This is a genomic window from Olivibacter sp. SA151 (assembly GCF_054130995.1).
This window is the reverse complement of the sequence record NZ_CP096391.1, coordinates 2537542-2652884: the sequence shown is the minus strand read 5'-3', so window position 1 is coordinate 2652884 and position 115343 is coordinate 2537542. Positions and strand designations below refer to the sequence as shown.

Sequence of the window (115343 nt, the reverse complement as noted above, 5' to 3'; positions counted from 1 at the left end):
ATAAGCGCTGAGGTAGCCATACAGCTATGTGAAATGAATTGTCTTCTGGTGATCATCGTGTACAATATCGGTATTTTCCGGCGTATAACGTAAAGCTATCCTTACTTAGGCACTACCGGTTAAGTTATAGTTGAAATTTTACATAAAATTAGTTACTCTTTAGCAAGCGGAGCACTGAGCCACTAAGAACAACACCAATAAGTCCGAGCACTAAAGCAACAATTGCTCCCGCTTTTCCACTACCGGAGCCGAACACGGCACCGGCAGTAATGCTAAGATGTATGATACTTAAAACAATACCAATCACGCCAAATATCAATGCAACAATAGCTGCTGTTCGGCCTTTACCCTTATTGCTAGTGGCGATATTTTTTGCCCGCCATCCCGCGCCCAGACTGAGGAGAGACATCACCCCTCCCACGAGCGCTCGTGCCCGCCCTGTGGTAATTCCCTGTACGGCAGAATAATGTTCACCGGTTTCGTCCTTCACCGTGGTCATCTCCGATTGATTGTCGATTGTACCTTCTTGTGAATATACCGCTGTTATTGCTAAAAATGAAAATCCAACGATCCACCCAATAATTAGAAGGTATGAAGTAACTGTTTTCATGGTCATTTATTTGGGACCAAGGTATAATCCTTAAAAATTTTTAGATTGTAAAAAAACGACATTTTTATTTTTCCTTATCCCACGGTACCCCGATCATTTGCAAAGACAGTATCTTGTCTAAAGTATTCCTTCGGATTGTAACCAGAGAAATTCTTAAAATCGTGAATAAAATGAGATTGGTCGTAGTAGCCATGTTCGTAGGCGATTTGCGCAAATGACTTATCCTGGAAAGATCTGTTGAGCAAGGAGTTAAACCTTGTAATCCGTAAAAACAGCTTTGGGCTAAAGCCTGAAAACTCTTTAAATCTCCTTTCAAATTGCCTTATTGATAAAAAGCTATGGTTGACTAAGGCACTGATAGATCCCACTTGCTGAGTGCATATAATCGTTTTGATAGACAAAGGAATATGGGTGTTCGTAGTCTTCGCATTTTTTAAGCGTCTTGTTAAGAAATCGCTTACCAGCTCAATTCGCTGGTGGTTGTTCTTGGCCAGCATGATTTCTTCTTCGAGAATTTCACCTTCTTTGCCACAGAGTGATTTAATGTCTGCCGATTCGTTGGTCAGCTCGTTCGCCGGTAGTCCGAATAATTGTGGAAGTGCGTGTGGGAATAAATAAAATCCAAAAACACCAAAATCTGTGGTTGAAGCGACTTTACCGAAGGTCTGCGTTTGCCCGTAAATTCCAGGAAATAACTTTTTTTCTGCTTCAAAAGCTGTTTGGAATTGAAATTGACCTTTGTAACAGAACACGAGCTCGGGACAAGGGTAAGCGAAGGCATGATGAACAAAGGGTGTATCCTGCGTAGCACTGCCCTCTGCAAACCAGAAGAACCGAATGTAATCGGCAAGTGTTGAAGAAGGAGGTATGACCTGGCCGTTCATATCACATTTTTTAAGATTTTCTCTTCTTAACTATAGAAAATGACTTTCAGAAATTTACTCAATTCACCAAATTGATGATTGTTCGTTATCGCTTCATCTTCCGTTTTTTAAAATACAATTACCACATTTCTCCCTTTATTCTTTACCTTAAATTTAAGATTTAAACTGCCACCAATCAAAATAGAATAAATCTTTTTTTCCTTTGAAAACAAAAAAAACATCGTGTTTACCCGTTATATTTTTCATGGACCCGTTAACTGTACGAAAGATATCACCCTCACCCTGCGTATTAACGTTCACTACACCTAACAACGGCCCATTGATGCTATCCAAATAAACCTCGATCTTGCCTCCATAAAGCGACGCAACATTAACGTCTAAGGATTTTATACCCTTGGAAAAGTCTACTGCCCGAACCATGAGATGATCTCCATTGTGTATAGATGAAACCACTACCCGATCAGCTATCTTCGCTCCTTTATCCCAAGGGATATTACGCTCCCATTCCGTTTGCTTTTCGGTTTTGAGCCCTTCACTAAAAGCGATTGTTTCTGCCTCGGTTCTCCGGTAAGGGTTAAGTGTCCCTACAGGTTCTACACTTTCAGATGTCCAAAATGGCAGTTCTTTCAGTGTGCCGTCTTCATTATAAACCAGTTGGGTTAAACAGACGGACCGTCTCTCATAATGCTTGCTCATCGTTTTCTTAAGTATTTCATAATTAAATCCAAATACATACGACTTACCCTTATACTCTATAATACCGGGATGGTTACCATTGGATCGGCTATTGCGATCCATAATCATTCCCTTAAAGACCCAGGGACCTGTCGCTGATTTTCCCATCGCATAGCCTATTCCTTCCGGACAGCAAGTTGAAGCGTAGGCCATATAATAGTTCCCGTTTTTTTTCCACGCCCAAGGTCCTTCCTGATAGCGAAATGGGTCTTTCTGCCCTTCAAGTTTAGCGAATGATGAATCCTTAACGATTTCACCATCAATCGAAATCATGTCTTCCTTGAGCTTAACATACCACAGGTTAGGATTTCCCCAATACATATACGCTTGACCGTCGTCATCGATCATAACCGTTGGATCTATATCTTCATTGGAATTTTTCACCAAGGGTTTACCAATGGGATCAACAAACGGCCCGTAGGGACTGTCAGAAACCAGTACACCTATCCCGACACCTCCTGGCACAGTACAGTAGAGATAAAACTTTCCATTGCGTTCTACACATTGGGCCGCCCAGGCACCATTATCTGCATCGACCCATTTAAAATTTTTCAATGAAGCTACCGGACCGCGATCCTGCCAGTTAACCATATCGGTCGACGTATAGAGCAGCCAATCCGTCATTTTAAACCCAAAAGCATCATCCTCGTCATGACCTGTGTATAAGTATACCGTGTCCTTATACACCATAGGAGCTGGGTCTGCCGTATGTTTTGTTTGAATGATCGGGTTTTGCGCGAACCCACTTGAACCCAATATACAGAGTAATGTAGTTAATATCCCCACTTTGGGACAATTGTTTAAGTCTAATTTCATAATTTACGATTTCAGTCTATTGATCCTCTTGCTTTCAGGCAATTAGTTCATTAGCGTTTATTGGTTAGCCTAGCACTAAATGGCAAATTTTACAGATGTCATTTAAACACTTAATACCCGAAATAAAGAAATATTAGCGAATAAGTGAAATAAATAACACATTTTTTTATGGGCAACGACAAGGAAATCGAACAGTATGTGGCAGGTAATTTTAAGGAAGTAACCGTCGATAATGGCCAAGACCTAATTAAAGTTAAACATAATTTTACAAATCACGACGGCACAAAGCACATTTAGAATTTTTCTATTCTCACTTTTTTAGGTTTGTTAAATCCTGACCGATATCTATAACTGAACAAACTTTGTAGATTGCTTCCAGATGTAGCGGCCACAGATATCGGGGACTGACATTTAAATCTAGGAGGTCTTTTTATTCATGTCTTTTACCAAAGTCTCTATCAAGGTTTTTGCATCTCGGTGTTTCAGTAAAGCCGCTGCTTGTCCTGCCCAATATGAACTGAAGTCCGGGTTGGTATCATAGGTGGCAGGATAGGCTTTCAAATTTCCCATAAATTTGCTTTGCAAAGGATATGGAGCTAATAAGTATTCAAAAGGTTTTAACTCTTCCGTTATTCTGTTGCGTATTCCTCTTGAAAGTCTGCCTGTAAATACCTTCGTTAGCGATGTATGTTTGGCATCAGACGTGAATAATTTGTCTTTATAATCTTGCGATGCGTTTGATTGTTCTGTTGCTAAAAACGCAGTCCCCATCTGTACGGCATCGGCACCTAATGCTAGTGCGGCCTGTATTCCTCTTGCATCAGTTATTCCTCCTGCTGCTATTATCGGAATGTTGACTGCATCTGCAACTTGTGGTATTAGTGCAAAAGCGCCTGTCAGCGAATCTTCTGCTGACTGTAAAAAGGAAACCCTATGCCCGCCCGCTTCAAATCCTATTGCTACAATAGCATCTACACCTGCATGCTGCAAGGCAATAGCTTCATCTACCGTAGTAGCGGCACCAACGGTCTTTATTCCAAGTGTTTTGCATCTTGCTAAAATAGGTTGTGGCGGAATGCCGTAAACAAAACTAAATACAGCAGGTTTTGCTTCAAATATCGCTTCTACCTGCTCTTCAAATTTCGTCCCCAAATCTGTCGGTTTTGGGGGAATTGGTAAACCAAGTTCGTTAAAATAGGGCTTAAACAATTCTGTAAGTTTTTTATAGTCATCATCGCTAAACGTAGCTAAACGGCTATCACGGTCATTAACCCACAAATTAATATTGAAGGGTTTATTCGTGTTCTTTTTAATTTCATTGCAAATGTGGATAATTTCCCGAGCAGAAAAAGGCTGCCCACCGAAAGAACCCAACGCCCCTGCATTTGAAACTGTGCTTGTGAGGCTGACTGATGACAATCCACCACCGAAGGGTCCCTGAACGATCGGGAAATCTATACCCAATAGCTTTGTAAATTTTGTTTTATTCCACACGGTTTTACCTGTCCAGTTTACGGTACTACTCGCACTTTGAATTTGAAATTTTGCCATTATTTTTGTGTTGAAATTTATAACACAAAATTCCATAGCTTTAGGTAAATCAGGAAGGACATACCTCACAACTTTAATGTGAGGTAAATCACAGTTTATTTGGAAGTTGAATTAAAACGGCTTAGTGTTTCTCTTGTAACGCCTAAATAAGAGGCTAATAAATGTTTTGGTACTTTTTGAAAAAGTTGGGGGTATTGTTCCAATAGACTATCGTATCGTTCCTTTGCATTATTGCTCATCAGTGAAAGAATGCGTTGTTGCAGCGCAACATTCCGTATATTCGTTTTCTTTCTGAAAAAATGCTCCATTTTATGTAGTTCCGCACATAATTTTTCTCTGTTCTCGTAAGACAAGCAAAGCATTTCGGTATCTTCAATGCAATCAATATCAATCGTGGCAGCAGTTTGATTGTAATAAGCCTGATAATCTGTTATCCACCAGTCTTGCATACCAAACTGTATAATATGGATTTTGCCGTCATTGTCTGTGTGATAAGATTTCAGGCAGCCGCTTAAAATAAAATAGTCAAACTTGACGGCCTGTCCGCACTGCACAGCAAATTGATGCTTCCTGAGTTTTCTTTCAGTGAAATGCGACAATACGTATTCAAACTCCTTGTCTGAAAGCGGTGTGATTTTTTCTATTTGTTGTCGTAGAATCTTACTCATTCATCGTCATTTTTTTGCTGATTTTGTATACCTGTCATCAACAGCTTTGAGCTATTCATAGCGGTGGAAATGTATTCTCTTTCCGGTAATTGTAAGAATCAAGTACGGAATAGTTTACGTTTATCAACTATTGTCAGATGTGATTTTCCTCTTATGCTGAGCTCCCCATTGAGCTAAAGCAGTAATGATATCTTTTAATGATTGACTGTATTCGGTAGGTATATATTCTACGACGACCGGCGTTTGATCGGCATATACATTTCTTTCAACTAAAAGATTTACTTCCAGTTTTTTCAATTCACTTGACAGCATTTTTGCGGAAATACCCTTTAAAGTACGCTGTATATCGTTGAACCTGGTATGTCCCCCTAAAATTGCAATCATCACCCTTATTGTCCACCTGCCGCCGAGAACATATAAAGCATCTTCGGTTGATGACAGCCGATTTTTGCACTGTATCTGTGAATATTCCAATTTATTTGTCGCCATTCCCTTCTTTTTTTTCTTTTAGCAACTAACCCAAAAGTTACTACTTACTTTAATGTAACTACTATAATTCGGTTAGCTAATATAGCTAATTTTGCAACACCCTGTTTTAAAAGAGGTAAAGAAATGAAAAAAATATTGCACATAATTTCAAGTCCGAAAAAAGCTAATTCCGCAAGTAGAATGCTGGGAAAAAAAGTGGCTGAAAAACTAAAAGAAAAATTTCAGCACGTGGAAATTAAGGAATACGATCTCAATACAATTCCGCATTTAAGCGAATCCCATATCAATGCCTTCTTTACATCCACTGAAAACCGGACAGATGAGCAGCAACGTGAAATAGCCATTTCCGATCGGGCCATCACTGATCTGATCGAAGCTGACATTTTAATAGTTGAAGCACCAATGTACAATTGGAATATCCCTTCAACATTGAAAGCGTACTTTGACCAGATCGCCAGGCCCGGACTCACATTCCGTTATACCGGAAAAGGAGCGTTACCGGAAGGATTACTGAAAGACAAAACTGCGTATATAGTAACTTCCTCCGGTGGAATATATACAGAAGGAGAATTGAAGGCCTTCGATTTTACGACCAATTATGTCCGGTTTTTCCTTGAACTTATGGGAATTGAAGTTGCCAATGTTTTCAGGGCAGACGCCCAGGCAATACTGGGCCCGGAAGATGCTATACGGAAAGGAATTGAAAGTATTGTTATAGCATAAACAATCTATGAACACAAAACTCAAAAAAACACAAAAAAGGGATTATTAAAACTTAAAGAACAAAAATATGATTTTAGTTACAGGAGCAACGGGCCGGTTCGGCTCAAAAGCGGTTGAGCATTTATTGAAAAATGGAGTACATCCTTCGGAAATTTCCGTTTTAGTCAGAGATGCAACTGGAGCAGGTCACTTAAAAGAACAAGGCGTTCAGGTAAGACAAGGTGATTATGCCGATCATACATCTATGGTAAAAGCCTTTCACGGTGTGGAACGATTGTTATTGGTTTCCAGCAATGATAGAGGAGCCATCGAGAACCGTACACAGCATCACAAAAATGCGATCAGGGCTGCTAAGGAAGCAGGCGTAAAACATCTTGTATATACATCCTTTGTAAGAAAACCAGGGTTTGAAGGTTCGTCCATAAGCGGCTTTCAAAATTCGCATGTTGAGTCCGAGCAGTATTTAAAGGAAAGTGGCATGGAATACACGATACTTCAGAACGGTATTTATGCTGAAATGATTCCGGTATTTATCGGAGATAAAGTCGCTGAAAACGGAACAATCGTGTTTCCCGCAGGCCAAGGAAAAGCAAGCTGGGCGCTTCGGGAAGAACTGGCGGAAGCCGCTGCCAACGTTTTAACTACCGACGGGCATAGAGGTAAAACTTATACACTGACCCATACCGAATCGGTCGGTTTTCGAACCATAGCTGAGGAAATTTCCGCCGTATTGGGTCGGGATATCCATTACAAATCTCCCGAAATGGATGAATTTAAAACAATACTGGAAAACGCCGGAGTTCCGCAGCTATATATTGGCATGTTTGCCATGTGGGCCGCAGCGCTGGCAGAGCAGACCCTAGATAAAAATGATGAAGCATTGACCATGTTATTGGGCAGAAAGCCAACATCCGTCGGTGAATTTTTAAAACAGATTTACAGCTGACCTGCTTCCTATCGAAACCTTGAAACAAAAGTGCTGTCAGATTTTGACAGCACTTATCGGAAAATAAATGATTTCGCTAATGTTACCCGATAGTCAGTTATTTCATTCTTTCTTTACAACGGTACCAATACAAGCTTCCCGCACGGCCTGTTCGTCGAGCCCCATATATTTGGCAAATTCAGGAAAAGTAACAGGTTGGTGAGGTCGCTTACCTAAAGCCACATGGACCGTCCGCAGCAGCCGTTGTGCATGGCGGATACCTTTTCCGGTAATGATGGTAACATCCTTGGGATAAATATAAAGTCTGTGCTGATTCATAACATACAGGTTTGGAGTCTTCGCTTCCTAAACGAAGACTAAGGTTCACAAAAACATATTATCCGGAGAGATGCCTCACCCCCTCTTTAGCCGATATCCACCCGCTACTTTACCGCTAAAAGCCCGTTTTTGCTACCCTAAAGGCGAATATAGCGTGTATATACCGTGAATAGGCGGCGGATAGGACCCGAAGGAAGCCCCTAGTAAACCAGATCTCTCCCTTAGTTTCAAAAATAACGGGCAGTATAGAAACGGGCAAGGTTTATTTGGGTATAAAAGCGACATTAAGGAAAAAAGAAGCCTAAATAGCACCATTAGCGACCCAGCGGTATACACGCGACCGCCCCTATTTTTATTCCTTGCACCTTTGTCTTGTTGTTAAACGCTACCCAATTCAAGAGCCCGATTTTCCTTTGTCGGACAGGGCCCGTCGATAAAGCGAATAGTGGGTTCCGTAAGACGGTAGATAATTCTTACAATCATGGCAAGACAGAAAAGTTTCGTCAAATTAGAAGGAAGAATCGGGGATTTGACCTTCTACAAAACCAAAGATGGATATCAAGCAAGAGAGAAAGGCGGTGTAAGCGCCAGCCGTATCGCTAGCGATCCCAAGTTTCAGCGGACGCGCGAAAACAACGCTGAATTTGGCCGGGCCAATGCATCGGCGAAGAAACTCCGGGATGCCTTTCGTGCCTTCATTCAGCTCACGTCCGATTCGCGCATGCCTAACCGCTTGAACAGCCGGATGATGCGGGTGCTCAAAGCGGATGCGGTAAGCGATCGCGGGGAACGCAAGATACTGGATGAAAATCTCGGCATTCTGAACCGTTTCAGCTTCAATGCCGCAGCACTGCTATCCAATACATTGTTTGAAAAGGTGGAAAGCGTTATTGACCGCAGTACCGGAACAGGCGGTGTTTCGCTGAAAGCGCTTGACCCGGCGGTAAAAATTGCCAAGCCAGCGGGCGCTACGCATTTTCAGTTCAGTGCGGCACTTGCTGCAGTTGATTTCAGTGCCGGTGAAGAGAGCGATTATGCATTCGACATGCAGGAAAGCGACTTATGGCCGCTCAATGCACTGATCGAGGCGACGGAGTTGAGTACCAGCCTTGCACCCGCGAGCATTGGCGAACTGCCGCTGTTTTTGGGTTTCGGTGTTTCCTTTTATCAAGAGGTTAACGGTAAGCACTACCCGCTTAACAACGGCGCCTTCAATTCACTTAGCATTGTCAAAATCGATACCATATGATGATGCTATCTCTTCTCAGGACCTATCATCCTGAAGGAACAAACGGTTTGCTCTCTTATGAGGGCAAACCTGTTTGCAAAACCATTGAGCTTCCGTGGCGTAATAACAAAAAGCGCGTCAGCTGCATACCCGCCGGAACCTACAGATTGATCCGCCGAATGCACCAGAAGCACGGTGATCAGCTAGCCATTCCGAATGTACCGGGGCGCGAAGCCATCCTGATCCATCCAGCCAATTTCGCGTTAAGCGAACTACAAGGCTGCATTGCACCCGTTAGCGAGCATACCGGTTACGGTAAAGGCACTTACAGCAGAAAAGCCTTGCAAGCCTTGAAGGATCTCGTTTATCCAGCCTTAGAACGCGGAGAAGAAGTATTTCTTAATATACAGGAATACCTCTGGATCGTCGAAATCCAATGGGAACAGGAGTAATAAACAATTAATTCAAGATTAAAAAACCATTATGAACAATCCGAATATTTCAAAAGAAGAAAATAAAAAGAATACCTTAAAACAGCTGAAAAGCGGCATTCATTTAGCAGCGCAGTTAATTTTAGCTTCGCCCTTAAAACTTCCCATTAAATTAATTCAGGGAGCCAAGTATGCCGTGTTAGCCATCAGCCTAATCGATGGCTTATTCGAAAAGGAAAAGGAAGCCACAACAAAAAGCGAGCTTGTTGATGAAAAAGACGGGGCTTAGCATCGGTACGGTAAGCGGTACAGTTTGCAGTACCCTACCCTTTATCAGTACACAAGAGCTGTTGCGTACCATTGTTTTAGCAGCTCTTGGTGCTACCATCAGCTTTTTGGTAAGCTACCTGCTTCAAAAATGGCGCAAGGGAAAATAGTTACAGGAAGTGGATTTGTAAAAAATCCGCTTCCTTATTTTAATGTCTCCCACAACCAAACAATTCACTGTTCGTTTAAGTATCAAGACAAGCGCCTACTCCCAAACACGCAAATACAATTCAAACACTTCCTTACTTTCTTTAATGATTAATTGATGTTTACCGCGGTGATGAAGCTTCAGGCGCGTCCGAACGTTCGTCAAACCTATCTGACAGCCTTTATGCCTTGCTGCCCGGTTAATCCCATTCTTTGCGTGTACCACTAAGGAAGCATCCGTAAGGGTAATCGAAAGGCAGGCCGGATAATCCTCCACGGTAACCAAGCCGTGGTGAAACATATTTTCTGCGACAGTCAGTAGCATTAAAGGAGCCAGTTCAAACGAAGCCACTCCTTCTCCGATTGTTAAATTAAAGAAAAAGAAACTTCCCGATGCCGCTCGTTTCATTGCAATGAAGTTTTTTAAGGCTTCCAATTCCGCTTCCAGCGGTTGCGGACGGTGGTACTCTTTGTCTACAATGATTCCGCCATGTTCCTGTAGCCAAACAATCAACTCTTGCGCTTCTGCCTTTTGCTCTTTAGCAACTGAACTATAAATAGCACTCAGGAAATTGTTTAGAAAATGGGAACTGATCGTTATTCGTCCATCTTGCAACAAGAGGTTATAACCGAATAAGCGAAGGAATCCATACAAAGAAGACACAAACAAAAAAGCTAAGAAAGGTTGCAAAAAAGGTGTTGCATTAGCCACCTCAAATAGCGGCAAAAAAGTGCTAAAGTCCCAATACATATCACCAAATAAAGAGCTAATCAACGCATAAACCAGGCAGTAGGCTGCAAACTCGGCAAAAGATATAAACGGAATTTTAAGTGCATTCCAGCCCTTCAAGCGCAAAATGCGAGGGATAACATAGCGGCCGTGGAGGTAGAAGAACAGGATATTCATCGAAAAATAAGACACATAATTTTCCCAATAATCCAATTCATCTTCAAAAAGCGAAAATAGGCCGACGTGGTAGGCTATGTATACCAGCCACACAAGTACGTGAACCCAGACGTGTTGACTTCGCTCATACCAATGGGTTAACATTAGGCGGATGAATTACGTTTGGCCGTCCACGATAGTGGCTGGAGCCGATGAACAAAAGCTTCCCTAAAATTCGGCTGAACCGTAAACTCTTTACCATCCGCCATGGTGATGTAATTCCCGAAAACCTTTACCACATGTTCGATCGCAATCAGGGCAGATTTGCTGATCTGTACCAAAGCAATTAACTGATGTAAAGACATATAGGCCTTTTGCAAGGTTAAATGAACTGTATACACATCTTCCTTGGTATGCACACGGATGTAGTTTCTATCGGATTCTATATACAGAATATCCTTGAGGGCGATACTATCCAATTTACCGGAAAGTCCTTTCACAAAGCGAACATTTGCTTCGCGAAGCAAGGTGTCCGTTGCTTTGCTGTGTCGCTGTTGTAAGCGATCCAATGTCTGAATAAGTTTAACGGGTCTTATTGGCTTAGAAATAAAACCGTCCACACTTTTTTCAAAAGCTTCAAAGGCATATTTTTTATAAGCCGTGGTAAAAACAATCCACTTAGTAAAAGGCTTCAAGATACCTACCGCTTCGATACCCGATATTTCGGGCATCTCCACATCGGTAAAAATGATATCGACCGGACCATTTTTTTGCAGCCAAGCGCGGGCCTCATGCACCTTTTCAAATAGGTGTTGCATGCGCAGTTCCGGAACAGATCTAATCGCATCGGCTGCCTGAAAAAGCGCACCCGTAGAATCATCAATAATTATGCAGTTTAATAACATGGTATAATGTTTAGGAGTGATAAAATCGTTAAATAAGCTAAATATCAAAAAAATCAATTTATTTAACAACAATTAATTAACCAAAATGCCCTTTGCAACCATTTCATCCAAGCAATTCAGCCGAAATCGACTTAATTTTTCATTTTGTCCAAGTTTTTCGCGATTTAGATTCAAAGCTTAGATATTTACTTCCATCTCGAGAAATTAAATAAACAATCACAAAGTTATGAACAGGAAAATGATAAAGCTTGCAGGCTTGGCCGGTATGGTTATGGCCTATTGGATCGCTACACAGCAGACAGCTCATTTAAACGTACCTACAAACGAAATCGATTTACTCGATACGGAAATGGATTTAAGAGATTTTATGGGCCTTACGGCAGCAACCCGTTCGTTCATCACCACCCGTGGTGGCGATGAAACCATCCAAAAACCTGAGGGTGATTGGGCTATGTATGAAACCTTATTGGCAAACTATGAGTAAACAGCAAAAGCTGCTTCTATTTTGCGCCGTGCTGCACTTGTTACATATCTTGGCTGTAAATAGTATTAGTGGAATAAACGCTTATAACCTAATTTATAGACAAGCGGCTAGTGGACACTTTAAAGAGACTATTGATAAGGTTTTATCAAGCGATGCTTGCCGTCTTTACAGTTTGTTCAGCGGCACGGCATATAGCTACGGTTTCTTTGCACCGCATGTCGCCAGCCAATACATGAGCAGCTTTCGGTATTTCGATGCTGAGGGAAAGCTTTTGCGCCTGGAACAGTTGCCGGCGGAAGCCACCATGGAAGGTTTGCAGCGTTATGCCATATGGCTCGACCAATTTCAACGTTATCTGCACGAGCGGGCGGAAGAAAATGCTTCCGCCCGATTTTATCGCCGTTACCTGGAAGCTAGTATACGCAACCTGATGAAGCACCTGCTAGCGCAAGTGGACCAGGCCAGTAGCCTGCATTGCACCATTTACCTTCATGAGCCGCCAGCCCTAATAGAAGCAGGGAAAAGCGCAAGAGCCGCCAAAATTTATGAACATTGCCTAATTAAATAAAGCCGAGATGAAAGATTTTCACCCAGTAGATCGAGCATTTTTCCAAGTGCTCCAGAAAGTTTTTGCTTTTGTTTTCGCTAGTAAGCTGCTGATACTCATGCCCGACTTCGAGCTTCTTTACGGCAGCGAAGGATGGATTGATGTAGACCTGTTGCGGATGACGCAGCAATTTCCCGCTTTGGGCATCCAAAGCCTAATAATGGGTTTACAATCTATCGGATTCACTGCCTCGCAAAGCACATGGTTCATTATGGGTCTTTACCTCATCCTTTGCGGTGGCCTGGCCTTCACCCCTTACTGGCGGGCATGTGTGGTTCTTCTATTGCTATTGGATGTGAGCATCTTCAGTATCAATCAGTCTTACAGTTATGGAGCAGATGTTATTAGAGCTTCCCTTCTCTTTTACCTGGCTTTAACACCGCGATGCCCTGGTTTCTACCTATGGCTTTACATGCGCGTAGTGCAGATTCATCTGTGCTTGATCTATTTTTTCGGAGGTCTGCTCAAAGCCATGGGCGGCACCTGGTGGAATGGAGAAGCCGTTTGGAAAGCCGCTAACCTCCCCTATTTCCAAGCACATGGCAGCTGGCATTTAGAGCTGCTAGCAAACAAACCATGGTTAGCAATTATACTAGGCTGGCTGGTTGTTCTGCTCGAACAGTTTTATTCCTTGGCCATGTACAGCGGGAGGCTCCGCTTTATGTGGATTACTATCACATGCCTTATGCATGCTTTCATCGCCTACTTTATGGGGCTTTGGCATTTCAGCATGCTTATGATCAGTTGGAATATAGCGGCCTTTATTATCGGCCCAATGATCCTGGAAAAATACTACCCTAAAAACCAATTTATGTTTAACGCAAGTCGGCGAGCCAAAGACGCTGCCTCCGCCCTGGAGCCGCCGGCTTAACAAAAGAAAGGAGGAACCGTGCTGTATCCCACGGGCTTTACATGACCTTAAAAACCAACCGACTCATTATCAAATCAAAAAAAACATGGCAGAATCTTTAATAAAACTCGAATTTCCAAATTCACTCGGCGAGCCAACTTTAAATCATATGCTGCCGAAAACCGCAACTTATCGATTAGGTTATGCCCTATGCAATTATTGGGAACACCAAGTCTATTCTGTGGCAGAACAATACTACCGTACCAAACATATCTTCCTTTACCTTGGAGAGATAAAAACAGACGTAGATCTATCCATCGTTTTACGTTGTTCCACTCCGAACATCTATTGGATTTACCAATTGGAAGACGAATATTTATTGGTAGTCAATTGCAAACACCGTAAAATCCCATTAAAACCAAAAGAAAAAAACTATCAAGCAGTTTACGTCCCGTCAGGCGATCACCACAGCCACTTCGAAAAAGGAACCCATTGTCTCGTCTTTTATTTTGTAGTAGATGAAGAGTTGTTGTTGCGCTTTCGGAATACTTCTTTACATTTCATAAAAGATCTACTGGATAAACTGAAGGAATCGCACGAAGAATTTGCTGCTAGTTTACGGTTACCTATTGATGCACATGTTTTACGCCACTTAAACAAGCTATTACATCATCGTAAATTAGATGAATTGGAACTGGAAGGAGAAATTCCACTGGCTATCATCCGGCTTATTGTAATCGCTCGATCTGCCTTCTATCTGCGGCAGCAGCATATCCGATTGGACGTTGAACGCTTAGCGGAAATCAGGTTATTTATCAAGGAGAATATTGATATAGGCAATATCTATACCGTATCACAAATTGCCTATCGGTTTGACATCAGCCCTTACCAACTACGCTACGCCCATAAACAGGCCTATGACCAAAGCCTACAAGAGTACATTACAGATTTAAGATTAAAGGAGGTTTACCATTTAATCAAAGAGGAAGGGTTTAGGCCCCTACAAGCGGCTTATGCCATGGGTTACACTGAAATCAGAGCCTTCCGAAGACAGTTTATCAAACATTTCGGTATCACGCCGAATGATCTTTTCCGAAGTTGACGAAGATTCTTCTGAACCGTCATCAAAAACAGGGTATAATTGCTCTATCAATAAACAAAAACCAACACTTATGCCCCCTTTTTGTGTTCATTTATGCCCCCCTTAACCTTTAAATGGGCTGTAAATTTGCCAGAGAAAGGACTGTCATCATGAAGAGAACTATACTTATTAAATGGAGCTTATTCGCAGCAGACACGCTAGTGCGCTTGGTTTTCATTTTACTTTACAGCTATACAGCAGTGATGAAGCTGGCCGATTTCAAGGTTTACCGCATTAAGATGTATCGACAGGTATTTCCGGATTGGTTGACCGATGCATTGATCTATGCCTTACCCGCAACCGAGTTTATAATGGCCTTTTGGCTTCTGTTACCTTTCTTTTTCGAGCACAAAGTACTCCGTTTAGGTCTTAAAGCCAACGTATTGCTTATCGCAAGCTTTACGGTTTACGCTTGGCTAGCTAAGGAAAAGGTATTCGGATACATCCCTTGTGCGTGCGGCGGTATTTTTGAGAAAATGGAATGGCCGGAACACTATCTGTGGAACCTGCGCCTTACGATACTTGCTGTAGTTGGAGCCTGCCTACAGCATTGGCCAACCTTTAGGCTCATAACCAACAAGCTGTATACACGCTGGTTTGGCGGCACCCATCGTGCACAAAAGGTGCTGCGAAATTAACGGTATACCTTTAATGTTTCGGATTATCGCAGAAGCGCGGCACGCAGGCTGATCAATAGGCTCCTGCACATAGCAAGAGAAACCCCGAAAGGTAATTTCTGCCTCCGGTACCCAGCCGAACGATAAAAAGAACAATCAAAGAACAGCTTGTCAAAAACGTAAAATCATGAACATTAAAAAAATCACAGGAACTGTGCTGATGGCGGCGATGCTATCGGGCAGTGGTATTGCTTTAGCGAAAACAGCATCGAAAAAGGCTGTTAGCGCGCTACAAACTGAGCACAATTGGATTTATAACAGTGGCGATCCGACAGAGGCTTCGAGTTACACTCGAACCAATGAAGATCTTGCGGATGTTTGCGAATCCGGAGCAAATATGTGCGGCATAAAAGCTCCCGAATCGAGTAACCCCAATCAACCACTGATCAGCGCACAGCTGGAAGCTGAAATACTTTCGGGACAAGAAACCGACAATGTGTTCAGACAGCCCTAAACAGGCTACAAAGGTGGAGACAGTACGCGATGACGCGTACTGTTCTTTAATTCTGTACCAAGTTCGCCTGGTCAATAACTTCCTGCGGAATTAAAAAGACATAACCCGGTTCTCCTGGCCGAAGGTTATATAAATTTTCGCCCAGCGTTCTGGACAAGACTTGCTGCGTCCCGCTATCTTTATTCAACCTTCTTAAATCAGGCCAGCGTATACCTCCTCTAAATGCAAGTTCTTTTCTTCTTTCCAACAGCACCAGTTGTAACGCGTTATTTGCCGATATGTTTGCTACCTCTATGTAAGACCCTGCCCTATAACGATGTGAAAGTAAATGATTGATATCCGCTAAGCCGGCTGCAACATTTCCTTCTCTAATGTAACATTCCGCTCTTGTAAGATACAGTTCGTCTGTAGCGATACCTGAGAAGCTCGATGTGGAAACGCTACCCCCATAATCTCCATGGAACCCGAGAGCACCATCGGTGTTCGTCTTATAAAATATAGACTTCCGTAAATCGTCATTTCCATACGTACTATATAGATACTCATCAACACGCATAAGGTTATTAGAAAACACCCCCGAACTTGTAATCATTTTCGCATGGAAGATCACTTCTCGATTTAACGGTTGAAATTGACCTGTTTGAACAGTGTCCAATTCGTTATAATCAATCAAATCACTAATTATATTCAGACAAATATCGGCGTATTCCAACGCCATGCCAAAATCCTCCATTTGTAAATAACACCTGCTCAACAGAGCTGCTACTGCCGCCCGCGAAGGACGCAATGGGGATGATGCTTTATCCGATAATAACATAAATGCATCATTTAGATCATGCAGAACCGTATTGTAGCACTCCTCAATTGTTGCACGATTACTGACGACATTGATATTCGCAGTCGTTCTTAACGGAATACCTGGTTCTTGTAATGTAGTGTTATGATAGGGCTTAGCAAAAACCTGTAAAAGATGATAGAAATACCAGGAACGAATAAACAATGCTTCCCCTTTTATCCGCTTCCGATCATCCTCCGATAGTCCGCCACCATCAACCGTATCAACATTTTCCAGTACAATATTCGTGTCAAAGATTGCCCGATACGACGCTTCCCACCCTTGCGTTTGAGGGGTGGTACGTGACCATATGTAAGACCCTCTAACCCGTTCGTTCCGGGCCTGCCAGTCATTTAAGGTAAGGTAATAGTAATCAGAAGCAATATCGCCTAAATCCAGGTTGCCGTCGTTCCGTCTCGTCTCGTTATCCATAATCGCCTGCAGATCGGCCAGGGTATTCACAAGCGCCAACTGGCTCTCCGGCTTTTCTTCCAAAAATTTACTACAGGAGGTTGTCAGGGTAAGCAACAAAAAAATATAGCTGTTTTGTATTATGTTTTTGATTTTCATGATTAGAAATTTGCGTTAAAACCAATAGCTAATGTTCGTTGCAAAGGATTCAGAAGATGGTCGGGGTCAAGACCTGCGCGGTTTGCTTTCCAGAGTATGCCCAGGTTAGATGCATATAGGGTAAATTTAAGCTGATCAAAAAGCGATCTGTGCCCTCCTTTCAAAGCATAGCTTAGATTGACATCCTGAATACGGATGTGGTCTCCCCTCTCCACCGTTGCTTCACTATTAGCATAAAACTGGTCGCGCATACTATTTGCGGGATAGCTCATAGATGGTACCGAGGTAAAAAGCTCATCTCCGATCTCCCTCCATCTCCTAGCAAAATCGCCGTGTTCCGGTATGGCATTCGGTGTCAACAGGGCGCTGTACCAAATCGTTTTTCTGCGGAACACGTAATCCGCCCGAAACGTTATGTTCACGGAGACGGACAGATTCTTATAACTGAAGTCATTTCTGAAAGCCCCGAAAAATTGTGGAATCAATGATCCGTTGAACACCAGCTCTTCCACTTTCTCTGGACGGAGCAAACGAACATAGTCCTTACTTGAATTTCCGTGACCGTCATATCCCAGAGGATCACCGTTTGCCGGATCTAAACCTCCGAAACGGTGGCTGAACAAACTATTTAAAGGGAATCCAACAGCGGGCGGCAACAGACTGACACTTGCGTTAACAGGTCTATTATAATGGTTTTCCAGAAGTTTGCTTCTATTATGTGATAGGAAAAAATTTGTTTTCCACCCCAAGGCACCTCGCAAATTTCTTGTAGTAAATTGCATATCAAAACCGCTATTTGCTATAGATGAACTATTCCGATTTATAAAGGCAAAGCCAGTAGTAATATCGGCATCCATCAAGCTGATCAGATCAGTCGATTTCTTATAATAATATTCAAAACTACCGGTCACCACATTATCTTTAAGTCCGAAATCCATAGCTACATTAAGCTGGGAAACATTCTCCCATCGAAGATCAGGATTCGGAGGGTTCTGCACAGTAGCAAAGGATACACGACCGAGGGGGCTCGGTGTTGTGCTGTAACGGATGGTTGTAAGAGCGGCCACCGAGTTATTCACATTGCCACTGTGGCCGTAGGTAGTTCGAAGCGCAAGAACAGGTAGCATCTCCGATCTGTAAAAAGGTTCCTTCGAAACATCCCATTTCAGTCCAATAGACCATAAAGGCTTCCATTTATTATTCGTAGCTGTCCCGAAGAGATTCGAGGCGTCGCGGCGCGTGCTTGCTGACAGAGTATACCGGTTTAGATAGGTATAAGCGGCATTTGCATAAACCGAAATAAAACGATGATTTGTTCGCGAGAAGGACTGATTATTCGGAATAGTCGCTGTTGAAGCCAAGCCGTCAAATATAGGATGCCTGTCCACCCAATTTACGACACCCCCTGTTCGTAGATCATCATTATAACCATATACGCGACCAGATTGGTATTCGGTAATAACCTCCCGGAGCTCTGAGCCAACCAAAGCAGTTAGATCATGCCTTCGTTTCCAGCTTTTGTCGTAATTTAACTGAAACCTACCAGAGTGCGCATTCATTCCCGAGTTAGCATGATCCAAGATTGCACCTAGCGGTATATTTCGTATCAACTGCGTTCCGTCCCAAAAGGAAAAGCGGTTGATCAGGTTCCTTGTAAAAAAAAGCTGCTCACTATACAGATTTCTTCCTACCGTAGACTCGCTTTCATATTGATATTTGACCGTTGCTTTAAATCCTACGCCCAGGTCATAATTAAGTCCTGTATTGAAGAGCAAGTTCCTCGTTTTAGCTGTGTTGTCCGCTACATAAATCTCTTCCAGTGGCCGGTAAGTCCAATCCAGCAGCTGGTCGATTTGAAGATTTTCTATATAGCTTTTTCTATACTGTTGTTCAACAACCAGTGGATTTCCATGATCATCGGCAATGCGGGCATATGGATATAGCTGGCTGATAAAGGTGCCCAACCTTGGCTCTCCATCGTTATTTAGCTGTTCGTTACGCTGTGTATAGATAAGCCCGAGATCGAACGATAAGTTCTTCGAAAGCTGTAAGCTGTTACTTGATCGCAATGTTAACCTGTCCATTTCATTTTCTCTTAGATTATGGAAGTTTCTGTCGAAGCCTCCGGAAAACCGATAGGACAATCTTTCACTTCCACCTTTTAGTGCAACTGCATATTGCTGGTTTACGGCTGTTCTATATAGATATTTGCTATAATCGTCCCGCACATCGATCGTACGGAACTGCTCAATCCGGTGTTCCGCATCTTCCCTGCTCATCACTCCAGTGCGGACTTTTTCCAATAGTTCTACTACAGGTGTCAATACCGGCCTTGTAGTGGTATTATTCAGGTTGGCCCGATATGCACCCTGTTCGAACAAAAATATTTCGGTATCTATAAAGTCCGAGGTCGACATCCTGGGTTGATAGAATAGATTGGGACGTTCAATAAATGTTACGTTCGCTATAAACGAAATATCTGTGGGTCTTTCCCGTTGGCCCTTTTTGGTAGTAATTACCACTACTCCATTACCTGCTCTTGCCCCCCAGATGGATGCAGCCGCGGCGTCCTTCAGAAAGGTAATGTTTTCAATATCATTTGGATTGATATTGTTGATATCACCCTGATAAGGAAAATTATCTAACACAATCAACGGTCCGTTTAATGCCCGCTCCTGTGCCAATGTACTCTGCCCACGGATATGAAAGTCTTGGCTTGTTCCGTTGCGTTTATCGAATAGTACGCCCGGAACGAGACCGTCGAGTCTGCTGATCACATCGGTTGTTATCTGCCTATTGTATAGCGTACTGTCTATGGTTTCGAATGAGCCCGTCAATCGCTCTTTAGGGAGCGTTTGGTAACCTGTAGAAATACTTACTTCGTCCAGTTCATTACGCTGCATTTCTAAGTACACGGCTGAAGGAGGGCCGTCGTCCCCCTTCCAGGTAATGACACGTGTGGTATAACCAACATGGCTAATGCTTACTTGATAGACACAGGACTTAGGCAGATAAACGGTAAAATAACCATCGTCACCGGATCTTGCTTGGATAGTTTTATCTGCTGTCGCTATTACGGCATTGGCTAAAGGAATCGAGTCATGCACCATGACTCTCGCTTTAAATAATACTTTCGTTTGGGCGAAGCTTCTTGCCGTTAATAATAAAATCAAAAAGGTTAAGGTTGATATTCTCATGGTTCAATGTAAAAAGGCGATTGCTTGATATGGTTGATTCTATTAGGATATATAAAACCTGCCGATGTAAGCACGAGCGGGCCGACAACGGGGCGAAAACCTGCTTCGGTAATGACTAGCATGCGAATTTTTCTCATCTCGGTTTCGAATATCAAGCCTTGCTTCTGCAATGCCCTATTCAAGCTATTGAAATCACCCAAATCATCAGGAAGATCAATATTAAGCAATGTGGAGTCCGGTAAACCGGTACCGTTTATCGTTGGTGGTAAATACCCATAAAGAGCTAAGTTGTCATCCTCCAGTAAGTACAGCAATTGCTTAATGGTATAGTTGTTTAAATAGTTCACGGCCCCTGTAGATGAGCGTCCAACGTATGATCGTTTCTCCGGCAGTCTATGTATTACAAGACCATTCCTCACAAATTGATGTTCTTGCTCTTTAGTGCTTTTTGTGGTTAAAGCATCTCCATACTTTTTCAGCACTAAACAGGTTACATTTCGCAGTTCCTCTTTCGCGTTAAGACAGAAAAACAGGTCCAGATCGTCCTTTAAACGTTTGCGCATCCGGTCCTCACTATGCCCTAAACGCGTTCGTGCCTCGTAGCAGAATGTATTAACTCTTTCCCAATCGGGATCATTGGCAGTTTCAGAACCATCATCTCTCACGTGGTGCGTAAGCGATTCGGGTCTCGAAACTTCCAGAATCCGTCTGTTAGCTTTTCCGGCAATCCCTCCGTTAAAAATGCGGGTTGCAGCATATAGCTGTAAAACCGTACGGTTACCAAAATAATAGTGGCATGCTCTGTTCGCACTGTCTACACGATAACCGCTTACAGCGGCCAACCCGTCGATATAAGGTGTAAACCCTGTATAATACACCTGGCTCTCCTCTCGTACATGCCCCATAGTGGCGGCGAACAAATTTCCCGGAAACCGCCGCTCTATTTTGTTAGGGATTATAGCATCTTTAGCACTATTGCGTAAGAGCTTTTTGATTCCATCTTCTGTCAGTAACTTGGGTACGGTGATCCGCGTAATTGTGCCCCTCTTATCAACAATGACCGTATGCGGGATTGTTTGCCGTGGGAAATAGGCTCTAAGGCCTTCACTTACTACGCTATTAAAGTCGGATATTGAACTGATTGCCCTATTCGTTGCAACAAATTTCCTTATCGCATTTTCATTCTCGGCAGTAATTGGTAAGAGTACGACTTCGTCGGCTAGACTGTTTTCCAAGCCATGCAGTGCCGGCATTGCTTCTACACAAGGTCCACACCAGGTCGCCCAAAAATCCAATATAATAAGCTTGCCTCTATAATCATTGAGCGTTACGGTAGTACTTCCCTCCTGCCCTGCTTGTACCATTTGCAAAGGCATTTGCCATAAAACTTCGGGAATGGTGTCCCCTATTTGCAGGGGCCTAATAGAATCTGTGGATAAAGCCACGCCGTGGGCAGCCTCCGGGGAGGAGGACTGCCGGGCGTGTGCCAAACAAACACAGAACAAGATTTTTACGGTTATAAGGTATACGGCGCAGAGGCAACTACCTCTTGCCATACCGACGTTGCGAAGTGCCATCATTTCGACCTTGCGGAGAAATCTCCGAGCGTCATCATTTCTACCGCAACGAATAAATCTATATGCGAATTTCCAGCACTTTTTTATGCAAATTTCAATGGTAAAAAACCACCAAAAAGCACCTTTAAAACTTCTTAGACCCTGTTTTCCTGTAACTCGCGAGTTACAGGTAGTTTTTTCATTTATTTTTTGTATACGCAATGGTTGTAGCAAGAAACTGCTCATACTGGAAAAAACTGGCCTCCAAAATTTCGGATAGCATAGGCTAAGTAGTCGATGTAACTTACATAGAAATTTTGCAGCCAGGAGTTTTGGGTACCTTTTGCGGAAAAAGGTACAAGAAGTATTTATCATTAATAACTCATCATTCATCGTTAGTGATGGTTTGCGCGTAACGACCGTATTACTTTTTAGTTTAAATTGGACAAAAAGCTCCCTGATGTAGCTTGTAAAAAGCTTCATTTCTGTAATGATTTAGATTGTTCATGTAAATAATTTGGTTTAAAAATCCGTACAGCGGGGCGCCTTCACCGTAAGGAGATGAAGCCATAAAATTGCCAAGCATCTCACCTATTCGGGAGCAGCGATTATATTTCTTAAACAGAATTTTTTGTTAGGTTTAGCTATCATAACTCGTTCTATTAACGAGCCTCTTGCGGAATTATTCACGGAGTGGGCCCCTATCTTCCGCCGTTACGAGGTACTACCACTAGAACCCTGACGCGACTTCCAATAGGAGCCCACCCCGTATTTTGCAAATGTACAAAAAATCCAGGGAGGTTTCTCCTTTGGCCTCGCGTCTTTGAAAAGTGGTAGTTTTCGTAACGAGACTCTTAAAACAATTAACCGTACATGAAAAATTCACTTTCAGCAAATCAATTTCTAAAGTAAAAAACACTAAAAATCAACTTTTCATGCACCTATTTTCAACTTTGATACACAAATATACATATTAATATTGAAAAATCAACTATAAATCCACGTTTTTATAAGATAAATCATAACTATCTTAGAAAGAAAAAGTTTTGCCAAAAAACAAACGCCATATTGAGCCGTCAAAAAAGTATAAAGGCCGGGGACTTGTATTATACAATGCCATTGCAACAAGTATTGATACAAACGAAACCATTGCCAAAAGGGCGGGCTATGAAGTGAACACGCTTTATGCACATTTCAAGAAGGCTGATCTATCTGATGCCATTATGGTCCGATATGGAAAAGCTATTCCTTACGACTTTTCAATCCCTTATCCAGAGCTTGCTAAGTATTTTAAAAACATCCCCCTTTTCAACGATGTAAAGGACGACGCCACACTTACCCAAAAACTTCAAATTATACAGGATAAATACACCGAGCTTTTGGAAAAACACAATATGCTTTTAGAAGAAAACAATGAGCTCAAATATCAGTTAGCAGAATTAAAGCAAAAGGTGATTAAGAAGTAGGAAGCTTTCGAACTTAATTTATAGTGCTTAATAGAAAAAGCCGCCTCTAAACAAGAAACGGCTTCAATATATCTACAAATACCTGATGCTTAATTCTTCTTCTTTTTAGCCAAATCGGCACGGACTTTTTGGACGAAGTCGATTGATACTTCGGCAATACGTGCAATTTGTTCGTTAGATAATTTGAGCTCAGTAATCAAATTTTCAACCACATCATGGCTTTTCTTGGCTTCACCTTCAACTTTACCCCTTGCTTCGCCTCTACGAAACAGCGGATCTCGCTCTTCCTTAAAAAATTTTGTTATCGTTTCCATAGCTATATCCAATTGATTCTCTAATTTACGCAATTGCACTAACACACGCAACTGATTAAAATATCTGCTTTCAGACAAATCCCCACCGGAAATTGATTTTATTTCCCATAGGATCGTCACAATAGCCTCTAACGGGCTATCATTTACAAAGTTAGCTAATACTGCCAATATTTTCTCTTCGGGTTTATCAGACTTAAGAAATATTTTATAGTCTACCGAGGAAAACGCGACCAGGTTATATCGGAACTGAAAATCTTCAGTTACAATAGCTGTTACCATCTTCGGTTTGGCCGAACCGATAAAAACAACATATTGCTTTACAGGTAACCGATACCTCCGCTGCAACATTATATTGTATTCAGCCATCCGGAACACCATATCGGACTCGTTCTTTGTTTGGTACTCTACATGCAGGACATAAACTTTATCGGATGCATCTTTTACCTTTTTGAGCAAATCGGGTCTGCGTTCTTTTGTATGCTGCAAATCATCGGGCAATTCTTCACTTTCTATTATATCGAGTTTCAGTAGATACTTGATAATACCAGGCAATACTACTTCCATGTTCTCACGGAAAATCTTATCATATTGATTCGCTTGCGACTTACTTTGGTTCATTTAGATTACGATTCAGGTATAACACGAATATAAAAAAATCTAATTTTTTTAGCAAAAAAACATTTCAGATTTTTCTTTTATATATATTTGATGCTCAACTGGAGCTGTTTCCGAAAGGACGTAATTTCAGGTAAATTTTAATTGAATGGAGATGCAGGGGAAACTGTTTGATGATAACCGGCAATTGGTACTGCCACGGGAACTGATGGATTATACGCCCGGCTTTCTGGAACGGCCGGAAGCGGATACGCTGCTCGCTTTTTTATTGCACAATGTGCCTTGGCAGCAGACCAAGGTTAAGATGTACGATAAGGAGGTGGTAACGCCCAGATTGACGTCATGGTACGGAGACCGCCCCCTGCGGACGGATGACCGGCGCGAACCGATCCCGTGGCTGCCGGAACTGCAGGTGGTAAGGCAGCGCATAGAGGCCTTTACCGGTATGGCCTTTCAGGGCGTGCTGCTGAACCTCTACCGCGATGGAAATGATTCGGTGGCCTGGCATGCCGACAAGGACACGGTACCCGGCCGCAAAACCGAAATAGCCTCCCTGAGCCTGGGAGCCGAACGGAACTTTGATTTCCGCAGGAAGGACGACCATGCCAGTCGCTACTCCATCAAGCTGCAGCACGGCTCCCTTCTGCTCATGAAAGGCGATCTGCAACTTCACTGGGAACATAGGATAGCAAAATCGAACGCGATCATGGGGCCGAGGATCAATCTGACGTTCAGGAAGGTGATTCCATAGGATTTGATCCCAAACTTATTTCTTATGCTTTCGTCACGGAATCGACCCATTTCGTCACATGAATTTGCATTTTATCATATTTTCCGTAGTCGAGGTACTTTTAAATCATTATGGCGAATACTCGCGAAATCTAGAAAACGATAACATGCTTCTAGAAGAAAACAATGAGCTCGAATATCGGCTATCGGAGTTAAAGCCAAAGTTGATTAAGAAGTAGGAAGCTTTCGAACTTAATTTATAGTGCTTAATAGAAAAAGCCGTCTCTTCCATCACCCGTTAACCGAAAAAACAAAAAGAGATATCAGTCATCCCTAAGCGAGTTTATAGGATTTTCCACTGCCGCCCGAATAGCTTGCGAGCTTACCGTAAGCAAGGCAATGCATACCGCAATAAAGCCGGAAAGTGCAAACATCCACCATGCAATATCAATATGGTAAGCAAAGTTCGCTAGCCAGCGATTCATTATCCACCAACCGATTGGTGAAACGATGCAAAAAGCAAACAAAACAGGCTTGATGAAATCTTTAGATAACAATTGGAAAATGCCATTGATAGACGCCCCTAGTACTTTGCGTATACCTATTTCCTTCGTACGTTTAGCTGTTGTAAACGACGCCAGTCCGTAAAGACCAAGGCTGGCAACAAAAATGGAGAGTGCCGAAAAAATAGTCATAAGTGCTTGTTGCTGGATATCTTTCCTATAAAGCTCATCAAAACGCTGATCAAGAAAGCTGTATTCAAAAGGGTAATCCGGTGCCAACTTTCGGTACTCCCTTTCGATAGCATTCATCCCCTCCTTGATACTCCCCGATTTCAGCGCAATCAATGCCACTCGGTTATCCTCATTCGGAGAAATAACAAGTGGCTCCACTTTGTCTTTGAGGGAAAGAAAGTTAAAGTCCTCCACTACTCCAATAATTCTGCGTCTGGAGTTATCCCTTATGGTATTCTGTATCCACTTACCGATTGCCTGATCCGGCGTATATCCCAGCGTGGCGGCCGCCGTTCTGTTAATCAGAACCGAGTTGGTGGTATCGGTTTTAAACGATGCCGAAAAGTCCCTTCCTGCGATCATCTTCAGGCCCAAAGTTTCTATATATTCGAAATCGGCAAACTGTGTTCTTAACGACCAGGTGCGATCGTCAGTACCTTCAACCTGAAATGTTTGCGAGTCGTGGAATCCTCCCGGTTCACCCGACATTAGCGACACCTCTTTTATTGCCGTGTTGTTTTGTAAGTCTTCCTTAAATTGCCGTCTTCCCCTATAGATATCATTATTACCATCCACACGTATGCTCACGACATGTTCCATATTGTAGCCTAATTCCTTCGTTTTCATATATTTCAGTTGACTGGAAATCACCACGACTCCAATAACCAGGAGAATCGAAATACCGAATTGGAGGGTTACTAAAGCCTGACGGAACATGGACCCACCCTTACCCAACCGGAGTTTACCTTTGAGGGCCTGAACGGGCGAAAAACCTGAAATAAAGAAAGCAGGATAGCTACCTGCCAAGAGTCCAACAACCAATATGATTCCGGCAAAGAAAGCGTATAAATGCCATGTGTTCCAAGGGATATCAAGGGGATATCCAAGCAACCGGGCGTAAAGAGGGTTCAATAACTTTACAAGACCTAACGAAACCAAAGATGAAATGAGCACCGTTAAAACGGATTCACTGATAAACTGTCCGGCCAGGTGACTCTTTATGGCACCCATTACTTTTCTCAGTCCCACTTCTTTTGAGCGTTCAATAGCCTTGATGGTAGAAAGATTTATAAAATTGACACAGGCAATAAGCAGAATCAATAGCGCAATTGCTATAAAAATGTATGCTAAACTTTTATTCCCATGTCTGCTTGGGTCAGGAGGGCCGCCCGGTTCAAAATATATATCGGAAAGAGGCGTTAGCGAAAGGTTTACCTTGAGCCCGATCCGTTCTAGTAGCTGGCCCATATGCTTTTGGACAAAGCTGGGAAATTTGCTTTCCAGGGAGGATGGATCAGTACCCTCGCGAAGTAACACATAGGTAAATAAGCAGTTAAAAAACCAATTTTCGGATTCGTCAGTAACAGTATAATTTGATAAAGGGACAACAAGGTCAAAATCCAGGTGGGAATTTGCCGGTATATCTTTAGCAATTCCGGTGACGGTAAGCGGCAAGTTTTTATCCAATTCGATAATCTTGCCCAGTGGATCTTGATCACCGAAATATTTTCGGGCAGTCGATTCGGTCAAAACGATACTTCCGGGATTACTTAAGGCAGTGGCAGGGTTCCCAGCTACCAGTGGAAAGGAAAAGAAAGTAAAAAAATCACTATCGGCTTTCAGTACTTTTTTTTCGTTAAATGAAATCGATCCAAAAGCTACCAATGCATTGCCCGGCCATACCCGAGTTGCTTTTGTAACCTCACCGGAAAAATCTATCGGCAAAGCCGTAGCAAAAGGCGGAGATAACCAGGGCACCCGTTTTTCAGAACCATTTTCATCAAAGCTACGGACTAGACGGTAAATATTTTTTCCCTGTTCGTGAAATCTATCAAAAGTAAATTCATTTCTAACAAAAAGGAAGATCATCGTACAAACAGTCACACCGATGGTAAGTCCAAGAATATTGATGATCGCGAACACCTGGTTCCTTTTCATATTACGCCAAGCAATTGTAAAATAGCTCTTAATCATGACTTCTAATTTTGTCCATGGGAATTAATTCCTTGTTCATTGGCACAATAAAACTGCCACTACGACAAATGCCTTACAGTTTATCAAGAACAAGCCGTTGCCAATTTGACGGCGTTCGTTTTCAGACACCTATTGTGCGGATTCGGACATACCTGGATTGGGAAAAAGCATCAGCTTCGGGTTGCTTTGGTGCTAGGGATTTTTTATTCTTGTCCAAGTCAAAGACTTTTTCGGCATTCGGGAAAACGAATGTTCTTAAACAGGAAGTCCTCAAATTACCCCAACAGAGAAGAATATTTTAGAGGCGTAGCAACAAATTAACGCCCAGGAAAGGGCTTCCAAAAAAGAACCGCCGCGGGATGAAAGGGTTTTACTGCTAGATTATAAAAATTTGTTTTGCCATTTTATTTGTTTTTTAACGTTAATAATAATTCGTCCAAATTGCCGATTGCCATTGTAAAGCCCTCTTTGAAACCTGTTTCAATCAGCATTTCAATATCTTCCAATTTGTCGTGCTTCATCGTAATATTTACGGTTGTGATACCGTTTTCTTCTGTAAAATTATTTGTCCAAAGTGAGTGCGGTTTAACGGTGTTTTCAATTCCGTTTTCATCACAAAAAGCATCAAAAAAAGACAGCAACTTGTTGGTTTCAATAATCTTGTAATCCGCTTTGTTCCAATGTTTTTCATTCTCGGGACTAACCATTGCATACAGCCACATTCCGCCTACTTTTAAATCGAAAATTTTGGTCTCGATGTGATACGGTTTCGGTGCCCACCATTGGGCGAGAAGTTCGGGATTTGTCCACGCCTCCCAAACCAATTCACGGTTTGCATTAAATTCACGTTTTATGTGAATGGTTTTTGTTTCTTTTCTGACTGTAAAATCGAATAATAGGTTACTGTTCATTTTTTTGATTTTTACGTTTTATTTTTCTTGCCTCGAAGACACAAAGACGCTAAGTTCTTTTTTGTGGCTTTCCCGACTATTCGGGACAAGCTGTGCCTTTGTGGTATGATTACTTCCGTTGCATTTTAGCCAATAAATCATCCAATTGATTAAATTTGGTTTCCCAAATTTTGCGGAACTGCTCCAGCCATTTATCTATTTCTTTCATCTTATCAATTTCAAGTTGGTAATAAATTTCCCTGCCTCTGTGCTTTTGTTTTAACAGTTCACACTCCGTCAAAATCCGCAAATGTTTTGAAATGGCTTGTCTTGTGGTATCAAAATGCTCGGCAATGGCATTGGGCGTCATTGCCTGCAATGCAATGAGTGTGATAATTGCCCGTCTTGTAGGGTCCGCTACGGCTTGGAAAATATCTCGTCTCATTATTTGTTGGATTTATAATTCAATAACACATTGAATGCGATTTTATTAACGTTAACGGCAATACTTCTTTGATAGATTGGAAAATAGTAAGCCCAACTTTTTTATTTTCAAATTAAATTAAGAAACCAATCAGTTGCAAATATAAATGCAACTTTTCGGTTTCGCAATTTTTTTTATCTTTTCTTGCGTTCGGTTAATCATGCCACCATACTGGTCGCTTAACTCGCGAAGATCTCGCATGTACTGCCGATCGGCCTTTATTTGTGCATGACTAAGCTGTAATGATCTTTTTGTAAATGCCTTTCTAAGCAAAGCACCTTTGATGATACAAATACAGGTCAACACCGCAATAAATGTAAATTGGGAGGCAAACTGCGCTTGAGGACCACGATTTTGTTCCGGTTCAGCTCTTTTGAAGGGTCAGTAATCAGATCTGCCGGTACTGCACGATAATTTCGTTCTTCATATCTTACTTCGTAACTAGAAAAGGAGTTCGAAAGCGGAACTCCTTTTTCCTGACAAATCATACGACAAGCATGATACGATGAAAAATCAGTTACTGGATAAAGTGATGATATGATCAACGATTATTTTAGTGCGTAATTAAGATAACCACCATCCGCAACGATCTCAGTTCCTGTAATGAAACTTGCGGCATCAGAAGCCAAAAACAACACTGTTTTCGCGATTTCATCAGGATGACCAAGCCTTTGCAGCGCTGTAGCGCCAGCTATTGACTCTTTTGCTTCAGCAGGTAATACCGTATCTAAGCCTGGCGTATCTATAGGTCCCGGACTAACAATGTTGACGCGGATTTTTCTTCCTGCCAGTTCATTTGCCGCAATTTGGGCAATTTTATTCAATGCTCCTTTAGTTGCAGAATAAACGATGGCACCCACATTTGCCGCGGTGGCAACGGTTGAAGATGTGAACAGTACTGCCGCTCCATCTGCCAGATGAGGAAGTAATTTTTGCAACGTAAAGAAATGCCCCTTGACATTGGTGTTAAATTGTGCATCAAAATTTGCTTCGGTTACTTTTTCTATTGGCTCAAATGTTCCAATTCCCGCATTCAGGAAGAGAACATCTAATTTGTTTCCACTTTCTGCAACTGCTTTTTCCAGAATCGATATGCCTTCGAGCTTTGAAGTGTCTGAAATCACTGTAAATAATTTCGGATTGTTTATTTCTGCATTTGCTTTTTGTAGATTTTCGGCATTTCTTCCCGTAATCCAAACATTTGCCCCTGCGGCGATAAATGCTTTTGCTGTTGCTAAGCCTATACCTGAAGTTCCACCTGTAATAACGACATTTTTATTTGTAAAGTCCATAATTAAATTTTAGCTATTTTTGTAGTTTGTTTTGTAAACTACAAACGTATAGAAAAGTAGTTTTAAAAACAAACTACTTTTGAATTTGACATAATGAAAACAATTGAAAGAAGATCAACATGCCCGATCAATTATTCGGTGGAAATTTTCGGCGACAAATGGATGCTGTTGCTCTTACGGGATTTAATGTTTAATGGAAAAAATTCCTTCCTCGAGTTTCGGGCATCGGACGAGAAAATATCTTCAGCTGTACTGACGGAAAAGCTCAATATACTTTTAAATGAAGGGATTGTTTCTAAAGTAACCTCCCCGAAAAACGCTTCTAAATTCCTGTATCTACTAACTGAGAAGGGCATCGAACTGGTGCCGTTCATGGTGGAGTTTCTTAACTGGGGCTCCAAATACAACCCTGACGGTGGTCCCAAATCATTGCTTGAAAGAATTAAAAAGAATAAAAAGAAAGCAATTACGGAGCTCCAGGATAAATTAAGAAGCCAGCGGCATGCCTATACAGAAAACCGAATCAACGCTTTTTAGCGAAGTCAATACGACTTGTCATCATTCCGTTTCAAAAGCTGGAAGTCGCTTATGCGAATTTGCTTTAACTGCTTTTTATAGCCACAAATTTTAGAAGATTTCTACTTTCGTTTTTTGAATTGACTCCCCCGTTTTCGGAAATTTTGCCTTCCATGTCATTTTTAACTCTTAGAAAAGGTTAACCTTCTTTGAATTATTTACCGTATATGCTTCTTAAAAAATCTTTTAACGATATCGGACTTCTACCTAGTAATTGTTTGACATCACTTTTATTGGTGTCGAACTCTCCTCTGGCAATCGCCTCACCGAACCTTGCCACATATGCTGAATCATCTTCAGAAAATCCGTTCTGCACAAGCTGCGCAATGTATGAATCTACCTCTGGTTGGTAATAAGTCACACTTCTTCCCAACATGTCTGATATTAGATCAGCGATTTCAGCGAAAGAAAAAGCAGCGTCTGCAGCGATGACATATTCTTTGTTTTCATGCCCTGGAGTAGTCAGTACAACAGCTAGGGCTTCGGCCATTTCTGATATCGGTAAAAAAGGCGTTTTACCATTTCCGGCGGGAATGGAAACACCTTCATCCCATATATTAGTTGCGGACAACAGGGGAATCATGTCAGCATACAGTGTATTATCCATCAAAGTGTAAGGTACAGCTATCTGTTTTAGATAGTCACTTGTGTCTGCATGGTATTGTACATCTTCCCCCATTATACTGCGACGCAGATCTACCATATCAAAACTGGTATAAATGATATGACCGACACCAGTTTCCTTGGCAGCATTAATTACGTTTTTATGCTGCTCAAACCTGTGAACTATTTCCGATGAAGAAGATATCAGCAGTAGCTTGTCCACGTCTTGGAACGCACTTTTTAAAGACTCAAAATTCTGATAGTCGCCAATCCGCACCTGAATGCCTTTTGATTTAAATTCTGCCGATTTGGATTCATCTCTTACCAATGCTGCAATATTGTTTGCGGATATGCCTTTGTTCAATAAAGAATTAATGGTGGCTTTGCCTAAATTACCGGTTGCACCTGTTACTAAAATCATGGTATTTGTTTTAATATAAATGATGATTACTTTTGTTAGGCTAAGATACTGCAAAAGGCCTTTGCCCGTTGTTAATAACAATAAAAGGTGGTAACCTAAAAGTGACTAATGAAGAATAAAAACGACTATGCTGACTGTCCTGTTACGGAAGTTATAGCTTTGTTTGCGGGACGGTGGAAATTAATTATTTTACGTGTGCTTTCTAAGCATGCCAGACGATTTGGAGAAATCAGTGTTCGGATACCCGCTATTTCAAAAAAAGTTTTAACTGAACAATTGAAAGAACTTGAAGCGGATGGCTTAATTAGCAGGAAACAGTTCGGCGAGTTTCCCCCTCGCGTAGAGTATGCGCTCACAGAATATGGGAAAAGCCTTTGCCCGTTGTTAGCTCATATAGCAGCATGGAAAAAAGAAAGGGTTTAGGATGATTAACTTAAAATACTATAACAATCTCCGATTAAATGCACATTAGCGCCCTGTAAGCACTTTGAACGATTTCTTCCATTAATATCACTTGAAAATTAAAATAATCAGGTTCCTTAGCCATTGAGAACTTACTTTATACAGGAAATATCAGCTATTGGAGTTAAAGCAAAAGTTGATCAAGAAGTGGGTAGCTTTTTGTACTTAATTATACCGCTTACTAAAACTTAACAAAAAAACCGCCTCTTAAAACAAGAAACGGCTTCAATATATATCTGTAAATACTAAATCACGAATTTACAGTTTTATTATATTTTCCGCGGTCGGGGTACTTTTAAATCGTTATGGCGAGGAAGAAAATACAAAACAGTATCAGGAGAACAAAATCTTTAAAGATGAGCCCGAAAAGCCACCTCTCCGCGGCTGTAGCAAATACAGGTGGCTATGTCGTTTACCTCTTCAATTCTATCCAGGCGGATATTAGGCGCATTTAAGTTTCTAAAAATTACCGCCATAAGCCGTTATTCCGGATCAAAAGTAATGCTATCTGTATCTGCCCAAGTCGAATCCGCCGATATTGTAAAATGCTGATATTTATGTTCCCCTGTTACCGAACCTTCAATAATGAGCTTTTTGTTAGGTGAAATAACAATATCGTTCGGAAAATCTTTATAAGCAATATTTCCCGAGCGCTGACCACGAATTTCTATAAAGGGGTCAACGTTGAAGTGACCGCTTCTATCGGGAAGAATATAACCTCTCAAAACAAAATTCTGAGTAGTCCACGGGATTACCTGTCCGCTAATGAACGGCAAAAAATAGACATCGGATTCATGCGTGCCATTAGGATTAAAAGGATACTTAACAATTGTTGTTGCGTAAACGATTGGTCTGTCACCCCATATATCATTTACACTTTCGGTCAACTTGACTTCCAGGCTTCCTACAATCCGTTCAATATTAATGGTTTCATTTACATCTTCGGTACCACTCACCTCAAACTGGATTTCTTTATAAAAAATGTCTTCCATAGCTTTCGAAGGTGCAAGATAGGCTGTATTATATTGAGCAGAATCTCGGAAGACAGTTGTTCCCATCGAGCCAACGACAATCAATTTATAATTCCCAATTGGAAGTGTGAATGCGGTTTCTCCAAAATAAGCATAAGGCGGAAGGGCCACTTTTCTTAATTGGCTACGATGCTGCAGCAGCTGGTCGGTTTCATCGTACAAAAAATAGTCTAACTTCTCTAGGTATTTTTGAACTGCATCTTCTGATTGAACTGTCGCCGTCGACTGACGACTTGCTACCTTTTGCATTTGACCGTTTCCCATGGGTTCTGATTTTATGTTAAATCCGGTCGTTTTAAATGTTGCATCATACAGCTTTTCGTCTTTTGCAGGCACTAAATCCGTGGTTTTATTGCAACCAGTCAGATAGATCGACAAAATGATGAAAAGCAGCAGAAAAGCTCCTTTAGATGAATAATGTGTGGAAGTTTTCATAGCAGAAATTAATTTAAGAATAATTGTTTATAATAGTATCGTCCGCTTGGGCATTGAACAAGAAAAACGTTAAAAGCCTGTCTTACACAAAATTAAATCTCTTTCGTAGCAGAAGGCAAAGAATTTTCGGACAGATTCAGTGGCATTTTTCTGTGAAAAAAAATGATATTTCGAGATAGTTTGTGATTTTTTTTAGCCGGTAAGGCAAAGATGCTTTGAAAAAGGATCGTCCATTTGGTTTCAGCCAACGGAGTTGACTAAACGGTACGAAACTTTTTTACCTAATTTATGTGCTTACAAAAACTTAACAAAAGAGTGTCTAAAAAACAGCTCCCTATCACAGGCAATTGCTGTAATCCAAACCAAGGCAGGCGGAACTCTTGGATTGCGTTGCTGAAAATTGAGCACAAAAAAGCCGTCTCATTTTAGAAAACATAGAGTGCCATATCTTCGTCCTAGCTAAATCTGTGAATACTCCGCTGGCTGAAGAAATGTGCTCGTTATCTTAGATACAAGCTTTGAGTCCGCATATTCCGGAATCGCACTGATTTTCTTCCATTCCGGATCAGCACCAAAAGATTTCCAATGTTGGTCGCGTGCGGCCATATCATCGAAGGTAACCATATAAATAAGGTTCGGGCGGGCCTCTCCAATGATCGTTTCTCCAAAGAAAACCGGTTTAAAACCCAGCCGTTTGAAAATTTCAATCTCCCCCGCGTCATTGAACATCTCGCGCTTCTTTGTCCCTGCAGCCTCACTCGCGTGCTCATATCTACGCAGTTCGAAAATACGTTTATCCTTCGACGGGAGCTCTATGCCGGGCATGTTTTTAAAGGCTTTAAGTAAGAAACTTTGTATACGCTCATATGCCGGTTTTGTTGCCGGAGCATTCAGGTATGAGACACCTTCTGTAAGATAAAGTTTATCCTGTTCAAGCCTATCATTTATCGTCTCAAACTCGTGTAGTGATTGGTAAGGGATTAACACAATCACTATTGATTGTCCTGAAGACTTAAGTTCGGTAAATACGCCGATGTTTTCAATGCCCAACCTGTTCAATGCGGGGATTGCTGCTCTTTCAAGATAATCTTCCACCAGGCTCAGCTGGTCAGCATCCTTTAACGTATAGGTTCTAAGTTCATAATACATCCGCATCTTATTGCTAGGTTTAAGTTGAGCAAAACCAATCTGCGGTAGTATTGCGGCGGCAGCACTGCTTACGATTGTCGTCTTAAAAAAAACGCGTCTTTTCATATTAAATGTCAGTTTAACAGCGATAAATTTTACAAGGATAACGATTTTGGATCTATTTGCAAGTTTCAATCCACCAAGTTATTATTTAAATATGATATATGCGGTATGTAAAGAAACATGGAGAATCTTCAACGGGGCTTGGCTTATATTTTACCAAACCGTTCCCAGCGTATGGCAAGGAAAAAATCAGCGCTTCGCAGAAAAAATAAAATTATTATCTTGTCCGTTAAAACAGTTTATGATGAGCTATATTTCCGTTCTAACATTAAGTTTCTTATCACTAATTTTCGCACTTGATAGCTTTGGTCAAGAGGCCAAAACGGTATTTATAGATGCGCGTGAGCTTACATTAGTGGGCAAGGTGCGTCATAAAGGTCCGTTCTACCATCGTTTGGACACAGTTGCAACTCCCAATCTTCCGAAAGCGGTAAAAGCTTTAGCTACACATTCTGCTGGTCTGGCCATTACCTTTGAGACCACCAGTTCCAAAATAGCGGCTAAATGGTGTACAGGCTCTAGAATTCCAACAGATAATATGACAGGACTGGCCGTTGAGGGCATGGACCTTTATATTAAACGAAATGACCGATGGCAATATGCAGGTGTCGCTCGCCCAAAATCCCATGATTGCAATGAGGTTGACATTGTAGCGAATATGGCAGCCGGGAATAAAACATGCCTGCTTTTCCTCCCTACTTATGATGAGACTATATCACTTCAAATTGGTGTAGATTCCGGGGCAACCATTAGCCCTTCCGGTAACCCATTTAAAAAAAATATTGTGATTTATGGTTCGAGCATTGTACAGGGAGCATCTGCAAGCCGACCTGGTTTATCTTATCCTGCAAGACTTTCCCGAGAAACAGGACTAAACTTTATTAATCTTGGTTTCAGTGGGAGTGCAAAAATGGAAATTGACGTTGCGAATTTAATATCTGATCTGTCGATGGACGCTTTAATTCTTGATTGCGTCCCCAATCCGTCGCCGGAGGAAGTGCTAACAAGAACAGCTGATTTCGTTACTACCATTCGCAAAAAACATCCTAAAATACCCATCATCGCCATACAAAGCATAGCGAGAGAAAAGGGAAATTTTGACACCGAAGTTGCCACCAAAGTATTGCTAAAAAACAACTATTTTGAGGCAGAGATCAAAAAGCTGCAAAAACACGACCCGAACTTGTATCTTATCTATGCGGAGGGCCTATTAGGGGGCGATCAGGAAGGGACTACAGACGGCATTCACCCCAACGATCTTGGGTTCGACCGGATGCTTCAGAAGATCCGACCCATGATTTTAAAAATTCTCCAGCCTTATGGAATCTGACCTATTACAGAGCCACAGCAATTAGCTGAACACCTAGGTAGCTAATTGCTTGCTATTGAATCGGGATACTTTTAAGTCATTATGGCAAATACATTGGACCTTATAAAAACCATAATATTTCGTTCATTTGTAGAAAAGGCCCTATCATTGTAATATTATTCTATTCCTATCTTTTGGCTCAGGGTAGTAGATTTGACAAAATTACATTGTGATAATAATTTACGCTATGGTTAATGATAAACTTAATATTCATCTTCGAAAGACTAAAGTTTCAGATCTGGAAAGTTTATTTCAGTTTCAACTGGATCCGGAGGCAAATTATCTGGCGGCATTTACGTCAAAAGATCCAACTAATAAAAGTGCATATTTAGAAAAATACACCAAGTTGTTAAATGACCCTACTGTCAATAACTTTACCATTGTTGTGGATGGGATCATCGTGGGAAGCGTAGCGAAATTTGTTATGGAAGGAAATGCCGAAATTACCTATTGGATAGACAAAAAGTATTGGAAAAAAGGCATTACATCGTATGCTTTAAAGCACTTTCTTGCCATCGAAACTACACGTCCTATTTTCGCACGCGTTGCGTTTGATAATTTTGGTTCTCGGAGAGTTTTAGAGAAGTGCGGGTTTGTAAAAATCGGTACAGACAGGGGCTACGCTAATGCACGGCAACTGGAGATAGAAGAGTTTATTTACAGGCTGGATAATTTTTAGCAGCGTTTATTCCAGCCTGTAGTAGAGCAGTGCAAATAATCAATAACTAAGCGTATTCATTTCTTAAAGTGTGTATCACGTTTTGTATTCGTTTTGATTTCAGATCATCTTACTGTAACTGCAACTCAGCATCTGCGACGATAAAAACGCTATCACCTACCAATTTTTCAGGAAACTTGCTACCTATTTCGAAATCAGAACGACTAATCGTACCGGTAACCTGAAAACCTGCCGTTCTTTTTTTCGTTACTGTATTGTTTATTGTCCCATTGTGTACCATCTCCATCGTAACCTGTTTGGTTACATCATGCATCGTTAACATTCCGGTAACGGAATATCTATTTTCATCGATTCTTGATATAGATTTACTTTTAAACTGAATAGTTGGATAGCTTTCAGCATCAAAGAAGTCCTTATCTTTCAGATGCTTGTCGCGTGCTTCTACTTCTGTATCAATTGAGCTGATTTCAGCCCTTAATGCTATCACGGCGTCACTGAAATCCGGCTTCGCGGCTTTAACCTCTATTTCAAAGTCTTTAAAAATGCCATTGACCTCTGAAATCTGCATATGCTCTATCCTAAAACCCAATCTTGAATGCTCCGGGTCGCTTTTCCACTTTTGTGCCGAAGCACACAGCGTTGTAATCGCAAGAAAAAAAGTTAATTTAAATCTTTTCATAAATTGAGTTTGTTTTACACGAAAGTTGGCAAAAGGGAGTAATCCGTTATTTAGAAATACACAGAGGTCGTTAAATCATAAACTTTAATCCTTATTATTATAAAACCCGCCATAATATTTGAATGGCGACCATACGGGAAGTGTTTCAGGTAATTTCGGGGACAGGCTTTTGTACTCGTCTGCGCCAAAAACCACCCTGCCGTCTACGACGGTCAATAAGGAGGAGATTGTTTTTATTTCATCATCCGGTATGGTAAAATAATCTTTATTAAGCAAGACGAAATCTGCGAAATGACCCGGAATGATTTTTCCCATTTCACGCTCTTGATCTTCAAACCAGGTTGGGGCTACCGTAAACAATTTTAAGGCTTCTTCTCTTGTTAACCGATTATTTTTTGCCAATATTTCGGCACCCGACACTGATTTCCCTGTGGTCATCCAACTTATGCCTATCCATGGATTAAAGGAAGCGACCCTAAATGCATCCGTCGTCATCGTAAGTGGAACACCGCTATCATACAAATCACGTAATCTCGGGGTTTGTGATGCTTTCTCTGCTCCATAGGTTTTTACAAAAGCTTCGCCATGCATGGCCAGCTTTGTATCTAAAGCGATACCGCCTCCTAGTTTTTTTACTCTGGCAGCATTCTCAAGAGATATCGTTTCGGCATGTTCAATACTCCAGCGTAAACCATCCAATGGTGTCTTTTTGTTTATTGCTTCGAGTTCGTCGAGGAACGGAGTTATATTTTCGTCGTAGCTGATGTGCATGCGAAAAGGGATTCCTTTCTCAACGAGCTTGGTAATGTCTTCTCTAATGTAACGGCGCATTACTTCCTTATCGATAATTACAGCTGGTCTGTCGAAGTTTTCATGGTCATGTAGTTCCATTCTAAGCAATTCGCCGGCACCTTCATATTCATGACCATGTGCCATAGTCGGATGCAGATTCTCTCCCGGACTGATAGGGGATTTCTTTATTACCGCGTTAATTTCTGCATCTACCAAACTAGCACTGTTCGTATCACCGTACTGAAGGTCTATGAATGGCATCCTTATGTTTAGACGATTCTCCTTCGCCAGTTGTTGTATTTGCGTATGTCCGTGAGGATGGCCGATCAAAGCGGCTCCATCAACAGCTGAAGTAACTCCAAAGCGGTTCAGACTATTTATTACATTTGCAATTGAACTAAGCTGCTCATCACTTGAAGGCTGTGGTACCATCGCTTCCAGTGAGATAAACGTAAATGTATACCCATCTACGACCCCTGTATAATTTCCTTTCTTATCCTTTTCGAATACCGTACCCGGCAACGCCGGAAAACGATCGGTACCTACTCCAAAAGCTTTCATAGCCATTTCGTTTAAAAATGCCCGGTTGTAAGCATACTGTACAATCGCAGGTCTGTTCGGAACTGCCTTTCGAATTTCGTCGATGGTGGGCAATCGATTTTCTTTAAACTGATATGGCGACCAACCCCCGATCACTTTTACCCATTGGCCCTCAGGAGTTCGTTCTGCCTGCTCACTTAACATTTCCAATGCACGCTTCAAAGTCGGCACGCCTTCCCATCTGACATTGTAATTGTAACTCCTATCATTTAATATATGGATGTGGGCATCATTGATACCAGGTATCAACCGCTTACCACCTGCATCGATGACCTTGGTGCTATTGTCTTTCAATTTCAATATCTCGACATCTGTGCCTACAGCATAAATTTTACCTCGTTTTACTGCGAGTGCAGAAGCTTCGGGTTTGGTTAGGCTTCCGGTAGTGATCTTTGCATTAAACACGATCATATCGGCACCGATTAATTGTTCAGTGGTTTGTGCTCTACTGTATACAATGCTGATTATAGCTGTTGCTAGAACGATTAGTCTTCTCATAGTTTACTATTAAAAATTAATTTTTGATTGTCCTGTAATTCTTTAAATGGCACTCGGATATTTAATCCAAAATTAATTTTCCTCAAAATGTTAGAAGATGACATTTGCCTAAAAATTCAATCGGCAAATGTCTACGTATCAGGAATAACAGCTGTTTTGGGTAATGAACGGTACCCACCCGGAGTGCGAAGTTGTTGTCCGGCGTTTGGCACTATGCCTGTTGAAAAAATAAAAAAAGCAAATTACTAAGTCGAAGTCAAGACCATATGCCTCGTTATCAGTTTCTATTTAGCTTTCACCGCTTTCTTCGATAATGCAATTGTATCAATCCGGTATCGTAGGTTTTTGTGGTTAGGAGTTCAAGCATTTGTTCAGGCCTTTCGTCCTTAAAAAGTCTTGTTCCATCGCCTAACAAAATCGGTATAACGGAAATTATAAACTCGTCTATTAAGTCATGCTTTAACAACTCATTTATTATTTCTGCTCCCCCATCACAATAAATGTTCTTGCCGTTTTCTGATTTTAGTCTTTTTACCAATTCCACCAAATCTCCTGTATAAAAAATTGTTCTACCTGCATTTGGTCGTTGATTTCTTGTTATTACATAAACATCTCTCTGCCCGTTGTCATAATGAGAAGAACCGACTTCTTTGAGGACATAATCATAGGTTTTTCTACCAACAATTAATGTGTCGACTGTATCTGTGAACGAAGTATAGCCATAATCTTCGCCCTCTTTTTCGACAAGTTTTAGAAAATTGAGGTCGTCATTAGGTTTTGCAATGTAACCATCTAAACTCATCGCAATGAAAAGTGATATTTTTCGCATTTTCCTTTATTTTAATGTTTCTACAAAAATAGTTTTAGATAACTATTGGCACTTTGGAAAAATGCGACAAAATTAAACCGATTACATTTAGTCAGGTAATAAATATTAAGGTTTGGATGGAACAGCTTCGGGATGCGAGGCTAATATCTTCTTCATCTCCTCCAAAATGGAAGGTTCATCCTTCGCGATGTTTTTCATCTCTACATCCGAGTACTGATAATCATACAATTCATATTCTGCTGATTCGACCGGTTCCCCGATTTTCTTCCATTCCACCAAACGATAGCGGTCTGTACGAATAGCTCGGCCCAAACGTCCACCACGTGGAAAGCAATGGTAGGCATGATCACCGATCTTAGCTTTGGGATTGCGGAATAGCGGCACCAAACTGACACCATCAAAAGGCTGTTCAACTCTGGGCTGCGGAAAACCGGCAAGCTCAACGAGGGTTGGATAAATATCTACCGTTTCAACAAGCGCAGAAGTTGCCGTAGCGGGTTGCGAAACACCAGGGGCAACAATAAGCAGCGGAATTTTGTTAGCGCGTTCGTAATTGACATGCTTGGTCCATATTCCCATTTCACCCAAGTGGTAACCGTGGTCTCCCCAGAGCACAACAATGGTGTTTTCATCAAGCCCCGAGTCTTCCAAGGCCTGTAGCACCTTGCCAATCTGCGCATCTACATAGCTAACTCCGGCATAATAGCCATGAATAAGTTGCTGTTTTAATTCGAGCGGAAATGGATCCTGCTCTGAAGACGGTCGTACCGGCTTATATTGATCAATTTCCGTGTCACGCTTTACAGCATAAGATGGAGCATCTTCCGGTGCTTTCTCGTAGGTAGGCAAAGGAAGGTTTTCCTTTTGGTAAAGATCCCAATATTTTTTGGGCACTGAAAACGGAAGATGGGGTCGGGCAAAACCTACTGCAAGAAAAAAAGGTTGATCATCCTGCTTGTTCTCACTCAGCTCCTTTAGCCGCTTAACTGCCCGAGCGGCCGTTCGTCCATCCGCATATGCATCGTCAGCAACTTCCGGAGACTCCCATGCCACTCCCCGAGGTAAACCTTTTGCACTTTGATTTGAGAACAGCGCCTCCTCTCGGGTGAAGCCCTCCTGCTTACTTGCCGGATCGACATATTCTATGACCAAATCTTTATGATGGGGCACGCTCCACGATTGCTCATCATTGTAGGTACCATGCCCGATATGGAACACCTTACCCATTGACTCGGTGTGATAACCCTGTCCTTTAAAAAACTGGGGCAATGTTGTAGCATTTGGATAATAGTCGCGGAAATTCTGGCCAAATCCATAAATGCCCGACGACGAAGAACGGCTTCCCAACATTAAATTAAAACGGGAAGGTGCACATACTGCTTGATTAGCATAAGCCATATCGAAACGCATTCCCTTTGTCGCGAGCCTATCCATATTCGGCGTAATGGCCACGGGGTCTCCATAGGTGCCTAAGGCCGGTTTTAAATCATCCACCAGGATAAACAGTATATTGGGCCGTTCTTGTTTGCTATTCTCGTTAATGGCCTGTCCTGATAGTGGGCATACGGCTATACATAAAAGTATTATAAAGAGACTCCAGGTTTTCTTTTTTATCATCTTGATCGATAATTGACGTAATCGGAAAATGTCGCCACCTGTAAAGGTTAGTAATGTTATGGCGACTATTCAAAGCTAAAAAAAAGTGAACGACCTGGTTGATCAATTTATAGTCTATTTGTCTCAAATTTTCATCTTTGCTTCTCTATAATCAATATTCCAGGATATATTTATCTCCTATCATAATCTCACACCGTTTTATATTGCGGGAAGAATCGGTGGCTTTAAGTTTAGTCATGATTCAATAAGCTGAGCAGCCCTTCCATATCTAGCCGGCGGTTATACATGATCACTTTGCCCTGCTCGTCAGTTGGCCATTTATCACTCGGACGGTCCCAATACAGCTCCACACCATTGCCATCGGGATCGTCTAAATAAATCGCTTCAGATACCCCATGGTCTGATGTACCGGTAATTGGATACTCTTCATTGATCAACCTTTGCAAAATAGCAGCTAGATCCTTTCTCTCGGGATATAGAATTGCCGTGTGGTATAAACCCGGTGCATTTTCCGGTGCTGGACCAGCGCCCTTGCTATGCCATGTGTTCAGTCCGATATGGTGATGGTAGCCGCCTGCTGAGATAAAGGCAGCCTGATTGCCGTACATAGCAACCAGCTCAAACCCTAATAGATCTCGGTAGAAGGCCAGTGATCTTTGAATATCGCTAACTTTTAAATGCACATGCCCGATGCGGGTTTGTGCGGGTACTTTATAATCCTTCATTCGTTTTGATATTAACATTCATGTCAGCCGTTAACAAATTTCGAAATTTTGGCGAATCGGAAAGACGATATTTGCAGAAAAACAACGTAGATAATTGTCGATGAAATAAGGATAAGTTAGTCGTGCCCGAACGGTATGTAGGCTTTTATCTACTACTTTTTGCGATAAATGTCATCTTTATGTTTTAGCCTGATTACAGAGATTTGTGTGTCAACTTATATCAGTCGTTACAGAAGGCGGTTTTGACTTGCTAACTGTGCGCTTTTATAAGTTTTAACTTTAAGTTTCAAAAGTACGCTATGGAAACACTAAAATATCTGAATGGTGATATTATCATCCTCTGGAAACCAAAAGTATGTATTCATTCGGGCCTTTGTGTCCGGACACTCCCTCAGGTTTATGATCTCAAAGCCAGACCCTGGATACGACCGGAAAATGCGACTACTCAGGAACTGATCGATCAGATTGCCAGTTGCCCCTCGGGGGCATTGAGCATTCAAACTAACATTACCGGAGACGAAACTAAACCATAATGGAGAGGACAACAGTAGTTTTTAAGGGTCGTGCCTACGGCGAGGTAGAGCTCTTCACTGACGAGATCAAAGCCGGTAAAATGGACATTGCCATCACGAATGGAAGATTGACCGTATTCCATACCGAAGTGGCTCCGGAGTTTGAAGGACGGGGTTTCGCAAAGTTGTTGCTCGAAAAACTGGTAAACTATGCAAAAGAGAAGAGTTTGAAGATCATACCGCTTTGCCCCTATGTGAATATGCAATTCAGACGCCACCCTGCAGAATATGAGGATGTATGGGAAAAGAACTGGCATTGATGTCATACCGCGGCATATAAACGGATTCTTCGCTCTTAGATATAAATACGTTAAATCAGGGGCTGCGCGACGTAAATCCGACGCATGTGTTTTTTACACCTTTTTCTACATGTATAATTCTTCTGAATGTACGCACGATAAAACCGGACATTCTTTATCGTTCGGGTTATTTTTGGTAGCGCTGGAGCTTGACACGACTTAACGTATCCTTATTAATACCAAGATAGGAAGCGAGGATATGCTGCGGGAAACGTTTGTAAAGTTCAGGATAGCATTCTATAAAATCAGTATAACGCTTAACTGCGGGAGCGCTTATGGCAGAGGCCAGGCGCCTATTGTTGGCCATATGATTGCGCTCGTCAAGTTGCTGTTTCATTTCACAAAACGCCAAGACCTTCTTCTGCAGGTCGATAGCACCTTCTCTGGTAATATAAAGCAGCTCACAGTGCTCCCACGCCTCAATATGATAGGGACTTGGTAGGAACATCACAAAACTTTCCATATCACCCATCCACCAGTTTTCTACACCTAGCCGTACAATGTGTTCGGTGCCTTTATCATCCACTGAATACATTCGCATTGCACCTTTTACGATAAATGCAAAATACTTACACTGGTCTCCGGCCTGTAACATAAATTGTCTTTTCCTTAATTTCGATGGAATAAATGTTCGCCTTATTAATGCCTTATCATCGTCTGAAAGCGGCTCAGAGCTGAATTTACTCAGGTAGTCAAAAAAAGCGTCGTACATATCGATCTCGCGTATCTTTAAATATATAAATTGTTCAGGCAAATATAAAATTAAATGCAGACTCTTACTAGCATAGCGGGAGATAATACTGTCTAATTGATTGATAAATAGATACTTATGAATTGTGATGCCTTCATTGTTTTTAATCCAAGTGTACGAGCGAAGAAATTAATAGACAAATATCTACGGGTTTTTCTGACAAATATCATCTTTGAGATTTCTCCTGATCACGAACTTTGTTGCATTAACAAACACAAGATATTATGAGATCCGGACTATGCTTTTCTTTCTATCATCCTCGTAGCAAAATCCTTCTGGCCATCCGTCTTGCCAACAGTGTCTCTTACCTATGTTGCACATTTCTATTTAATAATTAACCATAAAAAAGAACATCATGTCAAAAAATGTAAAAAGAGGCCTTGAGGCCTTGCTGCGTCCGGAAGACAGTATCGTCGTATTGATCGATCACCATCACTTCTACTATCAAGACTTGACCGACCAAGCAGCCATCATGATGGAAGATAACCTAAATCAAATATCGTTAACACAACGTGCGGGTTAAGGAACCTGAATACGGCAAATTATTAAAAAACAAGAGCATTTATTATGGAAATAGGCATAGATAGTTTTGCTTCAGCGATGTACGGAAGCAACGATTTGGGCAGTGAAGATGCTATGGAGCAGTTGCTGGCAAGAATCGTTGCGGCGGATGAGGCCGGTCATGATTTTTTCGGTATCGGCGAACATCATAAAAAAGAATTCCTGGACTCTGTTCCCGCAATGATACTCGCAGCTGCAGCAGCCCGCACCAAAAAGATCCGGCTGACAAGCGCCGTGACCGTCTTAAGTACTTCTGACCCTGTGAGTGTATTCCAACAATTCGCAACATTGGATATTATTTCGAAAGGTCGCGCAGAGATGATAGCTGGAAGAGGTTCTGCGACAGAAGCATTTCCATTATTCGGATATAACCTGAACGATTATGACGCTCTGTTCAAAGAGAAATTAAAGTTGCTGATACAGATCAGGGACGAAGAATTTGTCACCTGGTCGGGTAAGTTCAGACCAGCATTGAAAAATCAGCCGGTATATCCACGTCCGCTTCAGAAAAAGTTACCTGTTTGGGTAGGTGCTGGCGGCACGCCGCAATCTTTTGTACGTGCCGGAATGCTGGGTCTTCCCTTAATGGTGGCCATCATCGGTGGCGAGACCGAGCGATTTCGGCCGCTGGTAGATCTTTACAGAAAATCTGGAGAGGAAGCGGGCTTTAAGCCGGAAGAATTGAAAGTGGGACTGCACTCGCCGGGATACGTTGGCGAGACGGACCAGTCGGCGATCGCTGATTATTATCCGGGATACAAAGAATCATGGACCAAAATAGGCCGTGAGCGCGGCTGGCCGCCCGTTACTAAAAGCCAGTTCGACGATATGATCTCCCCGAAAGGTGTTCTTGTGGTCGGTGGGCCGGATACAGTAGCTGAAAAGCTATTGCGCCATAGCGAAGCCCTAGGTGGAGTAGACCGTTTTGCCTTCCAGATGGATATGGCGGGCCTTACTCATCAGCAGTTAATGCGAACTATTGAGTTAATCGGCACCAGCGTGATTCCACAAGTCAGGCAGAATAATCGACAGAAGTAGATGCTGCTATAAAGGAAGAGGTTTTGCGAAATTATTGCTTGATCAATTAGTCCGTTATCAATATTTCAACAGAATTCAATAACATCTCAACAGCAAAGGATACAAAAATATAGATGGCTCATTTACCCGAACTAATACAAGATATGGCGCTGATTCTCTTGGTAGGCGCTTTGGTTACCATTCTTTTTAAACGAATTAAGCAGCCCCTGGTTTTGGGCTATATCATTGCCGGCTTTTTAGTTGGCCCACATTTCAATTACCTACCCACTATCGCTGATCACGAAAACGTAGAGACTTTTGCAGAGATTGGCGTCATCATGCTGTTGTTCAGTTTAGGTTTAGAATTCAGTTTTAAAAAACTGGTGAAAGTAGGTGGTTCGGCATCCATTACGGCCGTTATCGAAATTGTATTTGTAGGTTTGGGCGGCTATCTTACCGGATATTTGTTGGGTTGGAGCCAAATGGATAGTCTTTTCCTAGCGGGTATGTTGGCAAGTTCCTCCACTACCATTATTCTGCGGGCTTTTGATGAACTGGGTTTAAAACCCAAACAGTTTGCTAAAGTAGTTTTCGGTGTACTGGTGGTAGAAGATATTATTGTTATCCTGTTGATGGTATTGCTATCTACCGTTGCCGTAACACAAACTTTTCACGGCTCAGAAATCCTTTTCACCGTACTCAAGCTCGGCTTCTTTTTGGTGTTGTGGTTTTTAGTAGGAATCTATCTACTGCCGGTATTTATAAAAAAGACCAAAAAGTGGATGGACGAAGAAACGGTGCTCATTCTTGCAATAGGACTTTGTTTCGGCATGGTATTGTTGGCTACGCAGGTAGGGTTTTCGGCCGAATTAGGTGCATTTGTTATGGGTTCTTTAATAGCAGAAACCGTATTGGCAGAAAAGATCGAACACCTTACCCAACCGATTAAACAATTTTTCGGCACCATATTCTTTGTCTCTGTAGGTATGATGATCGATCCACAAGCGATGTATACCTATGCAGGCCCTATATTGGCCGTTACGTCACTCACCATTGTAGGAAAGTTTTTCTTCAGTGGGTTAGGAGCCTTGATTTCCGGGCAACCGTTAAAACAAGCTGTACAGATCGGTTCCAGTATGGCTCAGATTGGTGAATTTGCTTTTATTGTTGCCGCTTTGGGATTGTCATTAGGCGTTATTTCAGAATTTCTGTTTCCTATTGCCGTCGGTGTATCGGCAATCACGACGTTTACCACACCCTATCTGATTAAATTTTCGGAACCATTATACGGCACAATTGTAAAGATACTTCCGGTAAAATGGGTAGCCCGGTTGGATGTCTACACTTCCGAAACGCAGAAAAATAAAGACAATCCGCTTTGGAAGAAAATGCTGCAGGAGTATAATAGAATCCTGATCACCAATAGCATTATACTTGTCGCGATTACCTTGCTGTTCAAATACACATTCATTCCGTTTTTGACTACGCAAATAGAAAGTGTGCTTTGGCGAAATGTGGTGTTGATAAGCGCAGCAACCTTGCTGGCATCACCTTTCCTATGGGCTATCCTCAACAAAAAGATTACTGTAAAAGACGGGAATGAAACCGTCAATTCTTATTACCTGAACTATTCGGTGACGGCTATCTCCCTTCATGCTGTCCGATATCTTTTAGGAATATTTCTTATAGGTTTCTTTATCGATCAGATCACGACAACCAAATACGCACTGATGGTCGCTGTTCCGGTGATTGTAGCATTGCTCTGGTTTTTCTCAGATAAGGTTCAGAAGATTCACCAGCGAATAGAGCAACGGTTTATATCCAATCTAAACGAAAGAGAACGGCTTGCATACATTCAAAATAAAGGAAATATTGCACTACAACACAAAAATGAGGAAGCAAAAAAACACTTTCAGGAATGGAATGCTTACGTAACCGAATTGGAAGCAGTCGGCACCATTTTTTTTGCAGGAATGACTTTGTACGAACTTAATTGGAAAGAGAAATACGGGATACATATTGTGTATATACGTAGAAACGACCGAATCATTCATCTGCCAAACGGAAAACAGCGGATATTGCCTTACGACAAAGTGGGCATATTGGGAACTGACGAACAGATTTCCCAGGTAAAACTACTATTTGACCAAACAATCCAGCAAGCAGATAATGAAGAAGATATTGACATCAATGATATACAGCTTATTAAGGTACAGGTTACCGAAGCCAATCCCTATTCCGGTAAAACGATCAAAACCTCCGGTATCCGAAAAGATCTGCGTAGCCAGGTTGTGGGTATTGAAAGGACCGGAAACCGAATGCTAAACCCAGGTTCGTCGGAAATGATCTTCGTTAATGATGTTGTATGGCTCGTGGGCGATACACGTAGAATAAAAGCTTGTTTAGAAAATCATCAGGGAAACTTTTTGGAGGTATAAAACAGGATTTCGTCCCGCATCCGTAGGTTATTCTTCCTCCTGCAGCCATAGCCTTTATTCCACCCTACCTCAGCACAGCACAAATATTTGGATATTAAAATTTAACACTATACATTTGTATTATACAACTTGAATAATACATGAAGAATAAGTTAGTTGATGAGCTGCTTTCGGCCTGGGAGGAAACGTATAAAAAGGGCCAACTTACCCTTTGGATATTTATGGCATTGAAAGATGGCAAAAAATATGTAGACGAAATCAAGCTGTTTATTGAAATTGAATCAAAATACACTATGCAGTGTGAAGAACAAAGCATTTATCGGAATCTCAGAAAACTCCATCATATAGGAGCAGTAGATTTCGAAAGTGGAAAAGGCCACAAGGGTCCGGAACGTAAGTATTACTACCTGACGGCATTGGGCAACGAATTGTTCACAAGATTTGTTGAACGGAACATTCAGTTATTTTTCAACTCTAAAATAACCAAACTATTAAAAATGGAGGAAACGTTATGAAAAGCTTAACAACCTATCAGATCGGCTATGCAGCCGTAGCAATGGGAACAACTATTTTATTCCGGTACTTATTGTCCTTTTTTCTAACTCAGCAACAGTATGTGTTAACGTGGGTATTGGCAACTTTATACTTTATTTCCATGTTTCTTGCAGGATGGCATTTTGGCAAAAAAGCAAATCAATCACTGTCAATTGTCTCACTTACTTTTCGATTCCATCTCTATACGTTCCTAATTTTTACTCTTATTTCATTCATCTGGTTTAAACTAGATCTTGCAAGTATTAATGAAAGTTTCAAGAGCTTTCAGACTGGAACCTTTATTTGGTCAATTATACTCTTGTTACACTTTGGTATATATCTGCTGAAAGGTAGAAATTCCATAAAGGGGATCGCTAGAACCGACCTCTTTGAATAATCGGAAGCTCCTGCCGCCTATCTCAGGCCAGGCTTACGCCTTCCGGTGGAGGCCATCATCAAGGTATCAGTAAAAACAGATGCCCTAGGTTGTCAAAGCACATATAAATTAATATCTTTAAAGGCGTATTCCGGAGCATATTCAGTATCGATAGAACGACAACTTTTGTTTTATTGAAAAGATGCATCCAATGTAACATTTCACACAGCATGGTAGTCTCTTAGGATATTGATTTCTCATGCAATTCGAATCTCTTTGTACGCTTCGGCAATTTGGGAAAGCAACAACATTCATATGAAGTCAATTGATCAGAGAAAATAATTAAGAAATGGAATTCAACCCAAACAACAAGGTCGTTAAACTCTGCCTTCAGGGCATGAGCATGGAGGATAATAACCAACCCGAAGAAGCAAGTAAATTATTTCTTCAAGCCTCGTATGAAGCAACAAACGATTTTGAACGATTTCTCGCGGCCTATTACGTAGCTCGACACCAAAAGAATGTCGCGGACAAATTAAAATGGCTGGGCACCGCTTTGCGTTCTGCATCCGAGATAAATGATGATGCTGTCAAGAGCGCTTTTCCTTCTCTATATGAGAGCATCGCAAAATGCTATGAGGAATTACATGACTTTGATAATGCGAAAAAGAATTATGAACTAGCAGATTCATTCAGGGATCGGAGTTCTGATAAGGGTCCTTTTTATCACGGAACGAAAGCGGATTTACAGGTTGGCGATTTGTTAACAGCAGGGTACAACTCGAACTACAAACCCGAGATTGTAATGAATCATATATATTTTACAGCTTTGATTAATGGAGCGGGACTTGCAGCGGCCCTAGCGAAAGGTGATGGGCCCGACCGCATTTATATCGTTGAACCAACCGGTAGCTTTGAAAATGATCCAAATGTTACCGACAAGAAATTTCCGGGCAATCCAACCCGTTCGTATCGCAGTCAAGAACCATTGAAAATTGTTGGGGAGATTACAGACTGGGTACGATTAACGCCTGAAGAACGACAGCAGTGGCAGCAAAAGATAGCGAATCTCAAAGGAGAAATTATCAACTAGCTTCCTATTGAACTGTCCAATGTCAGGTGACAAAGATCCCCAAGAAGTTTTATTTTTCATGAGCACAATAAAGATCGCTTCTCAACGTTAATTAAATAGTCGATAAAAATAAATGCGTACATTTTCAAGTAAAAGAATAAAGCCTCTAATTAGAGGCTTTATTTGTTTTTCAGCTTTCCCCTAGATCTTACCATCGACCTTCTTTATCTATCATGAAAGGACGGATGGAATTTCCATAGCAGTTCATCCCTTCTTGTCGGCCAATAACTAATATGAAATATTCAATTTCTGCAAGAGTATTTCCCGATAATTAGGTCCAATAGGAAGATCGATCAAATCAGTTTTGGCAAGATTTCCTGTGATCGCTTTAATTTTGACAAGTTGTACGATATAGGATCGATGAATTCTAAGAAAAATAGCTTGAGGCAGTAGTGTTTCGACCATCCCGATATTCATGCTCATCATCATGGCAGCCCCGTCCGCCAAATACACCATCGAGAAATCACGCTGTGCTTCCACATAGACAATATCCTCAAAATTTACCCGTATCAGCTTGTGATTTTGCTTGATAAATATAAAAGTGCGTTCGCTATCTGTTTCTAAATTAACAGTGCGGGTGGCCATGCGCTCCCTTAGCTTTTGGGCAGCTTGCAAAAAGCGGTCGAAGGTAATGGGCTTTACCAGATAGTCAACTGAATTTAAGTCGAATCCCTCAACAGCAAATTGTGGATAAGCAGTGGTAAACACTACGTAGGGAGGGTTCCGCAAGGAGCGGAGAAATTCCGTACCCGCAATCCGTGGCATCTGTATGTCCAAAAACATAACGTCTATTTGCTGCGTGTATAGTGCTTCATAAGCCTCCATGGCGTTTATACACAAGTCCTTTATTTCGAAATCCGGCAACTTTTCAAGATGGTCTTTTATAATGTCACGAGCAATGGGTTCGTCGTCAACAATGATACAGGAGATACTCATAATTTACAGATTAAGGTTACTCGATATCTATTTGCTTGTTCGTTTAACTCGTACTGATGTCTATCGGGATAAAAAAAAGCCAGCCTTTTACGCAAATGCTGCAAACCCAATCCGCCATATTTATTTTCTTCTGAATCACCTATTGTGTTTTCTTCCATAAAATACAGTTGTTTATCACTTACGTGAATCACAAAATGGACAAAAGCGCCGGGAACATCCTCCGTATGCTTAAACGCATTTTCGACTAATGGCATCAATAGCAAGGATGGCAATTGTACTGAGGGATTTTCAATCGTGACCTCCACGCTGACTTTCGTGTGGTTGAGCCGTATTTTTTCTAATTCAATATAGTTCGCGATCAACTTCGTTTCTTCTGCAACAGGCATCCATTCGTTATTGGCTTCATATGTTGTATAACGCAAAAACGCTGATAAATGAGCGATCACCGAAGCGGATTGCGCGATATTCCCACGTAAAATCAAACCATATATATTATTCAATGAATTGAAGAGAAAGTGTGGATTGAACTGTGCTTTAAGAAAATCAAGCTCCAACTTTGCTTTTTCTTTGATAAGCTCTGCATTCGCATAAGCATTACGCAAGGCGGCCAAACCTACCTTTATGCTTATCGGCATTCCCAGCATGAAAATAATACCAAGTGGCAAACCTAAGCTCATAAAGCGCTTAAACACGACATTGCTCAGTTGCTGTTGGAGAAATTTGTGGTAGTTGGGATTATTCCGTTCTATAAGCGCCATACAATCGGTGCAGTTCCTCAATAAAGCTGCTTCGATGTAGCCGTCGGCGACAGTATACAAAATAAACAGCATGATTAAACCAAACAGGCTACCCACCATACTTTTCGCCCTGATAGCATGGGGATAAAGCCCGTAAACCAGGGTGTAATAAAAAGCAGCCAACAATGCGGTACTATACAAATTTATTTTAAACAGCGTCGTAGTCGGTAATCCATTATAGACGTTAAAGGTTATGGAGGCCATGTAGTTTTTTACCGCCAACATAAATAGCCAAAAACAAAGGTGTAACAGTAGCCTGAGTGCCCTCTGCTGATAAATACGGTAAACAGTTGCTTGAAGCACAGTGGTTTGAAGCTGCATACGGTAAATATAGCTGTTTAAATAGCTCGCCCCAAAATAAATAGACCAAGACTACTCGGTTTCCTACGAAGCCTCTTTTTTTGGCAACGAAGGATTTCCTTTTACTTGGTTACCGTACAAAAGCTATTTGTCGATAAGTGGGTGGGCCCTGTCGACTTTATTTTTTTGCTTCATTTCTACTTTGTCATTTTGTGTTGACATTAAATAAATTACAAATGATGAGCAAAAAATTAATACCACTTGTTAACGTAGTGATTTACTTTATCCTACTCGGCACAGCGATGATCATTGCCGGATTGATTCGGCCATTAAACAGTCCGCTGTTCTTCTTTTGTCTTTCCTTCGTACTCAGTTTTATCTTTTTAAGGCGGGAAGGGAAAAATATAACGTCCATTGGCTTTATCCCTAAAAACAGCATGAACTACCTTCAACTTTTCCTTGGCCTGGGCATTGGCGTGCTGATGCTTATTGTTACCGCTTCTCTTACTTTCCTTTTAACAGGCGATCAATGGGTATTCAGCGATAGAATAAACGCCGGGCCAATTATTACTATCTTTTTAAACTGCTTCTGTTCCTCCTTTGCACAGGAGTTTGTTTTTCGTGGCTATCCGTTTCAAAGCTTACATAGACATTACGGCGCATGGCCGGCGCAATTAGTGGTAATGGTGCCCTTCGGATTAATGCATGTTCACCTAGCTATGCCTTTCGGTGATTTTATGCTCACCTTACTCACCACGGGTGTAGGTTCACTCCTTTTTGGCCTTCTTTATCTAAAGACCAAGAAATTGTTTCTGCCAATTGGATTACATACCGGATGGAATTTTGCGCAGACTTTGATTCCGCGTACCTCTTCCAGCGAAATCAACGGCATCATACACGTTACGCAAAGCCAGCATCATTACAACTTCTTTACTGTTGTTCTACCGTATTTGATCTGCATCGCTTTAGCCTTTATTCTTTTTTGGCAATATAGAACCAAGCTGAGTGAATCATGAAGAATAAGCAAAATTCATTCGATTTAACGAAACTTGCGGGATAACTATATTTGCCTTACGATGGACATGGGATGTCTGGAAAAGCTTGGTTATGACAAGCTTTTCCAGTTTTTTCTTTTGAAATTGCGTACTTGTTTTAAAACGCGAACCTATTTATTTTGAAGAAAACGAATCTGCCAGACAGCACGCAATGACAACGTTGGTTATCTCGCTTTGCTATTAAAACTAGTTGACTATTAAATCAATCACCTCTTGGGGCGACACTTCGTTTTTCTGCCAGATCTCTTCGATTGTTTTCGAATCACCAATGAATATCCCATTACTTTTAAGTGTTCGCAATGCCTGATCATAATCAACATTTAAGGCTTGAAAAGCTTTCATAATCGGAGCCTTGACTATTCGTTTGACAATCAGTGTATCAAGGGTTGGGTTACCTCTTTGATGTATAACAAACGCCGTTGAAACCACTGCGACGGCAATGGCGGCCGGGAAGAAGACTTTCTTTCCAAAATGGATTTTTAAGCTCTTCCAGTTGACAAGAATATGAAAGATGGCAAAAATGACAAAAACCAATCCCAGGCTTTCATGCATAACTTCCGTATAACCATCAAATAGATGGAAAAGCATCAGCAGGCCAGATAGGGCTACAACGAGAAAAACAAGGGTGATAAAAGGTGTGATGTACTTTCTATTAAGCTTCATGTGTCCACGTGTTTATTTCTACAAATGTATGTAGGGAGAAATCTTGGGTACAATAACATTTGTTATCAAATGTAACGGCTGATATTTATTGGCTGAATTACATATATTACCTAAATTCCTATCTTTACGCATATGGAAGAAATGCTTCGACGGCATATAGAGCAAGTAGTACCATTGAGTGACGAAGAGTACACTTTTGTGCGAAAGCACTTCAGTGTAAAGCATTGTAAGAAAGGTGGGTTCCTTATCGACAAGAACGAACCTGTACGTTATGTATACCTGGTCATATCCGGGTTGCTTAAGCTGGTCTATCATGACAAAACAGGCCGCGAACATATTATTTCTTTTGCGATGGAAGACTGGTGGGAAAGCGACTATCCCGCTTGGTTCTCCCGGCAACCGGCGTCATTGAGCTTACAGTGTATTGAGGATACGGAAGTATACTGCCTTTCACTGGACAGCTATCAAACAATTTGCGCCAAGCTACAAAAAATGGAGCATTTCTTCCTGCATAAGGCGAACCGAGGACACATGGCTTCTCAGGAGCGTATTCTGTCATTCCTTACAGCCAACCCACGTGAAAGGTATGAGCAGGTACTCCGCAAACAGCCTGCATTGATGCAACGGGTACCTAAGACCCTTCTGGCCGCTTATTTGGGTGTATCTCGTGAAACCCTTAGCCGGCTTTGGCGCAACAATTAAACGGCCAACAATTTGCCAAATGTGATCCAAGTCACAACACCCCGTGTATAGTTTTCTCAATTTTGCTGTACAGAAAAACAAAAAAATATCATGAAAAAAACAGTGATTAATCCCTGGACTTGGCAGGAAGAACGCGGCTACGTACAGGCCGTAGAAGTAAAGGAGGCAACAGGAACTTTATACTGTGCCGGACAGGCAGCAGTACATGCCGATGGCACATCGAGCAACGCCGATATGCGTACCCAACTGGAATTGGCAATACAGAACCTTGAAACCGTAGTCAGTGAAGCGGGTTACGAGTGCCGTAACATTGTTAGATTGACAGTTTATACCACTTCATCAGATGAGTTTATCAAAAACTGTTTTGACATATTCCGTAGCTTTGTAGCAAAGCATGGCATGAAACAAGTGGTTACACTGATGCAAGTGGTTGCCTTGTATGAAACACTGAATGTAGAGCTGGAAGCTACTGTTGTAAAATAGTAAGCTTGGTTGGTGCTCCTTATAAGGCATCAACCAAGCTTACTATTTGCCTATCCCGACACATGTTATTCCGAAGCCAATATTTGAACGTTAGGAAAGATTTTATTTCATTTTTGCAAACCTGCTTTCAAGACCGGCCAGCCATTTTACCCGTTTTTCCTGACCCACTGTTTTGACACGGTTAAAGCTGATCCAGCTAAGATTTTTATATCCCATTGTTTTAAAAACACTTTTTAGCATTGCTTTGCTGATTAGATTTCCTATCAGTAAGGAATACATAATTTTCGGTTTATTCATAGTAGTGATGATTGTTACCCCTTTTAAATTTTCTAAAAGAGGAATCAATCCGAAGCCTCTCGGATGATGGTCATAAGCAACCCCGGGGGTAAGAACCCTATCAATAAATCCTTTGGTAGTTGCAGGCATGAGATCCCACCATATTGGGAATATAAAAACCAAGTGATTCACTTCCGCTAAGCGCCTATTATAGTCTATTACCTGTGGATCAACGGCTTTGTGCTCTACAAAGCCTTTCAAGTCTGCACTTGACATAACCGGATTAAAACCGTCATTGTCCAGATGCATAAGGTCCACTTCGTGACCTGCGGTCTTCAGCCCTTTTGTTACCGCAGCTAAAATCGCGGTTGCATAGCTTCCTTCATAGGGATGATTAAATACGATGACCACTCTCATTTTACTCTATTTATTTTGGAGTAAAACTAATCAGCTCAATGGCGCTCAACGATAACATTTGTTATCAAATTCCATATTACGCTCCCTTTCGGACCAGCTTACTTTTTATACGGCTGAGATGAACCTTGGTTATTCCCAGATACGATGCAATATAATGTTGGGGAATACGCTTTATGATATCTGGACGTTGCTGCAAGATCTGTATATAACGTTCTTGGGGACTATCTTTAATATGCGAAAGCAAAAGCTTTTGACAGTGAACAAATCGATTGAAGAGATGATTCTCCATCTCCATTTTTATATTCGGAGAGCTGTCCAGTACAAATTCAAAATCTTTCTTGGAAATACATTGTATAATGCTAGGCTCTATACTTTCAATACTATAAAGGCTTGGCCCATTTGTTCTGAAGCTTTCAATAGAAGAAACACCCTCGCCCTCAAAAAAAAACTGGGTAGTTATGTCGATTCCGTCGTTGTTAAACCATGTCCGCAAACAACCCTTTTCTACAAGATAAGCATTTTTTGAAATTTCTCCCTCGCGTAAAAGCATTGTTTTAGCAGGTATTTCCAAACGTTTAAAAAGGTGGTTGAATTTATACCATTCGCTTGTTGCCGCTATTGTTCTTTTGTTCATTTATCTATTGCATAAAGCATATCCTCAAACAAATATAATAAACAGGCCGCTAGAACGGAAGGAGGTGAAGTAGCCGGCACATTTTTTACATCCATATTGTCATCTTGGATATTGTTGATTAATTTGGACAAACTATATTGTAAATCTGCAATCGGCTTGTTTATCGTTTTTATACTTTTGGCTAGCTATATTTGAAAAACGCGGATGAAGACAAAGGTGAACCACACTTCGTTTGAAGCGATATCCTAATAAGAAAGTATTTCATTGAATTAAAGAAATAGCTAAATTGATGGACCACTCCGTTTTAATTAATTATCTGCATGATGACAATGACGCAGGCCTAATTGGCATATATCGTATTTACAACAAACCATTGCTTTACTTTGTGCAGCGGTACCTTAAAAACCATCAATTAGCAGAAGAGGTGGTTGCAGATGTATTTGTCAAGGTTTGGGAAAGGAGGCTACACTTTACGAATATGAACGCACTTCGTGCGTTTCTATATATTGCTGCAAAGAATATATGCCTTAACAAATTAAGAGGAGACCGGATATTTAAAGATGCCGAAAATATTGAGGACTACAGCCAACTCCTAACAGAAGATTCAGATGCCTTTACCCAAATAGTGCGTGCCGAATTGTTGAAAAGTATTATGGATGAAGTTCAACGCCTCCCCGAAAAACAACGAAAGATTTTTCATATGACTTTTATTGATGATATGAGTATGGATGAGATTGGTTTGCATTTGGGTATGTCACCAAACGCCGTGTATACGAATAGATCAAGAGCGCTTGCAACCTTGCGGGATCATATAAAGACGAAAGACTCATTATATGCTGCGATCTTATTTTTCTACTTTTTTCAGTAACGCAAATCGGAAAATGTATTTTTTTTAAAACTTTCTGTAAGGTTTTTCAAATTCTTGTGTTTCTATGTTGATACGTAACCAAGAGCCATGCAAAACCTAGATCGAATCGTAACATTATTAAAGGGATATTTGAGCGACAACCTGACTGTGGATGAGTCTGCCGAGCTTCAGCAATTATTGAAAAATCATCCCGGTCTTAACGAATTGTCGAATGAATTGAAGGATATCGGTCAGCTGGAGTGTGCATTACAGGAGTATGAGATACTGTACAATGAAATTAATAATAACAAAGAACAGCAGTTGCTGACTGATATTCTTTTGCAAATCAATGATAAAAGGGGGCGAAATCGAGTATATCATCTTAGGCGACAGATAATACGGTACAGCTCTGTTGCGGCAGTTTTTATCGCTTTCGTTGTTGGAATCTTCTTTTTGCGTAAACATTACTTTGTGATCGAACCAAACAAAAAAAATGGTCAGTCGTTAAGCGAAAATTTCGTTCCCGGGCACAACCAGGCGACATTAACTTCTTCGAATGGACAAACACTCGAACTAAGTGATGCCCATCTTGGCATTGTCATTAACAAGAATATTACTTACAACGATGGTACCGAGCTGAATATCGGACAGAATACCATTGAACATACGCAACTCACCCTGTCTACCCCCAAGGGCGGTCAGTATCAGGTAACCTTAGCGGATGGAACCAAGGTGTGGCTGAACGCAGCTACCGTACTCCGGTATCCGCAGAAATTTGCAAGCGACATCAGAACAGTCGAACTAGAAGGAGAAGCATATTTTGAAGTTGCAAGAAACGAAAAAGCTCCTTTTGTTGTTCGGACAAAAAATGAAAGTGTTCGGGTGTTGGGTACGCACTTTAATGTCAATACTTACCGGGATGAACCGGTTTCTATCGTTTCTCTTTTAGAAGGAAGCGTGACCGTATCGCTGCCTAATAAAACCTCCCAAATTTTAAAACCCGGACAACAGTCTATCACACGCACGGACCGAATAGACGTTCAGCCCGTAAACACAAGTGAAGCGGTAGCATGGAAAAACGGCGAGTTTATGTTTAATAGCGAAAACTTAGTGAGCGCTATGAATAAAATTGCGCGTTGGTATGACCTTGAAATCATTGTAGAGCCTCCATTAAGAGAGATAGCCATATGGGGGGCAATATCAAGATATGACAAGTTTGACAAAGTACTTGAATTGATTCAACTTGTAGACAGCCGCATAAAATTTAAAATAGAAGGAAGGAGGGTGACGCTCATGAAATAATCTTACTGCCTGAAAATCAAGGAAAACGAAAGACCGAAGAAGGTGGTGCTTCTTCGGCCCGAAGGTTCCAATTCTAAAAAGAGATATCGTATTTTTTATAAACTAAAACCAATTAAAGGTAATGAAAAATTACATTTTATCATTGGGGGTAGACCTCTTATGCCCCAAATATAAATTCCTAATTATAATGAAAATGATAACCGTGTTGCTTTTGCTTACACTCTGTCAAGTTCGTGCCAAAACTTTTGGACAGAACATCAGCATTTCAAATTCGAAGATGCAGATAGTAGACCTGTTCAGGGAAATTAAGAAGCAAACAGGATATACGGTTGTCTGCAATGCAGAGATTATTAGAGCAAATTCCAACCTAAAGGTTGAGGTGCACAATAAACCATTGTTTGAAGCACTGAATATGATTCTGTCTCCTCTCCAATTAACGTATACGGTGAGAGATCGATCCATTGTTGTTCGAAAACGCACAGAAGATAAGCAGGTTACTAGCGCTGTAATGGTTCCAACGAAACCCCAACAACGAATCACAGGAATAGTGACCGATTCCGATGGCACCCCGTTGCCGGGCGTCACCATTAAACTGAAAGGGAAATCTATCGGCGAAATAACGAATAACGACGGAAAGTATAGCATCGCGGCATCCACCGGTCAAGTGTTGCAATTTAGCTATATAGGTTATGAACCAAAAGAAGTACTAATAGGGACTGATCTTATCGTCAACGTCAAGCTGCAATCGTTGAATGAGGCCTTAACAGAAGTGGTAATAGTAGGCTACGGTACGCAGAAAAAAGCGGTAGTATCCGGTGCAATAGCTACCGTAAAAGGGGAAGATCTTGCTAGATCTCCGGCGGCTAATCTTTCAAATTCATTTGTCGGTAGACTACCGGGAGTAACAGCCATGCAAAGTAGTGGAGAACCTGGCTACGACGGCTCTACGCTTCGTATTCGCGGTATTAATTCGCTACCTGGAGGCAACAGTGAACCCTTAATCGTCATCGATGGGGTACCGCAACGCGCAGGTGGCTTGGATCGGATTAATCCGAATGATATCGAAAGCGTATCCGTATTAAAAGATGCGTCGGCCGCCATTTACGGCTCTCGAGCAGGTAATGGCGTTATCCTTGTCACGACGAAACAAGGCAAAATAGGTAAAGCCCAAATTTCTTATGATTTTACCTATGGTATACAGCGTCCCACTCGTACACCGAAAATGGCGAATTCGGAACAATATACAGCTATTATTAACGAGGTTACGGGTGTATATCCGCAAGATCCCGCAAAGTGGACAGAAATCTGGCAAGCATTTAATACAGGGACCGGTACCTACAATGGGACTTCGGGAGCCATCAACCCGGAATATAGTCCTGAAGAAAGACAAAAATATAGCGATGGATCAGACCTTTTACGTTATCCGAATACGGATTGGTTTGCCGCTACGCTAAAAGATTGGTCTCCACAGCAACGGCATAACGTACAAATAAATGGGGGTACCGAAACGACAAAATACTTGATATCCTTAGGGTACTTAAACCAAGATGCTATTTATAAGAATTCGGCTACATATTATAAGCAATACGATTTGCGTGCAAACCTGGAATTCAATTTTGGTAAATATGTTACCGCAAGGTTAGCGATAACCGGTCGAGAAGAATCGCGTAATTTCCCAACTAGAGGAGCTGGCGATATTTTTAGATTTCTTGCGCGCGGTCTTCCTACCAATATTGCCACATGGCCTAATGGACTTCCCGGGCCCGATTTAGAGAATGGTGCTAATCCGGTTGTAATTACTACCGGTGCAACCGGATATGATAGAAATACAAGGGACTACTTGCAAAACACAGGAGCGATCGATATTAAAATCCCCGGAGTGGAGGGTTTAAAATTAACGGGAACGGCTTCGATCGACAAATACTGGGGCAGATCGAAAAGATGGGAAACACCTTGGACCTTATACGATTGGGATAAAGTGAGTTTTGAAGCCGATGGGGTCACACCAAAACTATCGGGCTATATACCAAAAGGAATAGAACCCAAAGCTCAACTTCGGGAAGCTACGGAAGATCAATTAGCGATCAACGTATCGGCCTTGGTTTCCTATGATAAAACGATCAAAGGTGTACATAACATTTCCGCAATAGCCGGGCTGACCCGTGAAACCGTGACCAATAACGGTTTTTTTGCAGCCCGAATGGATTTTCCGTCGATACTAGTAGAACAATTGAACTTTGGCGACCGTGTGCGTCAAACCCTGGGCAACGAAAACACCTATGATAGAGCACGATTGAGTTACTATGGTCGCGTAAACTATAATTACCTGGAAAAGTATCTTTTCGAGTTTAATTGGCGTGTAGATGGATCGTATATTTTTCCTCCAAACAAAAGGTTTGGCTTTTTTCCCGGGGTATCGGCCGGTTGGCGTTTATCCGAAGAAAGCTTTTTTAAAAACAATATTGCTTTCATCAACAATTTAAAACTAAGAGGTTCTTGGGGTCAGATGGGCGCAGAAGCTTATTATGACAACAGCCTTCAAGAATACAAATATTTATCACTGATGAATACCGGACAGGGTGTATTCAGCGACCTACTCTATCAAACCATTTACGAAAGTACCATTCCAAACCCAAACTTCACATGGGAAGTGGCCAACAACAGCAATATTGGCTTGGACGCCTCATTTTTGAACGATAAGCTGGCTCTGGAGCTGGACTTATTCTATAATAAACGGACCCATGTTTTAACAAAAAATCCCGGTGTAGTACCTATAAGTTCAGGTATTTCGGGTAATCTGCCTATTGCAAATCTCGGTAACCTCATTAATAAAGGTTACGAATTTAAATTAACCTACACCGATAAAGTTGGCGATCTGTTTTATAATATAGGGGTGAATGGCGGCTACGCGAAGAATAATGTGCAATACTCCAGTGATGTAGCCAATACTTTACCTTATCAACAACAAATAGGAAAAGTTACGGATTCATGGCTGGTGTATTTGTATGACGGCGTTTTCAAAGATCAAGCCGCTATTGATGCGAATACCGTCGATTATTCTGCTCTGGGATTAAAAAACGGGAAATTATTGCCGGGGGATATGAAATATGTAGATTATAATGGCGATGGTAAAATTACAAGCGACGATCGTGTACGACTAAACCAGAATAGCACGCCCACTTTTACAGGAGGCTTAATACTTGGAGGACAATATAAGGGCTTTGACTTTAATATATTGATACAGGGAGCAACCGGTGGAATGCGAAGAATGGGGCCCACGGAATCGGGATTAATAGGAAACTACCTCGAATGGAATTATAATCATCGTTGGTCTATTGATAACCCGAGTGACACAGATCCCCGTCTTACCAATCGTTCGGACACCTATTATACAACTACTGATAATACTTATTGGATCCGCAGCACCAATTATATAAGATTAAAAAATGTTGAATTGGGATATACTTTACCAACTCAATTGGTTAACAAAATAGGCTTGAGTACGCTTCGCTTTTATATCAATGGCATTAACCTGGCAACCATTGACAAGATAAAAATATGGGACCCTGAGGCTAACAACAGTACCGGTCAATTTTATCCGCAATCTAAAATTATCAGTTTTGGCGTAAAGGCTGTGTTTTAACCCAATTATAAATAAACTAAGGTGAAATGAAGACATTAATGAAAAACAGGATTTTTTATATGTTGGCTGTTCTATTGTTTACGACAGCATGTAGTACAGATTTTTTAGATGTATCCCCCCGTAACGCGTTCTCCGATGAGACGATATGGCAAGACCCGGTATTAGCAGAAAAATTTGTCAGTGATATTTACAATGTTTTTGAAGCAGGTAACTCCGGTTTCACCGAACAGATGCAAGCTTCAGCAACTGATGAGTCGTTATGGAACCATACCGATGCTTTCCTCTTATTGAATACAGGTGCTATCAATGGGGCAAATGAAGGCTGGAGCGGGACATCCAGGTGGTGGGAGCGCATGTATACGTATATAAGATTCAGCAATATTGCGATCGAAAGACTAACAGATGACACCAAAAATGGTATCAGTGATCAAGGAGCTAAAGATAAATTATTGGCTCAGGCGTTTTTTATTCGCGCCTATTGTTATCACCAACTATTAAGGTACTACGGTGGTGTCCCGATTATTACCAGCAGCTATGAGTACTCAGAAGATCCAATTATATATGAAAAAGAACGCGGCACGTATGAGGCCTGTGTAAATCAAATTATACAGGATTGCGATGAAGCCTACCGGCGATTGGGGAATACTGTACTTGAAAAAGGACGTATTAATTCGCTCACTATTTTGGCGCTCAAATCCAGAACTTTGATTTATGCGGCAAGCGATCTGCATGACGCCGTAAAGCTTACTGCAAAGGTCACGGATCTAAATAATCTTTCGGAGAGATTACCTTTATTAGCGTATACGAGCGGCTCCCAAGAAGAACGGTATCGTTTGGCACAGGCTGCCGCTAAGGCGGTGTTGGATGCGGGAACGGGTTATAAATTAAATCTAACCGAACCGGTCGCACCGGAACAGGGGAGAATTAATTATAAAAGTATCGCCATGGGTGGCGGTAGCAAAGCAGCAGGTATTGATCAGGGGGCGGCATCTGACATACTTTATGCACGCTATTTTATCACCGAACAAAGTTCAACGCATGCCAGAGATAACGGTCCGAATGGTTATAACAATTGGGGTGGGAACCAACCTATAGGCCTTTTGGTAGATGACTATGAAATGAATGATGGAACTAAATTCGATTGGAACAATCCTCTTCATAAAGCGGCCCCTTATAAAAACAGAGATCCGCGCTTTTATGCCTCCATATTGTACGATGGCGCAGATTGGAAACCAAGAAATAATCCTTTAGACCCAGCCAATCAAATACAAACAGGTGCATATGATTTAATCGTAGATGGCAAGCTGACGAAATTTGCCGGATTAGACACAAAACAAGGACCTAAGGAAGCACATAACGGGACTTGGACAGGTTATTATATTCAAAAATTTATTGATCCGGACCCGAATATTATTGATGCGCAAGCAAGGCAGTTCGTGCCCTGGCCCTATTTTAGGTTTACAGAAGTTGTATTTAACTATGTGGAAGCCTGTATTGAACTGGGCGACACGGAAACGGCAAGAACTTGGCTAAATAAAATTCGCTTCCGGGCGGGCATGCCCGCTATCACAGCAACGGATCAAAGTACGCTAAGAGAAATATACCGCCATGAACGCCGCATAGAAATGGCTTATGAACAACAGCGTTTTTTTGATGCGAGGAGATGGTTAATTGCTGAAGAAACACTTGGCAGGAAAGTGACAATAGTTAAAATTGATGGAACGTTCAAGCCTGGAAAAACCTTGTCAGGTAATTATAGATATGATGAATCTATTTACAATTACAGCTATACTCCACAGGAATTTAATAGTAAAGAAAATCGTGTTTGGAAAAACCAACTATATTTTCTACCCCTTTCGCGAGACGAAATAAGGAAAAACCCATTATTGGTTCAAAATCCCGGATACATTGAATAACGCTTTTAACATCAACGTATCGACGATTTATTTTGTATGGCCATACTATAATTTCACAAGATTTAAAACTCGTTTAGACGAGTTTTAAATCTTGATTGATCACGCCCCTGTTGATGATAACCTCATAAATCGCTTTTTGAGCAACTAGACCTCCCCTCCCATCAATGGATCTGTTTTGGAGATTTCACCTGTTTCCACATGTCCCGCAAAACGTTCAGACCAGTAAGCGTCATCGGCAAGCCGCACGCTGAGATCATACCATTGGTGACTATCTTTCAAGTCCATCACAATGTCAACGCTACTACCGGCTGATAACTTACGATGGACAGCTTCTTTTTTGTAGCTATTATCACTTACAATCACTGTTTTTTCTGATTTACTGTTGTTCGTTAGCTTAATCACTACATTGCCTGTCAATCGCTTTGTCTGCACATCATGTTTTTCATAAACACAATTAACCGCTATACCCGGGTGTTTTTCATTCCCGATAAATTCGCGATAAAAGCCATTGGGAGCATACACGCGTAAGTGATATTGACTTTGCCGAAAAGCGGGTACATTCCAGCTATCCTCCAGTAGATCACCAGCTGCGACCGCGTATTCCCAAGTACGCAATACCTCATCCTTATAGGGATTCATCGCGTAAACCAAAAAAGGAGCGCCCGCCGCCTGTGCGCCGAAAGCATCTTGACCGGCTACAAAACGGACATGATATTGCTGTTTTGCAGTATCGTAAGTACCGTCTACATAAAGTTCATAAGGCAAAGGACAGGCGAACTTGGTTCCTCTCTCCTGTTTTGGAAAATAGAGAGAAGCCTTAGGATCTTCATTGATTTGCGTAATTTCCGCTTCCTCCAAGGCTTTGAAATTAGTAGGTATTTCCTTGAATTGCGCTTTATGAATATCCTCCAAAAAGGTTTGTTTATCCAGGAACCCGGGATTTGTTAACTGCTCGCCATGATAGGGTCGAAAAACCGATGTCAAATCTCCACATATACTCCTACGCCAAGTCGTCATGTTCTCTTCTCTTACTTGTTTATTGAATTTACGATCGAGAAAGCGTTCAAGAAACTGTAAGGAGGAGGTATGGTCAAAAACTTCAGAATTGACGAAACCACCTCGCGTCCAGGGTGAGGCGATAATCAAAGGCACGCGATAGCCTAAGCCAATAGCGCTTTCGCGAAGCCGATCTTCCATTGCCGAAGGATTGGTCTGTTGATCTTTCGTCACAAAGTCCATCCGGCTATCTATTTTTGCAGAAACCTTCCCTCTATCCTCTTCGTAGGGATTCGGAACCGCATAGGGTGGCACATGGTCGAAGAAACCATCGTTCTCATCATAAGTTAAAATAAAGATCGTTTTTTTCCATACCTCCGGATTTTCCAATAGAATCTCCAATACTTCATTCACATACCAAGAGCCAAACCACGGGCAACCTGGGTGATCCGAGAAATTGGCCGGCGTCATTAACCATGAAACGGTGGGTAAAGTACCTTGTTTTACGTCTTTGCGAAACTGATGCAACACATCCCCTTTCGGAATACGTAATTCACGATCGACTCCCCCATCTGTATATTTTAATGTAGTAAGCTCATGAAAATAGGGATCCTCATTGTTTACCGTAAAAGCTTTGCTATTCAAGGCTTTTTCTTTATCGCTTAAATTTTGATAAGCTTCCTTTGTATAGAGCAATTGATCTGCTTCAATCATTTTCAGCACCTTTTTTGCTGCTACCAAACGTTGCTTGTTATCTGCCGACGTGCCTTCACGCTCAAGCCTGTTGATCTCCTCTTTTATCAATTTTTTGCGTTCCGCCAAATTGGAAATGCTACTCGGATGCAAACGAACGTTATAAGCCTGAAAATATTCCATGACATTTGTACCAAAATTGCTTAACCAAGCACTTTCCTCCCCTTTTAGGCCAAGGCCCATCGTTAACTCATTCTGATATATTCGCCAAGATATACCCTGCTCTTCCAAACGCTCAGGAAAAGTTTTCCAATTCAACTCCGGCTTGTTATAATTGCTGATATTCCATAGGTGCGCTTTCGCATCCACTTCATTACGCTCGCGTACGGTTCCCGTCATCCAGTACCACCGATTCGGGTGCGTACCGGTAATACTCGAGCAGAAATGCTGATCGCACACCGTAAAAGCATCAGCAAGCGAATAATAAAAAGGAAAATCAGAACGGTCGCAGTAACCGAGTGTAAGGGGTATATCTACATAGGCTTTGTTATAAGGCTTTTTCACTTCTAACCAACGATCGTATTTCCCCTTGTTACGGGCATCGGTCTGATCTGTCCAGCCATGAGGTGTTGAACCCATCCAAGGCACTTTCGTTTCTTTTGTATTCAAGCGGAAAGGTGCATAGGTTTTCCCTTCCGGATTGGATTGAAGCCAAACGCGGTTTTTATTGGGCAATTCGATGGCCCGTGGGTCGTTAAATCCGCGCACACCTCGTAAGGTGCCATAAAGGTGATCGAATGATCGGTTTTCCTGCATTAAAAAAACAACGTGCTCGGCATCGTAGAAAGTGCTTCCTTTAGCCGGATTGATGGCCAGTGCTTTCTGAATAGTAGCAGGCATTATATGTGTCAAAGCAGCACTCCCTGATAGAAGCGTTGCTTTTTTGAGAAAATCTCTACGTGAATTATTCATTTTAAAAATCGTTACAATGTATTACCTTAAAAACGCAATCTCAATGGAAACCTCATACAGGTTACCCGACGGGGAGGATGTTGATACTTCTTATAAAGTTGGGTAAAATATGCTAAATTTACCAAGACTAGTTCAGTGTCGCCGGTTTTATTTCAAAAAATACACCTCGTCATCCGCGTTGTTGAAGTTGATATCGCCAAAACTATTCAGAAAATTGAAAGTTAGTTTTATATCAATATTATTAAATCATTAACTCGGCGACGAGGCCGTCGATCTCCGGATTTGCGATTTGCTTTGCGCACAAAACTTTTAGAGGTCAAAATGACGCTACCGAATTTGAAGGAAATGAAGTATATTAGTCCATAACAAAGACAATTTTTTCCAACCGCATGCTGTCATATCAAGTGTTAGCTTTACATCTTAATGAAACATTATCTATCTGCCGTATTAGGCTTCGCTATTTGGGGCACTTTTGCTCTAGTACTAAAACCGTTAAGTGCTTATGCGGCGCTGGATATTCTTATTCACCGCGTCATCTTTGCTGCTATTAGTATCGCTTTCGTTTGTTTTATGTTCAGAAGAAAACAAACTTTTGCCAGTATCCATTATGTCAAAACAATATCGCCAAAAGAAAGAGTAAAACTGCTGATAAATATGTTCTTCAGTGCCATTATGCTCGGGTTGAATTGGTTCTCGTTTATTTATGTGATGAATGCAGTCAGTGTCAACGCCACGTCTTTGGCCTACCTGATCTGTCCGATCTTAACGACAGTTCTAGCCAGCCTTTTTTTGCGTGAAAAACTGAATATAGGACAATGGTTTGCTGTACTGTTAAGCTTGATTAGTTGCCTTATCCTTGCATATGGCCATTTTATGGATTTGATTTACAGCATGGTGATCGCGCTTTCGTATGCAATCTATTTAGTGCTTCAAAAGAATACCTTTCAGATGGATAAATTTTTCACATTAACCATTCATATTGTCGTGAGCACCTTCTTGCTGCTCCCGATTTTAACGGTCATTGATACTACGGTACCTAAAACAATGACATTCTATGGCCTTGTTGCAATTATTGCAGTAGGTTACACCATTATTCCCCTGTTCCTCAATATTTTTGCTCTTAAAGGGTTGGATTCTTCTATTGTCGGCACCTTATTATATTTAAATCCCATCATTAGTTTCTTATTGGCCATTCTATATTATAAAGAACCGATCAATACGGTTCAGCTTATTGCCTTTGGAATGATTTTCACGGCCGTTGTGATTTTCAACATCGCCTATTTGTACGGAAGGAAGAGAAATATGGCATTAAAGTAAGTCAAATAAACCGGTAACTATTCATATATAGCTGATTTAAGATGAAATTTCGGCTATCTTTTTGGTGATTCTATGTAGTATTTCCGACAGGATTAAGGCAAATACGACAAATAGAACAAATACCATATAGCCCGGTTGTAAAGAGGTATTGTTTGTTGCAATACTCGTAATATTGTCTTCCTTGATGTTTAAAACGGCTAACTGAGAAGTTAGCATACTGTTCATACCAATATAGGTCAACATGATTGCCACCACCATGACGTCGGCCATGCTCCATTTACCGGACTTGAAAGCGAAAAAACGGACGAATTTATTCTTTCTGCTCGACTCGCGCAAGAGATAAAGGCCCGATGAAATCAGCTTACCGAGCGGAAAGAATACACTGAATATTAAAATGAGCAGACCTACCACGATGGAATCGATCTTGGCATTCTTCAAAAGAATTACTACCACATCGATAATACTCTTGCTCTGAAAGAAAAGAACTTGGTCTTCAAAAATGAGATGTTCTCCCATTAAGTGGAAGTCTATCTTCTCCAACCTTGCTTCCACCTCAATCATGACCGATGAAACGCCTACAATTAACACAATGCCAGCGGCTAAAAGTGAAAAAATAAATAATGATTTTTGCAATTCCTGATGATCGATGAAATATTTCCACAAGGCCAACAACAGTAAAATACAGGCAAAAACAACAAGCGTATACGCATAGCTCTCGTAGCGGATATCGGCAAATAGTTTATCCGTCTTCTTTTTGAAGCCGGTACTGTTTCGCGCACCGTATTTACTGAAAATGGCGTTGGTTACTTTTCGTTGCGCCACCATAGAGCTGTCGAAAGTCGTTTCTTTTACTTCATCCAGTTTATCTTCGGCCAGATTTTTCAAGGTTTTCTTGGTGGATGGTTTGTTTACCTGATCGACAATGGTTTTTGCAAAACCGGGAACCTGATCGTGTAATTGATCTTCATCGACAAAAACATTGACTGCCGCCTTCCGTATTTTTCCTTTGATGCTCGTTTGCCTTTTCGTCAGATTACTCATGGCTTTATCGATCATAGCATGAAGCATTTTTTCCACTTCTTTCTGCAGCTCAACCCTTTGCTCCGGCGTAAAACTGAACTGCTGAATTTGTTTTTCAACTATTGTAGTTATCTTTTCTTCCCATTTATTAATAGAAAGAATGCCGAATGCAATGCTATTTACGGTACTATAGTCTTCCATGATCTGCACTTGCTGCCGTGATAGGGCATTGATACGGTACCCCGAAAAGGCTATCAATAACAACAGCAAGCTCAGCCCTATGGTGAGGAAAAGTTTAGTTTTTGAAAACATAGATATGTATTTAATCTTTCATATAAGTTAAGGATATATTACATACGATATGCCTCCCTATATTGTTTTACAGATCTAAAAAATTTTCGGGATGATTTTCACATTAATTCAACCAACCTGTGATCGTTACAGATTATATTAAACACTTTTTCATAAAAACAGGAAAAATCCTATATGAAAAATAGTGTTATACCTCTTTCATCGTTTCGCTATATTTCTCACTTTTGTTTCACTCAAGCATCCTATCTATCGAAAAACATTAGGTGCGAATTACCAAATGTATTTCGGCACCGGCATGACCGACAAACGTGCATGCCTTAAAGAATTAACAAAGGGAAAGTGACATGGGAGGCGGCTTCGGCCGCCATTTTTTTTTACTACTCTAGCAACTGATTCATCAAATTTCACATGTATTGCCGGTTTACCTTCGCACTGATCTGATCATTTCATAGCGAAGTCCTATTTAATGCATTTTTAGCCGCATAATGAAATAATGCTGCCGAAACTAGAAACAGGCCGGCGAAGAAACCATTAACGCCCAATATTTCGATGACCGAGCTGCCATGATGCTGCATACCTGCAAGAAGGGCAATTGTTGCAAGCACTACCAGTGTCAGTACGGTGACATACATGGCACGTTCCATGCCGGCCGCTTTGAACTGCGATAGCAAGGAGCCAACGATCACGACGATGGCTACTGCTATATACATAAGGTTGCCGATATTTGGGCCGCTGCCGATCAGGCCTACTGCTAAGTTGGCCCAGATCATTAAAAAGGTGGCCACGACCATTATGCTGATGGCAATTCGATACATGAGATTGGGCGATCGCCTAACCAGCCACGTAAATGAAATCCCCGTTCCGGATATAAGCACTCCCATAATAATAAAATCAAGCGGGCTCCAGTTTACCTCGTTGGTAAAGTGCATGGCTACGAAAGGGATCAGCAATAGGAACAGGGTCACACATGCGACACCTATAATAGATGAATAAATGCTGCTTTGCTTTTTCATGCTTGTAAAATTTAGTGAATAATCGAATTGTTATTTCTATTCAAAAGTACTTTGTATTTCAAAGTAAAACAAGAAAATTCGCAATTTTATTTTCATCACCGCCTGGTAAGCAATTCTCCATTAGGCGTACTATGTAAAGCCGAATTTTTGAAGGCTAAAGCAAATCAGTGGACAGAAAAATTAATACAAGCTAAACACACGATTAATGCAACGAAATTATCTTTGTCTATATAAAAAATCGCCTTCTCATAATTAGGTTTATAATTGGTTAGCGAACGCTCCGTTACTCCCCATTTCGGAGCGTTTCTTTAGACTCCCCACAACATGGTTATAGGCAGGTAACAAGAAGAAGAACAACCCCTTAATATATCACAGGCGTACCGAAAGAAGTACTCCACGTAATGCAACCGATTGCGTTTATTGCCAATTTTGTTTTCCTTCTTTTTTATACTACTATTGCTTTTACATTATCCTTAACTGCTGTACAGCGCTTAAAGACCGGATCATGTTACCAATGGGCCAAACACATCTCAAAGAATGAATGTTATGGTTTATTTTAACCTGTAGATGATGAAATTGATTATTTTTTGCCTTGTATTCCTTCTATCAGCCACATCAACTTTTGCATTCGGACAATCCAAAAAGCGTCCCAATATCATTGTTTTTTTGGTTGATGATATGGGATGGCAGGATAGTTCGGAGCCCTTTTGGACAGAGATTACGTCCTTAAATCGGAAATACCATACGCCCAATATGGAACGTTTGGCAAAAGAAGGCGCTAAATTCACCAATGCCTATGCAAACCCCGTATGCACGCCTACACGTGTCAGTATGCTGTCGGGCATGACAGCAGCTCATCATGGTGTGACGAATTGGACTTCTCCCGCTCCTAATAATAATACCGATGCTCTTGATGAACAGTTTGGCGCAGCATCCTGGAATTATAATGGTATGAGCCCGGTGCCGAATATTCCGCATACCTTTCATGCAACCCCTTTTCCGAAAATTTTGAAAGATGCCGGCTACTTTACCGTTCATGTAGGGAAAGCTCATTGGGGCTCTGCCGGAACGCCGGGGGCCAATCCTTATAATATGGGTTTTATGGTTAATATCTCGGGCCATGCCGCCGGACATCCACAGAATTATTTGGGGCAGGAAAATTATGGCAATCTTCCGGGCAAGGCAAGTTGGCAGGCTGTACCTGATCTGGAAGAGTATTATGGAAGAGATACCTTCCTCACGGAAGCACTCACTTTGGAGGCAATCAAGGCACTGGAACAGCCGATTAAAGAAGGGAAGCCATTTTATTTGAATATGGCGCATTATGCCGTACATGTCCCATTGCAGGCTGATAAACGCTTTTATCAAAAATACATCGATACTGGTTTAGGAGAATCTGAAGCGATGTATGCCTCGTTATTGGAAGGTATGGATAAAAGCTTAGGCGATCTGATGGACTATCTACAGGAAAAGGGAATAGCCGATAATACCATCGTCATTTTTATGAGTGATAATGGAGGTTTGAGTTTATCGCCACCAAGGGGTGGATCACCGCATAGCCAAAATTTACCTTTAAGGGCCGGAAAAGGCTCAGTTTATGAAGGCGGAATCCGCGAACCCATGCTCGTGAAATGGCCCGGTGTTGCAAAAGCCGGTTCGGTGGTAAACCAATACGTAATGATTGAAGATTTTTTTCCCAGCATTTTAGAAATGGCAAGTGTTCCATCAACAGAAATTGTGCAAAGCATCGATGGCAAGAGTTTTGTGCCCTACCTTAAAAATCCCAATTTGAGCGACTCAACACGTGCATTAATATGGCACTCGCCAAACAAATGGACAACGGACGATGGCCCGGGTATCAACTATAAAAGCGCTATTCGGAAAGGGGATTGGAAGCTTATTTATAATATGCGTGATACAAGCTTTGAGCTATATAACTTAAAAAATGATATTCAGGAATCACATAATTTAGCTGTTCACTATTCGGATAAAGTGAAGGAACTCGGCCAATTGTTAAGCGATAAATTAAGAAAATGGAGGGCACCTATGCCAATAAACAAGACAAGTGGCCAACCTGTCCCCATGCCCGACAGGCACGACTAAACAGCAATGTGGTTATTGTTGATGTGACTGATATTCAAAAAGTCAATTGATAAAGTGAAAAGGCAACGACACTTACGAATTAGCTATTTTCATCTTTCGTTGGCCCGCCGATAAGGACTTTGTTTTCTTGAAAGTCAGAATATCGGTGAGCTCATTAGCGGAAAGCGATTGAGATTCGTAAGTGTCCAAACAATCTATTTCAACGTCCAGCGTCATCGGGTTCTCGGTAATCACATACGTATCATTCAACCAAATCAGTCGAATATCTCCTATCGTTGTAATCTCTAATTTGAGTAATTTACTTAATAAAGGTAGTTTCAAATGCATGGCAATAATTTTTATTCTAATATACCACCCTTATATTACACAAACGATTGTTTATTATTAATTTTTTATTTTTTTGTGCGTTTTATAGAAATTTCAGTATAATATCATTCCTAATGAACCGATGTCTTCCTTCCCGAATACTGTATCGGCTACGAAGATTTCCTTTATTTGTTACGTTCGGCTGCTAAAATAGCAGCCAACTCCTTCACGATCTTCGGATGAGTATCTGCCACGTTATTTTTTTCACCCATATCTTTTGATAGATCATATAATTGCGGATGTGGCGCATTTCCTAGCTCTGTGTCGGTTAACTTGGCATAAGCCCGTCCATTGCCCGGCTCAATGTATTTCCATTTCCCTTTAATAACAGCTAGACTTCCGGCGTGTTCAATCAAGTGACTTCTTCCCTCTTTATCTTTTCCAAGAAAAGTGTCCCATAAAGCCTGACTATCGAAGGCCTCTCCTTTCGGTATCGCCTGCCCCAGCATATCGGCAACGGAGGCGAGCAGATCGATCTGACAAAGAAGTGCATCTGAAGTAACACCCTTAGCTGCTCCTGCCCCACTGACAATGAAGGGCACGCGTGTACCTCCCTCGAATATACTGTATTTGCCTCCTCTTAAGGGCCCGGCAGGCATATGCCCATTTCGTTGGCTTACTGCACCATCTTGATAGCCATCATCCAACACCGGTCCATTATCACTCGAGAAGATAATCAGCGTATTGTCGGACAAGCCGAGTGACTCTATTTGATCCATGATCTGTCCAACGGTCCAGTCCAATTGCAGAATAGCGTCTCCTCGGTAACCTAGATTGCTTTTTCCCTTAAATATAGTAGCGGGCATACGGGGCACGTGGGGTTCAGTCAACGCAAAATAAAGAAAAAAAGGTCGCTCTTTATTCCGTTTTATATATTTCTGCGCAACCGAAAGAAATGTGGTAGAAACTTCCTCATCGACCCATCTTGCCCGATGGCCACCGCTCATATAGCCAATACGTCCGATACCGTTTACAATGGTTTGACTATGCCCTTGTCCGGGTGATGAATGCATTTTCAGCAACTCCGGATGTTCTTTACCTGTGGGGTCATTGCCTACCGGTTGTTGGTAATCTACTTCTATCGGGTCGTTCTGATCAAGCCCTAACACGCGATGATTTTCCATAAATACGGTGGGTACACGGTCCGCTGTTGCGGGAAAAATAAACGAATAATCGAAACCGACCTCATTTGGGCCTGGCTTTACATCTGTATTCCAATTCTTCTTCACCTGTGTCCCCAGACCTAAATGCCATTTACCAACCACGGCGGTGTGGTAGCCCGCCTTTTTAAAAATTTTCGGCAAGCTTATACGATCGGTGGGAATAATCAGCTTTGCATCGCCCGGAAGGACGCCCGTGCCCTGCTGTCGCCAAGGATAAATACCCGTCATCAAGCCAAAACGGGATGGGGTACAAGTGGCAGAGGTTGTATGTGCATTGGTAAACCGTATACCGCTGGCAGCCAAACGATCGAGGTTGGGTGTCTGTATTTTTGTAGCGCCATACGCACTTACGTCGCCATAACCCAAATCATCAGCGTATATATAAATAATATTTGGTTTCCCGGATTTTTGCTGTCCGTATCCGAATTGGGAACTTAATAAGGCAATACTCAATAAAATGAGGCCCACCCATGGTTTTAAGTTGTTTGTTATTGGTGTCATTTTAGCATCTTTTATTCGCTACTACGTTCATTAGCTTGCTTTTTTCCTCATACAGCCGGTAGACCAACAAGCCGCGTTCGTGCGGTTAGCGATTCGTTAAATCATCAATAAGCAATAAAACTAACAGTTCTAGTTCACATTATCCAGTAGTGATTAAACGCAACCGATTGCGAAAAAACAGTTTAGCGCACCGCTGTCCAATACGACACCATCAACGCAAATGATAAGACATCTTAGATCTGCTTTATTAAGTTGACGTTTACATATAGTGACAAGAAATATGTTTAGACAAAATAAACATCTGCGTTAAAATTGTACTATTTAAAACAAAATCATGCGCCTACCCTCCTTATAAAGCTTAACATAAATTTAATTTTTGAAATAGTTCATTATAAGTAAACTTTGTTTATATTTGAAAATTGATTTAATATTTAAATTTTATGTCTAATGAAATAAAAATGGTTGTTTTTGATATGGCCGGCACCACAGTAGATGAAGATAATATCGTCTACAAAACATTGCAAAAAGCTATTAATGAAGCTGGATTTGACTTTAGCTTAGAACAAGTTTTAGCGGAGGGTGCCGGAAAGGAAAAGAAACAGGCAATCCGTTCCATACTTGCCAGGTATGAAAACATAGAGAACGAGGGTTTAGTTGATTCGATTTACGAGAGCTTCAGGCAGCAGCTCGACCAAGCCTATGAAAGGGAGGAAATTGTACCTCAGAAGAATGCCGAAGAACTTTTTCGAGCGTTGAAAGAGCGGAATATTTTAGTAGTTCTCAATACGGGTTACGATAGGATTACCGCTCAGTCGATTATCGATAAATTGCGATGGAAAGAGGGTGAGCAAATAGACGCGCTGGTAACCGCCAGCGACGTACCGGAAAATAGGCCTTATCCCGATATGATCCATTTTGCCATGAAACGTTTTAACATAACGGATGGCAGTCAAGTCGCTAAAATAGGAGATTCGACCATAGATATCAAGGAAGGTCAAAATGCCGGTTGTGGTTTAAATATCGGTATTACTACCGGTGCACATACTGTTGAGCAACTAGAAACGGCAAATCCGGATAAAATTATCGGCGATTTGATTGATGTATTATCTTTATTGGACGAGGTTACTGCATAAATTTCGTTGTTCATATATAGAAACAGAATCAACATAAGTGGTGTCTTAAGTGTAGAAAGAAACTTTCAGGCACCACTTATCGTATTCATTTATTCTTCTGTCTCGATACGTTCTTGCAAACAAGTAATGGCATCATATAATACCCCCGCTTCCCCTCTAAAGGTTCCGGAACCTTCGGGTTTATTATCGCGAGTATACCATTCGAAAAATCCGTTATTCTTGATCACACGATCCACCATCGGCTTTAGCTGTTCATAAGCTTCTTTTTGAAAGCCATACTTGACTAACTGCTGAATCATTCGTCCGCCAAACCAGGTCCAATCTCCGCCATTTTGATAGCCGTAAGGGTACATACCTTTGTTCTTGAACGCACCTTCGGGATAAGTGGGATAAAGTGTTAAACCAATGGTTGCGGCTCCTGATTCCTTGACGTTGGCAATCATCTTGTCCAAAGAAGCTTTAATCTCGTCTTTATTTAACAAGCCAGCCTCAATAGCTATTGCTGTACCCCCATGATAGTAGATTGCATTTTCGTCAAAAGTGCTATCGAATGGTGAGCCGTTCAGGTAAAGATGGGGGATAAATTTTTGGCGCTCAGCATCCCAGAGATGTTCCATCGTGTTCTTCGCAATATGCTCGCGGATGGGCTTCCATTTTGCTGCTTTTTCAGGTACCATCTCCATAAAATTATCTAAGGCGATCAAAAACATGGCGTTATCATAAATATCGATCGCCAGGTGGGAATCGTCGGTTAGATAAACACCCCAATCATGCTCGGGTTGCACATCGCCCCAATCAGCTGTTGTTGCCCCCCATAGCAGTCCATATTTTTCGTTATATCGCTTATTCATTAGAAAGGATAAGGCTTGCTCCATCCGATCGCGTACAGGGATTGCACCTACTTTAAGGTTTAAAAACGTGGTGTCCTGCGTTGCTTGCAGGTATTTATGCACGGCCTGTATTAATGAGGTCTCCTGATCAGTTTCCACGGTGTTTTTATGTCCTGCGTAATGGGGTGCCAGATCGTTATAGATATAGTCATAACCTCCTTTGCTCGGTTTTACAGTAGATTTTGGAACAAAACCGTCAACAATATTACCATCTGTTCCTTGCAATTGGAAAAAGATAACCAAGTTATCCCTTAAGGTGTCTTTTGGGTGAGCTTTTGCAGCAAGGTTAATAAAAGTGTTATAATCGCGAATCCAAACTTCACGGTATCCATCTCCTGCATTAAAGCCCGTGCTTACCACCTTTAAGGCTCGCTCTTTCACTATATTTAGATTACTGTCAGCTGCAATTATCTGTGCTAATGTCTGTTCCTTATTCCTGCTCGTTTGGTTATTACATGCGTAAATGCCTAGGCAAACAAGGAATGAGATTATTGTAGTTCTTTTCATTTTTTATCTATTTATCATTTGTTAGTCTGCCGGGGGAATACCGCTGATACCCCATGCTTGATTAGGTTCGGATCCCATTTCCAGAACTAGTGTACCGCCTTTTAACACCTCTGCAGCCGGTAACCAGCAATCGTTCCATACTTTTCCGTTCAGATAAGCTTTTTGTATGTAAATATTTCGTTTACTTGTGTTTTTTGCTTCAATGGTAAAGCTTTGACCTCTTCCAAAACGCCCACCGAGATTAACTGTCACTTTCTTAAAAATGGGGCTGCCGATCTCATAAATTGGATTGACGCGGGTTCCCCCATCGGTCTGGAAGAGTCCTAACGCATTCATGACAAACCAAGCGCTCATTTGCCCTTGATCTTCATCACCCAAATATGCATTTGCTTCGCCATGCCCATAGTAACGCTCCATAATGGCACGACTCCATTTTTGTGTTAGCCACGGCCGCTTAACCCAGTTGAATAGAAAGGCAAAGTGCATGGATTGTTGGTTTCCTTGCACCACCGGATAATCCCAGTATTGATCATTCGGACCATTGAAACGCCAGCGGTAGCTTTCACCAAAGCCCCATTCCAATCGTTTGACAAAAGTTTCTTCACCAATTTTTTGTGCTAAACCTGTTACGTCCTGCGGCACAAAATAGGTCAATTGCCATGCATTTCCCTCTACGTAATGCTTATTAGCTCCTGATTTGAAAGGATCAAAATCAGGTAACCAGTTTCCATTCTTATCCCGCATCCTTGCATAACCCGTTGTAGTATCAATCGCATTTTTCCACCAGGACCCGCGGTCGGCAAAAATTTGGTATTCCTTTTCTTTACCGAGGGCTTTAGCAAATTGACCGACAGTCCAGTCGTCATAGCTATATTCCAGCGAATTGGAAAAGCGTCCTTCATCGAAAGGAACATAATGATGCTTAAGATAAGTCGCCAAATCGCGATTGCCGGCATAACCTCCTTCTACCGGTCCGGATAAGGTTGTCTGCATTTTATACGCTGCTTTAAAGGCCTTTTCTACATCATAATTACGGATTCCCATTTGATAAGCCCCTACAATAAGTGGTATCTCATGTTCAGCAACCATCACCGGAATATATTCCATACCCGCCGGTCCTTTGGCCAACCAGCCATTGGCATCGTACATTGCCAATTGTGATCGAACCCATTTATTTGACCACTCGGGCGTAATCAAGTTCCAGAACTGATTAAGGTTCCAGAAGGTATTCCAAAAAGCGTCACACCCTAGGGCCCGATCGCTTGTATCACTAAAACGGCGTACCTTTTCATCTGCAGACACCCAGCTTCCATCTACGTCACTAAAGGTATTCCTACTCGCTAGGGAACGATACATATTGGTATAGAAGCGTTGTTTTTGAAAAAAATCGTCTGATTCTATATGCACACGATTTAATAATTCGTTCCAAACTTCTCGCTGATTGGCTACTGCTTTATCGAACGACCAGCCAAAGGGTTTACTGATTTCCTCCATCAAATTCTGCTCCGCCTGCGTTAAACCGACAAAGGAAATACCGGTTCTGATTTGTACAGTATGCTTCTTTCTTAGGTCGAACTCTACAAACATACCGGCGTTTTTTGCATGACCAGTGGATAGTTCCGGCTGTTTTAACACCTGATTGTCCTTCCAAAAACCCAGTTGTTGAATACGCTGGTCGAACTCCATCACAAAGTATACGGTATAAGCCTGATCAACACCGCCTGACCAGACACTTTTCGATAGTTGTTTACTATATCCAACAATGCGGTTAGGTGCAATTTGCTTTAAACTTGCTTCTTCAATTTCATAAGGATATTCACTTGGGATTTGTAGATCGACCATGACGCGGCCAGTGTCTCCACGATGGTACGTATAACGCTGCAAGCTGCTACGCGTACCCGCGGTTAATTCTGCCGTAATATCATAATCGGATAAATCTACCCGATAATAGCCTAAAGGGGCTTTTTCGGTCGACTTATCAATTCTGGATCGGTAACCACTATCAGGCTGGTGCTCGTCACCGATACGAATCTGCAAAGGGCCTGTCGTCGGAAAAGTCCCCAAACCGGCCATGGTCCATTCGTGGATATGGCTAAAAGTACCGATCGACTCAATGGTAGGGTCATATCCAGCTTGCCAGCCGCTATTCTGATTATCCGGACTCAACTTCACCATGCTAAACGGCATCCAAGGGCCCGGAGCGATCATCCATCGTGAATGGGCTGCCCCCATCATGGTATTGACATAAGTCGCGGGGCTAGCTTCGCTTTGCGCCGATCGGAGCACCTCACCGCTCTCCTTCAGCTGTCCATTAACAAACAGCGTGTATTTGCTTTTTTTGGATTGCTTAACAGCCGGCATCGGCGCTTCGAAAATGTAGCGTCCTGAATCAAGCTGCCGCTTAAAAATAGATTGTCCCTCCAATTTGACTTCAAGAACGGGGCTTCCTTTTAGGGAAGAAATATCGATCAACAAGGGTTGATAACGCTTACTTGCTTGTTCTATTTCATAGTCAGCGGTTTCTACACTTCGGATTAAGGCATCATTTGTCGATTTTAAGGAAACTGTGGAGGGTCCTTTCAATAAGAGATTATCGAAAACAAGCCAACCACCTTGAAGGCTTGTCAATTGAATCTCATTGAAACCATTTCTTAACAAATTAGGTGGTATTGATATTTCAATCCGTTGAGCATCTGTATTCGAAAAAGGACCGACGGGTTCGGCCTTTCCTTTACTGCTTTTTAGTTGAAAATGATGAGCCTGTCCGTTGATGGTAACTTTCAATACCGGCGCACGGAGTGGATCAGTCTGCAATATATTAGCTTCGAAATAAAACTTGTCAGCTTTATGCAGATGCGCTAACTCAAAGTCAATATTTAGGACATGCGAACGTATACCCGCAGTTGGTCCGGTACCTCCCCATTTCGTTGCCGGCCCCGGTAGTACATAAGGCCACTCCTTAGTAGGATCTGAATAACCGATCAGAAAAAAACGATCTTCAAAACCGAAATCATGTGCAATAAATTGCTGATATGCATCGGGTGCCAAGGCCATCCCCTGTGGGCTATGATCGGACTTACCAATTTCCCATAAGATTTTTAAATCCTCGTTAGCACGCGCGGTCAGGGAAACCAATACGGTAAGCAAGGCCCATGTGTATTTTTTTATTCGCATCATTCTTTTTATTGATTTAAACAAGCTTCATCTTTCACGAAGGCCACCACCACTTTTGCTTTCTTTTGTCCCAAGTTTCGAAGGCTATAACCGTGAGCTGCTGCCGGGATTGCAAACGTTTCTACGAAGTTAAACACATGCTTCGATCCATTAGCAGTTGTCAACTCAATCGACTCTCCTTCTACCAACATCAATACATGACATTGCCCGTGCGTTAAGATATTAACACGATCGTCAAATTCGTAACGGTCAACCGTGTAGAAATGTTCAGGATGTGTTGGCAAGTGAATCACGCTGCTCTGTTCATCGAGCACCTGTTGTACCGGTTTTGAGATCAGTGTATCTATAACAGCCTGCCCCTTCCGTGAGAAATCTAAGTTATCAAAAGCCCGATCAATATTTAAAGGTCGTGGATTTCCTTCTAAATCCGGACGAACCCAATCGTACATCTTGAAAGTAAAAATATAAGGTGTCGCGCTGATTTCCAGTACCAGGTTATTCTTACCGGAAGCATGGACTGTCCCGTTCGGAATCAGGTATAATCCATGCTTTTCAGCAGGAAATTTCTGCACGTAATCTTCAATATTCAAGGCTTCATTTTTCTCGAAACTTTGCTCCAGTGCCTGTTTGAAACGTTTGGGTTCGATGTTGTCCTGAAAGCCAAGATAAACCTTCGCGTCTTCCTCACAATCAACAATATAATAAGTTTCATCTTGTGTAAAACTTTCGCCAAAATTTTCTCGAATGTAAGCGGTTCTTGGATGGCACTGAATGGATAGATTTCCCCCCTCATAGGTATCCAGAAAGTCGAAGCGAATAGGAAACTCGTCACCAAAACGTCGATGTGCTCTTCCTAATACATTTTCGCTTTCCTGATACATCAGTTGATCGAAGGAAATCTCTAGCTGGTTTCCTCCGTCTGTTAGCACCAGGCCGTTTTCGGGGACAATCATCTCAAAAGACCAAGCATAATTAGGAACTTCCTGGTCTAGACCAGGTAAATGATTTTTTAACCATTGTCCTCCCCACACACCGGGTTCGAACCAAGGTCTGACCCTAAAAAAAGATTGTGACATCTGCTTAAGGGTCTTCCGAAGGGCGTCGCCATACATCCAAGAGATTGTATCCGATTCTTGCTGATCTGCTATGATACTGATGTGAGGCAGTAGCGCCTTTTTATGTTTATTCAGGACAACCCAATCAACAAAATAAAAACGTTTGTAGGTTTGTTTGTTATCTTGCAGTCGTTGCGCACCCAGATTGCGTACCAAACCGGCACGCATACGCTTTTGGATGATGTTTTTAGGAAGATCGATATAGACTATCGGTGCCGTTGAACTACAAAGTGCAGCGCCGCAGCCATATACTACTATTTTCTCTGCGCTGCCATTGTAAATCAAACTTTTAAGTCGGTCTCCATCAAAAAAATCGACTAAGGATAAGGACGTTTTCGTTCCAAAGATCGGATCGTCACCTCCAAGAAAAGGCTGTACCATGGTTTCAATGCTCGATGTTGGCAATAAAGCTTGATCAACCGACACGAATCGTACTTCTTTACCAAGGCTTTTAAACGATGCTTCCAAATTGCTCACCACGGTATGCCAATCGACACCAATATAACCATCAAGTAAACAAAGAGGTAAATCGCCTAAAATATTGGTAACCAACGCCTCAAAGCCTTTAAAAATTTCGCCTTGCACCGGATAAGTCGGGCATATTTCATAATTCAGGTTTACTTTTCCATTGGCTAATTCCATTTCCTTTTGTTGTTGTTCCATAATATTAATCTTTCTTTTTCGTATCTTCTTTTATCCTTAGTCGAATTTTAAGTAATCAGCACATTATTTTCTATTCATGTTAGTAGCCAGGGTTTTGCGTTAAACTAGGATTCCTTTGCAGTTCATCCGTTGGGATTGGTAATAACAAATTCTTTTCTTGTATAATTGCGCCTTTATCATTTGCATGGCCAATAACCGGTTCAAAACGGATATCTCCGCCGCCATTTCCGACTGGTACCGGAAACATCCGCGTGCGTTGGATGTCAAACCATTGCCGGCCTTCAAATACCAATTCGCGGTAGCGCTCTTTCCAAACCTCTTGAACAAATTGCTCAACCGAAAGGCCAGCTAAACTTTGTCTCAATTGATTGATATCAGATTTCCACAGCGCTCTTGCCCTAACCTGCAAGAGGTAATCAATAGCTTCACCCGTTACACCTTCCGAAAGGGCGATAGCCTCGGCAGCAACCAATAGCACATCCGAATAGGTATAAATCGGCAAGTCCTTTCCCGAACTAGCTGTTTCAAAGGTCGCTACATCATCCATCCACATATAAGGAGCCGTAACAAAATTCAGGGTTGTACCATTAGATCGGGTTAATGACGAATGGAAGTATTGTTTTTCCTGAATACGGAGGTCATCCGTACGGTTATAACCTTGTAAAAATCTGGTTGAAGGTCCATAAGCGTTATTGGTAATCGCAAAGACCGTAGAGGATGCCGCTGTAGCCGGGAAAGCCCAGTGTACGTGAGTGGAAGTAGAAATACCTACCGCGAACTCATAATAGTAAATGTATTCCGTACTATTATTATCCACCAAACGCAGTTTATTATAGGCCGTACTATTCAGATTAACCGCACCATCCGCGCTACGATCGTGCGTAGTTAGCTGGTAAACCCCACTACTGATAACGGACTTAGCAACCGATGCACTTTTCGCATACTCCGCTTTTTGTAGGGGGTAACCTCCCATCGTAAGATAGACATCTGCTAGAAGCGTGGCAGCCGTACCCCTGGTTATCCTTCCACCGTTGTCTGGCATGATCGTCTCCGCAAGTTCTCCTTCATTCACGGCAAACTCCAAGTCAGCGGTAATCAAGGCGTACACTTCTTCCAGAGGGCTCTTGGGAACATTTAAATTCTCTAAGCTTTCGTAAGGTTCGGTAATCAACGGCACTTCGCCAAAAAGTCGAGCGAGTTGAAAATAACCCATCGCCCGAAAATAACGCGCTTCTGCCAACAGCTGATTACGCTGCGTATCTGACAAACCGGGTGTTGCAGGAATGTATTTAATAGCATTATTGGCACGGGCAATACCCCTATACAAGATGCTCCAAATATCCTGAAAATAGGTAGACAGATTGGTTGCATTGAAGGTCATGTTTTGGGCATGCTGTACATGCACCTCCTGCCCCTTAAATTCATTGTCGATATACCCGGTTAAATACGGGCCGAAGAACATTTTCGCACCGGAATAATGCGTACCCGACCCATCGTAAAGCTGTGGCGCACCCGTTCTGTACAATCCGTTAACGGCATTGATGGCATGCTCCGGCTGTGTAAAATATTGACTGCCGGCTATTTCATCTTTAGGTTCCTCTTCCAGAAACTTTTCACATGAGCTGAAAATGACAGCTACTGCAATTAAATATATAATGATAATTGGTTTCATTTGATCAACTTTTAAGATTTTCAATGGATTCATATCGCCTTACTTAAAATTGAAAACTAGTGCCTAAAGTGAACGTCCGAGGGCGCGGATACTGGTGAAAGTATATATTCTGTCCCCATTGATTCGTCCCCCAGGAAGTAGCTTCCGGATCGTAACCTTTAAAGCTGTCGGATTTGATTAAGAAGGCATTTTGGACGCTTGCATAAATCCGCCAGTTCTTCAGGCCAATTTTGCTCAATTGTGTGTTGCCAAAATTGTAGCCCAAACTGATGGCGTTAACCCGAAGGTAAGAGCCATTAGCCACCCAATGATCGTCAACTTCACTATTCTGTCCGGAATATGGGCCGTTACGAATTTGTTGAATCATGGTATTTTGATTCTCCTCTGTCCAGCTTTCCGTCAATGTCCATCTAAAGCCATTGGAATAACCGGTACGATCTTCCATCGAGTGGAAGAACTGTTGGAGGATATCTACGCCCATTACAAATTGTAAATCAACATTTAAATCAAAGTTTTTATAGCGGAAGTTGTTGATAAAACTACCGGTCCAATCAGGTAATCCTTTACCAATAATGGTACGCTCGCTGCTTCGCTTCGCTTCACCGGGAATGGCGCCCACTTTAGCGGCTTCAGCGGCTTCATCCGTACCCCAAGTTCCCAGTCGTCGGTAACCCCAAAAAGAGCTCAGACTTTCACCAACCCGGAGAATGGTTTGGCTGCCCGACACCCAGTTTGGCCCGGGGAAGATATCTTCATCATTCGCTCCTAAGGCTTCGATCTTATTTTTATTATAATTGAAGTTAAGCGTTGTTTCCCAACTGAAATCAGTGGATTTCACCGGGCTACCGCTGATCAACACTTCAACACCTCTATTCGATACAGAGCCAATATTATCCCGAACGGCAGCAAAGCCGGTAGAAGTTGGAACGGGGCGATCCAGCAATAGATCGGTTGTGAGCTTATGGTAATAATCGAAACCGAAACTTAAGCGACGATTAAATAGCGATAAATCCATCCCAATATCAAACTGTTTTGTTTTCTCCCATTCCAAATTCGGATTCGGCAAACGGTTGATATAACTCTGGGAAACGCGTGTACCATTGATCAGCGTTGTTTCTGAAGATATGGTACCTAAGGATTGGTAAGTTGGAATCTCTGTATTGCCTGTTATACCATAACTCGAACGCAATTTTAGTTCATCGATAGCCTCCAAATCCGCTAAAAAACGTTCTTGAGATAACACCCAACCCAAACCCACGGATGGAAAAATACCGTATTTATTGTTTGCGCCGAAGCGTGAGGAACCGTCGACCCGTCCTGTAAAGGTCAGCAGGTATTTACTTTTATAGCTGTAGCTTCCGCGCAAAAAATAGGAATTCATTGACCAACGATCATAGGATGAGGTTGGTGCGCCGGGCTGACTGGCGGCCTGGATGCTATTGAAACGGAAGAAATTATCAGAAAAGCCTCTTGCTGAGATCGCATCGGTTTCGGCAGTTCGTTCTTGCCAACTCAGTCCCAGGACACCGTTGATACGATGATCGCCAAGCTCTTTATTGTAATTTAAATAGGTTTCTTCCTGCCAGTAGAACGAATGTTGATTCTCAATATAGGCATAACCAAGCGGTGCAGAAATGTTGATTAAATCTGTCGGATCGTAATTCTGAATGAGGTTATCTTGCTTATCGAAACCAAATTGTGTGCGTAAGTCAAGTCCGGGCAGGATGTGAAAGGTTGCGTAGGTGTTTCCGAATATCTGTGTCCGCTTCCGAAAACGATCTTGGGTTGTTAGCACATGTACCGGATTAGGGATGGCTTCCAGCGAATACGCATCACTGATCATTCCACTGTGCGCCCAAGTACCGTCAGGAAATTTCACCGGAAAAATCGGAGGCATTTCCAACATCGACCTTCTGGGCATTTGGTGGCCTCCCTCCTCTTCAAATTCATTCCCGCGGTTATAATTCACGAGTATATTGGTTCCCAACGACAACCATTTCTTTGGATTGGCATCATAAGCAAGTTTACCGTTAATACGTTCTAACCAGTTATTAAGCATAATGCCCTCCGTTTTATTGTAATTCATAAAAGCACCGAAGGAAGATTTTTCTGATTTTCCCAGTACCGATAATTGATGGTTATGCGATACGGCGGTTCGCGTAGCCTCTTCTTGCCAATCGGTATCATACAGGGGATTTCCCTGTGCATCGAAGAGCCGTGGATCTGATTTAGTAAAGACAGGTGGTGTACCGCTCGGATTATATTTACTATAATTTTGAAAACCTCGCTCAATTACCTCCAAAAATTCCGCCGAATTCAGCACCTCCAATTTTTTAGGCAATACCCCCATACTTACAAAGCCATCGTAACCAATGACAAGACCTTCGGTTGGTGCACCACGCTTGGTGGTCACAAGAATGACCCCATTAGCACCCCGGGCACCATAGATCGCAGTTGATGAAGCATCTTTCAAGACTTCCATGCGCTCAATGTCATTTGGATTAAGGAATTGAATGTTCTCCATTACCACGCCGTCTACCACATAAAGTGGGTTCGACGAAGAATTAATCGTACCTAAGCCTCTGATCAGTACCCGAGGACTGCCCGTCGGCGAACCTGAGTTTAGAAATACATTTACACCTGATACTTTACCTTTTAAGCCTTGTAGCATATTGTTGGCAGGAACATTTAGTAATTCTTTTGAGGAGACAACAGCAACAGACCCCGTGAGGTCAGATTTACGCTGGGTGCCGTAACCCGTAACGACGACCTCCTCTAAGGCTTCATCATCCGATTGAAGATTCATGTTAAAGGTACGTTGCTTACCCACCGTAATTTCTTGCGGTTGCATACCGATGTAACTGAATACCAGCACAGCTCGTTCGCTTGCTACCGTTAGTTGAAATCGTCCTTGAGCATCGGTAATGGTACCATTTGCCGTTCCTTTTTCACTGACACTGGCGCCGGCCAAAGCCATATCGGTCCCCGTGCCCTCGAACACGCGCCCGGAAATTGGAATGCCTTGCTTTGCAATGGCATTCGATTGAGTTGCTAACAGGATTAATAATCCCAGGAAGTAAAACTTCCAGCGTTTGTACATTTTTGTTTCTTTCATCTCATTTAAGTTTTAATAAAGGTTAGTTTATAAGTAGACGTTATTATTTATTGTTATTTTCCCCGCGTCTGTTTTGATTGAATTTCTCCTGCCAATAGGTTTCGATGGTTTCCAGCGTTTTTCCTTTGGTTTCCGGTAAAAGATAGTACACCGCGAAAAAGGCGATTGCGCAGCAGACCGCAAAAAAGCGGAAGGTCCAAGCAGCTCCCCAACTGTCGAGCATAATGGGTGTTAATTGACCAACGATGGCGTCTGCGATCCACATCACCAACACGCTTAAGGCCATCGCCTTTGCACGGATAGCACTTGGAAATATTTCGGAGGCTACGACGAACTTGAGTGGCCCGATGGAAAACGCAAAAAAAAGTAGAAAGCCAAGAATGGGAAGTGCCAGCAACCATCCATAGTTTTCCATGTTAACATTTAAGAACCAAGCTGTTAATAGCAAGCAAATTGTAGCACCGGCAGAACCGACGAGATAAAGTGGACGTCTCCCCCAGCTATCTACTTTCCAAATAGCGATTCCTGTAAAAATGACATTAGCTAAGCCAAAATAGATTTGCGTTTGCAAGGATCCGCTTAAGGAAAGTCCGGATTGCACTAAGATCGTCGGGCCGAAATAGATGATGGCATTAATACCGCTCAATTGTGAAAATAGGGGTAATAACAAGCCGAGCAGAAGGGCCTGACGGTACACAGGCTTCCAAAGAGACACCTTAATCATCCGCTCGGGCGATGATGCAGTACTGATCACTTCAGTTAACTGTAGACGTCGCATCACCTCCGCCGCTCGGTCGTCCCTCCCCTTTTGCATCAACCATCTCGGACTTTCAGGAATACGATAAAGTCCAAACCAGAACAGCAGGGCCGGTATAGCCCCCATAAGAAACATCATGCGCCAGTGCGAGCCATCAGTCCACTGCCAATTGTACTGGAGCACTGCCGCATTACTGAGATAAGCTATTAAAATGCCAATGGTAACCGCCAACTGATAGCAAGTGACCATACGACCGCGCAAAGAAGCAGGTGATACCTCAGCGATATACAGTGGTACCACAATGGAAGCAACTCCCACGCCGACACCGCTCAAGCACCGCGCTACTAACAAGGTAAAGAAATCAGGGCTCAAACTACACCCTATTGCCGACAGAAAAAAAAGTGCTGCCGCCGCGATCAAAAGCGACTTCCTACCGTAACGGTCGCTCAATTTACCGGCAAAGGCGACACCTACAATACAACCGATTAGCGCAGATGACACAAACAATCCCTCCTGAGAAGCGCTGAGTGCAAAATCTGTCTTAATCAGCGGGATAATGCCCGAAACCACGGCCATATCGAAACCAAACAGGAAGCCTCCAAGTGAAACAACTACAATAATAAAAAGCAGGTATATCCTCATAATTCTTTTTGGTTTGAGAGTACATACATCTAATATGTACACACATACAAACATATGCCTATTTTTTTAATTCTGCAAATAATCTTATTTTAGCCTACCAAATGGAGAAAATGAAACTTCAGATAGATCATAAAAGTGCGGTTCCTTTGCATATACAGGCCGAAATGCTCTTGCGAGAACTGATTAAATCGCCGGAATACCAGCAGGGCAAATTGCTTCCCAACGAGGTAGAATTGGCCAAACGATTGGCCATTTCGCGTACAACCTTGCGTTTGGCCATTAATAAGCTAGTCTACGAAGAGTTATTGATCCGCAAGAAGGGTGTCGGTACGAAAGTGGCTTCTACCAAATTCAGCTCAAAATCGAAAAACTGGCTGAGCTTCTCCCAGGAGATGAAGAACCGAGGCATTGAAGTCAAGAACTTTGAATTGCACGTGAGCTGGGTATTACCCGAACCGCATGTTGCCGATTTCTTTGAATTAAAAGAAGATCGAAAAGTATTGAAACTGGAGCGTTTACGGGGAAAAAAAGATGATCCTTTTGTCTACTTTATTTCTTATTTCCATCCGCGCGTAGGACTCACGGGTGATGAGGACTTTAAACGTCCCCTCTACGAAATACTTGAGCAGGATTATCATATCGTAGCGGACCTATCGCAAGAAGAAATCAATGCAAAAGCGGCCAATAAATTTGTTGCGGACAAATTAGAGATTAATCAGGGCGATCCTATCTTATTCCGAAAACGATTTGTATTCGACCGAGCGGGCCGCCCAATCGAATACAATTTAGGTTATTACCGCGCCGATAGTTTTACCTTCACGGTAGAAAGTCGACGTGATTGATATAAAACCCTGTCTTCCTTTATTTTAAATTAAAAAAAACGGTATTCTTCTGTCATAGGTACATCGCTCACTCACGATTTACTAATGAAGACTTCGAATTTAAAAAGTTTGTTCATACAAGCTAGATTTTAAAGGAAACAAAGAGTAAGCTGACGCCTCCCTTCATTTGCATGCCACTTGACACATAAGAAGATATTACTATATTTGCATAGTATGTACACACATAAAGAATTTGTACAATAAGAAGTTGATCGTAAAAAATCGCTTAGATCTATTTAAGCTTAATTATGAAGAATGTAAAAAATCTATGCTATCTATTCATTATCTTCCTTAATTGGATTACAATTTTAAAGGCCCAAGAGGTAGAAGATCTTACCCACTATGTCAATCCCAACATCGGTACTGCTCACAGCCGTTATTTCTTTTATACACCTGCCGCGGTACCTTTTGGTATGGCCAAGTTAGCTCCTAGCACCAATGGAAGTTATGGCAATCCATCAGGCTGGGAAGCAGTTGGTTACGACGAGCGGCATCAATCAATCGAGGGCTTTCCTAATTTTCACGAGTTTCAAATCGGCGGTGTTGTTTTTGCGCCTACAGTAGGCACCTTACAAACGCGCCCCGGTAAATTAGAAGAGGTTGAAAGCGGCTATCGATCGCGTTTCGACAAAAAAGACGAATATGCTACGGCGGGATACTATCGTGTCTATTTAAAAGATTATAAAGTTACGGCAGAATTAACGGCAACCGAGCGGGTTGGTTTTCATCGTTATACCTTTCCCGCAACAGATTCGGCGAACATAATTTTCGATATTGGTCATCAAATGGGCGAAAGCGGGCCCGTGGTGGATGCCTCTGTCCATTATGAAGGTCAAGTGGTTAAAGGTTACGTGGTTACGAAGCCGGCTTACGTGCAGAAGTATCAGCCGAACGCGAATGTAACCCTCTATTTCTACGCTGAACTGGATAAAAGGCCCACTTCCTTCGGCACTTTCACCGACAGCCTATGCTATCAAGGACAGCAGAAAGCACAGGGTAAAGGCGTGGGTGCCTACCTACGCTTTGGCACACGGGAAGGCGAGCAAGTCAACATTAAAGTAGGACTTTCCTACACCTCCGTGGAAAATGCCCGGGAGAATTTAATCGCTGAGGCTTCCAATCTTTCGTTTGAGGATGCCAAACAACGTGCATATCAACGTTGGAATCAGTACCTTGGCAGAATTCATGTAAATGGAGGCAAAGAGGCGGATAAGGTAAAATTCTATACCGGCCTGTATCATGCGCTTTTGGGCAGGGGGTTAGCAAGCGATGTTAATGGGGCTTATCCTAAAAATGACGGCAGTGTTGGCAGGATTCCGCTAGATGAGGTAGGAAAGCCGATACATGCACATTATAACACCGACGCGATATGGGGGGCTTTTTGGAATCTGACACAGTTATGGTCAATTGCCTATCCCGAGTACTATGAAGATTGGATTCAAAGTCAGTTGCTCGTATATAAAGATGCCGGTTGGCTGGGCGACGGGATTGCCACCAGCAAGTTTGTTTCAGGTGTAGGGACTAATTTCACCGGATTGGCTATTGCCGCTGCCTATAACGTTGGTTTGCGGAACTACGATGTAGCGCTTGCTTATGAGGCCGTGCGGAAAAATGAGTTGGAAAGTGAAAAGCGGATCCCAGGTGCCGGAAAGCTGGATGTCGGCGTCTTTGTAGAAAAGGGCTTCTCTCCTTATATCGCGGATGACACCGGGAAGCCTGAATTGAATCTACATGGTTCACCTTTTGGTGCTTCTCATACGCTTGAGTATGCTTTTTCAAGTTTTGCCGCAGCTCAATTCGCTAAATCTTTAGGTAAAAAGGCGGATTTCAAAAGGTTCTCGCATTTGGCTAATGCCTGGGAAACGCTGTATGATCCAAGCACAAAATTTATCAGACCGAAGGATGAGGAGGGCAATTTCTTACAGGATTTTGACCCATTTGCTCCGTGGCGCGGCTTTCAGGAGGGAAATGCCTGGCAGTACACCTTTTACGTACCTCACAACCCTAAAGGGCTGGTGGATCTTATCGGTGAGAAAACCTTTAATGATCGTTTAGACAGTATTTTCCGTGAATCGCAAAAAAATGTCTTTGGCGGCGGTAAAGAAATCGATGCTTTTGCCGGTATACAGGGTCTGTACAACCATGGAAACCAACCTAACCTTCATGTCGCTTGGCTTTTTCACGCTTCCGGTCGGCCCGACCTAACGCAAAAGTGGGTGCATGCTATTTGTGATGAATTTTATGGTACTGGCGGTATACATGGTTATGGTTATGGCCAAGACGAAGATCAAGGGCAGTTGGGTGCTTGGTATGTTTTGGCCGGTATGGGATTATTCGATGTCGCCGGATTAACAGCTCCCAACCCCTCTTTACAGATCGGTACGCCCTTATTTGATGAGGTAGTCATCAATCTGCCACTTGCTGAACGATCAAGGAAATTTACGATAAAGACTAAACGAAGTAAAAATGGACCCTGCTATACGAAGTCTGCTAAGCTGAATGGAAAAGTCTTGGAGACCCTTCAACTTCCTTTTGAAGCACTTATTAAGGGTGGCACGTTAGAATTGAATATGGTACCTCGACCGTGAAATTAACAACGATGCATTGTCGTTATATTTAGATAGAAACAGCTCTCCAATGGAGAGCTGTTTCTATATGAACCTATTTTCTATTCGCACAAGGCCTAAGCTCCTTTAGTAGCCTGGATTTTGCCTGAATTGATCTTTATTAGTGACTGCATCCAGCTCACTTTGTGGAATCGGCCGTATTTTATGGAACGCTTTAATATGGGGTGCCGCATCGGGATTGTGGGCTTGTACCCGCTCGATTAATTTATTGGTTCGTTTTAAATCAAACCAACGCAGCTGTTCACCCGCAAACTCCCTCGCTCGTTCATCTAAAATAAAGTCGAGCGTCACTGCTGACGCGACTACCGTCATTTCTTGGGAGTTTTGTTTATTCAACGCTGCACGTTGTCTGACAATATTAATATAGTTCGCTGCCTCCGCCTGATTACCCAACTGTAATTCGGCCTCGGCAGCAATCATATACATTTCTGCCAGTCTAATGATGAAAACGTCTCTGGCACTTTCTGTTTCGTTCGCAGACGCCCTGGTAGGATCTTCAAACTTTTTCAAGGAAATATAATGAAAGCGATCTGCCGGTATACCGTTCTCCCGATAAACATCGTTGATATCATAAATTTTATAAGCTTTGCCTGCACGAGCATCTGATGAAATCACATATTTACTGCAAAAAATAGCCGTATCACCGAGGTTCATACCTTGCGGTCTCTTTCCGGCATCCGTTTCATTGCAAAACCAAGTAGTTTTAAAGGACGCCTCGTAACGGGCATCTATACGCTCATCAAATAAATTCAACAAAAATTTGGTGGGCATATAGCGCGCATTTGGATAACCATTGTTGACATCTCGTAGCATTCCCGGCTGTGTATCATATTCCATCAAATACATCGAATGTCCCACATTACTTCCTTCATTGAACTCCAAATTGGTTGAATAGTTCAACCCCCAGATAACTTCCTGATTTTTCTCATTATCCATTTTCCAAAGGTCAGCGTAATTCGGCATCAGACTAAAGCCATAGTCGTTAATCACATGTTGGGCATGATCTAAGGCTTCTTGATAACGACCTCTAGCCAAATAAACACGCGCAATAAACGCTTCAGCAATAGGCTTGGTAATTTTCCCATAATCGGTATTGCTTAGCGGTGCATGCTCCACCGCGAATTGTAGATCCATAAAAATCTGCTCATAGACCTGATCGACCGGCGTGCGATTGGCGACCGTAACAATACTTTCAGTCGGTTCCAACGTAAAGGGAATGTCGCCAAATGATTCTACCAAATGCCAATAATACCAAGCGCGCATAAAACGCAACTCTGCTTCTAAGACCGGAGCCTTAGCAGCTTCCACCCCCGCTTCCGGAAGATATTTCAATGCGGTATTGGCTAAATTGATACCGGCATAACAAGGTTGCCAAAGGTTGGACTTCACCCATACATTGTCGGAAATCAAGCCTTGATAGTTCATTAAAGGAGGCTGGGGATAAACACCATTTGTTCCGGAATTGCCACTATTAGCCCCTCCTGTCCAAATATCCGTCCCCATTTCGAGCAAGGCATAACCTTGTTCTTTTCCATATATTTTTTGGTTGTAAGTATAGGTACCATTGGCCGCTGCTTCAATCCCTTCCGGCGTATTGAATAAACTTTCGACGGTAGCTCCGCCCGGATTATATTCATCCAGAGAGCAAGATCCCAATAAGAAGGAAAGAAAAAGCGCACATAGGCCTTTAGGTTTTCCGATTGCAATTTCAAGATAATTCTTCATAATTTTTGTTGCGCAATGCGCTCATTAAAATCCAACATTAAGACCGAAAACGAACAGACGATTTAAGGGTTGATCTATAACACCCTCGCCTTCAGGGTCAAAATCCTTCAAGCTACTGAAAGTGTGCAAATTTTTACCCGAAGCATATATCCGAAGGCTTTGTAACTTCCATTTGCTTATAAGGGCTGAGGGAAAATTATAACCCAATGTGATATTTCTGATTTTTACATAAGATGCTTGTCGCTCGGTAAGCGTAGTTACGTAATTGGAGTTTTTATTGGCATTCGGCCTTGGATACTCATTCGTTGGATTTTCAGGTGTCCAGTAGTCGATGCGTGCGCCGTTTTCTAAGCCATTTCTTTTATACTTGGCATAGTAATCGGAACTGATCCATTGGCCAACCCGTGCTACCAACAGAATATTCAAATCAAATCCCTTAAATCGCAAATCATTACTTAAGCCGGCTGTCCATTTTGGTACGCGCTGGCCTATAATCGTACGATCAAAGGCATCGATTTTCCCATCGTTATTCAGGTCCGCGATTTTGATATCACCCGGTTCGGCACCATATTGGGCGGCCTGTTCTTCTTCTCCTAATTGCCAAATGCCTATTTTTTTATAGTCATAATAAATCTGAGCCGGTTGACCTACGATCAGGGATTCGCGATAGTCATCTGCAATCACATTGCCGTTCGGTAAAGCAACAATTTTTTCATTATTACGTGCAAAGGTTAAGTTAGTATTCCAGGAGAATGAGTTCTTTTGGATGTTATGGGAAGTGAGACTTAATTCAATCCCTTTATTTTGTGTTTTTCCTATATTCCTATTCACGGTGGTGACGCCGGTAGAAAGCGGCAAGGTGTAAGGGAAGATCAGATCGTCGGTTTTCGCGTGGTAGTAATCAGCACTACCTGTCACTATATTGTTAAAAAGACCAAAATCTACCCCGATATTCATCGTTTTTGTTAGTTCCCATTTTAAGGTATTGTTACCGATAAGTCCATTAATGACATAGGCATTGGCAGCATTGGCATCGTTAAAAGAAAAGTTCTGCACTACCACGGAATTCTGCGTAGCATAAGGACTGATTACATCATTACCTGACACACCATAACTAACTCGAAGCTTCAAATCGCTGAATACCTGCTGATTTTTCATAAAATCTTCATCCACGATACGCCATGCTGCAGCGGCCGACGGAAAGAAAGCCCATTTGTGACCGGCTGCTAATTTGGATGATCCATCATTTCGCCCGGTTAGCGTTAACAGATATTTCCCTTTATAACTATAGTTAATCCGACCGCTAAATGATAATAGTTTGCTTTCCACATAACCACTTCCATAGAAAGGGTTTTGGTTTGCTCCACCTATATTATAATAGTATTGCGAAGGAAATAGTTGGTTATTACCGCCTGCATAACTATTGGTATTAGTCCACGAAAGGTAACTTGTTACACCTGTTAATTGCAAAGAGTGGTCTGCGAATCGCTTATTGTAGGTAATAACGTTTTCCCAGCTAATGTTTCGATCTTGGTTATTGGTAATGGAGGCTTGCGAACGGGAACCTTTTCCATCGATGGTATTTTTTGAGTAGAAATTACCTGCTTCCGAGGTGGAAAAGATCGCACCAAAGGTTGACTTAATCGACAAATCTTTAATCGGCTTCAACTCAATGTAACCGGAAACAGTAGCTCGATTGGATTTGGTGTTCCGTTTATAGGCGTCAGGCTGTTCATCTGCTAAAGGATTGATTAACGTTCCCTGTAAGGGGAACAAGTTGAATTCACCATTTTCATCGTAAGGAAGTCCCAACGGTGCTATTTTGGACGCCTGGTTAAGCGGATCACGACGGATATCATTGTCAATGTAAGCAAATTGCGATTGCAAGCCGACGTTCATCCAGCTGTTAATCGTTTGATCGATATTCAATCTCCCGGAATAACGTTTATATTCGTCCATTTTTAGCAAACCCTTTTCCTGAAAATAAGCACCGGAAAAATACACTTTGGTATTTTTCCCTCCACCACTCACACTGAGTTGATGATTTTGTTGGAAACCATTGTGCAGTAAAAGGTCACTCCAATTGGTGAATTGTCCGTTTTGAAAAGCTTTCAATTGAAGTGGATTCAAAATTTTATTGTCATCCGCGGGCGAATTCCACGTTCCAACAGCACGGTAAGCTTCACGCCGGAAATCAACATATTCCTGCCCGGTCATAAACTCACCGTAACCCGCTACTTTCGAGACACCGGCATAGGCATTGTAATTTAGTCTCGGTTTTTCGTTGGCTCCTCTCTTTGTCGTAATCAAGATTACGCCATTTGCCCCCCTCGACCCATAAATCGCCGTTGAAGATGCATCTTTTAGTACTTCTATTGACTGGATGTCATTAGGATCAACATCCTGTGCTGCGACACCTTGTATACCATCAACAATGTAAAGTACATTGTTAGAACTTTCAGGGTTTGCGATCGATCGGTTACCACGCAACTGAATCGATGCCCCTTGGCCGGCATAGCCGTTATTGCGCGTAATGTCCGCCCCAGGTACGCGGCCTTGCAAGGCTTCCGCGGGGCTCGTTACAGGCACCTTGGTCAAGTCTTCTCCCTTTACGGAAACAACCGATCCGGTTAAATCACGCTTTTTAACTTCGCCATAACCAATTACAACCACCTCGTCCAGCGCTTTCTCACTATCTTGCAAGGTGACTTGGATACTAGACTGACCGGCGCTAAGTGGTATTTCTCTTGTTACATGTCCCAGGTGATTAATAACCAGAATGAGGTGACCTCCAGCTGGCAGGCTGATAGCAAATCGACCATCTGTATCGGTAGATGTTCCAACTTTTGTACCTTTAACGGACACACTTGCACCAACAATCGGTGTGCCTTTTGCATCTTTTACAGTACCTGTAAACTTTGCCTGCTGCAGCAAAAGATTCCCTTTAACCTCGAACGCACTTGCTTGAAAAATGAGCAGCAGCAGTATCAAACAAACCAGCATACTTCGGGATACACATAAAAAGGAGGACATAACTCCTATCCTAAGATAATTTATCATAAATTATTAATCTTATAAGAGAAGCAAGCCATTTACTGCCTGCTTGCGGTTAGCTTTAATGCGGGCAAGTTAGGTGTTAAACAAATATTTAACCTATATAAAATTGGCATTTTATTGTATCATTTTAACATAACAAAGATGTCATATAAATCGTCTTTGCTCGCATTCTAAAATCCACTGTAGCTTGGAAGTCGACTTAGGTGTTGAAGGACACAGAATAATTAACTAAAGCAGTTAGGAAAAAGCAAATGAACCTTATTACTTTCAATTCTATCGCATTCTGAACGAGATGTCTACTGTTCCACTAGGTCTTTGTTTAGGCTTTAGGTAAACGAGATTCGCGATAATTCGTAAGTTTTTTTCTTTAAATAAAAGCTTGGCAGTATAGAAAGTAGCCAAGCCCTTATTATATTGCCATAATTTATTCTGATAGAGCTTTTAACATGGCCTTCCTGCTCGCTCTAAAATTTTTGATACTCGTATCATACCAATCAAATCTAAACACCATATTATCAATGATCTTCTTCGCTAAATCAGGGTTCTTCTTTGTCAGCATTTGCAAGAGTGTGTAATCGTTAATACCATCTCGCATGGCTTCTAAACGTATTGAACTATACAATTTTTGATAACCCGGATAAACGATCCAGGAATCTCCTGTTGGCAAAATATTCCCTCCTTCGCTATTGATGCCGGTTGTTTCCTCATAAGGATCTTGGTTCCAGTAATTAAAACCCCAATGTAGATAACCATCAATCTGATATTTATAATTTATCCAGTGGATCAATCGGGTTTTTATAAGTGGAAGATCGATAAACCGATTGGCATAATTGCCTCTAGGGGACAGACAGGTATAGAACCACACTTCATCGCCTGCCTTTTTACGGTCTTGATAGAACGTGAAATCTTTATTTAAAAAATCAAGTTGAGGAACCCATAAATCAATTGTTTCTGCTAGATCTTTGCTATGACAGGCCTCCATAATTTTGATTTGCGGTGCGATGGATTTAACATAGCTTGCTATGGCAATATAGGATTCTTTGTTGTCACCAGTAGGTTCGTCGGCAATGTGTTGATAATAATCGCTTAACCATCCCTTTTCTTCTAAGTGGGCGAGAAGTGCTTTAAAGAACCGGGCATAGAAGTTCTTCGCTCTTGGGTCTTCGATTGGCAACTGCCTGAAGCGAGTAGAATCGGCCAGAGGCTCAGGAACCCTTACAATAAAGGGACTACTCCAATTGCCCGCCCGTTGACCAATATGGCCACCCTCAATTCTCCCTAAGACACCCGCTTTGCGAAAAATATCTACCGTTTGGTCAAATCTTGAAAAATCAATGCTTAAATGTTCCCCTTCCATTTTGTAAATAGCTAAATCCAGCGGTGAAATAAGCGCTGTATTTTGTCCATAAGCAGCCATTTTATTTGCCAAAGTTTCTATTAAACGCCAGTATACCGGGCCAAAGGATTTTACTTGTTCCCCTTTATTCAATAGAGCCAAGCGTTCGGGCGCTAAACTATACCAGTTGGTTACCCATAACTCTTGTTTCGCCAAACGAACATTGTGCACATGAATAGCAAACTCTTTTCGTATTTGCATATCCTTTGTTCTAATGTCCACTTTTACCGGATATGTCCCTGCTTTCGTTTCCGCAGAAATCGGTATGCTTATATAAAAAGCCTGGGCTAATCCTGCCTGAAGACTCAATGGTTTATCATCCAATATGGGATCGGGATAAAAACCTGTATTCGAAACGAGTCTGTCCACCGCCGGATCGGTGTATTGGCGCCCCGCTCGTACAAAGCCAATCGCACCGCAAGTTATTCCTTCATTCGGTAAACCAGGTGCGTCCACAGATAGCTCCACTTGATCCAAGTTTTCGCCACTCCGAAGGACTAACTGAGCACTCGCCACTTCGCCTTTAGCTACATCAATCTCATGGAAGCTGTCATAAGGGAGGACCGTCTCGGGAAATATTTTCTCCAAAGGATCTACCATAGACGCAGAAAGCTGAGCATTAGCACTTTTCATGGAAACAACGATTCCAAAACCTAACAAAACGCTTGCTAAGCCATTTTTAATCAATTCTCTTAGTTGCATGTTTTTTGTTTTAGTATTTGACAATTGATGGTAGCTTGACCTAATACTACCTGATAAATATCGAATGTAAAGAAAAAAGCAAGCCGTTCTCTCGAACAGCTTGCCACCAACCAATCAAAATTACCACCCGGGATTCTGCTTAATTTTTGGATTTAAACTGATCTGATCAAGCGGAATGGGTGATAAATAATCTCTATCAAGCTTAAACTGATACCCCGCATTTAAGGCACCTACTTGCTGATAATATTCGATATATCCATCCGCGTCTACAGGAAAACTCTTTACAGCCGTAGCGATATTTTCAGGCACCCCTGCTACTTCCCATTGTGCTCTTTTGGCTCCTTTGGGCTTCCAGCCACTGATTTTCTCATCAATAGCGGCCCACCTGAATAAATCATCCGAGCGATACCCTTCGCAGGCAAGTTCTACACGTCTTTCCCGGCGAATCTCGTTGAGCAGCGGACTGATGTCATCGAATTCCCAATTAGGATCGCGTTCAATGTTGGCAACGGATAAATCGACCATACCAACGCGCCGTCTCAGCAAATTAATACTTCGATCAGCATCTGCCTGTGTAAATTGCCCGAGTTCGGCCTTAGCTTCAGCATAGATAAGAACGGCCTCAGCAAAACGAAAAATGATTTGTCCGGTAGTACCCAAATCCTGTTGTTGATTATAATCTGGATTATGGCCTTTGTACACTTGATAACCGGTTAACGATTTGTTTTCGTTAGCAACATCAAACGTGGGGTATTCGAAGACAACAACGGGTTGTCCACCTGGGCGGTTATCTGTGATGATATGGCTGCCATCCGGCACATAGATTGTTTGTTTTAAACGGGGGTCCCTATTGGCAACGACATCGTGCAAGGTTGCATCACCTTGGTAGAGATCACTTGACCCGATAGGCTTTCCATCTATGCACAAATAGGCATCTACTAAATCTTTGGTTACACCTCTCCCTCCACCACTTGGGGTATAGCGGTGCCAGCGATGCCCTAAGTTTAGGCTCAAATTAAACGCGCGCCAGAGCATAACCTCATTGTTGGAGCTATAAGTTACCTGGTTAAAGAGACGCCAATAATCATCATCGGTCGAAAACGACGCTAGACCGTACCCTCCACTATTGTCCAACAGTGCGGAGCTCACGGAAGCAGCCTTTTCTAAGAATTTGCTTCCATCCGATCCCGAAACGCCAAAAGGTGTACCGGCATGGTATTTTTCCCAAGTGCCCTCAAAAAGTGCTATTCTGGCTTGAAAGAGCATGGCAATTTCCTTGTTGATACGCGAAGCTTCCGCCGAACCTTTTGTAGGCAAATATGCGATGGCTTTGTCCAAATCATTCATCAGGGAGTCGACTACAATATTTCTAGGCAAACGTTCATTATAAACTTCTTCCGACGAAGTGTTTAGCGGAACATTGATCCAAGGTAAATCCCCAAAACTCTTCAATTTATCAAAGTAGAAATATGCCCTGAAAAAGAGTGCCTCTCCCACATATGCTTTGATTACATCGAAGGACTCGTTTACTTTGTTATAATTAGCCAAAAAATAATTCACATTCCGAAGCGCCGCCCAGTCGCCATAAGCACCGTAGCCGCCGTCAGTTCCAGGAACAACTCTTTCGCCATTTAAGGCTGAATTATAGCTGGTAGCGATCATATTATCGCTGCCATTCGCATCCAAGCCATAAATACCGATCGATCCCCAACCATTATAATTGGGTAACATCGTATTATAAAAATTATTGGCGTAAAGCTTCAAGTCGTTAGCCGTTTTCCAATAATCTGCGTCGCTGATATTGGTTTCAGGAGTTTGCTCTAACAAATCCTTCTGGCAGCTGCTGGAGAAAAAGCAGCAAAGCATAAGCAAAGCTATTGTTTGTAGTAATTTCATATCGTTTGAATAAACTTTAAAAAGACAAATTCACACCCGCTGCATAGGTCCGCTGTAAGGGATAGATCTTGGCATCGCTAATCGACAGCTCGGGATCCATTGTTTTGATCAAATCCGTAATCGTGAAAACATTTTCTACACTGACATAGAATCGCACTTTACTGAAACCTATTTTTTCCAACCAAGACTTGGGCAGTGAATAGCCCAGCTGAATATTTTTCAATCTCAAATAAGCTGCGTTCTGCAAATAACGCGTTTGTGTCTGCGTATTCTTTCCATTCTCGCCAGTTAAGTAAAACTTCGGAAAATAGCCATTGGGGTTATCCGGACTCCAACGATCTTGGTGCACGTTGAAAGGTGAGCTTTGCCATTCGTCGCCCACAATACCCCAAAAATAATTGGACCCAACCCATGCATCACGCTTTGCGATTCCCTGGATAAAAAACATAAAATCGATATTTTTCCAGCTGAGATCCCCCGTGAAACCGTAAGCGAAACGGGGCGTATTATTACCGATAACACTTCTGTCTCCCGGATTGGAAATCGTGTTGTCGCCAAAATCAATAATGCCGTTGTTGTTTAGATCCACGTATCGTACATCTCCCGGTTTCCAGGTCTGGCCGGATATACGCTGTTGCGAGGGAGCCGCATCAATTTCTGCCTGATTTTGGAAAAGGCCATAAGTAGTATAGCCCCAGATATCGCCCATTTGCTGGCCTGCATACCAAGTACTATTTAAACCTGTTGGATTCGGATAACGGGTTACCTTTCCTCGATAATCACTCAATACTGTGCGTAGACCGTAGTTAACCTCTCCGATTCGATCGCGCCATTGTAAACTCAATTCGAAGCCCCGCGTTTCCATGGCTGCGTTATTTGCACTAGGAGGCGTATTACCCAAGACACTAGGTAAAGCCTGGGCGGGCCCGGCAAAATCGTCCGCTTTACGGATATACCAATCGAAAGAGGCATTCAAACGATCCTGCAATAAGCCGATTTCGGTTCCGATGTTCAACGAGGTGGTCGTCACCCAGGTTAAATCCGGATTGATCAAGCCCGGTGGTGACACAGCTGCTTGTTGGTTGCCCCCAAAAAGCCAATTAGTACTCGGTGGACTTGAAGTACCCAAACTCGGATAGAATGGGTACCAATTCGGGTTGCTCGGGTCCGGATCAATAAAAGCCTGATCGCCCAGTGATCCATAAGAGCCCCTCAATTTAAAGCTATTGACTGTTGTTTTAATCGATTCAAAAAAGATTTCTTTATCGACATTCCATCCTACGGAAACGCCGGGATAGAACTTCCAACGAACCGGACCGAGAAAGCGTGATGTACCATCATAACGCCCATTGAATTCGAATAGATATTTTTGCTTATAGTTGTAATTAAAACGTCCGAAAAAACCATCGGAAGCTAGTTTTCGAGTAAAATCACTGATAGACGGTGCCGGTCCATAAGTTCCGGATAAAGAGGGGATATTATCGGAATAGAGTTGGCTATTGCTGGCCGCATAACGCTGATAGTCCGTGTAATCACGAACAAAACCACCCATTATACTAAAGAAATGATCGTCCAGTTGCTTTTCATATTTGGTAAATGCGTTGACGATGTGATGCTGAATACGGTAGTTCGATCGGCTAAATCCGTTCGGATAAGTACCACCTATCTGGTATTGCGAACCATCTGGACGTACTGAATAGAGCGTCTTGGTGTGAGCGTTTTGATCTTGGAATGTCCCATCAAATGTATAATTAACCGTCGCCGTCCAGCCGGTCGCCAATTTGAAGATAAACTCGCCGGTCAATAAAGCTTTGTCAAGCGTTGATTTGGATCGTCCACCTTGTTGGTGAAGCAATACATCGCTGGCATCTGAATAATTGCCATCAGGATTAAAAAGGGGAACACTTGGCCACTTTCGAGCGATCTGATGCATATAGTTCCCTCCTGTTTTTCCTGAATAGGTATTAGGTGAGTTGCTAAGTTCTTTTGAAAAGCTTCCACGGTAGCTAAAGTCTAACCACTTCGCTACCGATGTGGTGATGTTGGTACGAACGTTAAAGCGCTTATACGAATCATCACCATAATTGTACATACCGGCCCTATCGTTATACCCCAAGCCGACGTAATAAGTGGTATTTTCGGAACCACCGGAAACACCTACATTATGTTGTTGGCTGAATGCGAGATCTTTAAAGTATACTTTAAACCAATCATTGTTAGCGTTTCCATTCTCCCAGGTATAATAATCATTTGCGCCGGGTTGCGGATTGGCGATCGTTTCGTCCTTAAAGGATCCGTTTTGATAAGCAATGATACGATCGATCGTTTCTTGACTAAATATTTCACTTCGCCCTCCATTCGTCGCTGCCTCATTATACAAGTTGGCAAAATCCAATGAATTCAGCATGGTTGGCAAATTGATCGGCGCGGCCCATCCCAAGGTATTATTGTAAGTAATAGCTGGTTTACTTCCTTTTTTACCTTGTTTTGTTGTAATTAAGATAACACCGTAAGGAGCGCTTGATCCATAAATAGCCGCAGATGCTGCATCCTTCAGCACAGAAATATTCTCGATATCATCCGGATTTAATGCATTGATATCTCCTCCTTGTACACCATCGATAACGACCAGTGGTCCGCCAGTCGTTCCCAGTCCCGTAAATCCGCGGACATTGATATTCTGTGTAGCATTAGGTGCTCCGCCACTGCTACCGGTGATAATATTGAGACCTGGCATCTGCCCTTGCAAAGCCTGGCTCACACGCGATATGGGCCGATTTTGTAACACTTCACCGCTAATCTGCGAAACCGCGCCGGTTACAAGCGCTTTGTTCTGCGTTCCATAACCTACTACCACCACTTCATCTAAGTTGGCTAGATCTTGTTCCAAAATCACTTCAATTAGGTTTCCTGTAACAGCAATTTCTCTTGAGGTATAACCCAGGTACGTGAAAACCAACATGGCATTATTTTTACTTAGATTGAGACTGAACCTTCCTTGGGAATCGGTTAAGGTACCGTTCTTCACCCCCTTTTCTTGAACGCTTACGCCAGCTAAGGGCAAGCCGGCTTCGTCTTTCACTAAACCACCAACTCTAAGCTGTTGTACCACACTTTGTATAGGGGGCGTTGACTGCTCGACTTGGTTACGAATGACAATCGATTTGTCCTCTATACTATAGGCCAGTGTCTGACCGGCTAAGGCTTTTTCAAGACTTTCTTCCAAAGAAGCATGTTGTAAGTTAATCGTAACAGGCTTTGCCTGCTGTAACAGCTTACTATTATAGAAAAGACGGTAGCCGCTTTGCTTGCTGATTGATTTCAAGATGGAGGCTAAGGGTGCGTTTTTTACCGAGAGATTAATTTCCTGGGAGAACACTTTACCCGACACCTGCAGTAATGAAAGCAGTAATATAAAAATTGTTAACTTACTGATTTTTAATACATTTAAATCAAAAAAAGTCCAAGAAGATCGGTGACTTTTAGGCCAATAGGGTGCTTTGTATTGAATAGTTAAATTCATACATTTGTAAATTAAGTTAGTCGATTAGTTTATTTAACTTTTTAGGCAAATTGACTTGCGCCAATTTAAACCGGCAGCGCGGCATCGCTACCGGTTTTTTCATATACGATTTTTACATAGGCATCTTAGTTTTTACGTAAATCTTTCTGTTATTCATGTCAAATTTTAATTCCCCGGTTCTTTCCATCATGTCTAAGACTTGTTTCAAATTGGCATCTCGGGGTATATATCCACTATAGATATTGTTCGCAACACTTCCAAAATCCACTTCCACGTCATACCATCTAGCCAATTGCTTCATGATTTCGTATATGGGTGTTTCATTGAAAACAAAGTCCCCATGCTTCCAAGCCAAAACTTCTTCTATGTCTGCATCACTTACCGAAGTCACAGCTGCTGCTTTACTTAAGGTCAACTCTTTTCCGGGATTTAACTGTAAAATTTGCCTGGTGCGCTTGTTTATTACGTTTACACGACCTGTGACAAGTGTCGAGGTTTCGCTGGGCTCGTCCTGATAAGCCTTTATATTAAAGCTTGTACCGAGCACCTGAATATCTTGATGTCGCGTATGGACCGTAAATGGTTGGTTTTCTTGTTTGGAAATCTTCGACTCGACTTCAAAATAGGCTTCACCATCAAGTTCAACCTCCCGCCGGGCCTTACTAAATCGAACGGGAAATTTGAGTTTGCTGCCGGCATTGAGCCATACTTTGGTTCCATCACTCAATATCACTTTGTACTTTCCACCATTTGGTATCGCAATCTCATGATATACCAAAGCTTCGCCTTCCCTTGTTGCATCCTTATTGTAACCTATAACTGCTTTTAGTTTACTTAACACTTGAAACCCATCTGTATTTTCGCTTTCGCTTCGGGTTGAATCCAGCTTGATTTTAGTGCCATCTGCCAGCGTTAGAATTGCCTGATCTTTAGCTGCTGTTATCTCTCCGGGTGGTTGAATTATCGCACGGTTATGATGGTGATTTTGATAGTAAAAGAAAATAAATCCGGAAACGAAACATATAACGATCGCGGCTGCATAACCGAAATTTAACGAAAGTCTGCTCTTCGGACGCCCCCCACAGAAATGGTCCTCCATTATTTCGCTTAGATAATGATCTATGTCACCCGATTGGACAAGATGATAGAACGCTTCCAACTCCTCTTCTGTAGCGGAGCCGGCGCGGTATCTGTGGATTAATTCTTTATAAAAAGCGTCTTTGTTCATCTCGTTTATGCAGTTTATCGGAACTACATAATTTAAGACACTCGAACGCTCATTTAGGGTACCTAAGAAATAAAACTTTTTTAAAAATCTGAGAATTGTAAATTAGCTTTTCATGGGTTGCTTAGAAACCGGGGAATCGCCAACGGTATAATTGGACAATGGTACCCATGGTATTTGCTTTCACTGATTTATCTGAAATCAAAAAAAAATTAAAAAAACAAGATGATTAATACTGAATCATCTTGTTTTTTCCCGTTCGTACCTTATTCGACGAATTTTTTAGCGTATCGTAACTTGGTTTGGATTATCGTTCCGCCGCACAGTTCCCGCAGGCATCAATGGAAATCAAAATCAGGACAAATGCTTGCTTACTTCTTCCACTTCAACCTCAGACTATTGCTTACTACACTTACACTGCTTAATGCCATCGCTGCACCTGCAATCATGGGATTCAGCAAGAAACCATTTATTGGGTAGAGTATACCTGCGGCAACCGGAATACCGATAACATTATAGATAAATGCCCAAAACAAATTTTGTTTAATGGTAGTCACCGTCTGCTTTGACAAGCGGATAGCCTGCGCTATTTTAGTCAAATCTGAGGAAATGATAGTCATTTTCGCAACATCCATTGCAATATCACTTCCTTTTCCCATTGCTATACTTACATCGGCAGTTGCAAGAGCGGTGCTATCGTTGATACCATCACCAACCATCGCCACTAATTTGCCTTGCCTTTGCAATTCTTTTATAAAATCGGCTTTGTCCTGCGGCAAAACCTCGGCCTTGTAGTGCTTAATGCCCGTTTGTTGTGCAATCGCTTTAGCGGTTGCTTTGTTATCACCGGTAAGCATATATAGGTCAATACCCATATCTTGTATTTCCTTGATGGCTTGTATCGAAGTAGCTTTAATTTGGTCAGCAATCGCAATGACAGAAAGTGCTTGTGTGCTATTGGAAAACCAAATAACGGTTTTAGACTGCTCACCCCATTGATTAGCTTGCTGTAATAGCTGCTCTGCAATAGTAATGTTATTTTCCACCAACAGCTTTTTATTACCGACGTAATAGGTTTCGTTATGATAGTCGGCTTTTACGCCTTTACCTGTGATGCTGTCAAACCGTGATAAAGCGGTGGTTTCTATTCCTCCTAAATGTTTTACCACGGCTTCTGCCAATGGATGCTCTGACTGCTTTTCGATACTCAGTAGAATATCTTTGGCTGCATCATCATTATTCAACCACAGCATACCGGTTACCTGCGGTCTGCCTTCCGTAACTGTTCCGGTTTTATCTAATACGATTGCATTTACTTTTTTCGCTAATTCAAGACTCTCTGCATCCTTAATCAAAATACCTTTTTCAGCACCTCTTCCCACACCTACCATAATGGCCGTCGGTGTGGCCAAGCCCAGAGCACAGGGACAGGCAATTACCAGTACCGTAACGGCTGCCAATAAACCTTGTACAACTCCATTATCTCCTCCGAGAATAAACCATAAAAGGAATGTAAAAATGGCAATAGCAATCACGACAGGAACAAAAATACCAGCAATCTTATCTACCAGCTTTTGTACAGGTGCTTTGCTTCCCTGCGCGTCCTGTACCATTTTAATGATTTGTGCAAGCATGGTTTCCTTGCCCACTTTTACCGCTTTGAACCGGAAGCTACCTTTCTGGTTAATGGTACCCGCAAATACTTTTTCGTTTTCCTTCTTTAATACCGGTACAGGCTCACCACTCAACATACTTTCATCTACATAAGATGTTCCCGATATAACCAAACCGTCCACTGCGATTTTTTCTCCTGGTTTTACGAGAATTATATCACCCTCATTCACATCTTCAATCGCTTTTTGTCTTTCATTACCATTAGCTTCAATTACAATAACTGTTTTTGGCTGCAAGCCCATTAGTTTTTTGATCGCGGAAGAGGTATTACCTTTTGCTTTCTCTTCTAATAATTTGCCTAACAGTATGAATGCAACAATGACGGCCGCTGCCTCAAAGTAAACGTGTGCGTGTAACCCTCTTTGATGCCAGAAATCCAAGAAAAGCATATTAAACACGCTGAACAGATAGGCTATACCTGTACTTAGTGCTACCAATGTATCCATATTGGCAGAACGGTGCTTCGTCTGTTTCCACGCGTTGACAAAGAAGTCTTTACCTAACCATAAAACAACAGGGGTTGAGAAAAACCACATTATTTCATTGGCGAAAGGCATATCCATTAAGAACATCCCAATGATCACTACAGGAAGCGATAGTAATACGGCCCATATCGTTTTATTTTTTAGCTTCTTAAATTTATCTGCATGGATAGCTTCTAATGTTTCCTGCTGTTTGGTTTCATCTTCAATCAGTAAATCGTAACCTACTCCTCGAACAGCCTCTTGCAGTTTGGCAGCATTGGTCATATTTGGCAGGTACTCAACCGTAAGATTGCCAGTTGCAAAGTTTACAGCGGCGCTGACAACCCCGTCTTGGTACTTGACAATGCTTTCAGCGCTCGCGGCACAAGAAGCACATGTCATGCCTAATACCGGAAATGAATTTTTGACTGTGGGAACTCCGTAGCCTAAATCTTTAATGACCTTCACAGCTTCCCCAATTACGGCGTTATCCGTTACCCTAATAGCTGCCCTGTGGTTATTCAGTTCTACTTGGTGGCTTTCTACTCCACTTATCTGTGCAAGTCCTTTCTCGACTATTAATGCGCAGTGTTCACTTTCTACATCGGTTAATGGAATATAAACTGTTTCTTTAGTCGCCATATGCTGATTGCTTTGTTTTTGCAATACAAAATTGGCAACAATATCACCATGTTTTATTATGAAATTATAGGATTGATTTGTAAGATTTACTTATATCTTGTCCAACAGCTTTGACCATTAATTTGATATTGTTATCAATATGCTAAAAATTAAATGAAAGCTGAGATGGCAATGTTCATCCAAAAGAAAATGCACCAACGTACCTCTAATGGCCCCTCGATAAGGGCTTTGAGCGTTTTCATCGTTTGAACCATATGTTTTTTTATTGCATTTCGACTTATACCCAACTCACGAGCTACTTGATCATAGGTTTTTTGCTCTTCGCGGCAAAGCTTGAATATACGTCGAGCGGTAGGTGTTAAACCATCCAACGTTTCATGCAAATAACGTTGATATTCTTTCAATTGAACTTCGTTTTCTGTCGTTTTTTCATTGGTTGGATAATAGCTCAGTACTTCTACCATCGTAATGCGGGAATTGCTTGCCTTTCTTAAAATATTCAGGGTGTGATTTCGAGTGATCGTGAAAAGGTAGGCCTTGAAAGATTTTATTTCCACTAAACTCGCTCGATTATGCCATATTTTAATAAATATCTCCTGACAGACATCTTCGGTTAAATCCGGTGATTTAACATAAGCTAAAACAAATGAATAAACCCGTTTAAAGTATTTACCATATAGTGTGTAAAATGCTTTTTCGCTACCATTCGCCAATTTCTTGATTAAGATAGATTCATCGGGATTAAAATAGGCCTTCATCTTTCAAAAATTTGTACCCAACCGTGTAAATAAAAGTATCGCTTATACGAGCGCATTGCTTTTCCCAAAATGTCTTTAAGACAGGTATGATCAGTTAGCTTTTCACAATGCTAGAGAAAAAAAAAGAGTATAACAAACCAGTTACAAACGCAACCGTTTGCGTAAAATAGCGGATTATCTTTTTGACGCTCCGATTCATCGCTCGGAAAAACATCCGAATTAATCGCTAATATAAACGGCCAATCATCCTATCATTTTGATAAAGGCCCTATCAAGATGATAGTTTTTTTTTTGCAAGACCTAAGAAGGCAAAAAGAATTAAACAACTAAAATACAAGCAATTAAACAAAACAAGACACGATTGGAATGCTTTTGGCACCCTGCGGTCAAAACAATATTAAAAATGAACAAAATCAATCAAGACGAAATTCCGGATATTATCTCCGCCGAGATCCTGGAAATAAAACGGGAAATAAGCGAATTATCAAGGGAAAACCTCGCAGGGGCGCTTCAAGTGGTCGTAAGCTATATTCGCGACCGGATAACCGTACATGAAATTGCGAAGGTCATCTATTCCATCTCCCTTGTAGGCTGGATATACAATTGCGGGAACGAACGAGTTAAAGATCTGATAGAAAATCTATTTGTACGCTCGTTCAACGGCATGCGGAAATTATGCAGTCAATATGAGTGGGGCTTAATTGAGAAACGCATTCCCATAAAACTATTAACAGTATATACCAAGCAGCAGTATTAACTGAACGCCATGAGAAAGTTACGAAGCAAATTGAGAAAAAAAGTCATAAAACCACAATGGAATAGGCCATTTGCTATCCTTATTTCTCTCTTTATTATTTTCATTATCGTCGGTATCATTATCCGTGTGATCAATTAAAAGAAAACAAAAATCATGCTCACCCTTCTTCTAATACTTATCGGCATTCTCTGTTTTGCCCTTTTCTTCAAACTGGTGGATTATTTCGAAAAAATATAAAATCATGACAGCGCTATTTATCATCTCAATTGGTGTTTTTGCATACATTCTGTACGTCTTGCTAAAACCTGAAAAATTCTAAAAATCAATATTCAGTACTTAAGTAAATCAACATTTAGTTAAAAAAAAATGAACACAGAAATATTTGGAGTCGTTTTCATGTTCCTTCTGACTTGCGTCTTAGCGATTCCGTTAGGAAAATATATAGCTAAGGTATATAGTGGCGAACGCACTTGGCTCGACTTCCTTTTTGGCAATATAGAAAACACTATCTATCGCCTTGGCAAAATCGATTCAAAACATGAAATGAGCTGGAAACAACATTTAGCTGCTTTATTGACTATAAATTCCATATGGTTCCTTGTCGGTATGTTTATTTTGATGAATCAGGACTGGCTTCCCTTAAATCCGGACACTAATCCGGCCATGTCTGCTCATTTAGCATTTAACACGGTTATCTCCTTTGTGGTCAATTGCAACTTACAACACTATTCGGGAGAAAGTGGTCTGAGTTATTTAGGACAACTTTGGCTGATGTTTTTGCAATTTGTAAGCGCGGGAACCGGAATGGCTGCAGCAGCCGTATTATTTAATGCACTTAAGGAACGAACTACAGACAAGCTCGGAAACTTTTACGTGTATTTCCTGAAATCTTGTACACGTATTTTACTTCCCATTTCACTTCTCGTGGCTATCCTACTTGTATTTAATGGTACACCTATGACTTTCGAAGGGAAAGATACAATGATTTCGTTGCAGGGAGATACGGTTCAGGTTGCTAGAGGACCCGCTGCCAGTTTTATTGCTATTAAGCATGTTGGAACCAATGGTGGAGGCTTCTTTGGTGCAAATTCAGCACATCCCTTTGAAAACCCTAATTATCTGACCAATATGGTAGAAATGGTCGCGCAAATGATTATCCCATTAGCCATGATTTTTGCATTGGGCTATTATTTAAACCGGAAGAAGCTTTCCTATATGATTTTTGCCACCATGACGGCTGGGTTCTTAGCTCTAGCTATTCCAAACGTACTCATGGAGATGCGAGGTAATCCTGCGATTGGAAGCATGGGAATTGACAATGCCTTAGGCGCTATGGAGGGTAAAGAAATTAGGTTTGGAGCCGCGGCCTCGGGATTTTGGAGCATCGCCACCACTGTCATTTCCACTGGCTCCGTGAATGCTATGCATGACAGTACCATGCCGTTATCCGGCATGAACGAATTGTTAGCGATGATTACCAATAGCTTTTATGGAGGTGTGGGTGCAGGCATACTGAATTTTTATATCTTCATTATTCTCGCTGTTTTTATTAGTGGATTAATGGTAGGTCGCACACCCGAGTTTTTGGGAAAAAAGGTAGAAGCCCGAGAGGTAAAAATAGCCATTATTATTGCGCTTGTACATCCCTTTCTAATACTAGCCGGTACGGCCTTATCGGTTGCCTTACCTCAACTTACACTAAGCACGTTAAATAATCCCGGTTTTCATGGCTTCAGCGAAATGCTTTACGAATTTACTTCTTCATCCGCAAATAATGGCAGTGGATTTGAAGGACTTGGGGATAACACACCTTGGTGGAATATCAGTACAGGTATTGTATTAATTCTTTCACGATTTATTCCCATTATTGGTCCGGTTGCTATCGCCGGCTTACTTGCCAACAAAAAGTATACACCCGAAAGCGCGGGAACATTAAAGACGGATACAGCAACTTTTGGCTTGATGGTATTTGCTGTCATTGTGATCATTGCCTCGCTTACTTTCTTTCCCGCATTAGCATTAGGGCCTATTGCAGAATATTTTACCATGAGATAAATGACAGTCTATTACTTGGTGGAAGGCAATCAGAACAAAAAATTATTTACAAATGAAATCAGAAAAAAAATCACTGTTTCAACAAGAGCTCGTTAGTGAAGCTTTTAAACAGTCGTTCATAAAACTCAGTCCCCGGATCATGTTCCGCAATCCCGTTATGTTTACGGTGGAGATAGGGACCTTTGTCATGTTCGGTGTATGCATTTGGACACTCATGGGCGAGAAATCGCAAGGGAGCATTGCCTACAACCTATCTATTTTCTTAGTGCTTTTTATAACCCTCCTTTTTGCCAATTTTGCAGAGGCTATAGCAGAAGCACGAGGTAAAGCCCAGGCCGACTCATTGAGAAGGACCCGGGAGGAGACTCCAGCCAAACGTTTGGCATCCGATGGCAGCATTACGCAAATCGCGTCTTCCTCCCTTCGAAAAGGAGATGTTTTCTTTTGCGAGGCGGGGGATATCATACCTACCGACGGCGAAATTATTGAAGGCTTAGCAACAATTGACGAAAGTGCCATCACCGGTGAATCGGCTCCGGTTATCCGCGAAGCAGGAGGCGATAAAAGCAGTGTAACCGGCGGAACGAAGGTCTTGTCTGATCGCATCCGCGTACGCGTAACAACAGAACCTGGAGAGAGTTTCCTCGATAAGATGATTGCATTGGTAGAAGGGGCTAGTAGGCAAAAAACGCCTAATGAAATTGCATTGACTATTTTGCTTGCGGGTTTCACTTTGGTATTTATTATTGTTTGTGTTACGCTAAAACCATTTGCTGACTATGCAAATACACCGATCACCATTGCTGCGTTTATCTCCTTGTTCGTATGTTTAATACCTACGACCATCGGTGGACTGCTAAGCGCCATCGGAATTGCGGGCATGGACCGTGCTTTGCGAGCCAACGTCATCACGAAGAGCGGTAAAGCCGTAGAAACCGCGGGCGACATTGATGTATTATTGTTGGATAAAACAGGTACCATAACGATTGGCAACCGAAAGGCAACGCACTTTTACCCCGCCCAAGGCGTGGATGACAAACGATTTATAAGGGCTGCGGTTCTGAGTTCATTAGCGGATGAGACTCCTGAGGGCAAATCGATCATTGAATTGTCCATAAATCCTGAACACAAATTTGCTGCCATGGGTACTACTCTATTGAGTGAAGCTTCAAAAAATCGAAGCAAATTGCAATTTATTGACTTTACGGCCGAAACGAGATGTTCGGGGGTTGATCTCGAAGATGCGACCAAAATACGGAAAGGGGCGACCGATGCAATACGGAACTTAGTCGAAAAAAGTGGAAACAACTTTCCGAAAGAAATAATCGGCCGTGTTGAGGAAATTTCTTCAAACGGAGGAACACCCTTGGTCGTTTCTGAAGAGGACGCCACGGGAAATGTACAGGTTCTAGGCGTCATAGAACTTCAAGACATTATTAAACCAGGCATTCAGGAGCGTTTCTCCCGGCTTCGAAAAATGGGTATCAAAACGGTCATGGTGACCGGGGACAATCCATTAACTGCCAAATTTATCGCAAATAAGGCTGGAGTGGACGACTTTATTGCAGAAGCGAAACCAGAAGATAAGATGAACTATATCCGAAAGGAACAAGCTTCCGGTAGGCTGGTAGCTATGATGGGTGACGGAACAAATGATGCGCCCGCTCTTGCACAAGCAGACGTAGGAGTTGCCATGAACAGTGGTACGCAGGCGGCGAAAGAAGCTGGCAATATGGTGGATTTGGATAACGATCCTACCAAGCTGATTGAAATTGTAGAGATTGGAAAACAGTTACTTATGACTCGAGGTACGCTAACCACGTTTTCGATAGCTAACGACGTGGCAAAATATTTTGCGATCATTCCTGCGTTGTTCATCAGCGCGATTCCCGCCTTGCAGGGACTTAATATTATGGACTTGCACAGCCCGGAAAGTGCTATACTTTCTGCTGTTATTTTCAACGCAATTATTATCCCTCTCCTCATTCCATTAGCGTTAAAAGGTGTCGCCTATAAACCGATCGGCGCCAGTGCCCTTTTAAGGAGAAATCTTTTCATCTATGGATTGGGAGGCATCATCATACCTTTTATCGGCATCAAGTTGATCGATGTTATGGTAGCACTGTTTATATAGAAGTTAGAACAAATCATCATGAAGAAGAATTTTTTTTCAGCAATTACATTAACCGTCTTAACCATCATACTTTTTTCCGGAGTGTATACAAGTGTGGTATGGGCCATTGCACAAATTTCACCGAATCGCGGAGAAGGCGAGATCGTTTTAATAGACGGAAAAAAATACTACACGAACATTGGCCAGTCGTTTACGGTAGACAAGTACTTTTATTCTCGGCCATCAGCGGTTGACTATAATGCGGCTGGCTCTGCCGGCAGTAATAAGGGGCCATCAAATCCGGAATACTTAGCAACTGTTCAAGCGCGCATCGATACACTATTAAAGCATAATCCGGGAATTCAGAAAGCAGATATCCCGGTTGATTTGGTAACTGCAAGCGGTAGCGGTTTGGATCCCAATATCAGCGTTAAAGCTGCACAGGTGCAGATACAACGAATTGCCCGTATCCGTGGCATCGCTCCAGAAAAGATTGCTTCGTTAATCGCGAATCACACGGAAAAACCCGTATTGGGCATGTTAGGACCCGAAAAAATCAATGTCCTTAAACTTAATTTAGCTTTAGATCATATACAATAACGATTTAATTATCAAGATGAAACAAATCATTAGTGCCCTGGCATTTTTACTAAGTACACTCCATATATTCGCGCAAAACGATCATCAATCGCCGTTGACAATAAGTGGCTACGCTGAAATTTATTACTTGCATGATTTCAATCGTCCGTTGAGCAACACACGCCCAAGCTTTGTGTACAGCCACAATCGTACGGATGAGGTTAACGTAAATCTAGCTTTTGTAAAGGCGAATTATACAAACGACAGGCTTCGCGCAAATGTGGCGCTCGCAGCGGGCACTTATATGAATGCCAACTATGCTGCTGAAACGGGTGTACTTAAAAACATCTATGAGGCCAATGTAGGTATAAAACTTTCAAAGCGTCATGAGCTT

At 41.9% G+C, this 115343-nt stretch carries 95 protein-coding genes and 1 pseudogene (2 of these 96 only partly in view); 45 read left to right on the top strand and 51 right to left on the bottom strand.

Translation table 11 applies throughout. The features are described from left to right. From M1D52_RS10825 to M1D52_RS10810, 4 genes are all read right to left on the bottom strand, one after another. Positions 1 to 56, bottom strand: partial view of a sugar phosphate isomerase/epimerase family protein gene (locus M1D52_RS10825; RefSeq protein ID WP_437392583.1) — the 5' portion only. Its footprint begins 844 nt before the window's first position; only the first 56 of its 900 coding nucleotides appear in the window; it begins with the start codon at positions 54 to 56; the stop codon falls past the left edge of the window. A 92-nt stretch (positions 57 to 148) separates the two neighbouring features. Beyond that, positions 149 to 610 (bottom strand): DUF6223 family protein, encoded by a 462-nt coding sequence (locus M1D52_RS10820; RefSeq protein WP_437392582.1) that lies wholly within the window; start codon positions 608 to 610, stop codon positions 149 to 151. Between the two features lie 74 nt (positions 611 to 684). Continuing rightward, entirely contained in the window at positions 685 to 1494 is an 810-nt protein-coding gene (locus M1D52_RS10815) for an AraC family transcriptional regulator (RefSeq protein WP_437392581.1), read from the bottom strand. A gap of 153 nt (positions 1495 to 1647) precedes the next feature. Further along, complete coding sequence (locus tag M1D52_RS10810) at positions 1648 to 3045, bottom strand: glycoside hydrolase family 43 protein (protein WP_437392580.1); 1398 nt, start codon at positions 3043 to 3045, stop codon at positions 1648 to 1650. 168 nt (positions 3046 to 3213) lie between these two features. On the opposite strand from M1D52_RS10810, the gene M1D52_RS10805 reads away from it, so the two are divergent. After that, on the top strand, positions 3214 to 3342 hold the full coding sequence (locus tag M1D52_RS10805; RefSeq protein ID WP_437392579.1) for a hypothetical protein: 129 nt from the start codon (positions 3214 to 3216) through the stop codon (positions 3340 to 3342). Between the two features lie 120 nt (positions 3343 to 3462). On the opposite strand, the gene M1D52_RS10800 is transcribed toward M1D52_RS10805, so the two are convergent. The 3 genes from M1D52_RS10800 to M1D52_RS10790 form a co-directional block, all read right to left on the bottom strand. Further along, on the bottom strand, positions 3463 to 4596 hold the full coding sequence (locus M1D52_RS10800) for an NAD(P)H-dependent flavin oxidoreductase (RefSeq protein ID WP_437392578.1): 1134 nt from the start codon (positions 4594 to 4596) through the stop codon (positions 3463 to 3465). A 95-nt stretch (positions 4597 to 4691) separates the two neighbouring features. Beyond that, complete coding sequence (locus M1D52_RS10795; RefSeq protein ID WP_437392577.1) at positions 4692 to 5264, bottom strand: Crp/Fnr family transcriptional regulator; 573 nt, start codon at positions 5262 to 5264, stop codon at positions 4692 to 4694. 123 nt (positions 5265 to 5387) lie between these two features. Continuing rightward, positions 5388 to 5753: a winged helix-turn-helix transcriptional regulator gene (locus M1D52_RS10790; RefSeq protein ID WP_013667412.1), complete on the bottom strand. Its 366-nt coding sequence runs from the start codon at positions 5751 to 5753 to the stop codon at positions 5388 to 5390. Between the two features lie 123 nt (positions 5754 to 5876). Here M1D52_RS10790 and M1D52_RS10785 point away from each other — a divergent pair, with 123 nt between their 5' ends. Both M1D52_RS10785 and M1D52_RS10780 read left to right on the top strand, forming a co-directional pair. Further along, a complete protein-coding gene (locus tag M1D52_RS10785) occupies positions 5877 to 6476 on the top strand; it encodes an FMN-dependent NADH-azoreductase (RefSeq protein WP_437392576.1) in 600 nt (199 codons plus the stop codon). A gap of 67 nt (positions 6477 to 6543) precedes the next feature. Beyond that, the gene (locus tag M1D52_RS10780) at positions 6544 to 7422 is read left to right on the top strand and encodes an SDR family oxidoreductase (protein WP_437392575.1); all 879 of its coding nucleotides are present in this window, start codon (positions 6544 to 6546) and stop codon (positions 7420 to 7422) included. A gap of 102 nt (positions 7423 to 7524) precedes the next feature. Here M1D52_RS10780 and M1D52_RS10775 read toward each other — a convergent pair whose 3' ends face one another. Further along, entirely contained in the window at positions 7525 to 7740 is a 216-nt protein-coding gene (locus tag M1D52_RS10775; protein ID WP_437366654.1) for a hypothetical protein, read from the bottom strand. A 481-nt stretch (positions 7741 to 8221) separates the two neighbouring features. Here M1D52_RS10775 and M1D52_RS10770 point away from each other — a divergent pair, with 481 nt between their 5' ends. From M1D52_RS10770 to M1D52_RS10755, 4 genes are read left to right on the top strand one after another with little or no spacing between them, the layout of a single operon-like run. After that, positions 8222 to 8989, top strand: coding sequence for a hypothetical protein (locus tag M1D52_RS10770; RefSeq protein ID WP_130855506.1), 768 nt, complete (start codon positions 8222 to 8224; stop codon positions 8987 to 8989). Next, entirely contained in the window at positions 8986 to 9420 is a 435-nt protein-coding gene (locus M1D52_RS10765) for a DUF5675 family protein (protein WP_437392574.1), read from the top strand. Before M1D52_RS10770 ends, M1D52_RS10765 begins: the two co-directional genes overlap by 4 nt. A 31-nt stretch (positions 9421 to 9451) precedes the next feature. Further along, positions 9452 to 9688, top strand: coding sequence for a hypothetical protein (locus tag M1D52_RS10760; RefSeq protein WP_437366658.1), 237 nt, complete (start codon positions 9452 to 9454; stop codon positions 9686 to 9688). Then, positions 9669 to 9836, top strand: a complete 168-nt coding sequence (locus M1D52_RS10755) for a hypothetical protein (protein WP_165446941.1) — start codon at positions 9669 to 9671, stop codon at positions 9834 to 9836. Before M1D52_RS10760 ends, M1D52_RS10755 begins: the two co-directional genes overlap by 20 nt. Before the next feature lie 95 nt (positions 9837 to 9931). Here the strand turns inward: M1D52_RS10755 and M1D52_RS10750 are convergent, their stop codons facing one another. Together M1D52_RS10750 and M1D52_RS10745 are read right to left on the bottom strand one after the other, a co-directional pair. After that, positions 9932 to 10924, bottom strand: coding sequence for a histidine kinase (locus tag M1D52_RS10750; protein ID WP_437392573.1), 993 nt, complete (start codon positions 10922 to 10924; stop codon positions 9932 to 9934). Continuing rightward, positions 10924 to 11664, bottom strand: coding sequence for a LytR/AlgR family response regulator transcription factor (locus tag M1D52_RS10745; RefSeq protein ID WP_437392572.1), 741 nt, complete (start codon positions 11662 to 11664; stop codon positions 10924 to 10926). The genes M1D52_RS10750 and M1D52_RS10745 overlap by 1 nt, the downstream gene beginning before the upstream one ends. Positions 11665 to 11890: 226 nt before the next feature. On the opposite strand from M1D52_RS10745, the gene M1D52_RS10740 reads away from it, so the two are divergent. The 6 genes from M1D52_RS10740 (at position 11891) to M1D52_RS10715 (ending at position 15877) form a co-directional block, all read left to right on the top strand. Continuing rightward, on the top strand, positions 11891 to 12148 hold the full coding sequence (locus M1D52_RS10740; protein WP_437392571.1) for a hypothetical protein: 258 nt from the start codon (positions 11891 to 11893) through the stop codon (positions 12146 to 12148). Further along, positions 12141 to 12716 (top strand): hypothetical protein, encoded by a 576-nt coding sequence (locus tag M1D52_RS10735; protein ID WP_437392570.1) that lies wholly within the window; start codon positions 12141 to 12143, stop codon positions 12714 to 12716. Before M1D52_RS10740 ends, M1D52_RS10735 begins: the two co-directional genes overlap by 8 nt. A 7-nt stretch (positions 12717 to 12723) precedes the next feature. After that, a complete protein-coding gene (locus M1D52_RS10730) occupies positions 12724 to 13626 on the top strand; it encodes a hypothetical protein (RefSeq protein WP_437392569.1) in 903 nt (300 codons plus the stop codon). 85 nt (positions 13627 to 13711) lie between these two features. Further along, positions 13712 to 14707 carry a helix-turn-helix domain-containing protein gene (locus M1D52_RS10725; protein ID WP_437392568.1) on the top strand — a complete coding sequence of 332 codons (996 nt, stop codon included), beginning with the start codon at positions 13712 to 13714 and terminating at the stop codon, positions 14705 to 14707. A 149-nt stretch (positions 14708 to 14856) separates the two neighbouring features. Beyond that, entirely contained in the window at positions 14857 to 15384 is a 528-nt protein-coding gene (locus tag M1D52_RS10720) for a MauE/DoxX family redox-associated membrane protein (RefSeq protein WP_437392567.1), read from the top strand. 166 nt (positions 15385 to 15550) lie between these two features. Further along, a complete protein-coding gene (locus M1D52_RS10715; protein WP_437392566.1) occupies positions 15551 to 15877 on the top strand; it encodes a hypothetical protein in 327 nt (108 codons plus the stop codon). Positions 15878 to 15923: 46 nt separating this feature from the next. On the opposite strand, the gene M1D52_RS10710 is transcribed toward M1D52_RS10715, so the two are convergent. From M1D52_RS10710 to M1D52_RS10700, 3 genes are read right to left on the bottom strand one after another with little or no spacing between them, the layout of a single operon-like run. Further along, the gene (locus M1D52_RS10710) at positions 15924 to 17282 is read right to left on the bottom strand and encodes a RagB/SusD family nutrient uptake outer membrane protein (RefSeq protein ID WP_437392565.1); all 1359 of its coding nucleotides are present in this window, start codon (positions 17280 to 17282) and stop codon (positions 15924 to 15926) included. A gap of 2 nt (positions 17283 to 17284) precedes the next feature. Further along, positions 17285 to 20479 carry a SusC/RagA family TonB-linked outer membrane protein gene (locus tag M1D52_RS10705; protein ID WP_437392564.1) on the bottom strand — a complete coding sequence of 1065 codons (3195 nt, stop codon included), beginning with the start codon at positions 20477 to 20479 and terminating at the stop codon, positions 17285 to 17287. Further along, the gene (locus M1D52_RS10700; protein WP_437392563.1) at positions 20476 to 22035 is read right to left on the bottom strand and encodes a TlpA family protein disulfide reductase; all 1560 of its coding nucleotides are present in this window, start codon (positions 22033 to 22035) and stop codon (positions 20476 to 20478) included. Before M1D52_RS10700 ends, M1D52_RS10705 begins: the two co-directional genes overlap by 4 nt. A gap of 1046 nt (positions 22036 to 23081) precedes the next feature. On the opposite strand from M1D52_RS10700, the gene M1D52_RS10695 reads away from it, so the two are divergent. Beyond that, positions 23082 to 23501, top strand: a complete 420-nt coding sequence (locus M1D52_RS10695) for a hypothetical protein (RefSeq protein WP_437392562.1) — start codon at positions 23082 to 23084, stop codon at positions 23499 to 23501. Between the two features lie 89 nt (positions 23502 to 23590). Here M1D52_RS10695 and M1D52_RS10690 read toward each other — a convergent pair whose 3' ends face one another. Then, positions 23591 to 24433, bottom strand: a complete 843-nt coding sequence (locus M1D52_RS10690) for an RpnC/YadD family protein (protein WP_437392561.1) — start codon at positions 24431 to 24433, stop codon at positions 23591 to 23593. 145 nt (positions 24434 to 24578) lie between these two features. Between M1D52_RS10690 and M1D52_RS10685 the strand changes: the two genes are divergently transcribed. Then, positions 24579 to 25181, top strand: coding sequence for an alpha-ketoglutarate-dependent dioxygenase AlkB family protein (locus tag M1D52_RS10685; protein WP_437392560.1), 603 nt, complete (start codon positions 24579 to 24581; stop codon positions 25179 to 25181). A gap of 301 nt (positions 25182 to 25482) precedes the next feature. On the opposite strand, the gene M1D52_RS10680 is transcribed toward M1D52_RS10685, so the two are convergent. The 4 genes from M1D52_RS10680 to M1D52_RS10665 all read right to left on the bottom strand — a co-directional run bounded on the left by M1D52_RS10680 (position 25483) and on the right by M1D52_RS10665 (position 30533). After that, on the bottom strand, positions 25483 to 27867 hold the full coding sequence (locus M1D52_RS10680; protein ID WP_437392559.1) for an ABC transporter permease: 2385 nt from the start codon (positions 27865 to 27867) through the stop codon (positions 25483 to 25485). 404 nt (positions 27868 to 28271) lie between these two features. Continuing rightward, positions 28272 to 28778, bottom strand: a complete 507-nt coding sequence (locus tag M1D52_RS10675; RefSeq protein ID WP_437392558.1) for an SRPBCC family protein — start codon at positions 28776 to 28778, stop codon at positions 28272 to 28274. Positions 28779 to 28887: 109 nt separating this feature from the next. Then, positions 28888 to 29202 carry an ArsR/SmtB family transcription factor gene (locus M1D52_RS10670; protein WP_377610433.1) on the bottom strand — a complete coding sequence of 105 codons (315 nt, stop codon included), beginning with the start codon at positions 29200 to 29202 and terminating at the stop codon, positions 28888 to 28890. A 587-nt stretch (positions 29203 to 29789) separates the two neighbouring features. Beyond that, positions 29790 to 30533 carry an SDR family oxidoreductase gene (locus M1D52_RS10665; protein WP_130855424.1) on the bottom strand — a complete coding sequence of 248 codons (744 nt, stop codon included), beginning with the start codon at positions 30531 to 30533 and terminating at the stop codon, positions 29790 to 29792. 93 nt (positions 30534 to 30626) lie between these two features. Here M1D52_RS10665 and M1D52_RS10660 point away from each other — a divergent pair, with 93 nt between their 5' ends. Continuing rightward, positions 30627 to 31070 carry a winged helix-turn-helix transcriptional regulator gene (locus M1D52_RS10660; protein WP_013667433.1) on the top strand — a complete coding sequence of 148 codons (444 nt, stop codon included), beginning with the start codon at positions 30627 to 30629 and terminating at the stop codon, positions 31068 to 31070. 193 nt (positions 31071 to 31263) lie between these two features. On the opposite strand, the gene M1D52_RS10655 is transcribed toward M1D52_RS10660, so the two are convergent. Then, positions 31264 to 32133 (bottom strand): SDR family oxidoreductase, encoded by an 870-nt coding sequence (locus M1D52_RS10655; protein WP_437392557.1) that lies wholly within the window; start codon positions 32131 to 32133, stop codon positions 31264 to 31266. Between the two features lie 108 nt (positions 32134 to 32241). On the opposite strand from M1D52_RS10655, the gene M1D52_RS10650 reads away from it, so the two are divergent. Further along, the gene (locus tag M1D52_RS10650) at positions 32242 to 32556 is read left to right on the top strand and encodes a winged helix-turn-helix transcriptional regulator (RefSeq protein WP_437392556.1); all 315 of its coding nucleotides are present in this window, start codon (positions 32242 to 32244) and stop codon (positions 32554 to 32556) included. Positions 32557 to 33077: 521 nt separating this feature from the next. Here M1D52_RS10650 and M1D52_RS10645 read toward each other — a convergent pair. Together M1D52_RS10645 and M1D52_RS10640 are read right to left on the bottom strand one after the other, a co-directional pair. Further along, positions 33078 to 34061: a FimB/Mfa2 family fimbrial subunit gene (locus tag M1D52_RS10645; RefSeq protein ID WP_437392555.1), complete on the bottom strand. Its 984-nt coding sequence runs from the start codon at positions 34059 to 34061 to the stop codon at positions 33078 to 33080. Between the two features lie 459 nt (positions 34062 to 34520). Continuing rightward, a complete protein-coding gene (locus tag M1D52_RS10640) occupies positions 34521 to 35315 on the bottom strand; it encodes an NIPSNAP family protein (RefSeq protein WP_437392554.1) in 795 nt (264 codons plus the stop codon). A 91-nt stretch (positions 35316 to 35406) separates the two neighbouring features. On the opposite strand from M1D52_RS10640, the gene M1D52_RS10635 reads away from it, so the two are divergent. Together M1D52_RS10635 and M1D52_RS10630 are read left to right on the top strand one after the other, a co-directional pair. Further along, complete coding sequence (locus M1D52_RS10635) at positions 35407 to 36642, top strand: SGNH/GDSL hydrolase family protein (protein WP_437392553.1); 1236 nt, start codon at positions 35407 to 35409, stop codon at positions 36640 to 36642. A gap of 226 nt (positions 36643 to 36868) precedes the next feature. After that, complete coding sequence (locus tag M1D52_RS10630; RefSeq protein ID WP_437392552.1) at positions 36869 to 37360, top strand: GNAT family N-acetyltransferase; 492 nt, start codon at positions 36869 to 36871, stop codon at positions 37358 to 37360. 109 nt (positions 37361 to 37469) lie between these two features. Here M1D52_RS10630 and M1D52_RS10625 read toward each other — a convergent pair whose 3' ends face one another. The 5 genes from M1D52_RS10625 to M1D52_RS10605 all read right to left on the bottom strand — a co-directional run bounded on the left by M1D52_RS10625 (position 37470) and on the right by M1D52_RS10605 (position 43118). After that, positions 37470 to 38039, bottom strand: a complete 570-nt coding sequence (locus tag M1D52_RS10625) for a YceI family protein (RefSeq protein ID WP_130855413.1) — start codon at positions 38037 to 38039, stop codon at positions 37470 to 37472. An 84-nt stretch (positions 38040 to 38123) separates the two neighbouring features. Then, positions 38124 to 39929 (bottom strand): amidohydrolase, encoded by a 1806-nt coding sequence (locus M1D52_RS10620; protein WP_437392551.1) that lies wholly within the window; start codon positions 39927 to 39929, stop codon positions 38124 to 38126. 295 nt (positions 39930 to 40224) lie between these two features. Then, positions 40225 to 40758: a dihydrofolate reductase family protein gene (locus tag M1D52_RS10615; RefSeq protein WP_437392550.1), complete on the bottom strand. Its 534-nt coding sequence runs from the start codon at positions 40756 to 40758 to the stop codon at positions 40225 to 40227. A 105-nt stretch (positions 40759 to 40863) separates the two neighbouring features. Further along, positions 40864 to 42375 carry a sulfatase gene (locus tag M1D52_RS10610; protein WP_437392549.1) on the bottom strand — a complete coding sequence of 504 codons (1512 nt, stop codon included), beginning with the start codon at positions 42373 to 42375 and terminating at the stop codon, positions 40864 to 40866. A 230-nt stretch (positions 42376 to 42605) separates the two neighbouring features. Then, positions 42606 to 43118: a VOC family protein gene (locus M1D52_RS10605; RefSeq protein ID WP_437392548.1), complete on the bottom strand. Its 513-nt coding sequence runs from the start codon at positions 43116 to 43118 to the stop codon at positions 42606 to 42608. A gap of 281 nt (positions 43119 to 43399) precedes the next feature. Between M1D52_RS10605 and M1D52_RS10600 the strand changes: the two genes are divergently transcribed. Both M1D52_RS10600 and M1D52_RS10595 read left to right on the top strand, forming a co-directional pair. Then, positions 43400 to 43633 (top strand): (4Fe-4S)-binding protein, encoded by a 234-nt coding sequence (locus tag M1D52_RS10600; RefSeq protein ID WP_437392547.1) that lies wholly within the window; start codon positions 43400 to 43402, stop codon positions 43631 to 43633. Beyond that, entirely contained in the window at positions 43633 to 43932 is a 300-nt protein-coding gene (locus M1D52_RS10595) for a GNAT family N-acetyltransferase (RefSeq protein ID WP_149105835.1), read from the top strand. The genes M1D52_RS10600 and M1D52_RS10595 overlap by 1 nt, the downstream gene beginning before the upstream one ends. Before the next feature lie 166 nt (positions 43933 to 44098). Here M1D52_RS10595 and M1D52_RS10590 read toward each other — a convergent pair whose 3' ends face one another. Further along, positions 44099 to 44683: a Crp/Fnr family transcriptional regulator gene (locus tag M1D52_RS10590; RefSeq protein ID WP_437392546.1), complete on the bottom strand. Its 585-nt coding sequence runs from the start codon at positions 44681 to 44683 to the stop codon at positions 44099 to 44101. A gap of 394 nt (positions 44684 to 45077) precedes the next feature. Between M1D52_RS10590 and M1D52_RS10585 the strand changes: the two genes are divergently transcribed. From M1D52_RS10585 to arr, 6 genes and pseudogenes are all read left to right on the top strand, one after another. Continuing rightward, positions 45078 to 45245 (top strand): hypothetical protein, encoded by a 168-nt coding sequence (locus tag M1D52_RS10585; RefSeq protein WP_437392545.1) that lies wholly within the window; start codon positions 45078 to 45080, stop codon positions 45243 to 45245. 44 nt (positions 45246 to 45289) lie between these two features. Then, complete coding sequence (locus tag M1D52_RS10580; RefSeq protein WP_437392544.1) at positions 45290 to 46321, top strand: LLM class flavin-dependent oxidoreductase; 1032 nt, start codon at positions 45290 to 45292, stop codon at positions 46319 to 46321. A gap of 113 nt (positions 46322 to 46434) precedes the next feature. Next, positions 46435 to 48738: a cation:proton antiporter domain-containing protein gene (locus M1D52_RS10575; protein WP_437392543.1), complete on the top strand. Its 2304-nt coding sequence runs from the start codon at positions 46435 to 46437 to the stop codon at positions 48736 to 48738. A gap of 140 nt (positions 48739 to 48878) precedes the next feature. Then, complete coding sequence (locus tag M1D52_RS10570) at positions 48879 to 49253, top strand: PadR family transcriptional regulator (protein WP_437392542.1); 375 nt, start codon at positions 48879 to 48881, stop codon at positions 49251 to 49253. Continuing rightward, a complete protein-coding gene (locus tag M1D52_RS10565; RefSeq protein ID WP_437392541.1) occupies positions 49250 to 49669 on the top strand; it encodes a hypothetical protein in 420 nt (139 codons plus the stop codon). Before M1D52_RS10570 ends, M1D52_RS10565 begins: the two co-directional genes overlap by 4 nt. Before the next feature lie 691 nt (positions 49670 to 50360). Then, positions 50361 to 50741: pseudogene (gene arr, locus M1D52_RS10560) on the top strand (NAD(+)--rifampin ADP-ribosyltransferase); the annotation flags it as partial. 267 nt (positions 50742 to 51008) lie between these two features. Here the strand turns inward: arr and M1D52_RS10555 are convergent. Further along, a complete protein-coding gene (locus M1D52_RS10555; RefSeq protein ID WP_437392540.1) occupies positions 51009 to 51716 on the bottom strand; it encodes a LytR/AlgR family response regulator transcription factor in 708 nt (235 codons plus the stop codon). Next, positions 51713 to 52717, bottom strand: a complete 1005-nt coding sequence (locus M1D52_RS10550) for a sensor histidine kinase (RefSeq protein WP_457941737.1) — start codon at positions 52715 to 52717, stop codon at positions 51713 to 51715. Before M1D52_RS10550 ends, M1D52_RS10555 begins: the two co-directional genes overlap by 4 nt. A gap of 332 nt (positions 52718 to 53049) precedes the next feature. On the opposite strand from M1D52_RS10550, the gene M1D52_RS10545 reads away from it, so the two are divergent. Beyond that, positions 53050 to 53829 (top strand): CPBP family intramembrane glutamic endopeptidase, encoded by a 780-nt coding sequence (locus M1D52_RS10545; RefSeq protein ID WP_437392538.1) that lies wholly within the window; start codon positions 53050 to 53052, stop codon positions 53827 to 53829. 225 nt (positions 53830 to 54054) lie between these two features. Here the strand turns inward: M1D52_RS10545 and M1D52_RS10540 are convergent, their stop codons facing one another. After that, positions 54055 to 54531, bottom strand: a complete 477-nt coding sequence (locus M1D52_RS10540) for a DUF4405 domain-containing protein (RefSeq protein ID WP_437392537.1) — start codon at positions 54529 to 54531, stop codon at positions 54055 to 54057. A gap of 132 nt (positions 54532 to 54663) precedes the next feature. Between M1D52_RS10540 and M1D52_RS10535 the strand changes: the two genes are divergently transcribed. Together M1D52_RS10535 and M1D52_RS10530 are read left to right on the top strand one after the other, a co-directional pair. Then, positions 54664 to 55233: a Crp/Fnr family transcriptional regulator gene (locus M1D52_RS10535; RefSeq protein WP_437392536.1), complete on the top strand. Its 570-nt coding sequence runs from the start codon at positions 54664 to 54666 to the stop codon at positions 55231 to 55233. 90 nt (positions 55234 to 55323) lie between these two features. Beyond that, positions 55324 to 55716, top strand: a complete 393-nt coding sequence (locus M1D52_RS10530; RefSeq protein ID WP_130855397.1) for a RidA family protein — start codon at positions 55324 to 55326, stop codon at positions 55714 to 55716. 102 nt (positions 55717 to 55818) lie between these two features. On the opposite strand, the gene M1D52_RS10525 is transcribed toward M1D52_RS10530, so the two are convergent. Both M1D52_RS10525 and M1D52_RS10520 read right to left on the bottom strand, forming a co-directional pair. After that, entirely contained in the window at positions 55819 to 56409 is a 591-nt protein-coding gene (locus tag M1D52_RS10525; protein ID WP_437392535.1) for an NAD(P)H-dependent oxidoreductase, read from the bottom strand. Between the two features lie 76 nt (positions 56410 to 56485). Continuing rightward, entirely contained in the window at positions 56486 to 57043 is a 558-nt protein-coding gene (locus M1D52_RS10520; protein WP_013667469.1) for a Crp/Fnr family transcriptional regulator, read from the bottom strand. A 289-nt stretch (positions 57044 to 57332) separates the two neighbouring features. Here M1D52_RS10520 and M1D52_RS10515 point away from each other — a divergent pair, with 289 nt between their 5' ends. The 4 genes from M1D52_RS10515 (at position 57333) to M1D52_RS10500 (ending at position 64751) form a co-directional block, all read left to right on the top strand. Then, complete coding sequence (locus tag M1D52_RS10515) at positions 57333 to 57911, top strand: RNA polymerase sigma factor (protein WP_289551618.1); 579 nt, start codon at positions 57333 to 57335, stop codon at positions 57909 to 57911. Between the two features lie 87 nt (positions 57912 to 57998). Then, positions 57999 to 59192, top strand: a complete 1194-nt coding sequence (locus tag M1D52_RS10510; RefSeq protein ID WP_437392534.1) for a FecR family protein — start codon at positions 57999 to 58001, stop codon at positions 59190 to 59192. A gap of 187 nt (positions 59193 to 59379) precedes the next feature. After that, complete coding sequence (locus tag M1D52_RS10505) at positions 59380 to 62835, top strand: TonB-dependent receptor (protein WP_437392533.1); 3456 nt, start codon at positions 59380 to 59382, stop codon at positions 62833 to 62835. Positions 62836 to 62861: 26 nt separating this feature from the next. After that, entirely contained in the window at positions 62862 to 64751 is a 1890-nt protein-coding gene (locus tag M1D52_RS10500; RefSeq protein WP_149105846.1) for a RagB/SusD family nutrient uptake outer membrane protein, read from the top strand. Between the two features lie 144 nt (positions 64752 to 64895). Here the strand turns inward: M1D52_RS10500 and M1D52_RS10495 are convergent, their stop codons facing one another. Next, positions 64896 to 67412, bottom strand: a complete 2517-nt coding sequence (locus M1D52_RS10495; RefSeq protein WP_437392532.1) for a phosphocholine-specific phospholipase C — start codon at positions 67410 to 67412, stop codon at positions 64896 to 64898. 423 nt (positions 67413 to 67835) lie between these two features. Between M1D52_RS10495 and M1D52_RS10490 the strand changes: the two genes are divergently transcribed. Then, positions 67836 to 68729: an EamA family transporter gene (locus tag M1D52_RS10490; RefSeq protein WP_013667474.1), complete on the top strand. Its 894-nt coding sequence runs from the start codon at positions 67836 to 67838 to the stop codon at positions 68727 to 68729. Positions 68730 to 68765: 36 nt separating this feature from the next. Here the strand turns inward: M1D52_RS10490 and M1D52_RS10485 are convergent, their stop codons facing one another. Next, positions 68766 to 70061 (bottom strand): paraquat-inducible protein A, encoded by a 1296-nt coding sequence (locus M1D52_RS10485; RefSeq protein ID WP_437392531.1) that lies wholly within the window; start codon positions 70059 to 70061, stop codon positions 68766 to 68768. 446 nt (positions 70062 to 70507) lie between these two features. Next, positions 70508 to 71074 carry a hypothetical protein gene (locus M1D52_RS10480; RefSeq protein ID WP_437392530.1) on the bottom strand — a complete coding sequence of 189 codons (567 nt, stop codon included), beginning with the start codon at positions 71072 to 71074 and terminating at the stop codon, positions 70508 to 70510. 567 nt (positions 71075 to 71641) lie between these two features. Between M1D52_RS10480 and M1D52_RS10475 the strand changes: the two genes are divergently transcribed. After that, a complete protein-coding gene (locus M1D52_RS10475; protein WP_437392529.1) occupies positions 71642 to 73177 on the top strand; it encodes a sulfatase in 1536 nt (511 codons plus the stop codon). Between the two features lie 72 nt (positions 73178 to 73249). On the opposite strand, the gene M1D52_RS10470 is transcribed toward M1D52_RS10475, so the two are convergent. Together M1D52_RS10470 and M1D52_RS10465 are read right to left on the bottom strand one after the other, a co-directional pair. Next, positions 73250 to 73504 (bottom strand): hypothetical protein, encoded by a 255-nt coding sequence (locus M1D52_RS10470; protein WP_377610468.1) that lies wholly within the window; start codon positions 73502 to 73504, stop codon positions 73250 to 73252. A gap of 164 nt (positions 73505 to 73668) precedes the next feature. Beyond that, positions 73669 to 75207, bottom strand: a complete 1539-nt coding sequence (locus tag M1D52_RS10465) for a sulfatase family protein (RefSeq protein WP_437392528.1) — start codon at positions 75205 to 75207, stop codon at positions 73669 to 73671. A gap of 440 nt (positions 75208 to 75647) precedes the next feature. Here M1D52_RS10465 and M1D52_RS10460 point away from each other — a divergent pair, with 440 nt between their 5' ends. Then, the gene (locus tag M1D52_RS10460; RefSeq protein WP_437392527.1) at positions 75648 to 76340 is read left to right on the top strand and encodes a phosphonatase-like hydrolase; all 693 of its coding nucleotides are present in this window, start codon (positions 75648 to 75650) and stop codon (positions 76338 to 76340) included. Between the two features lie 89 nt (positions 76341 to 76429). Here M1D52_RS10460 and M1D52_RS10455 read toward each other — a convergent pair whose 3' ends face one another. The 6 genes from M1D52_RS10455 to M1D52_RS10430 all read right to left on the bottom strand — a co-directional run bounded on the left by M1D52_RS10455 (position 76430) and on the right by M1D52_RS10430 (position 88875). Further along, positions 76430 to 77737: a glucosidase family protein gene (locus tag M1D52_RS10455; protein WP_437392526.1), complete on the bottom strand. Its 1308-nt coding sequence runs from the start codon at positions 77735 to 77737 to the stop codon at positions 76430 to 76432. Between the two features lie 21 nt (positions 77738 to 77758). Then, on the bottom strand, positions 77759 to 80914 hold the full coding sequence (locus M1D52_RS10450) for a GH92 family glycosyl hydrolase (RefSeq protein WP_437392525.1): 3156 nt from the start codon (positions 80912 to 80914) through the stop codon (positions 77759 to 77761). Between the two features lie 5 nt (positions 80915 to 80919). Further along, positions 80920 to 82689 (bottom strand): class I mannose-6-phosphate isomerase, encoded by a 1770-nt coding sequence (locus M1D52_RS10445; RefSeq protein ID WP_437392524.1) that lies wholly within the window; start codon positions 82687 to 82689, stop codon positions 80920 to 80922. Between the two features lie 79 nt (positions 82690 to 82768). Continuing rightward, positions 82769 to 84361, bottom strand: a complete 1593-nt coding sequence (locus M1D52_RS10440) for a RagB/SusD family nutrient uptake outer membrane protein (protein WP_437392523.1) — start codon at positions 84359 to 84361, stop codon at positions 82769 to 82771. A 43-nt stretch (positions 84362 to 84404) separates the two neighbouring features. Then, on the bottom strand, positions 84405 to 87476 hold the full coding sequence (locus tag M1D52_RS10435; RefSeq protein ID WP_437392522.1) for a SusC/RagA family TonB-linked outer membrane protein: 3072 nt from the start codon (positions 87474 to 87476) through the stop codon (positions 84405 to 84407). 43 nt (positions 87477 to 87519) lie between these two features. After that, on the bottom strand, positions 87520 to 88875 hold the full coding sequence (locus M1D52_RS10430; protein ID WP_041387662.1) for a sugar porter family MFS transporter: 1356 nt from the start codon (positions 88873 to 88875) through the stop codon (positions 87520 to 87522). 110 nt (positions 88876 to 88985) lie between these two features. Here M1D52_RS10430 and M1D52_RS10425 point away from each other — a divergent pair, with 110 nt between their 5' ends. Together M1D52_RS10425 and M1D52_RS10420 are read left to right on the top strand one after the other, a co-directional pair. Further along, the gene (locus tag M1D52_RS10425; RefSeq protein ID WP_130855384.1) at positions 88986 to 89717 is read left to right on the top strand and encodes a GntR family transcriptional regulator; all 732 of its coding nucleotides are present in this window, start codon (positions 88986 to 88988) and stop codon (positions 89715 to 89717) included. Positions 89718 to 90004: 287 nt separating this feature from the next. Continuing rightward, a complete protein-coding gene (locus M1D52_RS10420; protein WP_437392521.1) occupies positions 90005 to 92344 on the top strand; it encodes a GH92 family glycosyl hydrolase in 2340 nt (779 codons plus the stop codon). Positions 92345 to 92449: 105 nt separating this feature from the next. On the opposite strand, the gene M1D52_RS10415 is transcribed toward M1D52_RS10420, so the two are convergent. The 8 genes from M1D52_RS10415 to M1D52_RS10380 all read right to left on the bottom strand — a co-directional run bounded on the left by M1D52_RS10415 (position 92450) and on the right by M1D52_RS10380 (position 109445). After that, a complete protein-coding gene (locus M1D52_RS10415) occupies positions 92450 to 94108 on the bottom strand; it encodes a RagB/SusD family nutrient uptake outer membrane protein (protein ID WP_437392520.1) in 1659 nt (552 codons plus the stop codon). A 24-nt stretch (positions 94109 to 94132) separates the two neighbouring features. Continuing rightward, the gene (locus tag M1D52_RS10410) at positions 94133 to 97168 is read right to left on the bottom strand and encodes a SusC/RagA family TonB-linked outer membrane protein (protein ID WP_437392519.1); all 3036 of its coding nucleotides are present in this window, start codon (positions 97166 to 97168) and stop codon (positions 94133 to 94135) included. Between the two features lie 421 nt (positions 97169 to 97589). Beyond that, positions 97590 to 99263: a DUF4091 domain-containing protein gene (locus M1D52_RS10405; RefSeq protein ID WP_437392518.1), complete on the bottom strand. Its 1674-nt coding sequence runs from the start codon at positions 99261 to 99263 to the stop codon at positions 97590 to 97592. 120 nt (positions 99264 to 99383) lie between these two features. Further along, positions 99384 to 101159 (bottom strand): RagB/SusD family nutrient uptake outer membrane protein, encoded by a 1776-nt coding sequence (locus M1D52_RS10400; protein ID WP_437392517.1) that lies wholly within the window; start codon positions 101157 to 101159, stop codon positions 99384 to 99386. Between the two features lie 16 nt (positions 101160 to 101175). Continuing rightward, a complete protein-coding gene (locus M1D52_RS10395; RefSeq protein ID WP_437392516.1) occupies positions 101176 to 104682 on the bottom strand; it encodes a TonB-dependent receptor in 3507 nt (1168 codons plus the stop codon). Positions 104683 to 104794: 112 nt separating this feature from the next. Beyond that, positions 104795 to 105910 carry a FecR family protein gene (locus M1D52_RS10390; RefSeq protein WP_437392515.1) on the bottom strand — a complete coding sequence of 372 codons (1116 nt, stop codon included), beginning with the start codon at positions 105908 to 105910 and terminating at the stop codon, positions 104795 to 104797. Between the two features lie 368 nt (positions 105911 to 106278). Further along, a complete protein-coding gene (locus M1D52_RS10385; protein WP_437392514.1) occupies positions 106279 to 108687 on the bottom strand; it encodes a heavy metal translocating P-type ATPase in 2409 nt (802 codons plus the stop codon). 149 nt (positions 108688 to 108836) lie between these two features. Further along, positions 108837 to 109445, bottom strand: a complete 609-nt coding sequence (locus M1D52_RS10380; protein WP_289551635.1) for an RNA polymerase sigma factor — start codon at positions 109443 to 109445, stop codon at positions 108837 to 108839. 403 nt (positions 109446 to 109848) lie between these two features. Between M1D52_RS10380 and M1D52_RS10375 the strand changes: the two genes are divergently transcribed. The 6 genes from M1D52_RS10375 to M1D52_RS10350 form a co-directional block, all read left to right on the top strand. Continuing rightward, positions 109849 to 110202, top strand: a complete 354-nt coding sequence (locus M1D52_RS10375; protein ID WP_437392513.1) for a DUF7674 family protein — start codon at positions 109849 to 109851, stop codon at positions 110200 to 110202. 241 nt (positions 110203 to 110443) lie between these two features. Beyond that, positions 110444 to 110521 carry a potassium-transporting ATPase subunit F gene (locus tag M1D52_RS10370; RefSeq protein ID WP_354004802.1) on the top strand — a complete coding sequence of 26 codons (78 nt, stop codon included), beginning with the start codon at positions 110444 to 110446 and terminating at the stop codon, positions 110519 to 110521. A 47-nt stretch (positions 110522 to 110568) separates the two neighbouring features. Further along, positions 110569 to 112257, top strand: coding sequence for a potassium-transporting ATPase subunit KdpA (gene kdpA / locus M1D52_RS10365; protein ID WP_437392512.1), 1689 nt, complete (start codon positions 110569 to 110571; stop codon positions 112255 to 112257). Positions 112258 to 112309: 52 nt separating this feature from the next. Continuing rightward, positions 112310 to 114391 carry a potassium-transporting ATPase subunit KdpB gene (kdpB, locus tag M1D52_RS10360; RefSeq protein ID WP_437392511.1) on the top strand — a complete coding sequence of 694 codons (2082 nt, stop codon included), beginning with the start codon at positions 112310 to 112312 and terminating at the stop codon, positions 114389 to 114391. An 18-nt stretch (positions 114392 to 114409) separates the two neighbouring features. Beyond that, positions 114410 to 114970: a K(+)-transporting ATPase subunit C gene (locus M1D52_RS10355; protein ID WP_437392510.1), complete on the top strand. Its 561-nt coding sequence runs from the start codon at positions 114410 to 114412 to the stop codon at positions 114968 to 114970. 16 nt (positions 114971 to 114986) lie between these two features. Next, positions 114987 to 115343: the beginning of a porin gene (locus M1D52_RS10350; protein ID WP_437392509.1), read on the top strand. The gene runs 723 nt beyond the window's last position; only the first 357 of its 1080 coding nucleotides appear in the window; the start codon lies at positions 114987 to 114989; the stop codon falls past the right edge of the window.

Excerpts from the sequence above, each read along its gene's own strand:
- M1D52_RS10605 (WP_437392548.1), bottom strand. The coding sequence starts at position 43,118 with ATGTTAATATCAAAACGAATGAAGGATTATAAAGTACCCGCACAAACC.
- M1D52_RS10460 (WP_437392527.1), top strand. The coding sequence starts at position 75,648 with ATGTCTAATGAAATAAAAATGGTTGTTTTTGATATGGCCGGCACCACA.
- M1D52_RS10440 (WP_437392523.1), bottom strand. The coding sequence starts at position 84,361 with ATGAAACCAATTATCATTATATATTTAATTGCAGTAGCTGTCATTTTC.
- M1D52_RS10620 (WP_437392551.1), bottom strand. The coding sequence starts at position 39,929 with ATGAGAAGACTAATCGTTCTAGCAACAGCTATAATCAGCATTGTATAC.
- M1D52_RS10585 (WP_437392545.1), top strand. The coding sequence starts at position 45,078 with ATGTCAAAAAATGTAAAAAGAGGCCTTGAGGCCTTGCTGCGTCCGGAA.
- M1D52_RS10515 (WP_289551618.1), top strand. The coding sequence starts at position 57,333 with ATGGACCACTCCGTTTTAATTAATTATCTGCATGATGACAATGACGCA.
- M1D52_RS10485 (WP_437392531.1), bottom strand. The coding sequence starts at position 70,061 with ATGTTTTCAAAAACTAAACTTTTCCTCACCATAGGGCTGAGCTTGCTG.
- M1D52_RS10425 (WP_130855384.1), top strand. The coding sequence starts at position 88,986 with ATGAAACTTCAGATAGATCATAAAAGTGCGGTTCCTTTGCATATACAG.
- M1D52_RS10785 (WP_437392576.1), top strand. The coding sequence starts at position 5,877 with ATGAAAAAAATATTGCACATAATTTCAAGTCCGAAAAAAGCTAATTCC.
- M1D52_RS10790 (WP_013667412.1), bottom strand. The coding sequence starts at position 5,753 with ATGGCGACAAATAAATTGGAATATTCACAGATACAGTGCAAAAATCGG.
- M1D52_RS10675 (WP_437392558.1), bottom strand. The coding sequence starts at position 28,778 with ATGAACAGTAACCTATTATTCGATTTTACAGTCAGAAAAGAAACAAAA.
- M1D52_RS10520 (WP_013667469.1), bottom strand. The coding sequence starts at position 57,043 with ATGAACAAAAGAACAATAGCGGCAACAAGCGAATGGTATAAATTCAAC.
- M1D52_RS10770 (WP_130855506.1), top strand. The coding sequence starts at position 8,222 with ATGGCAAGACAGAAAAGTTTCGTCAAATTAGAAGGAAGAATCGGGGAT.
- M1D52_RS10405 (WP_437392518.1), bottom strand. The coding sequence starts at position 99,263 with ATGCAACTAAGAGAATTGATTAAAAATGGCTTAGCAAGCGTTTTGTTA.
- M1D52_RS10725 (WP_437392568.1), top strand. The coding sequence starts at position 13,712 with ATGGCAGAATCTTTAATAAAACTCGAATTTCCAAATTCACTCGGCGAG.
- M1D52_RS10575 (WP_437392543.1), top strand. The coding sequence starts at position 46,435 with ATGGCTCATTTACCCGAACTAATACAAGATATGGCGCTGATTCTCTTG.
- M1D52_RS10540 (WP_437392537.1), bottom strand. The coding sequence starts at position 54,531 with ATGAAGCTTAATAGAAAGTACATCACACCTTTTATCACCCTTGTTTTT.
- M1D52_RS10750 (WP_437392573.1), bottom strand. The coding sequence starts at position 10,924 with ATGTTAACCCATTGGTATGAGCGAAGTCAACACGTCTGGGTTCACGTA.
- M1D52_RS10535 (WP_437392536.1), top strand. The coding sequence starts at position 54,664 with ATGGAAGAAATGCTTCGACGGCATATAGAGCAAGTAGTACCATTGAGT.
- M1D52_RS10685 (WP_437392560.1), top strand. The coding sequence starts at position 24,579 with ATGGAGATGCAGGGGAAACTGTTTGATGATAACCGGCAATTGGTACTG.
- M1D52_RS10415 (WP_437392520.1), bottom strand. The coding sequence starts at position 94,108 with ATGAAGAATTATCTTGAAATTGCAATCGGAAAACCTAAAGGCCTATGT.
- M1D52_RS10765 (WP_437392574.1), top strand. The coding sequence starts at position 8,986 with ATGATGATGCTATCTCTTCTCAGGACCTATCATCCTGAAGGAACAAAC.
- M1D52_RS10655 (WP_437392557.1), bottom strand. The coding sequence starts at position 32,133 with ATGATTTTAGTAACAGGTGCAACCGGTAATTTAGGCAAAGCCACCATT.
- M1D52_RS10565 (WP_437392541.1), top strand. The coding sequence starts at position 49,250 with ATGAAAAGCTTAACAACCTATCAGATCGGCTATGCAGCCGTAGCAATG.
- M1D52_RS10730 (WP_437392569.1), top strand. The coding sequence starts at position 12,724 with ATGAAAGATTTTCACCCAGTAGATCGAGCATTTTTCCAAGTGCTCCAG.
- M1D52_RS10690 (WP_437392561.1), bottom strand. The coding sequence starts at position 24,433 with ATGAACCAAAGTAAGTCGCAAGCGAATCAATATGATAAGATTTTCCGT.
- M1D52_RS10505 (WP_437392533.1), top strand. The coding sequence starts at position 59,380 with ATGAAAATGATAACCGTGTTGCTTTTGCTTACACTCTGTCAAGTTCGT.
- M1D52_RS10400 (WP_437392517.1), bottom strand. The coding sequence starts at position 101,159 with ATGAAATTACTACAAACAATAGCTTTGCTTATGCTTTGCTGCTTTTTC.
- M1D52_RS10375 (WP_437392513.1), top strand. The coding sequence starts at position 109,849 with ATGAACAAAATCAATCAAGACGAAATTCCGGATATTATCTCCGCCGAG.
- M1D52_RS10550 (WP_457941737.1), bottom strand. The coding sequence starts at position 52,717 with ATGGCCTCCATAACCTTTAACGTCTATAATGGATTACCGACTACGACG.
- M1D52_RS10660 (WP_013667433.1), top strand. The coding sequence starts at position 30,627 with ATGAAAACAATTGAAAGAAGATCAACATGCCCGATCAATTATTCGGTG.
- M1D52_RS10570 (WP_437392542.1), top strand. The coding sequence starts at position 48,879 with ATGAAGAATAAGTTAGTTGATGAGCTGCTTTCGGCCTGGGAGGAAACG.
- M1D52_RS10635 (WP_437392553.1), top strand. The coding sequence starts at position 35,407 with ATGATATATGCGGTATGTAAAGAAACATGGAGAATCTTCAACGGGGCT.
- M1D52_RS10450 (WP_437392525.1), bottom strand. The coding sequence starts at position 80,914 with ATGATGCGAATAAAAAAATACACATGGGCCTTGCTTACCGTATTGGTT.
- M1D52_RS10670 (WP_377610433.1), bottom strand. The coding sequence starts at position 29,202 with ATGAGACGAGATATTTTCCAAGCCGTAGCGGACCCTACAAGACGGGCA.
- M1D52_RS10720 (WP_437392567.1), top strand. The coding sequence starts at position 14,857 with ATGAAGAGAACTATACTTATTAAATGGAGCTTATTCGCAGCAGACACG.
- M1D52_RS10630 (WP_437392552.1), top strand. The coding sequence starts at position 36,869 with ATGGTTAATGATAAACTTAATATTCATCTTCGAAAGACTAAAGTTTCA.
- M1D52_RS10435 (WP_437392522.1), bottom strand. The coding sequence starts at position 87,476 with ATGAAAGAAACAAAAATGTACAAACGCTGGAAGTTTTACTTCCTGGGA.
- M1D52_RS10480 (WP_437392530.1), bottom strand. The coding sequence starts at position 71,074 with ATGAAAAAGCAAAGCAGCATTTATTCATCTATTATAGGTGTCGCATGT.
- M1D52_RS10420 (WP_437392521.1), top strand. The coding sequence starts at position 90,005 with ATGAAGAATGTAAAAAATCTATGCTATCTATTCATTATCTTCCTTAAT.
- M1D52_RS10355 (WP_437392510.1), top strand. The coding sequence starts at position 114,410 with ATGAAGAAGAATTTTTTTTCAGCAATTACATTAACCGTCTTAACCATC.
- M1D52_RS10545 (WP_437392538.1), top strand. The coding sequence starts at position 53,050 with ATGATGAGCAAAAAATTAATACCACTTGTTAACGTAGTGATTTACTTT.
- M1D52_RS10795 (WP_437392577.1), bottom strand. The coding sequence starts at position 5,264 with ATGAGTAAGATTCTACGACAACAAATAGAAAAAATCACACCGCTTTCA.
- M1D52_RS10775 (WP_437366654.1), bottom strand. The coding sequence starts at position 7,740 with ATGAATCAGCACAGACTTTATATTTATCCCAAGGATGTTACCATCATT.
- M1D52_RS10530 (WP_130855397.1), top strand. The coding sequence starts at position 55,324 with ATGAAAAAAACAGTGATTAATCCCTGGACTTGGCAGGAAGAACGCGGC.
- M1D52_RS10395 (WP_437392516.1), bottom strand. The coding sequence starts at position 104,682 with ATGAATTTAACTATTCAATACAAAGCACCCTATTGGCCTAAAAGTCAC.
- M1D52_RS10600 (WP_437392547.1), top strand. The coding sequence starts at position 43,400 with ATGGAAACACTAAAATATCTGAATGGTGATATTATCATCCTCTGGAAA.
- M1D52_RS10470 (WP_377610468.1), bottom strand. The coding sequence starts at position 73,504 with ATGCATTTGAAACTACCTTTATTAAGTAAATTACTCAAATTAGAGATT.
- M1D52_RS10735 (WP_437392570.1), top strand. The coding sequence starts at position 12,141 with ATGAGTAAACAGCAAAAGCTGCTTCTATTTTGCGCCGTGCTGCACTTG.
- M1D52_RS10805 (WP_437392579.1), top strand. The coding sequence starts at position 3,214 with ATGGGCAACGACAAGGAAATCGAACAGTATGTGGCAGGTAATTTTAAG.
- M1D52_RS10525 (WP_437392535.1), bottom strand. The coding sequence starts at position 56,409 with ATGAGAGTGGTCATCGTATTTAATCATCCCTATGAAGGAAGCTATGCA.
- M1D52_RS10715 (WP_437392566.1), top strand. The coding sequence starts at position 15,551 with ATGAACATTAAAAAAATCACAGGAACTGTGCTGATGGCGGCGATGCTA.
- M1D52_RS10665 (WP_130855424.1), bottom strand. The coding sequence starts at position 30,533 with ATGGACTTTACAAATAAAAATGTCGTTATTACAGGTGGAACTTCAGGT.
- M1D52_RS10370 (WP_354004802.1), top strand. The coding sequence starts at position 110,444 with ATGACAGCGCTATTTATCATCTCAATTGGTGTTTTTGCATACATTCTG.
- M1D52_RS10490 (WP_013667474.1), top strand. The coding sequence starts at position 67,836 with ATGAAACATTATCTATCTGCCGTATTAGGCTTCGCTATTTGGGGCACT.
- M1D52_RS10410 (WP_437392519.1), bottom strand. The coding sequence starts at position 97,168 with ATGATAAATTATCTTAGGATAGGAGTTATGTCCTCCTTTTTATGTGTA.
- M1D52_RS10740 (WP_437392571.1), top strand. The coding sequence starts at position 11,891 with ATGAACAGGAAAATGATAAAGCTTGCAGGCTTGGCCGGTATGGTTATG.
- M1D52_RS10705 (WP_437392564.1), bottom strand. The coding sequence starts at position 20,479 with ATGAGAATATCAACCTTAACCTTTTTGATTTTATTATTAACGGCAAGA.
- M1D52_RS10510 (WP_437392534.1), top strand. The coding sequence starts at position 57,999 with ATGCAAAACCTAGATCGAATCGTAACATTATTAAAGGGATATTTGAGC.
- M1D52_RS10710 (WP_437392565.1), bottom strand. The coding sequence starts at position 17,282 with ATGAAAATCAAAAACATAATACAAAACAGCTATATTTTTTTGTTGCTT.
- M1D52_RS10745 (WP_437392572.1), bottom strand. The coding sequence starts at position 11,664 with ATGTTATTAAACTGCATAATTATTGATGATTCTACGGGTGCGCTTTTT.
- M1D52_RS10640 (WP_437392554.1), bottom strand. The coding sequence starts at position 35,315 with ATGAAAAGACGCGTTTTTTTTAAGACGACAATCGTAAGCAGTGCTGCC.
- M1D52_RS10760 (WP_437366658.1), top strand. The coding sequence starts at position 9,452 with ATGAACAATCCGAATATTTCAAAAGAAGAAAATAAAAAGAATACCTTA.
- M1D52_RS10455 (WP_437392526.1), bottom strand. The coding sequence starts at position 77,737 with ATGAAAAGAACTACAATAATCTCATTCCTTGTTTGCCTAGGCATTTAC.
- M1D52_RS10465 (WP_437392528.1), bottom strand. The coding sequence starts at position 75,207 with ATGACACCAATAACAAACAACTTAAAACCATGGGTGGGCCTCATTTTA.
- M1D52_RS10475 (WP_437392529.1), top strand. The coding sequence starts at position 71,642 with ATGATGAAATTGATTATTTTTTGCCTTGTATTCCTTCTATCAGCCACA.
- M1D52_RS10820 (WP_437392582.1), bottom strand. The coding sequence starts at position 610 with ATGAAAACAGTTACTTCATACCTTCTAATTATTGGGTGGATCGTTGGA.
- M1D52_RS10590 (WP_437392546.1), bottom strand. The coding sequence starts at position 44,683 with ATGTACGACGCTTTTTTTGACTACCTGAGTAAATTCAGCTCTGAGCCG.
- M1D52_RS10555 (WP_437392540.1), bottom strand. The coding sequence starts at position 51,716 with ATGAGTATCTCCTGTATCATTGTTGACGACGAACCCATTGCTCGTGAC.
- M1D52_RS10680 (WP_437392559.1), bottom strand. The coding sequence starts at position 27,867 with ATGATTAAGAGCTATTTTACAATTGCTTGGCGTAATATGAAAAGGAAC.
- M1D52_RS10390 (WP_437392515.1), bottom strand. The coding sequence starts at position 105,910 with ATGAACAAAGACGCTTTTTATAAAGAATTAATCCACAGATACCGCGCC.
- M1D52_RS10645 (WP_437392555.1), bottom strand. The coding sequence starts at position 34,061 with ATGAAAACTTCCACACATTATTCATCTAAAGGAGCTTTTCTGCTGCTT.
- M1D52_RS10625 (WP_130855413.1), bottom strand. The coding sequence starts at position 38,039 with ATGAAAAGATTTAAATTAACTTTTTTTCTTGCGATTACAACGCTGTGT.
- M1D52_RS10800 (WP_437392578.1), bottom strand. The coding sequence starts at position 4,596 with ATGGCAAAATTTCAAATTCAAAGTGCGAGTAGTACCGTAAACTGGACA.
- M1D52_RS10610 (WP_437392549.1), bottom strand. The coding sequence starts at position 42,375 with ATGATAAAAAAGAAAACCTGGAGTCTCTTTATAATACTTTTATGTATA.
- kdpA (WP_437392512.1), top strand. The coding sequence starts at position 110,569 with ATGAACACAGAAATATTTGGAGTCGTTTTCATGTTCCTTCTGACTTGC.
- M1D52_RS10780 (WP_437392575.1), top strand. The coding sequence starts at position 6,544 with ATGATTTTAGTTACAGGAGCAACGGGCCGGTTCGGCTCAAAAGCGGTT.
- M1D52_RS10700 (WP_437392563.1), bottom strand. The coding sequence starts at position 22,035 with ATGGCAAGAGGTAGTTGCCTCTGCGCCGTATACCTTATAACCGTAAAA.
- M1D52_RS10815 (WP_437392581.1), bottom strand. The coding sequence starts at position 1,494 with ATGAACGGCCAGGTCATACCTCCTTCTTCAACACTTGCCGATTACATT.
- M1D52_RS10810 (WP_437392580.1), bottom strand. The coding sequence starts at position 3,045 with ATGAAATTAGACTTAAACAATTGTCCCAAAGTGGGGATATTAACTACA.
- M1D52_RS10385 (WP_437392514.1), bottom strand. The coding sequence starts at position 108,687 with ATGGCGACTAAAGAAACAGTTTATATTCCATTAACCGATGTAGAAAGT.
- kdpB (WP_437392511.1), top strand. The coding sequence starts at position 112,310 with ATGAAATCAGAAAAAAAATCACTGTTTCAACAAGAGCTCGTTAGTGAA.
- M1D52_RS10755 (WP_165446941.1), top strand. The coding sequence starts at position 9,669 with ATGAAAAAGACGGGGCTTAGCATCGGTACGGTAAGCGGTACAGTTTGC.
- M1D52_RS10495 (WP_437392532.1), bottom strand. The coding sequence starts at position 67,412 with ATGAATAATTCACGTAGAGATTTTCTCAAAAAAGCAACGCTTCTATCA.
- M1D52_RS10580 (WP_437392544.1), top strand. The coding sequence starts at position 45,290 with ATGGAAATAGGCATAGATAGTTTTGCTTCAGCGATGTACGGAAGCAAC.
- M1D52_RS10445 (WP_437392524.1), bottom strand. The coding sequence starts at position 82,689 with ATGGAACAACAACAAAAGGAAATGGAATTAGCCAATGGAAAAGTAAAC.
- M1D52_RS10615 (WP_437392550.1), bottom strand. The coding sequence starts at position 40,758 with ATGCGAAAAATATCACTTTTCATTGCGATGAGTTTAGATGGTTACATT.
- M1D52_RS10500 (WP_149105846.1), top strand. The coding sequence starts at position 62,862 with ATGAAGACATTAATGAAAAACAGGATTTTTTATATGTTGGCTGTTCTA.
- M1D52_RS10595 (WP_149105835.1), top strand. The coding sequence starts at position 43,633 with ATGGAGAGGACAACAGTAGTTTTTAAGGGTCGTGCCTACGGCGAGGTA.
- M1D52_RS10650 (WP_437392556.1), top strand. The coding sequence starts at position 32,242 with ATGAAGAATAAAAACGACTATGCTGACTGTCCTGTTACGGAAGTTATA.
- M1D52_RS10380 (WP_289551635.1), bottom strand. The coding sequence starts at position 109,445 with ATGAAGGCCTATTTTAATCCCGATGAATCTATCTTAATCAAGAAATTG.
- M1D52_RS10430 (WP_041387662.1), bottom strand. The coding sequence starts at position 88,875 with ATGAGGATATACCTGCTTTTTATTATTGTAGTTGTTTCACTTGGAGGC.